General features: G+C 59.7%; 117 protein-coding genes and 4 tRNA genes (2 of these 121 running past the window's edge). 66 read left to right on the top strand and 55 right to left on the bottom strand.

From position 1 onward, the window contains the following. On the top strand, positions 1-12 hold the 3' end of the coding sequence (gene recA / locus ACQRAX_RS06150; protein ID WP_412037960.1) for a recombinase RecA. Its footprint begins 1,059 nt before the window's first position; the window shows 12 of its 1,071 coding nt (coding positions 1,060-1,071); the start codon falls outside the window, past its left edge; the stop codon is at positions 10-12. 8 nt (positions 13-20) lie between these two features. Next, entirely contained in the window at positions 21-488 is a 468-nt protein-coding gene (recX, locus tag ACQRAX_RS06145; protein WP_412037961.1) for a recombination regulator RecX, read from the top strand. A 13-nt stretch (positions 489-501) separates the two neighbouring features. On the opposite strand, the gene ACQRAX_RS06140 is transcribed toward recX, so the two are convergent. Continuing rightward, positions 502-1,620 carry an LOG family protein gene (locus ACQRAX_RS06140; protein WP_412037962.1) on the bottom strand — a complete coding sequence of 373 codons (1,119 nt, stop codon included), beginning with the start codon at positions 1,618-1,620 and terminating at the stop codon, positions 502-504. A gap of 402 nt (positions 1,621-2,022) precedes the next feature. Between ACQRAX_RS06140 and ACQRAX_RS06135 the strand changes: the two genes are divergently transcribed. Then, a complete protein-coding gene (locus tag ACQRAX_RS06135) occupies positions 2,023-2,223 on the top strand; it encodes a hypothetical protein (RefSeq protein WP_412037963.1) in 201 nt (66 codons plus the stop codon). A gap of 2 nt (positions 2,224-2,225) precedes the next feature. Here the strand turns inward: ACQRAX_RS06135 and ACQRAX_RS06130 are convergent, their stop codons facing one another. Next, positions 2,226-2,642, bottom strand: coding sequence for a quorum-sensing-regulated virulence factor family protein (locus ACQRAX_RS06130; RefSeq protein WP_412037964.1), 417 nt, complete (start codon positions 2,640-2,642; stop codon positions 2,226-2,228). A gap of 238 nt (positions 2,643-2,880) precedes the next feature. On the opposite strand from ACQRAX_RS06130, the gene ACQRAX_RS06125 reads away from it, so the two are divergent. The 3 genes from ACQRAX_RS06125 to ACQRAX_RS06115 all read left to right on the top strand — a co-directional run bounded on the left by ACQRAX_RS06125 (position 2,881) and on the right by ACQRAX_RS06115 (position 4,948). Further along, complete coding sequence (locus ACQRAX_RS06125) at positions 2,881-3,591, top strand: tRNA-uridine aminocarboxypropyltransferase (RefSeq protein WP_412037965.1); 711 nt, start codon at positions 2,881-2,883, stop codon at positions 3,589-3,591. A 264-nt stretch (positions 3,592-3,855) separates the two neighbouring features. Beyond that, entirely contained in the window at positions 3,856-4,506 is a 651-nt protein-coding gene (gene erdR, locus ACQRAX_RS06120; protein ID WP_412037966.1) for a response regulator transcription factor ErdR, read from the top strand. 76 nt (positions 4,507-4,582) lie between these two features. After that, positions 4,583-4,948, top strand: a complete 366-nt coding sequence (locus ACQRAX_RS06115; protein ID WP_412037967.1) for a diacylglycerol kinase — start codon at positions 4,583-4,585, stop codon at positions 4,946-4,948. On the opposite strand, the gene ACQRAX_RS06110 is transcribed toward ACQRAX_RS06115, so the two are convergent. Further along, positions 4,945-5,871: a LysR family transcriptional regulator gene (locus ACQRAX_RS06110; RefSeq protein WP_045187771.1), complete on the bottom strand. Its 927-nt coding sequence runs from the start codon at positions 5,869-5,871 to the stop codon at positions 4,945-4,947. The genes ACQRAX_RS06115 and ACQRAX_RS06110 overlap by 4 nt on opposite strands. Positions 5,872-5,990: 119 nt before the next feature. Here ACQRAX_RS06110 and fpr point away from each other — a divergent pair, with 119 nt between their 5' ends. Continuing rightward, the gene (gene fpr, locus ACQRAX_RS06105; protein ID WP_003222277.1) at positions 5,991-6,770 is read left to right on the top strand and encodes a ferredoxin-NADP reductase; all 780 of its coding nucleotides are present in this window, start codon (positions 5,991-5,993) and stop codon (positions 6,768-6,770) included. Between the two features lie 123 nt (positions 6,771-6,893). Here the strand turns inward: fpr and tsaA are convergent, their stop codons facing one another. From tsaA to rimO, 5 genes are all read right to left on the bottom strand, one after another. After that, positions 6,894-7,589: a tRNA (N6-threonylcarbamoyladenosine(37)-N6)-methyltransferase TrmO gene (gene tsaA, locus ACQRAX_RS06100; RefSeq protein ID WP_412037968.1), complete on the bottom strand. Its 696-nt coding sequence runs from the start codon at positions 7,587-7,589 to the stop codon at positions 6,894-6,896. A 7-nt stretch (positions 7,590-7,596) separates the two neighbouring features. Next, positions 7,597-8,058 (bottom strand): DUF1456 family protein, encoded by a 462-nt coding sequence (locus ACQRAX_RS06095; RefSeq protein WP_412037969.1) that lies wholly within the window; start codon positions 8,056-8,058, stop codon positions 7,597-7,599. A gap of 47 nt (positions 8,059-8,105) precedes the next feature. Next, positions 8,106-8,816, bottom strand: coding sequence for an rRNA pseudouridine synthase (locus ACQRAX_RS06090; RefSeq protein ID WP_412037970.1), 711 nt, complete (start codon positions 8,814-8,816; stop codon positions 8,106-8,108). 130 nt (positions 8,817-8,946) lie between these two features. Then, positions 8,947-9,417, bottom strand: a complete 471-nt coding sequence (locus ACQRAX_RS06085) for a GNAT family N-acetyltransferase (RefSeq protein ID WP_412037971.1) — start codon at positions 9,415-9,417, stop codon at positions 8,947-8,949. 95 nt (positions 9,418-9,512) lie between these two features. Next, positions 9,513-10,850 (bottom strand): 30S ribosomal protein S12 methylthiotransferase RimO, encoded by a 1,338-nt coding sequence (rimO, locus tag ACQRAX_RS06080; protein WP_412037972.1) that lies wholly within the window; start codon positions 10,848-10,850, stop codon positions 9,513-9,515. A gap of 200 nt (positions 10,851-11,050) precedes the next feature. Here rimO and ACQRAX_RS06075 point away from each other — a divergent pair, with 200 nt between their 5' ends. After that, entirely contained in the window at positions 11,051-12,949 is a 1,899-nt protein-coding gene (locus tag ACQRAX_RS06075; protein ID WP_412037973.1) for a potassium transporter Kup, read from the top strand. A gap of 40 nt (positions 12,950-12,989) precedes the next feature. Here the strand turns inward: ACQRAX_RS06075 and ACQRAX_RS06070 are convergent, their stop codons facing one another. The 4 genes from ACQRAX_RS06070 to ACQRAX_RS06055 form a co-directional block, all read right to left on the bottom strand. Continuing rightward, positions 12,990-14,285 carry a virulence factor family protein gene (locus ACQRAX_RS06070; protein ID WP_412037974.1) on the bottom strand — a complete coding sequence of 432 codons (1,296 nt, stop codon included), beginning with the start codon at positions 14,283-14,285 and terminating at the stop codon, positions 12,990-12,992. Further along, positions 14,285-16,927 (bottom strand): bifunctional lysylphosphatidylglycerol flippase/synthetase MprF, encoded by a 2,643-nt coding sequence (mprF, locus tag ACQRAX_RS06065; protein WP_412037975.1) that lies wholly within the window; start codon positions 16,925-16,927, stop codon positions 14,285-14,287. Before mprF ends, ACQRAX_RS06070 begins: the two co-directional genes overlap by 1 nt. Positions 16,928-17,136: 209 nt before the next feature. Then, positions 17,137-17,213, bottom strand: a tRNA-Met gene (locus ACQRAX_RS06060). 131 nt (positions 17,214-17,344) lie between these two features. Further along, a tRNA-Met gene (locus ACQRAX_RS06055) sits at positions 17,345-17,421 on the bottom strand. 220 nt (positions 17,422-17,641) lie between these two features. Here ACQRAX_RS06055 and dinB point away from each other — a divergent pair. Further along, complete coding sequence (dinB, locus tag ACQRAX_RS06050; RefSeq protein WP_412037976.1) at positions 17,642-18,706, top strand: DNA polymerase IV; 1,065 nt, start codon at positions 17,642-17,644, stop codon at positions 18,704-18,706. Between the two features lie 66 nt (positions 18,707-18,772). On the opposite strand, the gene ACQRAX_RS06045 is transcribed toward dinB, so the two are convergent. The 3 genes from ACQRAX_RS06045 to ACQRAX_RS06035 form a co-directional block, all read right to left on the bottom strand. After that, positions 18,773-19,726: a hypothetical protein gene (locus ACQRAX_RS06045; RefSeq protein WP_412037977.1), complete on the bottom strand. Its 954-nt coding sequence runs from the start codon at positions 19,724-19,726 to the stop codon at positions 18,773-18,775. An 18-nt stretch (positions 19,727-19,744) separates the two neighbouring features. Beyond that, entirely contained in the window at positions 19,745-21,460 is a 1,716-nt protein-coding gene (locus tag ACQRAX_RS06040) for a proline--tRNA ligase (protein ID WP_412037978.1), read from the bottom strand. Positions 21,461-21,630: 170 nt separating this feature from the next. Then, a complete protein-coding gene (locus ACQRAX_RS06035; RefSeq protein ID WP_412037979.1) occupies positions 21,631-22,941 on the bottom strand; it encodes an OprD family porin in 1,311 nt (436 codons plus the stop codon). Between the two features lie 806 nt (positions 22,942-23,747). Here ACQRAX_RS06035 and ACQRAX_RS06030 point away from each other — a divergent pair. Together ACQRAX_RS06030 and ACQRAX_RS06025 are read left to right on the top strand one after the other, a co-directional pair. Then, positions 23,748-24,173: an HIT family protein gene (locus ACQRAX_RS06030; protein WP_412037980.1), complete on the top strand. Its 426-nt coding sequence runs from the start codon at positions 23,748-23,750 to the stop codon at positions 24,171-24,173. A 3-nt stretch (positions 24,174-24,176) separates the two neighbouring features. Beyond that, positions 24,177-24,383, top strand: a complete 207-nt coding sequence (locus ACQRAX_RS06025) for a SlyX family protein (RefSeq protein WP_412037981.1) — start codon at positions 24,177-24,179, stop codon at positions 24,381-24,383. Between the two features lie 69 nt (positions 24,384-24,452). Here ACQRAX_RS06025 and ACQRAX_RS06020 read toward each other — a convergent pair whose 3' ends face one another. Continuing rightward, the gene (locus ACQRAX_RS06020; protein WP_412037982.1) at positions 24,453-25,040 is read right to left on the bottom strand and encodes a cold shock domain-containing protein membrane protein; all 588 of its coding nucleotides are present in this window, start codon (positions 25,038-25,040) and stop codon (positions 24,453-24,455) included. Positions 25,041-25,361: 321 nt separating this feature from the next. Here ACQRAX_RS06020 and ACQRAX_RS06015 point away from each other — a divergent pair, with 321 nt between their 5' ends. From ACQRAX_RS06015 to ACQRAX_RS05920, 20 genes are all read left to right on the top strand, one after another. Beyond that, a complete protein-coding gene (locus ACQRAX_RS06015) occupies positions 25,362-25,835 on the top strand; it encodes a Dps family protein (RefSeq protein WP_412037983.1) in 474 nt (157 codons plus the stop codon). A 247-nt stretch (positions 25,836-26,082) separates the two neighbouring features. After that, positions 26,083-26,403, top strand: coding sequence for a ribbon-helix-helix domain-containing protein (locus ACQRAX_RS06010; protein WP_412037984.1), 321 nt, complete (start codon positions 26,083-26,085; stop codon positions 26,401-26,403). A 93-nt stretch (positions 26,404-26,496) separates the two neighbouring features. Beyond that, positions 26,497-26,718, top strand: coding sequence for an FmdB family zinc ribbon protein (locus ACQRAX_RS06005; protein WP_412037985.1), 222 nt, complete (start codon positions 26,497-26,499; stop codon positions 26,716-26,718). 94 nt (positions 26,719-26,812) lie between these two features. Beyond that, positions 26,813-28,588: an aspartate--tRNA ligase gene (gene aspS / locus ACQRAX_RS06000; protein WP_045187834.1), complete on the top strand. Its 1,776-nt coding sequence runs from the start codon at positions 26,813-26,815 to the stop codon at positions 28,586-28,588. A gap of 121 nt (positions 28,589-28,709) precedes the next feature. Then, the gene (locus ACQRAX_RS05995; RefSeq protein WP_412037986.1) at positions 28,710-29,456 is read left to right on the top strand and encodes a YebC/PmpR family DNA-binding transcriptional regulator; all 747 of its coding nucleotides are present in this window, start codon (positions 28,710-28,712) and stop codon (positions 29,454-29,456) included. 116 nt (positions 29,457-29,572) lie between these two features. Further along, entirely contained in the window at positions 29,573-30,097 is a 525-nt protein-coding gene (gene ruvC, locus ACQRAX_RS05990) for a crossover junction endodeoxyribonuclease RuvC (protein ID WP_038613867.1), read from the top strand. A 108-nt stretch (positions 30,098-30,205) separates the two neighbouring features. Beyond that, complete coding sequence (ruvA, locus tag ACQRAX_RS05985; protein WP_412037987.1) at positions 30,206-30,814, top strand: Holliday junction branch migration protein RuvA; 609 nt, start codon at positions 30,206-30,208, stop codon at positions 30,812-30,814. Further along, on the top strand, positions 30,815-31,870 hold the full coding sequence (ruvB, locus tag ACQRAX_RS05980) for a Holliday junction branch migration DNA helicase RuvB (RefSeq protein WP_412037988.1): 1,056 nt from the start codon (positions 30,815-30,817) through the stop codon (positions 31,868-31,870). 125 nt (positions 31,871-31,995) lie between these two features. Then, positions 31,996-32,451, top strand: coding sequence for a tol-pal system-associated acyl-CoA thioesterase (ybgC, locus tag ACQRAX_RS05975; protein ID WP_412037989.1), 456 nt, complete (start codon positions 31,996-31,998; stop codon positions 32,449-32,451). A gap of 2 nt (positions 32,452-32,453) precedes the next feature. After that, positions 32,454-33,149, top strand: coding sequence for a protein TolQ (gene tolQ / locus ACQRAX_RS05970; RefSeq protein ID WP_043864241.1), 696 nt, complete (start codon positions 32,454-32,456; stop codon positions 33,147-33,149). Between the two features lie 14 nt (positions 33,150-33,163). Then, positions 33,164-33,616: a protein TolR gene (gene tolR, locus ACQRAX_RS05965; protein WP_028943072.1), complete on the top strand. Its 453-nt coding sequence runs from the start codon at positions 33,164-33,166 to the stop codon at positions 33,614-33,616. Beyond that, positions 33,616-34,692 (top strand): cell envelope integrity protein TolA, encoded by a 1,077-nt coding sequence (gene tolA / locus ACQRAX_RS05960; RefSeq protein ID WP_412037990.1) that lies wholly within the window; start codon positions 33,616-33,618, stop codon positions 34,690-34,692. Before tolR ends, tolA begins: the two co-directional genes overlap by 1 nt. A gap of 47 nt (positions 34,693-34,739) precedes the next feature. Beyond that, the gene (gene tolB, locus ACQRAX_RS05955; RefSeq protein WP_412038426.1) at positions 34,740-35,990 is read left to right on the top strand and encodes a Tol-Pal system beta propeller repeat protein TolB; all 1,251 of its coding nucleotides are present in this window, start codon (positions 34,740-34,742) and stop codon (positions 35,988-35,990) included. A 52-nt stretch (positions 35,991-36,042) separates the two neighbouring features. Then, positions 36,043-36,540, top strand: coding sequence for a peptidoglycan-associated lipoprotein Pal (gene pal, locus ACQRAX_RS05950; protein ID WP_285862582.1), 498 nt, complete (start codon positions 36,043-36,045; stop codon positions 36,538-36,540). Positions 36,541-36,546: 6 nt separating this feature from the next. Next, positions 36,547-37,362: a tol-pal system protein YbgF gene (gene ybgF / locus ACQRAX_RS05945; protein ID WP_412037991.1), complete on the top strand. Its 816-nt coding sequence runs from the start codon at positions 36,547-36,549 to the stop codon at positions 37,360-37,362. A gap of 159 nt (positions 37,363-37,521) precedes the next feature. Beyond that, complete coding sequence (queE, locus tag ACQRAX_RS05940; protein WP_412037992.1) at positions 37,522-38,169, top strand: 7-carboxy-7-deazaguanine synthase QueE; 648 nt, start codon at positions 37,522-37,524, stop codon at positions 38,167-38,169. A 14-nt stretch (positions 38,170-38,183) separates the two neighbouring features. Then, the gene (gene queC / locus ACQRAX_RS05935; protein WP_412037993.1) at positions 38,184-38,858 is read left to right on the top strand and encodes a 7-cyano-7-deazaguanine synthase QueC; all 675 of its coding nucleotides are present in this window, start codon (positions 38,184-38,186) and stop codon (positions 38,856-38,858) included. Between the two features lie 61 nt (positions 38,859-38,919). Then, a tRNA-Lys gene (locus ACQRAX_RS05930) sits at positions 38,920-38,995 on the top strand. Between the two features lie 167 nt (positions 38,996-39,162). After that, positions 39,163-39,621 (top strand): carboxypeptidase regulatory-like domain-containing protein, encoded by a 459-nt coding sequence (locus ACQRAX_RS05925; protein ID WP_412037994.1) that lies wholly within the window; start codon positions 39,163-39,165, stop codon positions 39,619-39,621. Positions 39,622-39,709: 88 nt separating this feature from the next. Continuing rightward, positions 39,710-40,390: a peptidoglycan DD-metalloendopeptidase family protein gene (locus ACQRAX_RS05920; RefSeq protein WP_412037995.1), complete on the top strand. Its 681-nt coding sequence runs from the start codon at positions 39,710-39,712 to the stop codon at positions 40,388-40,390. 176 nt (positions 40,391-40,566) lie between these two features. Here ACQRAX_RS05920 and ACQRAX_RS05915 read toward each other — a convergent pair whose 3' ends face one another. Genes ACQRAX_RS05915 through ACQRAX_RS05905 form a run of 3 tightly spaced genes read right to left on the bottom strand, consistent with a single transcriptional unit; the run spans position 40,567 to position 44,371 of the window. After that, positions 40,567-41,862 carry an NAD(P)/FAD-dependent oxidoreductase gene (locus ACQRAX_RS05915; protein WP_412037996.1) on the bottom strand — a complete coding sequence of 432 codons (1,296 nt, stop codon included), beginning with the start codon at positions 41,860-41,862 and terminating at the stop codon, positions 40,567-40,569. A gap of 14 nt (positions 41,863-41,876) precedes the next feature. Further along, positions 41,877-42,965, bottom strand: a complete 1,089-nt coding sequence (locus tag ACQRAX_RS05910) for a polyamine ABC transporter substrate-binding protein (protein WP_412037997.1) — start codon at positions 42,963-42,965, stop codon at positions 41,877-41,879. Positions 42,966-43,012: 47 nt separating this feature from the next. After that, complete coding sequence (locus ACQRAX_RS05905; RefSeq protein WP_412037998.1) at positions 43,013-44,371, bottom strand: glutamine synthetase family protein; 1,359 nt, start codon at positions 44,369-44,371, stop codon at positions 43,013-43,015. Positions 44,372-44,544: 173 nt separating this feature from the next. Between ACQRAX_RS05905 and ACQRAX_RS05900 the strand changes: the two genes are divergently transcribed. The 4 genes from ACQRAX_RS05900 (at position 44,545) to nadA (ending at position 49,275) form a co-directional block, all read left to right on the top strand. Next, positions 44,545-45,456 carry a helix-turn-helix domain-containing protein gene (locus ACQRAX_RS05900; RefSeq protein WP_412037999.1) on the top strand — a complete coding sequence of 304 codons (912 nt, stop codon included), beginning with the start codon at positions 44,545-44,547 and terminating at the stop codon, positions 45,454-45,456. A gap of 92 nt (positions 45,457-45,548) precedes the next feature. Continuing rightward, positions 45,549-46,418: an isocitrate lyase/PEP mutase family protein gene (locus ACQRAX_RS05895; RefSeq protein ID WP_412038000.1), complete on the top strand. Its 870-nt coding sequence runs from the start codon at positions 45,549-45,551 to the stop codon at positions 46,416-46,418. 56 nt (positions 46,419-46,474) lie between these two features. Continuing rightward, positions 46,475-47,974: a YdgA family protein gene (locus ACQRAX_RS05890; protein ID WP_412038001.1), complete on the top strand. Its 1,500-nt coding sequence runs from the start codon at positions 46,475-46,477 to the stop codon at positions 47,972-47,974. 242 nt (positions 47,975-48,216) lie between these two features. Next, a complete protein-coding gene (gene nadA, locus ACQRAX_RS05885) occupies positions 48,217-49,275 on the top strand; it encodes a quinolinate synthase NadA (protein ID WP_412038002.1) in 1,059 nt (352 codons plus the stop codon). A gap of 51 nt (positions 49,276-49,326) precedes the next feature. Here nadA and ACQRAX_RS05880 read toward each other — a convergent pair whose 3' ends face one another. Next, a complete protein-coding gene (locus ACQRAX_RS05880) occupies positions 49,327-50,760 on the bottom strand; it encodes a M48 family metalloprotease (protein ID WP_412038003.1) in 1,434 nt (477 codons plus the stop codon). A gap of 104 nt (positions 50,761-50,864) precedes the next feature. Here ACQRAX_RS05880 and ACQRAX_RS05875 point away from each other — a divergent pair, with 104 nt between their 5' ends. Beyond that, complete coding sequence (locus ACQRAX_RS05875) at positions 50,865-51,104, top strand: sulfurtransferase TusA family protein (RefSeq protein WP_412038004.1); 240 nt, start codon at positions 50,865-50,867, stop codon at positions 51,102-51,104. A gap of 23 nt (positions 51,105-51,127) precedes the next feature. After that, complete coding sequence (locus tag ACQRAX_RS05870) at positions 51,128-52,198, top strand: AI-2E family transporter (protein ID WP_412038005.1); 1,071 nt, start codon at positions 51,128-51,130, stop codon at positions 52,196-52,198. A gap of 46 nt (positions 52,199-52,244) precedes the next feature. Here ACQRAX_RS05870 and ACQRAX_RS05865 read toward each other — a convergent pair whose 3' ends face one another. After that, the gene (locus tag ACQRAX_RS05865; RefSeq protein ID WP_412038006.1) at positions 52,245-52,718 is read right to left on the bottom strand and encodes a peroxiredoxin; all 474 of its coding nucleotides are present in this window, start codon (positions 52,716-52,718) and stop codon (positions 52,245-52,247) included. Positions 52,719-52,729: 11 nt separating this feature from the next. Beyond that, a complete protein-coding gene (locus tag ACQRAX_RS05860; RefSeq protein ID WP_045187680.1) occupies positions 52,730-53,290 on the bottom strand; it encodes a glycine cleavage system protein R in 561 nt (186 codons plus the stop codon). Between the two features lie 260 nt (positions 53,291-53,550). Here ACQRAX_RS05860 and dapA point away from each other — a divergent pair, with 260 nt between their 5' ends. The 8 genes from dapA to ACQRAX_RS05820 all read left to right on the top strand — a co-directional run bounded on the left by dapA (position 53,551) and on the right by ACQRAX_RS05820 (position 60,927). Next, complete coding sequence (dapA, locus tag ACQRAX_RS05855; protein ID WP_412038007.1) at positions 53,551-54,429, top strand: 4-hydroxy-tetrahydrodipicolinate synthase; 879 nt, start codon at positions 53,551-53,553, stop codon at positions 54,427-54,429. Between the two features lie 17 nt (positions 54,430-54,446). Continuing rightward, the gene (gene bamC / locus ACQRAX_RS05850; protein WP_412038008.1) at positions 54,447-55,562 is read left to right on the top strand and encodes an outer membrane protein assembly factor BamC; all 1,116 of its coding nucleotides are present in this window, start codon (positions 54,447-54,449) and stop codon (positions 55,560-55,562) included. Next, positions 55,563-56,321, top strand: a complete 759-nt coding sequence (locus tag ACQRAX_RS05845; RefSeq protein ID WP_412038009.1) for an MBL fold metallo-hydrolase — start codon at positions 55,563-55,565, stop codon at positions 56,319-56,321. A gap of 29 nt (positions 56,322-56,350) precedes the next feature. Beyond that, the gene (gene purC, locus ACQRAX_RS05840) at positions 56,351-57,061 is read left to right on the top strand and encodes a phosphoribosylaminoimidazolesuccinocarboxamide synthase (RefSeq protein WP_038613804.1); all 711 of its coding nucleotides are present in this window, start codon (positions 56,351-56,353) and stop codon (positions 57,059-57,061) included. A 93-nt stretch (positions 57,062-57,154) separates the two neighbouring features. Continuing rightward, a tRNA-Ser gene (locus ACQRAX_RS05835) sits at positions 57,155-57,244 on the top strand. A gap of 234 nt (positions 57,245-57,478) precedes the next feature. Then, positions 57,479-57,931: a hypothetical protein gene (locus ACQRAX_RS05830; protein WP_412038010.1), complete on the top strand. Its 453-nt coding sequence runs from the start codon at positions 57,479-57,481 to the stop codon at positions 57,929-57,931. A 590-nt stretch (positions 57,932-58,521) separates the two neighbouring features. Next, the gene (locus tag ACQRAX_RS05825; RefSeq protein ID WP_412038011.1) at positions 58,522-59,961 is read left to right on the top strand and encodes an alanine/glycine:cation symporter family protein; all 1,440 of its coding nucleotides are present in this window, start codon (positions 58,522-58,524) and stop codon (positions 59,959-59,961) included. Positions 59,962-60,030: 69 nt separating this feature from the next. After that, entirely contained in the window at positions 60,031-60,927 is an 897-nt protein-coding gene (locus tag ACQRAX_RS05820) for a LysR substrate-binding domain-containing protein (protein WP_412038012.1), read from the top strand. Between the two features lies 1 nt (position 60,928). Here the strand turns inward: ACQRAX_RS05820 and ACQRAX_RS05815 are convergent, their stop codons facing one another. Further along, a complete protein-coding gene (locus ACQRAX_RS05815) occupies positions 60,929-62,332 on the bottom strand; it encodes an amino acid permease (RefSeq protein ID WP_412038013.1) in 1,404 nt (467 codons plus the stop codon). Between the two features lie 204 nt (positions 62,333-62,536). On the opposite strand from ACQRAX_RS05815, the gene ACQRAX_RS05810 reads away from it, so the two are divergent. Continuing rightward, positions 62,537-63,340 (top strand): phytanoyl-CoA dioxygenase family protein, encoded by an 804-nt coding sequence (locus ACQRAX_RS05810; RefSeq protein WP_412038014.1) that lies wholly within the window; start codon positions 62,537-62,539, stop codon positions 63,338-63,340. 65 nt (positions 63,341-63,405) lie between these two features. Here the strand turns inward: ACQRAX_RS05810 and ACQRAX_RS05805 are convergent, their stop codons facing one another. Then, complete coding sequence (locus tag ACQRAX_RS05805; RefSeq protein ID WP_412038015.1) at positions 63,406-63,633, bottom strand: DUF465 domain-containing protein; 228 nt, start codon at positions 63,631-63,633, stop codon at positions 63,406-63,408. 119 nt (positions 63,634-63,752) lie between these two features. Between ACQRAX_RS05805 and ACQRAX_RS05800 the strand changes: the two genes are divergently transcribed. The 5 genes from ACQRAX_RS05800 (at position 63,753) to ACQRAX_RS05780 (ending at position 66,940) form a co-directional block, all read left to right on the top strand. After that, positions 63,753-64,118, top strand: coding sequence for a 5-carboxymethyl-2-hydroxymuconate Delta-isomerase (locus tag ACQRAX_RS05800; protein WP_412038016.1), 366 nt, complete (start codon positions 63,753-63,755; stop codon positions 64,116-64,118). Positions 64,119-64,263: 145 nt separating this feature from the next. Beyond that, complete coding sequence (locus ACQRAX_RS05795; RefSeq protein ID WP_427867732.1) at positions 64,264-64,470, top strand: phosphoethanolamine transferase domain-containing protein; 207 nt, start codon at positions 64,264-64,266, stop codon at positions 64,468-64,470. Positions 64,471-64,566: 96 nt separating this feature from the next. Beyond that, the gene (gene rnd, locus ACQRAX_RS05790; protein ID WP_412038017.1) at positions 64,567-65,700 is read left to right on the top strand and encodes a ribonuclease D; all 1,134 of its coding nucleotides are present in this window, start codon (positions 64,567-64,569) and stop codon (positions 65,698-65,700) included. Beyond that, positions 65,697-65,990, top strand: coding sequence for a YcgL domain-containing protein (locus ACQRAX_RS05785; protein ID WP_045187650.1), 294 nt, complete (start codon positions 65,697-65,699; stop codon positions 65,988-65,990). The genes rnd and ACQRAX_RS05785 overlap by 4 nt, the downstream gene beginning before the upstream one ends. A 17-nt stretch (positions 65,991-66,007) precedes the next feature. After that, positions 66,008-66,940 (top strand): D-2-hydroxyacid dehydrogenase, encoded by a 933-nt coding sequence (locus tag ACQRAX_RS05780; RefSeq protein ID WP_412038018.1) that lies wholly within the window; start codon positions 66,008-66,010, stop codon positions 66,938-66,940. 105 nt (positions 66,941-67,045) lie between these two features. Here ACQRAX_RS05780 and ACQRAX_RS05775 read toward each other — a convergent pair whose 3' ends face one another. Continuing rightward, positions 67,046-67,639: a nitroreductase family protein gene (locus tag ACQRAX_RS05775; RefSeq protein ID WP_412038019.1), complete on the bottom strand. Its 594-nt coding sequence runs from the start codon at positions 67,637-67,639 to the stop codon at positions 67,046-67,048. Between the two features lie 147 nt (positions 67,640-67,786). Between ACQRAX_RS05775 and ACQRAX_RS05770 the strand changes: the two genes are divergently transcribed. Beyond that, on the top strand, positions 67,787-68,236 hold the full coding sequence (locus ACQRAX_RS05770) for a YcgN family cysteine cluster protein (protein WP_045187644.1): 450 nt from the start codon (positions 67,787-67,789) through the stop codon (positions 68,234-68,236). 55 nt (positions 68,237-68,291) lie between these two features. After that, positions 68,292-69,506: a hypothetical protein gene (locus tag ACQRAX_RS05765; protein WP_412038428.1), complete on the top strand. Its 1,215-nt coding sequence runs from the start codon at positions 68,292-68,294 to the stop codon at positions 69,504-69,506. Here ACQRAX_RS05765 and ACQRAX_RS05760 read toward each other — a convergent pair. From ACQRAX_RS05760 to ACQRAX_RS05750, 3 genes are all read right to left on the bottom strand, one after another. Next, a complete protein-coding gene (locus ACQRAX_RS05760; RefSeq protein ID WP_412038020.1) occupies positions 69,503-69,862 on the bottom strand; it encodes a YgaP family membrane protein in 360 nt (119 codons plus the stop codon). The two genes, ACQRAX_RS05765 and ACQRAX_RS05760, sit on opposite strands and share 4 nt — an antisense overlap. Before the next feature lie 66 nt (positions 69,863-69,928). Beyond that, positions 69,929-70,399 carry an RNA methyltransferase gene (locus ACQRAX_RS05755; RefSeq protein WP_412038021.1) on the bottom strand — a complete coding sequence of 157 codons (471 nt, stop codon included), beginning with the start codon at positions 70,397-70,399 and terminating at the stop codon, positions 69,929-69,931. 73 nt (positions 70,400-70,472) lie between these two features. Then, positions 70,473-70,844, bottom strand: a complete 372-nt coding sequence (locus ACQRAX_RS05750; RefSeq protein ID WP_412038022.1) for a YajD family HNH nuclease — start codon at positions 70,842-70,844, stop codon at positions 70,473-70,475. 126 nt (positions 70,845-70,970) lie between these two features. On the opposite strand from ACQRAX_RS05750, the gene ACQRAX_RS05745 reads away from it, so the two are divergent. Next, positions 70,971-71,249, top strand: coding sequence for a hypothetical protein (locus ACQRAX_RS05745; protein WP_412038023.1), 279 nt, complete (start codon positions 70,971-70,973; stop codon positions 71,247-71,249). Here the strand turns inward: ACQRAX_RS05745 and ACQRAX_RS05740 are convergent. Together ACQRAX_RS05740 and ACQRAX_RS05735 are read right to left on the bottom strand one after the other, a co-directional pair. After that, positions 71,246-71,716 (bottom strand): cyclic nucleotide-binding domain-containing protein, encoded by a 471-nt coding sequence (locus ACQRAX_RS05740; protein ID WP_412038024.1) that lies wholly within the window; start codon positions 71,714-71,716, stop codon positions 71,246-71,248. The genes ACQRAX_RS05745 and ACQRAX_RS05740 overlap by 4 nt on opposite strands. A 149-nt stretch (positions 71,717-71,865) precedes the next feature. After that, positions 71,866-73,917, bottom strand: coding sequence for a S9 family peptidase (locus ACQRAX_RS05735; protein WP_412038025.1), 2,052 nt, complete (start codon positions 73,915-73,917; stop codon positions 71,866-71,868). Positions 73,918-74,001: 84 nt separating this feature from the next. Here ACQRAX_RS05735 and ACQRAX_RS05730 point away from each other — a divergent pair, with 84 nt between their 5' ends. The 3 genes from ACQRAX_RS05730 to ACQRAX_RS05720 are packed head-to-tail and all read left to right on the top strand — an operon-like array spanning position 74,002 to position 75,822. After that, positions 74,002-74,493 (top strand): MFS transporter, encoded by a 492-nt coding sequence (locus ACQRAX_RS05730; RefSeq protein WP_412038026.1) that lies wholly within the window; start codon positions 74,002-74,004, stop codon positions 74,491-74,493. A 23-nt stretch (positions 74,494-74,516) separates the two neighbouring features. Continuing rightward, positions 74,517-75,290, top strand: coding sequence for a class II glutamine amidotransferase (locus tag ACQRAX_RS05725; protein WP_412038027.1), 774 nt, complete (start codon positions 74,517-74,519; stop codon positions 75,288-75,290). Positions 75,291-75,300: 10 nt separating this feature from the next. Next, a complete protein-coding gene (locus ACQRAX_RS05720) occupies positions 75,301-75,822 on the top strand; it encodes a DUF2937 family protein (protein ID WP_412038028.1) in 522 nt (173 codons plus the stop codon). Here the strand turns inward: ACQRAX_RS05720 and ACQRAX_RS05715 are convergent. Further along, a complete protein-coding gene (locus tag ACQRAX_RS05715) occupies positions 75,819-76,730 on the bottom strand; it encodes a LysR family transcriptional regulator (protein WP_412038029.1) in 912 nt (303 codons plus the stop codon). The genes ACQRAX_RS05720 and ACQRAX_RS05715 overlap by 4 nt on opposite strands. 142 nt (positions 76,731-76,872) lie before the next feature. Between ACQRAX_RS05715 and ACQRAX_RS05710 the strand changes: the two genes are divergently transcribed. From ACQRAX_RS05710 to ACQRAX_RS05695, 4 genes are read left to right on the top strand one after another with little or no spacing between them, the layout of a single operon-like run. After that, the gene (locus ACQRAX_RS05710) at positions 76,873-78,159 is read left to right on the top strand and encodes an MFS transporter (protein WP_412038030.1); all 1,287 of its coding nucleotides are present in this window, start codon (positions 76,873-76,875) and stop codon (positions 78,157-78,159) included. 25 nt (positions 78,160-78,184) lie between these two features. Next, positions 78,185-78,937 (top strand): 5-oxoprolinase subunit PxpA, encoded by a 753-nt coding sequence (locus tag ACQRAX_RS05705; protein WP_412038031.1) that lies wholly within the window; start codon positions 78,185-78,187, stop codon positions 78,935-78,937. Continuing rightward, positions 78,934-79,638, top strand: coding sequence for a 5-oxoprolinase subunit PxpB (gene pxpB, locus ACQRAX_RS05700; protein WP_412038032.1), 705 nt, complete (start codon positions 78,934-78,936; stop codon positions 79,636-79,638). Before ACQRAX_RS05705 ends, pxpB begins: the two co-directional genes overlap by 4 nt. Continuing rightward, positions 79,635-80,552 carry a biotin-dependent carboxyltransferase family protein gene (locus ACQRAX_RS05695; protein WP_412038033.1) on the top strand — a complete coding sequence of 306 codons (918 nt, stop codon included), beginning with the start codon at positions 79,635-79,637 and terminating at the stop codon, positions 80,550-80,552. Before pxpB ends, ACQRAX_RS05695 begins: the two co-directional genes overlap by 4 nt. A 51-nt stretch (positions 80,553-80,603) precedes the next feature. On the opposite strand, the gene ACQRAX_RS05690 is transcribed toward ACQRAX_RS05695, so the two are convergent. The 3 genes from ACQRAX_RS05690 to ACQRAX_RS05680 all read right to left on the bottom strand — a co-directional run bounded on the left by ACQRAX_RS05690 (position 80,604) and on the right by ACQRAX_RS05680 (position 83,857). After that, entirely contained in the window at positions 80,604-81,782 is a 1,179-nt protein-coding gene (locus ACQRAX_RS05690) for a vWA domain-containing protein (protein ID WP_412038034.1), read from the bottom strand. A 17-nt stretch (positions 81,783-81,799) separates the two neighbouring features. Next, on the bottom strand, positions 81,800-82,645 hold the full coding sequence (locus ACQRAX_RS05685; protein ID WP_028943141.1) for an AAA family ATPase: 846 nt from the start codon (positions 82,643-82,645) through the stop codon (positions 81,800-81,802). A gap of 138 nt (positions 82,646-82,783) precedes the next feature. Continuing rightward, positions 82,784-83,857 carry a DUF748 domain-containing protein gene (locus ACQRAX_RS05680; RefSeq protein ID WP_412038035.1) on the bottom strand — a complete coding sequence of 358 codons (1,074 nt, stop codon included), beginning with the start codon at positions 83,855-83,857 and terminating at the stop codon, positions 82,784-82,786. A 132-nt stretch (positions 83,858-83,989) separates the two neighbouring features. Here ACQRAX_RS05680 and cysK point away from each other — a divergent pair, with 132 nt between their 5' ends. From cysK to ACQRAX_RS05660, 4 genes are all read left to right on the top strand, one after another. Then, positions 83,990-84,964, top strand: coding sequence for a cysteine synthase A (cysK, locus tag ACQRAX_RS05675; RefSeq protein WP_412038036.1), 975 nt, complete (start codon positions 83,990-83,992; stop codon positions 84,962-84,964). Positions 84,965-85,126: 162 nt separating this feature from the next. Beyond that, complete coding sequence (locus ACQRAX_RS05670) at positions 85,127-86,062, top strand: aspartyl/asparaginyl beta-hydroxylase domain-containing protein (protein ID WP_412038037.1); 936 nt, start codon at positions 85,127-85,129, stop codon at positions 86,060-86,062. A gap of 128 nt (positions 86,063-86,190) precedes the next feature. Then, the gene (locus ACQRAX_RS05665) at positions 86,191-86,352 is read left to right on the top strand and encodes a hypothetical protein (protein WP_412038038.1); all 162 of its coding nucleotides are present in this window, start codon (positions 86,191-86,193) and stop codon (positions 86,350-86,352) included. 93 nt (positions 86,353-86,445) lie between these two features. Further along, on the top strand, positions 86,446-87,336 hold the full coding sequence (locus ACQRAX_RS05660) for a DMT family transporter (protein WP_412038039.1): 891 nt from the start codon (positions 86,446-86,448) through the stop codon (positions 87,334-87,336). Between the two features lie 39 nt (positions 87,337-87,375). Here the strand turns inward: ACQRAX_RS05660 and ACQRAX_RS05655 are convergent, their stop codons facing one another. The 20 genes from ACQRAX_RS05655 to ACQRAX_RS05560 all read right to left on the bottom strand — a co-directional run bounded on the left by ACQRAX_RS05655 (position 87,376) and on the right by ACQRAX_RS05560 (position 105,866). Continuing rightward, positions 87,376-88,605: a hypothetical protein gene (locus tag ACQRAX_RS05655; RefSeq protein ID WP_412038040.1), complete on the bottom strand. Its 1,230-nt coding sequence runs from the start codon at positions 88,603-88,605 to the stop codon at positions 87,376-87,378. A 432-nt stretch (positions 88,606-89,037) separates the two neighbouring features. Continuing rightward, positions 89,038-89,997, bottom strand: coding sequence for a PDR/VanB family oxidoreductase (locus tag ACQRAX_RS05650; RefSeq protein ID WP_412038041.1), 960 nt, complete (start codon positions 89,995-89,997; stop codon positions 89,038-89,040). 3 nt (positions 89,998-90,000) lie between these two features. Next, a complete protein-coding gene (locus ACQRAX_RS05645) occupies positions 90,001-90,438 on the bottom strand; it encodes a Rid family hydrolase (protein WP_412038042.1) in 438 nt (145 codons plus the stop codon). Then, the gene (locus ACQRAX_RS05640) at positions 90,435-91,469 is read right to left on the bottom strand and encodes a Rieske 2Fe-2S domain-containing protein (RefSeq protein WP_412038043.1); all 1,035 of its coding nucleotides are present in this window, start codon (positions 91,467-91,469) and stop codon (positions 90,435-90,437) included. Before ACQRAX_RS05640 ends, ACQRAX_RS05645 begins: the two co-directional genes overlap by 4 nt. 21 nt (positions 91,470-91,490) lie before the next feature. Beyond that, positions 91,491-91,718 carry a recombinase-like helix-turn-helix domain-containing protein gene (locus ACQRAX_RS05635; RefSeq protein ID WP_412038044.1) on the bottom strand — a complete coding sequence of 76 codons (228 nt, stop codon included), beginning with the start codon at positions 91,716-91,718 and terminating at the stop codon, positions 91,491-91,493. Between the two features lies 1 nt (position 91,719). Further along, complete coding sequence (locus tag ACQRAX_RS05630; protein WP_412038045.1) at positions 91,720-92,037, bottom strand: hypothetical protein; 318 nt, start codon at positions 92,035-92,037, stop codon at positions 91,720-91,722. A 10-nt stretch (positions 92,038-92,047) separates the two neighbouring features. Then, the gene (locus ACQRAX_RS05625; protein ID WP_412038046.1) at positions 92,048-93,190 is read right to left on the bottom strand and encodes an FAD-dependent monooxygenase; all 1,143 of its coding nucleotides are present in this window, start codon (positions 93,188-93,190) and stop codon (positions 92,048-92,050) included. A gap of 13 nt (positions 93,191-93,203) precedes the next feature. Beyond that, a complete protein-coding gene (locus ACQRAX_RS05620; RefSeq protein ID WP_412038047.1) occupies positions 93,204-94,169 on the bottom strand; it encodes a VOC family protein in 966 nt (321 codons plus the stop codon). Then, the gene (locus tag ACQRAX_RS05615) at positions 94,166-95,656 is read right to left on the bottom strand and encodes an aldehyde dehydrogenase (protein WP_412038048.1); all 1,491 of its coding nucleotides are present in this window, start codon (positions 95,654-95,656) and stop codon (positions 94,166-94,168) included. The genes ACQRAX_RS05620 and ACQRAX_RS05615 overlap by 4 nt, the downstream gene beginning before the upstream one ends. A gap of 10 nt (positions 95,657-95,666) precedes the next feature. Continuing rightward, complete coding sequence (locus ACQRAX_RS05610) at positions 95,667-96,470, bottom strand: aspartate dehydrogenase (protein ID WP_400172494.1); 804 nt, start codon at positions 96,468-96,470, stop codon at positions 95,667-95,669. A gap of 10 nt (positions 96,471-96,480) precedes the next feature. Then, positions 96,481-98,163 carry a thiamine pyrophosphate-binding protein gene (locus ACQRAX_RS05605; protein WP_412038049.1) on the bottom strand — a complete coding sequence of 561 codons (1,683 nt, stop codon included), beginning with the start codon at positions 98,161-98,163 and terminating at the stop codon, positions 96,481-96,483. Further along, entirely contained in the window at positions 98,156-98,956 is an 801-nt protein-coding gene (locus ACQRAX_RS05600) for an SDR family oxidoreductase (RefSeq protein WP_412038050.1), read from the bottom strand. Before ACQRAX_RS05600 ends, ACQRAX_RS05605 begins: the two co-directional genes overlap by 8 nt. 1 nt (position 98,957) lies before the next feature. Next, the gene (locus ACQRAX_RS05595) at positions 98,958-99,785 is read right to left on the bottom strand and encodes an IclR family transcriptional regulator (RefSeq protein WP_412038051.1); all 828 of its coding nucleotides are present in this window, start codon (positions 99,783-99,785) and stop codon (positions 98,958-98,960) included. After that, positions 99,782-100,651, bottom strand: a complete 870-nt coding sequence (locus ACQRAX_RS05590) for an alpha/beta fold hydrolase (RefSeq protein ID WP_412038052.1) — start codon at positions 100,649-100,651, stop codon at positions 99,782-99,784. Before ACQRAX_RS05590 ends, ACQRAX_RS05595 begins: the two co-directional genes overlap by 4 nt. A 4-nt stretch (positions 100,652-100,655) precedes the next feature. After that, on the bottom strand, positions 100,656-101,195 hold the full coding sequence (locus tag ACQRAX_RS05585; RefSeq protein WP_412038053.1) for a cupin domain-containing protein: 540 nt from the start codon (positions 101,193-101,195) through the stop codon (positions 100,656-100,658). Between the two features lie 14 nt (positions 101,196-101,209). Then, entirely contained in the window at positions 101,210-101,974 is a 765-nt protein-coding gene (locus ACQRAX_RS05580; protein WP_412038054.1) for an SDR family oxidoreductase, read from the bottom strand. Continuing rightward, entirely contained in the window at positions 101,974-102,750 is a 777-nt protein-coding gene (locus tag ACQRAX_RS05575; RefSeq protein WP_412038055.1) for an ABC transporter permease, read from the bottom strand. Before ACQRAX_RS05575 ends, ACQRAX_RS05580 begins: the two co-directional genes overlap by 1 nt. Then, positions 102,747-103,739 carry an ABC transporter substrate-binding protein gene (locus ACQRAX_RS05570; RefSeq protein ID WP_412038056.1) on the bottom strand — a complete coding sequence of 331 codons (993 nt, stop codon included), beginning with the start codon at positions 103,737-103,739 and terminating at the stop codon, positions 102,747-102,749. The genes ACQRAX_RS05575 and ACQRAX_RS05570 overlap by 4 nt, the downstream gene beginning before the upstream one ends. A 38-nt stretch (positions 103,740-103,777) precedes the next feature. After that, positions 103,778-104,614 carry an ABC transporter ATP-binding protein gene (locus ACQRAX_RS05565; protein WP_412038429.1) on the bottom strand — a complete coding sequence of 279 codons (837 nt, stop codon included), beginning with the start codon at positions 104,612-104,614 and terminating at the stop codon, positions 103,778-103,780. 349 nt (positions 104,615-104,963) lie between these two features. Beyond that, on the bottom strand, positions 104,964-105,866 hold the full coding sequence (locus ACQRAX_RS05560) for a DMT family transporter (protein WP_412038057.1): 903 nt from the start codon (positions 105,864-105,866) through the stop codon (positions 104,964-104,966). Between the two features lie 186 nt (positions 105,867-106,052). On the opposite strand from ACQRAX_RS05560, the gene aceK reads away from it, so the two are divergent. After that, positions 106,053-107,768 carry a bifunctional isocitrate dehydrogenase kinase/phosphatase gene (gene aceK / locus ACQRAX_RS05555; protein ID WP_412038058.1) on the top strand — a complete coding sequence of 572 codons (1,716 nt, stop codon included), beginning with the start codon at positions 106,053-106,055 and terminating at the stop codon, positions 107,766-107,768. A 21-nt stretch (positions 107,769-107,789) separates the two neighbouring features. On the opposite strand, the gene ACQRAX_RS05550 is transcribed toward aceK, so the two are convergent. After that, a protein-coding gene (locus ACQRAX_RS05550; protein ID WP_412038059.1) for a DUF6279 family lipoprotein crosses the window boundary here: on the bottom strand, positions 107,790-108,288 show its 3' portion. Its footprint extends 371 nt past the window's final position; the window shows 499 of its 870 coding nt (coding positions 372-870); its start codon lies off the right edge, out of view; it ends in the stop codon at positions 107,790-107,792.

Genomic DNA, 108,288 nt, shown 5'->3' with positions numbered 1-108,288 from the left:
GCCGGCTACTGATTGTCCCCATGTCCGTCGTACTCGACACCCCCGTCGCCGTAAGGCGGACAGCCATGGACCTGCTCGCGCGCCGCGAGCACGGTCGAGTCGAGCTGACGCGCAAGTTGCGTCAGCGCGGCGCTCCCTCCGAATTGATCGACCAGGAACTCGACCGTTTAACGGAAGAAGGCCTGCTCAGTGAAGCCCGCTACCTGGAAAGCTTCATCAGCTATCGCTCGCGTTCCGGCCACGGCCCTGCACGCATTCGCGAAGAACTGGGCCAACGCGGCCTGCAACGCGGCGACATCGACCAGGCCTTGCGCGAAAGCGGCGTGGATTGGGCGGCGCAGTTGCAGGATGTCTGGCAGCGCAAGTTTGCGAGCCAGTTACCTACCGATCCGCGCAGTCGTGCCCAGCAAACCCGTTTCCTGGTCTACCGTGGTTTTTCCATGGAGATGATCGGCCGCCTGTTGAGCGGCCGAGGGCTGGACGACTAGCCACGCATGGGTTTTATGTGACCTTCAGTGCTTCGCGGGCGCGTTGAGTGGTGTGCATGGGCTCAGGTTTGGCCCAGTTTTCTGCCAGGTTAATGAAGTCCACCAGTTCGCGCAGACGTCCCTGATCACGACCATTGAAGGCGAAGGTCAGGCGCGTCAGGTGACTGAACCTGGCCTCATCGTGGTGCTCCCCTGCGTAGGCGTGCTGGTGGTACAGACCACTCAGGCGCAGGTCAGCAAAACCCTCCTGTAGATCGAGTAATGCGCCTTCGTTGAGCGGGTGGTGCATGCGGATCACGAACTGGTTTTTCAGCCAGCGGCTGGAGTGGTAGTTGCTATAGAACTGATTGATTTCCTCCACGGCTTCCTCGGCACTTTGTACCAGGCGCAGCAGCTTCAGATCACTGGGCAGGATGTAGCGGTTTTCCTCCAGTTGGCGGGTAATGAAGTTCAGTGCGTCCTGCCAGAAGTTGCCGCCTGGGGAGTCCAGCAACACCACCGGTACCAGCGGGCTTTTGCCGGTCTGGATCAGGGTGAGCACTTCCAGGGCTTCGTCCAGGGTGCCAAAACCACCTGGGCACAGCACCAGTGCATCGGCTTCCTTGACGAAGAACAGCTTGCGAATAAAGAAAAAGTGAAACGGCAATAGTTTGTCGGTGCCGTCCACGGTGGGGTTGGCATGCTGCTCGAAGGGTAGGGTGATGTTGAAGCCCAGGCTGTGATCGACCCCAGCACCCTCGTGCGCGGCGGCCATGATGCCACCACCAGCACCGGTGATAACCATCAGGTTGGAGCGCGCCAAGGCCGCTCCCAATTCTCTGGCCAATGCATACATGGGGTGCTCAATCGGGGTGCGGGCGGAGCCGAACACCGTTACTTTGCGCCGGCCCTTGTACTGTTCCAGGGCGCGGAAGGCATGGTCCAGCTCGCGCAAGGCTTGCAAGGTGATCTTGGCATTCCAGCGGTTGCTGTCGTCGTGGGCCATGCGCAGGACGGTCAGCAGCATGTCGCGGTACAGCGGCAGGTTGGGGCTATCGGGCGCAACCAGCTGCAGTTGTTCGTCCAGCTTGCTCAGGTCGATTGCATTGTTCTTGAAGTGACTCGATAGCAGTTCGTTCGGTTGGTAAGGCATTCAACGTCTCCTTCTGCAGCAAAACCTCTGACCGGACCTGATCGGTACCGGCCGCGACACTGCGTGTGTCGCTGGCTGCCGTGGCTCGAGTGTGCGCCTCGAGCATTGCAGTAGACCTGCAAGGTCTTAGTGCAGTGGTGATGGGCTCTTTGTTGTTTTCGCTGGGCATTGCCAATGCACGGCGTCGACAGGCATCCCCCGGTGCGAGCCCTGAAACGGGCGGGCGCTTGCTATCAATCTAGACCGTGGCGGGCGTTTATGCCGAATCTTCGTTCTAGCCGCAGCCTGGTGGCAGCGACAAGGAGTGGGTTAACAGACCGCTGGTCAGTCGGGATCCAACCCAGGTGTAGGTCTGGTTAACTGGAAGCCTGAGCAATTGCCGCAGTGCAGGGAGGCTGTCACATGCAACGGCTTAATCTGGAGCTCGATGCACAGCTGTTCGAGCTGCTCGAGCGCTCGGCCCAGGCCAATAACCTGAGCCTTGAACAAGAGTGCCTGCGTCGCTTGGGGGGAGGGGCAAGGCACTCACGTTACGTCCAGGCCCTGGTGGCTGAACTGCGCGCCGATGAAAAACAGCGGCGCGACAGTGAGCAGGTGGCGTAACGTTACTTGGAGACCTTCAGACCGCAGCTGGCAGCATTGAAAGCCTGTTCAGCAACCGGGCGGTTGGTTTTGTACTCGGTGAAACGGTAGGTCAGCACCGCGCCTTTGACCAGCAACTGACGGTAGCCGCTGTTCTGACAGACCCTGTCACCCAATTGGCTGCGCACCCGGTTCGGGTCGGCCTTCATCTTTTCAGCGTGGCTGGGAAGCACGCTCAGGTGGTTAATCAGTTGCTTGCCTTCGACGGTGTAACCCTGGTCGAGGATGTCTTCATTGATCGCTCGCGGCGTGCCCACGCTGCTTTGTGCAGCAACCTTTTGCAGCATCTGGCTCAGTTCGTATTCCTGCTTGGAAGCCGCATTGGCCGCCAACGGCAAGGCGAGCAACAGGCTCAGGGACGGGGCAATGAAACGCAGCATGAATTTCTCCTGGTTCGGTAACTGGCGGTTGGACCGGCAACTGCGCACGGTGTTCCCTCACGCGCGTAGTCGTGGTGCCAGCGGGTAGCGACAGGCTGAGGATTATAGGGGAGTCGGTGCTGCGCCTGCACGGCAATTACCGTCTGCCGGTGCCCGGGCTCTGATAAACTGGCGCGGATTTCCTGTCTTGCCGAGTCCGTGCAGTGCCATCCCTTTCCTGCCTATATAGTCTGCTGCCATGAGCCACGCCGTTTCGCGCCTGCGCGCCGAGCGCCTGGCGCGCAGTGTCAAACCTTTCGTCGCCCGCGGATCACGGGCGCCACGCTGTCCGCAGTGCCGGGTGATCTTCAGCCATTGCCTGTGTGCCTGGCGTCCACAGGTGCCGTCCGATTCGGCCATGTGTCTGCTGATGCATGACACCGAGCCATTGAAACCGAGCAACACCGGTTGGCTGATCGCTGACCTGATCGCCGATACCTCGGCATTCGGCTGGCAGCGTACTTCGGTCGATGAGGCGCTGCTGGCGTTGCTCGATCAACCGCAGTGGCAGCCGTATATTGTCTTTCCCGGTGAGTTCGTAGCGCCGCAACGGGTGGTTAACGAGGTGGTCCGCGAGCCCGGCAAGCGGCCTTTGTTCATCTTGCTCGATGCGACCTGGACCGAGGCACGCAAGATGTTTCGCAAGAGCCCGTACTTGGAGCGCTTCCCGGTACTCAGCTTGCAGCCCGAACAGCTGTCGCGCTACCGCTTGCGCCGTTCCAAGCGTGACGATCACTTCTGCACCGCCGAAGTGGCGGCCATGTGCCTGGAGCTGGCCGGTGATCAACGCGCCGCTGAAGCGCTGGATGCTTATCTGGATGTGTTCAGCACCCACTACCTGAGTGCCAAGCACCAGTGGCCTATTGATGACCAGGATGCGGTGCACCAGCGTTTGCATACCTTCCTATAGTACAAGGGGCAGACGCCGCACATTCGGTCATAATAGCCAGGCTGGCGACCATCGCTTGCCTGCCGCGACCGGGCAATCAGCTTGACCACCCGGTTCTGGCTCGGCATCCTTGGCGCCGATTCGGGCATATACAAGCCTTGAAACTGTGTTTTTCCTGGCCTTGAAGTGCCTTTTGGGTGTGCGGTAGTCCGCCCACACCTTGAGTTGCCCGCCAGGCGCCTATTCTTCCTCCCTGCGCCTGCACAGAACAGGATCATTAGATCGATGGCCACGTACGAAATCCTGATTGCCGATGACCACCCGCTGTTTCGCAGTGCCCTGCATCAGGCTGTAACCCTGGGCCTGGGGCCCGATATCCGCCTGGTTGAAGTGGCGAGCATTGCTGAACTGGAAACCCGCCTTGCCGAGAAGTCCGACTGGGACCTGGTGCTGCTGGATCTCAACATGCCAGGGGCCTACGGTTTTTCCGGCCTGGTCCTGCTGCGCGGCCAGTACCCACAAATTCCGGTTGTCATGGTGTCGGCTCAGGAAGAAGCCGCCGTCGTGGTGAAATCGCGTGAGTTTGGTGCCAGTGGCTTCATTCCCAAATCCAGCTCGCTGGAAGTGATACAGGACGCGGTGAAAAAGGTCCTCGAAGGTGACGTCTGGTGGCCACCACAAGCCTTTGAGAAAGTCGACGTGTCGGCTGAAGCCAAAGCCGCCAGTGAAGGTCTGGCCAGCCTCACGCCCCAGCAGTTCCGGGTACTGACCATGGTCTGTGAGGGTCTGCTGAATAAACAGATCGCCTATGAGTTGAGTGTTTCCGAGGCGACCATCAAAGCCCACGTTACGGCAATTTTCCGCAAGCTCGGCGTGCGTACCCGGACCCAGGCCGCATTGCTCTTGCAACAACTGGAATCGGTTTCAGCGAGCTAAGGCCTACGCCTTCACGCTTTTTTGACCCGATTTACTCTAGGCTGCAGCGCTTTTTCAATGGATGAAGTGACCCTCTATGTCATCGCCTTTCAAGGGCCAGACCGGCCTTAAACGTATTTTCAACGCTGCTGGCTATTCGTTTGACGGTCTGCGCGCAGCCTTTACCGGCGAAGCGGCGTTCCGCCAGCTGGTGCTGCTCAATGTTGTGCTGATTCCGCTGGCGTTCTGGCTAGAGGTCAGCCGAGCTGAGCGGGCAATCCTGATCGCCGTCTGTCTATTGGGCCTGATCGTTGAATTGCTCAACTCGGCAGTCGAAGCGGCAATTGACCGGATTTCCCTGGATCGCCACCCGCTGTCGAAAAACGCCAAGGACATGGGCAGCGCCGCCCAGTTTGTCGCCTTGACCATGGTGGCGCTGGTCTGGGCAGTGATCCTGCTCTAGGCAATGGTGGGCAGCACGATCTCGTCGCTACGACTGACTCCGGCAGTAAAGCTACGGCACAACTCGAGAAACTCGCGCATGGCTGAAGTCTGGTACTTCTGTTTGTGCCAGATGAAGTAGAACTGGCGGGCCAGGTCCAGTTCCGGCGTTTCCACCGCCACCAGGCTGCCGCGACGAAAGGCGTCGCGCAACGCCAGGCGGGAGATACAACCAATACCCAAACCTGACTCGACGGCGCGCTTGATCGCTTCGGTATGCTCAAGCTCCAAACGAATGTTGAGGTGGGAGCGGTGGTGACGCATGGCCTGATCAAAGGTCAGGCGCGTGCCCGAACCCTGTTCACGCAGGATCCACGCCTCATGGGTCAGTTCTTCAAGGCTGGCTTGGCCACGCTTGGCCAGTGGGTGCTGCGGTGCACAAAACACCACCAACTCGTCTTCAACCCAGGGTTGGACCTCTAGATCCGGATGGTTGCAGTCGCCTTCGATTAGACCCAGATCAATTTCATAGTGGGCAACCTGTTGCACGATATGCGCAGTGTTCTGTACATGCAGCTTGACCTGACTTTCCGGGTGGATCTGCATGAAACTGCCGATCAGCAGGGTGGCCAGGTAGTTACCGATGGTCAGGGTAGCGCCGACTGCCAGGGAGCCAAAGCCGGACTTGCCGTTGAGCAGGTCTTCGATTTCTTTGGCCTGATCGAGCAGCGCCACAGCCTGGGGCAGCAGTTGATGGCCCAGAGCGTTGAGGCTCAGGCGTTTACCGGCGCGGTCGAACAGCTGACAGCTGGACTGGCGCTCAAGTTCGGTGATCGAAGTACTGGCGGCCGATTGCGATAGCGCCAGTATTCCCGCAGCGCGTGAGACGCTTTGGTACTGGGCTACGGCGACGAACACCTGGAGCTGACGGAGCGTAAATCGCATATCTATATAACCGATAAGACATATCTTGATAATTCATTTAACAGATATTGTCGCTCGCACTAAACTATCGCGCAATCGCGCTCTAGGTTAGCGCTGCGTTTTATTTCAGGAGCCCGTACATGAGCAACATGAACCACGAACGTGTCCTCAGTGTTCACCACTGGAATGACACCCTGTTCAGCTTCAAGTGCACCCGCGATCCGGGCTTGCGCTTTGAGAACGGTCAGTTCGTGATGATCGGCCTGCAACAGCCCAACGGCCGCCCGCTCATGCGCGCCTACTCGATCGCCAGCCCGAACTGGGAAGAGCATCTGGAGTTCTTCAGCATCAAGGTGCCAGACGGCCCGCTGACCTCGCAGCTGCAACACCTGAAGGAAGGCGATGAGATCATCATCAGCAAGAAGCCTACCGGTACGCTGGTACTGGACGACCTCAATCCGGGTAAGCACCTGTACTTGCTCAGCACCGGTACCGGCCTGGCGCCATTTATGAGCGTGATCCAGGATCCGGAAACCTACGAGCGCTTTGAGAAAGTGATCCTGGTGCACGGCGTGCGTTACGTCAACGAAGTCGCCTACCGTGAATTCATCACCGAGCACCTGCCGCAGAACGAATTCTTCGGCGAAGCGCTGCGTGACAAACTGATCTACTACCCGACTGTTACCCGTGAGCCGTTCGAGAACCAGGGGCGTCTGACTGACCTGATGCGCAGCGGCAAGCTATTCAGTGACATCGGTCTGCCACCGATCAACCCGCAGGACGACCGCGCGATGATCTGCGGTAGCCCGAGCATGCTCGACGAAACCAGCGAAGTGCTCGACAGCTTCGGCCTGAAGATATCGGCGCGTATGCGTGAGCCGGGTGATTACTTGATCGAGCGTGCATTCGTCGAGAAGTAAGTAACGTTGAAACAGAAAAAGCAGGCCTAGGCCTGCTTTTTTCGTTTTTGCAATTGGAGTGGGTAGTTGGCGGTGTCCGTTTCGCCAGCCAGGCTTGCTCCTACAGGGTAGTGCCGCCAGGGCTCAGTCCTCGGCGACTACTTCCAACACCCGGATCTGCTCCGGCTGCGGGTAGTGCCAACGCACCTGCACATCCCAGAACATCACCCCGTACACACGTGCCGCTGGCGGATTCTGATACGCCGGACGTGGGTCCTGTGCCAGGCATTGTTCTATAAGCTCAACCAGTGGCTCGCCCAGGCGCAGGGCATGTTCGCGAGCCTGGGCCAAGGCGCTGTCACTCCAGGCCACGGCAATCGGTGCTGGTGCGGCACTGGCCATCTGGTTGGTCGCGCCATTGACCGCATCGGCATAGGGCACATAGGGTTTGATGTCGAGCACCGGGGTGCCATCGAGCAGATCAATGCCCGAGAGCAACAGGCGCCCTGGCTCAACCTTCTCCAGGCGCACCACCGATTGGCCGATGCCATTGGGGCGATGGGTCGCACGGGTAGCGAACACGCCCATGGAAGTATTGCCACCTAGGCGTGGCGGACGCACCTTGAGCCGTGGCTTGTCTTCCAAGGCCTGGTGGAACAGGAACAGCAACCAGACATGGCTGACCTGTTCGAGCCCAGCCACCGCGTCGCCATTGTCGAACGGTGGCAACAGCTCCAGCACTCCACGTGCTGCGGGTGCCAACTGCGGCTGACGCGGGATGGCGAACTTCTCCTTGAAGCAGGAGCGGACGAAGCCAATCGGGGCGACGCTGTAATTCATCGACGACTCAGCCACGCACTCGCAGGGTCAGACCCTTGAGAAAGTTGCGCAACAACTGGTCGCCACACGGGCGATAGTTGTTGTGCCCGACCTTGCGGAACAGCGCGCTAAGCTCCGGCTTGGACACTGGGAAGTCGGCAGCCTTGAGGATCGCGTGCAGGTCATCTTCCTTGAGTTCGAAGGCTACCCGCAGCTTCTTCATGATGATGTTGTTGGTCACCGGCAGTTCAACCGGCTGAGCGGGGCGGCTGTCGTCCTTGCCACGCTTGAAGATCACCAGGCCATCGAGGAAGTGCGCAATGACTTCGTCAGGGCAGCGCACGAAACCTTCTTCGTCTTCCTTCTTCAGGTACGAGACGATATCGTCGGTGGCGACTTCGAAGCCGCTGAGCTTGATGATATCGGTCAGTTTGGCGTCGTTGACGTCCAGCAGGTAGCGCAGGCTGCGCAGTACATCGTTGTGAATCATGGTGACAATCCTGTTCGGGGCGCAACCCGAGTGGCTGCGCCTTGTTGCTAGAATTTTTCGCTGGTCGACAGATAGCGCCATTGGCCCAAGGGCAGCTTGCTCATCGACACGCCGCCCAGGCGAATCCTGCGCATGCTCAGCACAGTGACGCCAACGCTGCTGCACAGCAGGGCGATCAGGCCGGGCTGCGGGTTTTTCAGAACCATGCGCAGGCGTGTTTCGTTCTGCCAGCTGGCCTTGATTTTCGGCAGCTCCTTGCCCTTCCAGGTGAACCCGCGGTTCAGCCGCTCCAGGCCGTGGGCAATCATGTCGCCACTGACTTCAACGACATATTCCTGTTCGAGCTTGGCCAGGTCTGATTCGAGCTTGCGGGTTACCCGCCAGTCCTGGGTGAACACCTGCAGGCCACTGGCGCCTTGTTGCAACGGTGCGACGTTGTTCAGGCGGGCGAAGTGGCCTTTGAGCGGGCGACGGTCATGGCTGAGTTCCGCGCAAAAGCTGGCCACTGTAATGCTGTTGCAGGCGCTGTCGATGTCCTGGTCGGCAGGCTGATTGAGCAACAGGGTTGCCGGCTCCAGGGCTTCGGCGCGGGCACCGGCCTGCAGTTCGACCTTGTGTTCGGCTACCTTGAATTGTGGCTCGTCGACCACCGTGCCATCGACGGTGACCCAGCCGCCTTCGATATACAGCTCAGCCTCCCGCCGGGAGCAACCGACCAGTTCGATAAGGCGTTTGGAAAGGCGAATGGGTTCAGACATGACGACAGCCGTAGGTACAGGGAAAGACGTCCATTGTAACCGCGTGGGCAGGCCCAGGTCCGGCAACATTCGCCCATCGGGTCATTATTCTGCGATTTCGCTGAATATCAGATAGGTCCGACGCTTTCTGTCATCCGTTTTGCGCGGCTTTTGTCTGAATAAGCTTCAAGTGCAGTAGGGGGTAGGGTTGGCCCATGCCATCCGTTTCCGAGCGGCCGACCACTTCGAACCCTTGGCGCAGGTAGAAACCCAGTGCCTGGGGGTTCTGTTCGTTGACGTCGAGTTGCACGGCGTTGAGTTCGTTGATGGCGTAGTGCAACAGGCGCTTGCCCAGGCCCTGGCCACGTGCTGCGGGGTCGATGAAAAGCATTTCCACGCGCCCGCCCGCCACCCCGGCAAAACCGCTGATGCGGTGCTTGGCATCCTTGCAGCAGATCAGCATTACGGCGTCCAGGTACTGGCTGAGCAGTAGCTCGCGCAACAGGCAGATGTAGGTTTCGGGCAAGAAGTCGTGAGTCGCTCGCACCGAGGCTTCCCAGACTCGCACCAGCTCCGGGTAATCACTCAGGCTAGGGGTCTGCACGCGGCAGTGGTTGTACATTGCTGGGTTCTCCTGCTCTCGGCCGACAGAGAAAACGATAGTTGCAAAAAAAAGCCCCGCCACAGCTGGCAGGGCTATTTTTGCGCAGTGCCGGCTTAGATCGGCTCAGCCCACATGTCGTACTCGTCAGCGTCGGTAACGCGGCAGCGCACGGTGTCACCAGGCTTGAAACCGTGGTTGCCGTCGATGAACACATTGCCGTCGATATCTGGGGCGTCGAAGTAGCTACGGCCTACCGAACCCTCTTCTTCCACTTCGTCGATCAGCACGTCGATTTCACGACCGATGCGCAGTTGCAGCCGGGCAGTGCTGATTGCCTGCTGATGGGCCATGAAACGATCCCAACGTTCTTGCTTGATGTCATCCGGGACGACATCCAGGCCCAGGTCGTTGGCCGGGGCGCCTTCGACGGGCGAATACTGGAAGCAGCCGACGCGATCGAGCTGGGCTTCGGTCAGCCAGTCGAGCAGATACTGGAAGTCTTCTTCGGTTTCACCAGGGAAGCCGACAATGAAGGTGGAGCGGATGATCAGCTGTGGGCACTGCTCGCGCCATTTCTTGATGCGTGCCAGGGTGCGGTCTTCAAAGGCCGGGCGCTTCATCGACTTGAGCACTTTCGGGCTGGCGTGCTGGAACGGAATGTCCAGGTACGGCAGGACCTTGCCTGCGGCCATCAGCGGAATGATGTCGTCGACGTTCGGGTACGGGTAGACGTAGTGCAGGCGCACCCAGGCGCCCAGGCTGCTCAGTGCTTCGCACAGTTCGAGCATGCGCGTCTTGACCGGGCGACCGTTCCAGAAGTCGGTCTTGTACTTGACGTCGACGCCGTAGGCGCTGGTGTCCTGGGAGATCACCAGAATCTCCTTGACCCCGGCCTTGACCAGGCGCTCGGCCTCGCTCAATACCTCACCGACCGGACGGCTGACCAGCTTGCCGCGCATCGACGGGATGATGCAGAAGCTGCAGCTGTGGTTGCAGCCTTCGGAAATCTTCAAATAGGCGTAGTGACGTGGGGTCAGCTTGACGCCTTGTGGCGGCACCAGGTCGATCAGCGGGTTGTGATCCTTACGCGGTGGTACTACTTCGTGCACCGCGGTGACGACCTGCTCGTACTGCTGCGGGCCGGTTACGGCCAGCACGCTTGGATGCACGTCACGAATGCTGCCTTCCTCGACACCCATGCAACCGGTGACGATGACCTTGCCGTTTTCTTTGATCGCTTCGCCGATCACCTCAAGGGATTCGGCCTTGGCGCTGTCGATAAAGCCGCAGGTGTTGACCACCACCACATCGGCGTCCTGATAGGTGGGCACGACTTCATAGCCTTCCATGCGCAGCTGGGTCAGGATGCGTTCGGAGTCGACCAGGGCTTTGGGGCAACCCAGGGAGACGAAGCCGACCTTAGGCGTGGTGGGCGTAGGAGTGGTGGACATGACTAACCTCGGTATTGAAGAGCTTGCAGGCCGCAGCGGCCGGGCAACCTTTGGCGGGCGTCTGGGCGCCTCTGATCAAAAAGTGCGCAATTCTAGCGAGCGCAATGTCACTTGACCAGCAGAAAAGCGACGAACGCTAGTCTATGCTTCGCGGCAAGGGCCTGTGTTTGCCTCTTGAGTCTAGGTTGCGGGAGTAATGGATGGTTCAGGCAAGCGATCAGGCTGATTCCGGGCATTCGGCGGCGAAGCCGCTGAGCCTGCTGGTAGCAGCGGTAGGGGTGGTTTACGGCGATATTGGCACCAGCCCGCTGTACACCCTCAAAGAGGTGTTTTCCGGCGATTATGGTGTGCCGGTCAACCACGACGGGGTATTGGGCATTCTGGCGCTGATCTTCTGGTCACTGGTCTGGGTGGTGTCAATCAAGTACATGGTGTTCATCCTGCGTGCCGACAACCAGGGTGAAGGCGGCACCATGGCCCTGACCGCCCTGGCCAGGCGTGCGTCGGCGCCTTATCCCAAACTGCGTGCGGTCATGGTGGTCTGCGGCCTGATCGGTGCTGCGCTGTTTTATGGTGACAGCATGATCACCCCGGCGATCTCGGTATTGTCGGCGGTGGAGGGGATGGAGCTGGCCTTTGACGGCATCGATCATTGGGTGGTGCCGGTGTCATTGGTGGTGCTGGTGGGCTTGTTCCTGATCCAGAAGCACGGCACCGCGCGCATCGGTATTTTGTTCGGGCCGGTGATGGTGGCCTGGTTTGTGGTGCTGGGCGCCTTGGGCGTGCATGGCATTGTCCAAAGCCCGGAAGTACTCAAGGCGGTCAATCCGCTTTGGGCGGTGCGCTTCTTTATTGTTCATCCGGGCATGGGGGTGGCGATCCTCGGGGCTGTGGTGCTGGCATTGACCGGTGCCGAGGCGCTGTACGCCGACATGGGCCACTTCGGTCGCAAGCCGATTGCCCGGGCCTGGTTCATCCTGGTGCTACCGGCGTTGGTGCTCAACTACTTCGGCCAGGGTGCTTTGCTCCTGCAAAACCCCGAAGCTGCACGCAACCCCTTCTATCTATTGGCACCGGCCTGGGCGCTGATACCCTTGGTCGGGCTCGCCACCCTGGCGACAGTGATTGCCTCGCAGGCGGTCATCTCCGGGGCCTTCTCCCTGACCCGGCAAGCCATTCAGCTTGGCTATGTACCGCGGATGCAAATCCAGCACACTTCAAGTGACGAGCAAGGACAGATCTACATTGGGGCGGTGAACTGGGCGTTGATGGTCGGTGTGGTCTTGCTGGTGCTGGGCTTTGAGTCGTCCGGGGCACTGGCTTCGGCATACGGGGTAGCCGTGACCGGAACCATGCTGATGACTACGCTGCTGGTGTCCACGGTGATGCTGTTGCTATGGAAGTGGCCACCGATTTTGGCAGTGCCGGTGCTGCTGGGCTTTTTGTTTGTCGATGGTTTGTTCTTTGCTGCAAACGTCCCCAAAGTGGCCCAAGGCGGTGCCTTTCCGGTGCTGGCGGGGATGGCTTTGTTTGTCCTGATGACCACCTGGAAACGCGGCAAGCAGATCCTGGTTGAGCGCCTCGATGAAGGCAGCCTGCCGTTGCCACTGTTTATCGCCAGCATCCGTGTGCAGCCGCCGCATCGGGTCGAAGGCACGGCCGTGTTCCTTACTGCACGACCCGACGCCGTGCCCCATGCCTTGTTGCATAACATGTTGCACAACCAGGTATTGCATAACCAGGTGGTGTTGCTGACTGTGGTCAGTGAAGACATGCCGCGCGTGCCAGCGCAGCAGCGCTTCGAGATTGAGGCCTACGGGGAAGGGTTCTACCGGGTGCTTCTGCACTTTGGTTTCATGGATGAGCCGGATGTGCCAGCGGCGTTGAAGCTGTGTCATCTGGAGGGGGTAGATTTCAGCCCAATGCGCACCACTTTCTTTCTCAGCCGTGAGACCGTGATTCCTTCGCGGCTGGTAGGGATGGCGCATTGGCGGGCGATGTTGTTTGCCTTCTTGTTGAAGAACGCCAACGGAAACCTGCGCTTCTTCAAGCTGCCACTCAATCGAGTGATCGAGCTAGGCACCCAGGTAGAGATTTGAAGACCTGCAGGGGCGGCAGCGCCGCTCCTGCAGCGTTGGTTCAATTCTGTTCTGCAACGCTGGTCTTGCCCTGGCGATTCTCGATATCACCGATCAAGCGCTTGGCCAAGGCCGGGTAATTCTCGTCGAAATGGTGTCCGCCCGGCAGTTTCAGGCGTTCGCCAACGGCGGTGTGGTCCGTGCAGCCACTTTCATCGGCTTCTTCTTCGCCATAAATGCACACCACTTTCGCTGCCGGTAGCTTGGCCATTTCCGGCCCGGTAGGCGCCTCTTTACCCGCATTGCCCAGCCAGCCTTCAACCTCGATCTCAAAGCTGCCACTGCGGGCAAAGGCCAGCAGAATGACCGCGTCGATGCGTTTCTGGTCTTCGGCGGGCAAACGGTTATAGATAGCGGGCAAGACATCGGCACCGAACGAGTAGCCGGTCAGCACAAAGCGTTTGGTGCCCCATTTCTGCCGGTAGTGCTGCATTAATTCCGACAGGTCGATGGCGCTTTGTTCAGGTGTTTTGTGTTGCCAGTAGTAGCGCAAGGTGTCGATGCCGACGACCGGATAGCCAAGCTTGGCCATCTCACCGGCCACATCGCGGTCCAGGTCACGCCAGCCGCCGTCACCGGAGAGAAACAGGGTCACGGTGTCGGTGGTTTGCCCGGCCGGGACTTCCACCACCGGAATACTCAGGGCATTGCCTTGTTCACCTATCAGGGCTTGGCTCAACTGGGCCTTGAGCACCTGCGGTAGATGGATGTCGTAATCGCTGATGCTGGTTTCAGCATTGGGCTGATCGCGGACAAACGCCGCGCTGGCGTCATCGGGATTGTCGTTCCAGGCGACGTTCCAGTGACCGTGGGGCGCGGCCTTGGGCAGCGCTGCGGTGCAGCCGGGGCGCTCGACACTGAAGTCTACCGAGATGGCCAGGGCCTTATCGTCAGTCTGAGCGGCCAGCCACTCCCAGGCTTGCGCGGCACCCGGGCCGATGCCGGCCACTAAGGTTGCGGCGCCTTGCAGTTGTTGCAGGGCATGGTTCAAGGCGGTGTGTTGCAGGCTGCAATCAGTCGGTGGCAGGAGTACTTGAACCAGTTGTGCTTCGCCGTTCTGGCTCAGGCTCAGCAGTTGCTTATCGGTCAGCGCCTGATCTTGCGGCACGGCAATGGCCACGCGTGCTTTGGGGTGGGTACCAGGGGTGACGCGGGTCAGGCTGCTGCCATCGCCCAGGGTCAAGTGTTCCAGGCGCGCTTCAGGCGCAGGTCGGGTCCATAGCCACAAGCCCAGGGCGGCGCAAAGCAGGGCCAGGGTCAGCGTTGCCAGGAGGTACAGCCAGTAGCGTCGAATCATCAGCGTTTTACCAATCCGGTCAAGCCGCCTGCGATCAGGGCAGCGGTGTCAGCCAGTGCCACCAGCGGATCGAGTCCGGCAGGCACAGCCATGTAGCGGGGTTCCCAGTCCGGCTGGAACTTGTCTTTGAACCGGCGTAAGCCCTGAAAGTTGTAGAGCTGCTCGCCACGCTGGAACACCATCGAGCCCAGGCGTTGGGTCAATGGTGCGCCACGACGAGGCTGCAGGCCGGAGAGTGGCACCATGCCCAAACTGAAGCGGGTGTAGGCCTGGCTTTTATAATGTTGGATCAAACCGATCATCATGAATTCCATGGTCAGCTTCGGCGCTTGTGGGTGGGCACGCATCAGGTCGAGGCTGGCAAGTTCCCGGCTATGGGTTTCCAGCAGGTTGGCAAAGGCGACCGGTCGACCTTCGAAGCGAATCAGGGCGACACGAAAATGCTGCAGGTACTCGGGGCTGAAGCGGCCCAACGAGAAGCCTTTCTCGCGCACGTTCTTGCCACTGAGCCAGGCATCGGAGATGACCTTGAGTTCATTAAGGGGCGCCTGTCCCGGTTCATGCACTTCCAGGCTCAAGCCATCGCGACCGCCACGGTTCCAGGTGTAGCGCAGGTCTTTCATCTCTTTGCCTTTGGCGTCGAGATCGAAACGTTTGAGGTCGACCCGCGCCTCTTCGCCGAGCTTGATCGCCGTCAGGCCGATGTCCATATAGAACGGCAGGTTCTCGGCGCGCACTTGATAGAACACCGGCCGGGCGTGGTGCACGTCGCACAGGTCGCGGAACTGCCAGATCATCTCGGCGCGCTTGTGCGCCGGGCCAATCGGGTCGTACAGCGCGACCAGGCTGCGGCCGCGATGGGCATACATCAGGAAGGCGTCGCCGTCGGGGTGGAACAGCAGCGCCTTGTCACCTGTGAGTGCCAGTCCGCCGTCAGGTTGATCGGAGGCTTGCAGAATGCGATTGGCGCGTTGCAGCTCTTCAGTGTTGGGTAGGTGAATCACCGGTCGTGCGGTACGCAGTAACCAGGTCAGGGCAACTGCCACCAGCAATACCGCGCTCCCCAGGGCTGAGCGCAGGCCGCGCGGGGCGTCGGCGTCGAGGGTGAATTGCCACCACAGTTGATGGCTATAGGGCACGTCTTGATAGGCGAACAGCAGCAGCCAGATCGATGCCCCCAGCACACAGGCGCTGGCGGCCAGATACACCGGTGAGAAGGGCAGTTCCAGCAAGCGACTGGGGCGGTAAAAGGAGCGACGGAACAGTGCCAGTAGGCAAGCGGTAAACGTCAGGATGCTGGCTTCTTCCCAATCGAAGCCCTTGAGCAGCGAGAGCAGGGCGCCGACCAGCAGCAAGATGGTGGTCAGCATCCAGGCGGCGGACAAGCGCCGACGCAGGCCCTGCGCCAGTAACAGGCACAGCACGCCAATCAGGCTGGCGCCGAAATGCGATGCGTCGATCAACCGATGGGGGATTAGAAAGCCCAGGTGTTCGAGGCGCTCGTCAATCTCCGGGGTTGCTCCGGAAAACAGCAGCACGACACCGGAAAGAAACACCAGGATAGCCAGTACCGGGGCCGCCAACCCGGAGGCCGCCCTGATAGCCTGACGGGCAACAATGAAGCGCCGTGCCTCGCTGCCCAGCAATAAGGCACAGGCCAGCAGCAGCGGGAGTACCACGTAGATCAGGCGATAAAGCAGCAAGGCGGCGGCCAGGGGCGCGGCGCCCAGTTGATCGGCAAAAGCCGCCAGCAGAATCGCTTCGAACACGCCAACGCCGCCGGGTACATGGCTGAGCACGCCCGCAGCAAGGGCCAGCAGGTACACCAGCAGGAACGCGCCGAAGGGTGGTGCCTCAGGTAACAACAGGTACAACACGGTCGCCGCCGCGGCAACATCCAGGGCGGTGATCAGCAGTTGCAGGAAGGTCAGGCGGGCACCCGGCAGGCGCAAGGTGCGGCGACCGATCCGCACCAGCAGGTTGTCTGCCAGGGGTTGCTCCGCCAGCCGACGACGGTAGAGACCGTAGATCAATAGCACTGCCAGGCCCAAGACAGCCAGGGCGATGGCGGCCAGCACTGGTTGCGCAAGATGCAGCGCTGTCGCCGCCGCGGGCAAGTTGCTCAAGGTCGCCAACGCCGCTAGCGGGGGTAACGCACAGCCCAGCGAAAGGCTGGCGAACAGCGTCATGCGCGCAACTTCAGGAGCACCAATACCCTGGCGGGCATACAACCGGTAGCGTACCGAACCACCAGAAAGCAGCGACAGGCCTATGGCGTTACCGATGGCGAATGCGCTGAACCCTCCCATAGCCAAGGCTTGAGGCGGCAACTGAACGCGGGCATAGCGACTGGCTGACCATTCATAACCGAGCAGGACGATGAAGCCGGCGACGGTTGCCAGAAATGCTCCGGTCAGGGCTGCGGGCGGTACATTGAGCAACGAGTCATGCAGGGCATAGATGTCCAGTTCGCTTAACAGGTGGCGGCAGGCGATCAGGGCAATGGTGAACAACAGTAAGGTCACAGCCAGGGTTATGGGCTGACGATAGCGACTCAAGCGATCAAGCCAGCGCAAATGCTGCTTGGCGTTGGGCAGAGCGGAGGTAATGGGCGCTTGTGTTTCGGATATCTGGCTGCGCATCAAGCACCTCGTGGACGCTGCACGCCAGGAGGAAAGTATCCAGCCAAGGTCGCAATCCCTATGGAAAGTAGTGGCGCCTATGATCGGGCTGCTGCCTGCCTAGAGGATAGTTAAACAATATTCATATTGCCGCGCGGGCTGGAGGGAGGAGGGGCTTTATCGCAGATGCAAAAAAGGCCACTTTTTTCAAAGTGGCCTTTTCTGTTGTTTGGTTGCGGGAGCCGGATTTGAACCGACGACCTTCGGGTTATGAGCCCGACGAGCTACCAGACTGCTCCATCCCGCGTCTGTGGGGCGGATTCTACAGCGTTTGGCTAGGCTGTCAACGCTTAATTATTGATTTTCAATAAATTTATGCCTGAACACTTTTTTCAGGCAAAGAAAAAGGCCACTCCGAAGAGTGGCCTTTTCTTAATCTGGTTGCGGGAGCCGGATTTGAACCGACGACCTTCGGGTTATGAGCCCGACGAGCTACCAGGCTGCTCCATCCCGCGCCTGTGAGATGAATTCTACAGTTTTGCGGGAGGGTGTCAAGCGCTGATTTGAAGAAATCCTTTTTTGTTCAAACGCTTAGCGCTTTCATTTAGCCCTGCAAGGTAGTTGTGCTGGGGTTGGGGAGCAAAGGTGTGGATGTTTATCCAGTGCTTATGGTGTGAAGGCGCTGTGCAATGAGATACTGCCTACACGATTGTTCACCTGTGCCCACGGTTGCCGATGTCCCAGCGCAAGATCATCCACATTGATTGCGATTGCTTCTACGCCGCTATTGAAATGCGTGACGACCCACGTCTGGCTGGGCGGCCGCTGGCGGTGGGAGGCTCGGCTGAGCGGCGGGGTGTCATTGCCACCTGCAACTACGAGGCGCGGGCTTATGGTGTACGTTCAGCGATGTCGTCCCGGCATGCGCTTCACCTGTGCCCCGACTTGTTGATCGTCAAGCCGCGCATGGATGCTTATAAAGAAGCATCCCGGGAAATTCACACGATCTTTCGCGACTACACCGACCTGATCGAACCGTTGTCACTGGACGAAGCCTACCTGGATGTTTCTGATAGCTCGTGGTTTGCCGGCAGTGCCACGCGCATTGCCGCCGATATTCGCCGTCGCGTCGCCCAGCAACTGCATATCACCGTGTCGGCCGGGGTGGCACCGAACAAATTCCTGGCCAAGATCGCCAGTGATTGGCGTAAGCCCAATGGCTTGTTTGTAATCACCCCTGATGACATCGAAGCTTTTGTTGCCGCGTTGCCGGTCAGCAAGTTGCACGGTGTGGGAAAGGTAACCGCCGACAAGCTCGGGCGTCTGGGGATCAGTAACTGCCTGGAGCTGCGAGACTGGAGTCGCCTGGCGTTGGTCCGTGAATTCGGCAGCTTTGGTGAGCGCCTGTGGGGGCTGGCGCGAGGGATCGATGATCGAGTGGTGCACAATGACAGTCGCCGTCAGTCGGTCAGCGTAGAAAACACCTACGACACTGACTTGCCCGATCTGGCCAGTTGCCTGGAAAAACTACCGGAGCTGATGGAAACCCTGGCGGGGCGTATGGCGCGTATCGATGACAGCTACCGACCGGGCAAGCCTTTCGTCAAAGTGAAGTTTCACGACTTTACCCAAACGACCCTGGAGCAGGCCGGTGCCGGCCGCGACTTGGGCAGTTACCAGTTATTGCTCAGCCAGGCGTTTGCCCGGGGCAGCAAACCGGTACGGCTGTTGGGGATTGGTGTGCGCTTGCAGGATTTGCGGGGTGGCCATGAACAGCTGGAGCTGTTTGGCCGCGATTGATACCTGGCACTGCGCCGATCCCATCGCCAGCAAGGCTGGCTCCTACAAAGGATCGGCGTTGGGTCATCAATGCACGCCAGGATCCGCGACCAGGCGACCGGCATCCTTGGTCAGCGACTGCAGAAACTCCTGCTGCAGCTCAGGATCATTGCGAGTGAGCTCGATCAGGCTCTGCTCCAGCTCGCTGGCTTCTTCTTCCAGGCCCAGTTCCGACAGACGCTTGACCCGGTGCACCCACTGACTGACTTCATCGTCTTCCAGATCATCGAAGATCAGGTCGTGGGCTTCCACCAACTTGTTGCGCAAGTTACTGCTAATCAACAGGCTGGCATCACCACGGACATTGTTGTCTTCATCGGCGACTTGCAGGTGCAAGGTACCGATATGCGTCAGGTTCTGCTCGGAGAATGGACTGTCGAGCAAATTCAGCAGCAATACCCCGTTGCGATCGGTGGTCAGGGTGTGGCTGACCTTGCCAGCTTTGACCTCAACCGGACGATCACCCCACGGCAGGCTGGTGTATTCCTGACGTTTGTCCTTCTGTACTTCGGTGATCCCGGCAAGGTTCTGCTGGGAACGACCATTGGACTGGGCGTTCATAAAGGGATTGAGGCCGTCGATGCCGTAGCTGAACCAGTCACGGGTGACGCTATCGGGCAGGTTGCCTAATGCGAAGATGTTGACCACGTTGGCGCCGACACCGGCGACCACGGCCACCGCGCCCAGCGGGATCTCGTAGACTTCCCGCCAGGGTTGGTAGGGCGTGTAGCGATCATAACGACGGGTGACTTCGAACTCAGTGACTTCGAAGTTCTTCTGTTCGTTAATGCGCACACGTCGCTGCGGCAGCTCGAGTACCTTGGGGTCCCCGACATCGATCTGCAGGCTGTGTTCGAGCAGCTTGCGCTCGATGCGTTCCTCATGCTCGCTGCGCTGGGACATCTGGTTGGCGCAACCGCTGAGCAACAGGGCGCCGCTTAGTGCGGCGCCCCCCAGGGTAAAGGTACTTCGCTTGAACATGATTACTCTTGCGTTGGCTTAGCGGCGGATGCGGGCTTGCAGGAAGGACACCACCTCGGCCAACGGCAGCGGTTGTGCGTCACGCTCCTTGCGGTGCTTGTATTCCAGGTTGCCTTCGGCCAGGCCGCGATCGCTGATCACGATCCGGTGCGGAATGCCGATCAGTTCCATGTCGGCGAACTTGATCCCTGGGCTGGTTTTCTTGTCACGGTCGTCCAGCAGCACTTCGAAACCTGCGGCAGTCAGCTCGGCATAGAGCTTGTCGGTGGCTTCGCGTACTTGTTCGGTTTCGTAGCGCAGCGGTACCAGGGCGATCTGGAACGGCGCCAGGGTATCGCTCCAGATAATGCCGTTCTCGTCGTAGTTCTGCTCGATGGCAGCCGCCACCACGCGAGATACGCCGATACCGTAGCAACCCATGCTCAAGATCACTGGTTTGCCGTTTTCGCCCAGGACCTGGCACTTGAGCGCTTCGCTGTACTTGGTGCCCAGCTGGAAGATGTGTCCGACTTCGATGCCGCGCTTGATCACCAGAGTGCCCTGGCCATCCGGGCTTGGGTCACCTTCCACGACATTACGCAGGTCGGCCACTTGCGGAACGGGCAGGTCACGTTCCCAGTTGACGCCGAAGTAGTGCTTGTCGTCGATGTTGGCACCAATGCCGAAGTCGCTCATCAGCGCGACCGAGCGGTCGATGATGCACGGCAGTGGCAGGTTCAGTGGGCCGAGCGAGCCAGCGCCAGCGCCAATGGCGTTGCGCAGCTCTTCGTCGGTGGCCATGACCAGCGGGCTGGCAACCTGTTCCAGGTTGGCGGCCTTGATTTCGTTGAGTTCGTGGTCGCCACGGACGATCAGGGCAATCAGTTTGCCTTCTTCGGCAGCGTGCACGATCAGAGTCTTGACGGTCTTTTCGACCGGCATGTTGTAGTTTTCCACCAGTTGCGCAATGGTCTTGGCATCCGGGGTGTCGACCAGGCGCAATTCTTCGCTAGGCGCAGCGCGCACGGTTTCCCGTGGAATGGCCTCGGCCTTCTCGATGTTGGCGGCGTAGTCGGAGCTGTCGCTGAAGATCACGTCGTCTTCACCGGACTCGGCCAGCACATGGAACTCGTGGGAGTAGCTGCCGCCGATTGAGCCGGTGTCGGCTTGCACAGGGCGGAAGTCCAGGCCCAGGCGGGTAAAGATGTTGCTGTAGGCCAGGTGCATGCGGTCGTAGGTTTCCTGCAGGGAAGCCTGGTCGGCATGGAAGGAGTACGAATCCTTCATGATGAACTCGCGGCCACGCATCAGGCCGAAGCGCGGACGGATTTCGTCACGGAACTTGGTCTGGATCTGGTACATGTTCAGTGGCAACTGTTTATAGCTGTTGAGCTCGTTGCGGGCCAGGTCGGTGATCACTTCTTCGTGGGTTGGGCCCACGCAGAAGTCACGACCGTGGCGGTCTTTCAGGCGCAGCAGCTCTGGGCCGTACTGTTCCCAACGACCGGATTCCTGCCACAGCTCGGCAGGCTGGATGCTCGGCATCAGCACTTCCAGGGCGCCGGCGGCGTTCATTTCCTCGCGGACCACGGTCTCAACCTTGCGCATTACCCGAAGGCCCATCGGCAGCCAGGTATAAAGGCCGGATGCGAGCTTGCGGATCATGCCGGCGCGCAGCATGAGCTGGTGGCTGATGACGACCGCGTCGGAAGGGGTTTCTTTCTGGGTAGCGAGCAAATATTGACTGGTGCGCATGGTAGGCCGTTGTCGGTTGCTTAAGACTTTAAAGGACCCCGCATTGTACGGGGGCGATTCGGTGGCGTACAGGATGCCGGAGCACGAAGGCGTTGTCAGCCCGAATCGAGACAAGAAAAAGCCCGGCAGTGCCGGGCTCTTTCGTACTGGGGATACTGAAAGCCCGGGGCTTACAGGATGCTCAGCGGGTACTCGACGATCAGACGCAGTTCGTCCAGCGATGACGAACCGTAGTAAACGCCGTCGGCGGAACGGTAGGTGGCTTGGCGAATACGGAAGCTCAGGTCCTTGGCAGCGCCTTCTTGCAGGACGTACTTGGCTTCGATGTCACGTTCCCACTCTTTACCATTGCTGGTGCCTTCGACGTTGGCGCCTTCACCGGTAACGTAACGGGTCATGAAGCTAAGGCCTGGAACGCCGTAGCTGGCCATGTTCAGGTCGTAGCGAGCCTGCCAGGATTTTTCGTCTTCGGCGTTGAAGTCAGAGCGGGCCACGGAGTTGGCCAGGAAGATGGTACCGCCACCGTCGACGCCATAACCGTAGTCACCGTCGCCGGTTACACGCTGGTGAGCCAGGGTGAAGGTGTGAGCGCCAATGTTGTAGGCAGCCGACAGGCTGTATGCCTGGTTGTCCAGTTTGTCGCCGTCATAGGCGGTATACAGGGCAGCGCCGTCGCTCTTAGTGTCATAAAAGTTAACGTCGAACACCAGACCTTGGTCATCATTGATTGGCAGCGCCCAGTTGACGTTGGCGTAGTACTTGCGCCAGTAATCTTCAACTTTGGAGTAATAGAGGCTGGTGCTCAGGTTGTCGGTGAAGGAGTAGCTACCACCGAGAACGTCGGCACTGGTCAGGCCTGGTTTCTTTTGGCGGTTCTCGTCAAGGCCGCCGATACTGTCGTGATATGACTGCGACTGGGCATTGAGCGAGGTGAAGTGACCGGCATTCAGTTCCAGGCCTTTGATTTCCTGGCTGGTGAGCAGGAAGCCTTCAATGGTTTCTGGCAGCAGACGGCTATCGTCAGTGGCCAGGACAGGCATGGCAGTGAACTGGGTGCCGTACTTCAGTACGGTATCGGAGATGCGCATTTTGACTGCACCGCCGCCTTCGGAGAAGGAGTCCTCGGAGCGACCGTCGGAGCCGGTAGGGAACTGGCCGGTACCGGCACGGCCCTTGCCGCTGTCCAGTTTCAGGCCCAGCATGCCAATAGCATCAACACCGAAACCGACTGCACCTTGAGTGAAACCGGATTCATAAGTACCGAGGAAGCCCAGGCCGGTTTCTTCAGAGCGTCGTGGACTACCATCTGTCGGAGCCGTGCTGTTGCGTGGGTCGCGGCTGAAATACAGCATGCGAGTTTTGACGTTCAGCGAGCTGTCTTCAACAAAGCCCTTGGATTCACTTTGGGACGAGGCTACTGCCATCTGCGAGGCGCCGGCTGCAACAGCCAGGGCGATCATGCTCCACTTCATCACGCGCATCGTGACTTGCTCCTTTGGTTTTTAGGAAGAGTACTGCCGTCGCCTTTGATTTTTTTTTACGGCGCGGCTCTTTCTTTTTGTGTCGGCGGAAATGTATATCACGCAGACTGTAGTTGGCGATATGGGGGGAAAGAACCTTTCGGTAACTTTACGGTCATGTCGCTAACGGTTAAGTCCCTGTCGCAAATCACGTCCCGGTTTTGCGGGGCGTACAACTCCAGCGCTGGTCCGGACGGCTTAAGGTTAGGTAAAAACAATCTAGCCTCTTGGCCCCCCAGTACTCCCTGGTTTACCCATGCAACTGTGTTATTTGTCGCGCTCCACCGCATCACTGCAGGTGTCGTGCCGACTGTGGCGGATGTGAATGCAACAAGCGTGCTCAAAAGTGGGCACAGTTCACAAAATTTTCACGACTGACTGAAAAAAAACCGCCCGGTGCCGTAAATCCGGGGGGCTAAGATCCGTTGGTTCGTTTGGGAAGCTTGTTTTGGAATAAAGCCCAAAGCTGTCCTTTAGGTCAGATCGTTACCGTAAAACCTGCGTGCTGAGTAGTTTACGGATACTTTGGGTGCTCCTCGTTCACGTCAAGCCTCATTTTGGTGCGAAAAGTAGCGTTTCGTTACTCGCGATACTGTTACCTGCCTTTTTTCGCCAGTGCAGCGCATAAAAATGGCCAAGCGCCGTGCGTTTGTCGGTTTTACTGACAGCCTGAGCATGCTCAGGCAAGCAATCGGAGGTATCCTGCAGCATTCAGTCCGCGGCGCTATGCGTGGACAAGGTATTAAATGGCTGTAGGAGATTCCCCTGTGTTTAGTTTGGATTCGCGTCTTCAAGAAGACACTTATGTGCTTGGGGACTTTCCTCTCTGCCAGCTGTTGCTGAGCAAGGACGCCAACTACCCCTGGTTTATTCTGGTGCCGCGTCGCGCCGATATCAGTGAATTATTTCATTTAGATGACAAGGATCAGGCGCAACTCTGGAAAGAAACCAGGTTTCTCGCCGAAACCCTGAAAGACACTTTCGATGCAGACAAAATGAATGTTGCGACTCTGGGTAATGTGGTTAGCCAGTTGCATATGCATGTGATTGTCCGGCGTCGTACTGATCCGGCCTGGCCGGCGCCGGTCTGGGGGAATAAGCCGGCCGTGGCGTATACGACCGAGCAGGTTGCGCAGATTCGCGAGCGCTTGGCGACGGTATTGGATGATGATTTCACAATCGCTGAGGTTTGAGAGATGACACTTGAAGCGCGGATAACCGAGCTGGAAAGTCGTGTTGCCTTCCAGGACGACACCATTCAGGCACTCAATGATGTACTGGTTGAGCAGCAGCGGGTGGTTGAGCGCCTGCAATTACAGATGGCCGCGTTGCTCAAGCGTTACGAGGAAATGGTTGGTCAGTATTCGAGCAGCGAAGAAGAGGCGCCGCCGCCGCACTATTAATAGGTGCTTGATTCAGGCGCAAAAAAAACCGCGGTCGCCAGGCGCCGCGGTTTTTTGTTTGTCGCAGGATCAGCGCCGTGGAGCGGCGATCACATCTTCCGCTTGCAGGCCCTTGTCGCGGTTCATCACCGAGAACTCCACGCGTTGGCCCTCGACCAGTACGCGGTGACCTTCGCCGCGAATGGCGCGAAAGTGCACAAAGATATCATCGCCCGAATCGCGGGAAATGAAGCCGAAGCCCTTGGAGGTATTGAACCACTTGACCGTGCCGGTATCACGGTTGCTCATGTCGTAAGGCGTGTGCTGGCTGCGCGCGCCGGTGGTTTTGAGGAAGCCGGCGACCAGGTGCAGTGCGACGGCCAACAGGATGCTCAGCAGTGCTGGCAGGTTGCCCAGCTCCGGGCGTGCCAGCAGGGTCAGGGTTTGCAGTACCACGGCCAGTACCAGCAGAGCGCTGGCAAGGCGCTGCAAATGCAGGCGGGTGCCTTTGTAGTGCTGAGGCACGACGGGGGCAAGGAGCAAATTGAGCAGGCCGAAGAGTGCCAGGTAAACGGCTTCCGGTTGCTGCAGCAGGGGGGCAGCGTCGGCTCTTAGGCTGGGGATGAACGACAGCAGCAAAGCTGCAGCGCCCGTCAACAGGTGGACGATCTTGAACATGTTGGTTGGCTCACATTAATAAGGCATATCACAGGAAGAGCTGACATCACGGCGCGCATTGGCTTGAGAAGCGCAAAAACGTGAGAAGAAGGTCAGCCTATGCGCCCCCGTCTAACAATCTTCAGGGGCGGCACGGCGCCTATTTAACAGCAAAGCCACGGGCTTCTCAAATCAACGGCAAACCGTGTGTCGCCTGGCTCCCGGCCGGAGCTTGGGTGCCTGCTGCACTGTGTCGCAGGGGCGAGGCTGCAGCCGACGACAAGTCTTGATACAGTGGGGTGTACCTAGTTGATCATCAAGCATCATCGAAAGGGGAATCGTATGGCTATTGATATCGGTATTAGCGAAGAAGATCGCAAGTCCATTGTCGATGGATTGTCGCGGCTCTTGTCAGATACCTATGTACTGTATCTGAAAACCCATAACTTCCACTGGAACGTAACCGGTCCAGCATTTCGTACATTGCACTTGATGTTTGAAGAGCAATATAACGAACTGGCGCTGGCGGTGGACTCTATCGCTGAACGCATTCGGGCATTGGGCTTTCCTGCACCGGGGGCTTATTCGGTCTATGCACGGTTGTCGTCGATCAAGGAAGAGGAGGGCGTGCCACCTGCCAATGAAATGATCAAGCAACTGGTGGAAGGGCAGGAGGCCGTGACCCGTACGGCGCGCAGCATTTTCCCGTTGCTCGACAAAGTCAGCGACGAGCCGACTGCAGATCTGCTCACCCAGCGCATGCAGGTGCATGAAAAAACCGCATGGATGCTGCGTTCGCTGCTGGAAGAGCGGTAATTCAGCGACGGCTTAATCAATCGTACCTAAATGCCTGGATTTATCGGAAGTCCGGGCATTTATCGTTAAGAGGGAAAACATTCTATTTGTTACCCCATCCCCTGCAACTTGCCGAGCAATCCTACAGCGAGAGTCATTCGGTCTGCTGGAAGCAATCAGCGCTGTAGCGTTCTAGTAGGGCCTGTCTCTGAGTGAAAGATAGTGCTCAGGGTTATTTCCCTGTTAGTTCAGATTGCGTGGTGCTTATATGTCTTCATGGAAGAATCGAGGAGGGCGTGTATCCGGCAAGGTGGGTGTCGATCCGTTCGAGGCGAATTTCAATATGGGCCTGGCCCAGCCATTGTCCCGCTCAGTGCGGTTGAATGGGTTTGCTACCTGTCTGCGTCTGGAAGAGATCTACTGGCGAATTCTTGAGCGCATCGCCGAGGCCAATCAGTGCTCGGTCAATGCTGTGTTGTCCTACGTGGACCGCGAGGTGCACCTGCGCCATGGTGGGGTAAAAAATTTCAGTGGCCTGATCCGTGTGGTCTGTGTGGTCTATCTGCTCGGCACCCAGGTATCACGCTAGTCGGTTGCCGGGCTGCACAGCCCTCCTTAACCATATATAATCCCGCTCTTTACTGCCTGAACCAGCCCGCGCTGTGGTTAACGAGACACGCCTATGCCCCTGTACGACTATCAATGTGCTTCCTGTAATCACCAGATGGAAGTCCTCCAGAAAATCAGCGCCACGCCGCTGACCGATTGCCCGGCGTGTCAAAAGCCTGAGCTCAAGAAGCTGATTTCTGCTCCGGGTTTCCGCCTGGGCGGTACAGGCTGGTACGAAACCGACTTCAAGACTGGCGCAAAAAAGAACCTTGCAGGCGGCGACAAGGCCGACTGAGTTGAATTGCACCGGCAGGGTCTTGCACTATTAGCCCTTTGGGGCGCCAAGGCCTCCACTGAACACACGAATGACGAGAAGCGAAACCACCATCATGATGCGCAGCCATTATTGCGGCCAACTGAACGAGAGCCTGGAAGGTCAGGAAATTACCCTTTGCGGATGGGTCCATCGTCGCCGCGACCACGGCGGGGTGATCTTCCTCGATATCCGTGATCGCGAAGGCATGGCCCAGGTCGTCTTCGACCCGGATCGCGCAGACAGTTTCGCCGCCGCAGACCGCGTGCGTAGCGAATACGTGGTGCAGATTACCGGTAAGGTGCGTCCTCGTCCGGCTGGCGCTGTGAACGCCAACATGGCCTCTGGTGCCATCGAAGTGCTGGGTTATGAGCTGACTGTGCTCAACGAAGCGGAAACCCCACCGTTCCCGCTCAATGAATACTCCGATGTTGGCGAGGAAACCCGCCTGCGCTATCGCTTCATCGACCTGCGTCGTCCAGAAATGGCCGAGAAGTTGCGTCTGCGTTCGCGCATCACCACCAGCATCCGTCGCTTCCTGGATGAAAACGGCTTCCTCGACGTCGAAACGCCGATCCTCACCCGCGCCACGCCCGAAGGCGCGCGTGACTACCTGGTGCCGAGCCGTACCCACGCTGGCAGCTTCTTCGCCCTGCCGCAATCGCCGCAGCTGTTCAAGCAATTGCTGATGGTTGCCGGTTTCGACCGCTACTACCAGATTGCCAAGTGCTTCCGTGACGAAGACCTGCGTGCTGACCGTCAGCCAGAATTCACCCAGATCGACATTGAGACCAGCTTCCTCGATGAATCCGAGATCATGGGCTTGACCGAAAGTATGATCCGCAAGCTGTTCAAGGAAGTCCTGGACCTGGAGTTCGGTGAATTCCCGCACATGACCTTCGAAGAAGCCATGCGCCGCTACGGTTCCGACAAGCCAGACCTGCGTAACCCGCTGGAACTGGTTGACGTCGCCGACCAGCTCAAGGACGTCGAGTTCAAGGTCTTCAGTGGCCCGGCCAATGATCCGAAGTGCCGCGTTGCCGCCCTGCGTGTACCTGGCGCTGCCAGCATGCCGCGTAGCCGCATCGACGAATACACCAAGTTCGTCGGCATCTACGGTGCCAAAGGCCTGGCGTACATCAAGGTCAACGAGCGCGCCAAAGGTGTCGAAGGCCTGCAGTCGCCAATCGTCAAGAACATTCCTGAGGCCAACCTCAACGTGATCCTCGATCGCGTCGGTGCGGTCGACGGTGACATCGTGTTCTTCGGCGCCGACAAGGCCAAGATCGTCAGCGAGGCGCTGGGCGCCCTGCGGATCAAGGTCGGCAACGACTTCAATCTGCACACCTGCGAGTGGGCACCGATGTGGGTCGTCGATTTCCCGATGTTCGAAGAAAACGACGACGGCAGCTTCACCGCGCTGCACCACCCGTTCACCGCACCCAAGTGCAGCCCTGAAGAGCTCGAGGCCAACCCGGCCACCGCGCTGTCGCGTGCCTACGACATGGTCCTCAACGGCACCGAACTGGGTGGCGGTTCGATCCGTATTCATCGCAAGGAAATGCAACAGGCGGTCTTCCGTCTGCTGGGTATCGAAGCTGCAGAGCAGGAAGAGAAGTTCGGCTTCCTGCTGGACGCACTGAAGTTTGGCGCACCACCGCACGGTGGCCTGGCCTTTGGTCTGGACCGTCTGGTCATGCTGATGACTGGCGCTCAGTCGATTCGTGAAGTCATTGCCTTCCCGAAAACCCAGAGCGCCGCGTGCGTCATGACTCAGGCTCCAGGCCTGGTGGACGCCAAGGCCCTGCGCGAACTGCACATCCGTCTGCGCGAACAGCCCAAGGCTGAATAAGCGGACCCCGGGCGCATCCAAATGGATGCGCCTTTGCGTTAAGCGGTACTGATTTTTTCGTTCCTGCCCGGTTTGTACCGGGGAGGGGCATGGCATTGTTTCAAAGGATTCGGAGTGCGTTATGGCTGGTCATTCCAAATGGGCAAACATCAAGCACCGCAAAGAGCGTCAAGACGCCAAGCGAGGCAAGATCTTCACCAAGTGGATTCGTGAACTGACCGTCGCCGCCAAGCAGGGCGGTGGCGATCCGACCTCCAACCCACGTTTGCGCCTGGCCCTGGATAAGGCTTTGGGGGCCAACATGAGCCGCGACATCATCGATCGGGCCATTGCCCGTGGTGCTGGCGCGACCGAGGCCGATAACGTTGAAGAGCTCAGCTACGAGGGTTACGGGCCGGGTGGCGTGGCGATCATGGTCGAGGCCATGACCGACAATCGCAACCGTACCGCAGCGGCGGTGCGCCACGCCTTCAGCAAATGCGGGGGGAACCTGGGTACTGACGGTTCGGTCGCCTACTTGTTCGAACGCAAGGGGCAGATCAGTTTTGCTGCGGGCGTCGACGAGGATGCGCTGATGGAAGCAGCGATGGAAGCCGATGCTGATGACGTAGTCAGCAATGAAGACGGCTCCTTCGACGTATTTACCTCCTTTGCCAGCTTCTATGCCGTGCGCAATGCCCTGGAAGAAGCCGGCTTCAAGGCGGCGGATGCGGAAATCGTCATGCAGCCGACCACCAGTGCTGAACTGGATCTGGACGGTGCGCAAAAGGTGCTCAAGCTGATTGATATGCTTGAAGACCTCGATGACGTGCAGAACGTTTACTCCAATGCCGAGATTCCTGACGACGTCATGGAAAGTCTCGGCTAACGACAGCCTTGGCTGATTGGAAGCCGGATCCCCCTGCAGGCACATCGTGACGGCAGGGGGGTCCGGCTTCTGTCTTTGCAACGACGCCTACGGGTGTCATTGATGATGCAGGCGTTATGACTTTGATTCTTGGCATCGACCCTGGTTCGCGTATCACCGGTTACGGCGTGGTGCGTCAGGGGCCGCGGGGCTGTGAGTATGTGGCTTCAGGGTGTATCCGAACCGGTAGTGGCGAGTTGCCCGAACGCTTGCAGATTGTGTTTCGGGGGGTGCGCGAGATCATCAGCCAGTATGGCCCGGTGACCATGGGCATTGAACGGGTGTTCATGGCCCGTAACGCCGACTCGGCACTCAAGTTGGGCCAGGCGCGTGGCGCGGCGATCGTCGCCGCTATTGAAGAAGGGCTGGAAATCGCCGAATACAGCGCCACCCAGGTCAAGCAAGCGGTTGCCGGAACGGGCGGGGCGAACAAGGAGCAGGTACAGATGATGGTCATGCACCTGCTCAAGTTGACCCAGAAGCCGCAGATCGACGCTTCCGATGCCCTGGCCATCGCCTTGTGCCATGCTCACACCCGTTCCAGCCTGTTGCCACATGGCCTGGGCACGGCGCGCAGTCGCAGCGGGCGCTTGCGGCTCTGATACCATCACGCGCTGAAACAAATTTTGACCGGGCAATGCCATCGGCCATTGCATTTGCTGTTAGGGTTTACCGGTTGTTTGCCGGTGCCCATGAGAAAGGATTGCAACGTGATTGGACGTTTGCGCGGCACACTGGCTGAGAAGCAGCCGCCGCACCTGATTATCGATGTCAACGGCCTGGGCTACGAGCTCGAAGTGCCGATGACCACCCTGTACCGTCTTCCCAAAGTGGGCGAGGCGGTAACCTTGCACACCCATCAGGTGGTGCGCGAGGATGCCCACTTGCTCTATGGCTTCTTTGAGAAGCGCGAGCGAGAGCTGTTCCGTGAACTGATTCGGCTCAATGGCGTTGGCCCCAAGCTGGCCCTGGCGTTGATGTCGGGCCTGGAGGTCGACGAACTGGTACGCTGCGTTCAAGCTCAGGATACCTCGGCACTGGTCAAGGTGCCGGGGGTTGGCAAAAAGACTGCCGAGCGCCTGCTGGTCGAGCTCAAGGACCGCTTCAAAGCGTGGGAAACTTCACCAGCGATGTTTGCCCTGGTGCCCAATGGCCCGGCGCCGATTGCCAGCGTCTCCAGTGCTGAGGCTGATGCCGTCAGTGCCCTGATTTCCCTGGGCTACAAACCCCAGGAAGCCAGCAAGGCAGTGGCCGCCGTCGATGCCAAGGGCTTGAGCAGCGAAGAGCTGATCCGCCGCAGCCTGAAGGGAATGATCTAAGTGATAGAAGCCGATCGACTGATAGCCGCCAGCGGACGTGACCGTGAGGAAGTCCAGGACCGGGCAATCCGTCCGCTAAGCCTGGCTGAATACATTGGTCAGCCGGTGGTGCGCGAGCAGATGGCGCTGTTCATCCAGGCCGCGCGTGGGCGCAGTGAGTCGCTGGATCACACCCTGATCTTCGGCCCGCCGGGGTTGGGCAAGACCACCCTGGCCAATATCATCGCCCAGGAAATGGGTGTGTCGATCAAAAGCACCTCCGGGCCAATTCTTGAGCGTCCCGGCGATCTGGCGGCATTGCTGACCAATCTTGAACCGCACGACGTGCTGTTCATCGATGAAATCCACCGCCTATCACCAATCGTCGAAGAAGTGCTGTACCCGGCCATGGAAGATTTCCAGCTCGACATCATGATTGGCGAAGGGCCGGCGGCGCGTTCGATCAAGCTCGACCTGCCGCCATTCACCCTGGTCGGGGCGACTACTCGCGCCGGGATGCTGACCAACCCGTTGCGCGACCGTTTCGGTATCGTTCAGCGCCTGGAGTTCTACAACACCGAGGACTTGGCAACTATCGTCAGTCGCTCCGGTGGCATTCTGGGTTTGCCGATCGAAGACGAGGGTGCCTTCGAGATCGCACGTCGTGCCCGTGGCACACCACGGATCGCCAACCGCTTGTTGCGCCGGGTACGAGATTTTGCCGAAGTGCGTGGCAAAGGCCATATCACCAAACCGATTGCCGATATGGCGTTGAACCTGCTTGATGTGGATGAGCGTGGCTTCGATCACCAGGACCGCCGCTTGCTGCTGACCATGATCGAGAAGTTCGACGGCGGGCCGGTGGGCGTCGACAGCCTGGCGGCGGCCATCAGTGAGGAGCGCCACACCATTGAGGACGTGCTCGAACCCTACCTGATTCAGCAGGGTTACATCATGCGCACGCCACGGGGCAGGGTGGTGACCCGTCATGCTTATCTGCATTTCGGCCTGAACATTCCCAATCGCCTCGGCGAGTCGGTCAATGGCGAAGGTTTTTCCGCCCAGCCCGATGAATGACAGATTTATCTGGTGTTTTCGTGGTCCTATCGCCTGTCATCGAAGGACCACGCTGGCAATACGACATAATCGATGAAAAACAGTTGCCGGGGCGGATTGGCAAGCTGAGGAGTAAGCACTAGAGTATGCGCGCGCAAAATGGGCTTGAGTCGTTCGCACACCGTTGTCGGGTCTACTACGAAGACACTGATGCGGGCGGCGTGGTGTATTACGTCAACTACCTGAAATTCATGGAGCGTGCCCGCACCGAGCGGTTACGCGCACTGGGTTTTGCCCAGTCGGCATTGGCGCAGGACAACCTGCTGTTTGTGGTCCATTCCAGCGAGGCGCGCTATCACGCGCCTGCGCGGCTGGACGACGAATTGCGGGTTACCGCGCAAGTGCTTGAGTTGAACCGGGCCAGCCTGCGCTTTGTACAACAGGTCTGGCGCGAAAAAGATGCAACGCTGCTCTGCGAAGGGCAGTTTCTGGTGGCCTGTGTGCGCGCCGATACTTTCAAACCCCGGGCCATTCCCCCAGCGCTGCGTGCAGCCTTTGTCGAGGCTGGCGATCCGGGTATTCATTCAAATGCAGGAGATTAAGCGTGGAAGCTAACGTCGTCGACCATACCTCCATGTGGAGCCTGGTCAGCAATGCCAGCATCGTGGTACAGCTGGTTATGCTGATTCTGGTTGCCGCATCGGTAACGTCATGGATCATGATTTTTCAGCGCAGCACCATGCTGCGCGCCGGTCGTCGAGCCTTGGAAAGCTTCGAAGAACGCTTCTGGTCGGGAATCGACCTGTCCAAGCTGTACCGTCAGGCCGGTAGCAACCCTGATCCAGACTCGGGTGTCGAACAGGTCTTCCGTGCCGGCTTCAAAGAGTTTTCGCGCCTGCGTCAGCAGCCTGGTGTTGATCCTGACGCGGTCATGGAAGGCGTTGGCCGTGCCATGCGCGTGGCTATCTCGCGCGAAGAAGAAAAGCTCGAGCAGAGCCTGCCGTTCCTGGCCACCGTCGGTTCTACCAGCCCGTATATCGGTCTGTTCGGTACCGTCTGGGGCATCATGAACTCCTTCCGGGGTCTGGCCAGCGCCCAACAGGCAACCCTGGCGACCGTAGCACCGGGTATCGCCGAAGCGCTGATCGCTACCGCGATCGGCCTGTTCGCCGCCATTCCAGCGGTTATTGCCTACAACCGTTTCGCTGCCCGCAGTGAAGTCTTGATCGGCCGTTACTACACGTTCGCCGACGAGTTCCAGGCCATCCTGCACCGTAAAGTGCACACCAGCGAAGAGTGATCAGGTAAAAGCCCATGGCCCGAGTTCGCCACAAACGCAAGCCGGTCGCCGAGATGAACGTGGTGCCTTACATCGACGTGATGTTGGTACTGCTGGTCATTTTCATGGTGACCGCACCGATGCTCAACCAGGGCGTGAAGGTCGACCTGCCCAAGGTTTCCAGTGAAGCCTTGCCGCAGGACAACAACGTCCAGGTCCTGACTATTTCGATCAAGGCTGACAAGACCTATTTCTGGAACCTTGGCAGTGAAGTCGACACCGAGAAGCAGATGGACAAGGCCATGACCTTGCCGCAAATGACCGACGCGGTGACCAAGATCATCGCCGCCGGACGTGACCAGGGCAAACAGACCCAGGTCTTCATCCGTGGCGACAAATCCGTCGACTACGGCGCGGTCATGGGTGCCATGGGCGGGTTGCAGAAGGCAGGTGTCGGTAACGTTGGCCTGATTACCGAGGCGCCCTGATGCAACAGCGAGAGCCATCCGCCTCGGAAAGCTATTTCTGGCCCAGTGTCTGGGCCATTGCGCTGCACGTTCTGGTGTTCGGCATGCTGTTCGTCAGTTTTGCCATGACCCCGGAGTTGCCGCCGGCCAAGCCTATTGTCCAGGCAACCCTGTACCAGCTGAAATCGAAGAGTCAGGCTACCACCCAGACCAATCAGAAGATTGCGGGTGAAGCGAAGAAAACCGCTTCGCGCCAGACCGAAGAAGAACAGATGGAACAAAAGAAGGTCGAGCAGCAGGCAGTGAAGGCTGCGGAACAAAAGAAAGAGGAAGCGGCTCAAAAGGCTGAAGAGGCGCGCGCCGAAGCTGAGGCGAAGAAGTCTGAGGAAGCCAAAAAGGCTGACGAAGCGAAGAAAACCGCCGAAGCCAAGAAAGCCGAAGAAGCCAAGAAGGCTGCCGAGAAGCAACAGGCTGACATCGCCAAGAAGAAGACCGAAGAGGAAGCCAAGAAAAAGGCTGCCGAAGACGCCAAGAAGCAGGCGGCTGAAGAGGCCAAGAAAAAAGCAGCCGAGGACGCTAAGAAGAAGGCGGCCGAGGATGCCAAGAAGAAAACAGTAGCCGAAGAAGCGAAGAAAAAGGCCGCTGAGGACGCCAAGAAGAAAGCCGCAGCAGATGCGGCCAAGAAGAAGGCACAGGATGCAGCCCGCAAGGCGGCAGAAGACAAGAAAGCCCAGGCCCTGGCCGAGCTGCTGTCTGACACCACCGAGCGCCAGCAGGCATTGGCTGACGAGCAGGGCGACCAGGTAGCCGGCGATTTCGACGACCTGATCCGGGCACGTGCGGCCGAAGGCTGGGCGCGTCCACCTTCTGCGCGCAAGAACATGACGGTGGTTCTGCAGATCGGCATGCTGCCTGATGGCACCATTACCTCGGTAAGCGTAGCCCGCTCCAGTGGCGATGGACCGTTCGACAGCTCGGCAGTTGCCGCGGTCAAGAACATTGGTCGTTTAACCGAAATGCAGGGCTTGAAACCGAGCGAATTCAATCCCTATCGTTCATTCAAGATGACATTCACACCTGAGGATCTAGCCTTGTGATTAAACTTCTTCGAGGACTGCTGGTCGTTCTCTGCTGCGCAGCAGGGATGGCCGTGGCAGAAGAAAAAAACATTCTGGTCACCAGCGGAAGTGATCGTGCCACGCCAATCGCGGTCGTGCCGTTCGGCCTGCAGGGCGGCAGTGTGCTGCCCGAAGACATGGCTGACATTATCGGTAATGACCTGCGCAACTCCGGTTATTACTCACCGATTCCACGCCAGAACATGATCAGCCAGCCAAGCCAGGCCAGCGAAGTGATCTTCCGTGACTGGAAAGCCCTGGGTGCCCAGTACGTCATGGTGGGTAACATTGTTCCGGCGGGCGGTCGCCTGCAGGTGCAGTACGCCCTGTTCAACGTCGCCACCGAACAGCAAGTGCTGACCGGCAGCGTTTCGGGTAGCACCGACCAGTTGCGCGACATGTCGCACTACATCGCTGACCAGTCGTTCGAGAAACTCACCGGCATCAAGGGTGCGTTCTCTACCCGCATGCTGTACGTGACGGCTGAGCGCTTCTCCACCAACAACACCCGCTACACCCTGCAGCGTTCGGATTATGACGGTGCCCGTGCAGTGACCCTGCTACAGTCGCGTGAGCCGATCCTGTCGCCACGCTTTGCCCCTGATGGCAAGCGTATTGCCTATGTGTCGTTCGAGCAGAAGCGTCCGCGCATCTTCGTTCAGCATATCGACACCGGTCGTCGCGAGCAGATCACCAACTTCGAAGGCCTCAACGGTGCACCGGCCTGGTCGCCGGACGGTTCGCGCCTGGCATTCGTGCTGTCCAAGGACGGCAACCCGGACATCTATGTGATGAACATGGGTTCGCGCCAGCTGTCGCGCGTTACGGCAGGTCCTGGGATCAACACCGAGCCGTTCTGGGGTAAAGATGGGTCGACCATCTATTTCACTTCCGACCGTGGTGGCAAGCCTCAGATCTATAAAACCAATGTTTCCGGTGGTGGCGCTGAGCGTGTAACTTTTGTAGGTAACTACAACGCCAACCCTAAACTTTCGGCGGATGAAAAGACCCTGGTGATGATCCATCGTCAACAAGGTTTCACCAACTTCAAGGTGGCTGCACAAGATTTGCAACGCGGTAGTGTAAAGATTCTCTCTGAAACAAGTCTTGATGAGTCTCCCACTGTTGCGCCCAACGGCACCATGCTAATCTACGCCACCCGCCAGCAGGGCCGGGGAGTCTTGATGCTCGTCTCTCTCAACGGACGCGTGAGGCTCCCGCTTCCTACCGCTCAAGGCGAAGTCAGAGAACCGTCCTGGTCCCCTTACCTGAACTGACGCGGCGCTTTACGTTGTACTTAACACATTGGGGTTCATTAGGAGTTTCACGATGGAAATGCTGAAGTTTGGTAAGTTTGCTGCGCTGGCTCTGGCTCTGGCCGTAGCCGTAGGTTGCTCTTCGAAAGGTGGCGATGACGCTGGTCAAGGCGCTGTTGACCCTAACGCTGGCTACGGTGCCAACACTGGTGCTGTTGACGGCAGCCTGAGCGAAGAAGCTGCTCTGCGCGCAATCACCACCTTCTACTTCGAATACGACAGCTCGGACCTGAAGCCAGAAGCCATGCGCGCTCTGGACGTTCATGCCAAGGACCTGAAAGGCAACGGCGCTCGCGTCGTGCTGGAAGGTAACACCGACGAGCGTGGTACTCGCGAATACAACATGGCTCTGGGCGAGCGTCGTGCGAAAGCCGTTCAACGTTACCTGGTACTGCAAGGCGTTTCTCCTGCCCAGCTGGAACTGGTTTCCTACGGCGAAGAGCGTCCAGTTGCTACCGGCAACGACGAGCAGTCGTGGGCTCAGAACCGTCGCGTCGAACTGCGTAAGTAATTCGATATGCGAATGTGCCGTCGTGCTGTAACCGTCCTGGCGCTCAGCCTGCCACTCGTGGCTTGGGCTGAGGTTCCTGTTGTTGATGACAACGCTGGCTATAGCGGCGCAAGCAGCTACCCGCCAGCGGGTTATGGTACGAACGGCGCCTACGCCGGGGGAGGGGTTACCGCCCCTGCCTCGGCGCAGGGTCAGCTGTTCATGCAACTGCAGCAGATGCAAGATCAGCTGTCGCGTCAACAAGGCATCATCGAAGAGCTGCAAAACGATGTTGCGCGCATGAAGCAGGAAAGCCTGGAGCGATACCAGGACCTGGATCGGCGTATTGGAACCGGCGCTCCTGCCGTGGCTCCAGAGAATTCTTCCGCGGGTGGCGAAGCTGCCGCCGGCGCCGCTGCAGGTGCTGCCGCCGCGCAACAACCTGCCGCCAGTAGTGAACCTGGCGATCCGGCCAAAGAGAAGCTCTATTACGACGCTGCCTTTGACCTGATCAAAGCCAAGGATTTCGACAAGGCCAGTCAGGCATTCAACGCCTTCCTGCGCAAATACCCCAACAGCCAGTACGCCGGCAACGCCCAGTACTGGTTGGGTGAAGTGAACCTGGCCAAGGGCGACCTGCAAGCCGCAGGGCAAGCCTTCGCCAAGGTCAGCCAGCTGTATCCCAAGCACAACAAAGTGCCGGATTCGCTGTACAAGCTGGCCGACGTAGAGCGCCGTCTGGGGCATACCGACCGGGTCAAAGGCATTTTGCAGCAAGTGATTACCCAGTACCCGGGTACCTCGGCTGCACAGCTGGCCCAGCGCGACCTGCAAAAGCTCTAAGTCAGCCGTTTCAAAAGAAACCCGCGCCAGTCGCGGGTTTTTTCGTTAGAATCTCTGCCCTTTTATTGAAATACGCTGCTGTGAACTACGCGATGTCGGGTTTTCAGCAGTGCCTGACGGAGGCGGACAGCCTGTTTAGCTGTTACGCCCGTGGCGACTATGCAAGACACATTACGTATTACCGAAGTTTTTTACTCTTTGCAGGGTGAAACGCGTACCGCTGGCCTGCCCACGGTATTTGTTCGTCTCACCGGCTGCCCGTTGCGCTGCCAGTATTGCGACAGCGAATACGCTTTCAGCGGCGGCAGCATTCGCACTCTCGATTCGATCCTTGAGCAGGTTGCAGGCTTCAAGCCTCGCTATGTCTGCGTTACCGGTGGTGAGCCGCTGGCCCAGCCCAATGCCATTGCGCTGCTCAAGCTGCTCTGTGACGCGGGTTATGACGTCTCGCTGGAGACCAGTGGCGCCTTGGACATTTCCAAGGTGGACACCCGTGTAAGTCGGGTCGTTGACCTGAAAACCCCGGGTTCGGCGGAAGTGCACCGCAATCGTTACGAGAACATCGAACTGCTCACACCCCATGATCAGGTCAAGTTTGTCATCTGTTCCCGTGAAGACTACGACTGGGCGGTGTCCAAGCTCATTCAGTACGGCCTGGAACAACGTGCGGGCGACGTGCTGTTTTCGCCAAGCCACCATCAGGTGAGCGCCACAGACCTGGCTGATTGGATCGTGGCTGATAATTTGCCGGTTCGTTTTCAGATGCAGTTGCACAAGCTGCTGTGGAACGACGAGCCGGGACGCTGACAGGAGTGAATGCAATGACTGAGAAACGTGCGGTAATCCTGCTTTCCGGTGGTCTCGATTCGGCCACCGTCGTCGCCATGGCCAAGGCTGAAGGCTACAGCTGCTACACCATGAGCTTTGACTATGGCCAGCGTCACCGCGCTGAGCTCAACGCTGCGGCGCGGGTAGCCCGTGAGCTGGGCGTGGTCGAGCACAAGGTCATTGGCCTGAATCTGGACGGTATTGGTGGTTCGGCCCTGACTGACAGCAGCATTGATGTGCCCGAGGCGCCGAGCGAAGGCATCCCGGTGACCTACGTGCCAGCACGCAATACCGTGTTCCTGTCCTTGGCACTTGGCTGGGCTGAGGTGCTGGAGGCGCGGGATATCTTCATCGGCGTCAACGCCGTGGACTATTCAGGGTATCCGGACTGCCGCCCAGAGTTCGTCGAGGCATTCGAACGCATGGCTAACCTGGCGACCAAGGCTGGTGTCGAAGGCCAGGGCTTCCGCATCCAGGCGCCACTGCAGAACCTGAGCAAGGCGCAGATCGTCCAGGCCGGTATTGCCCGTGGAGTGGACTACAGCCTGACAGTGTCCTGCTATCAGGCCGACGACCAAGGTCGCGCGTGCGGTAAATGCGACAGTTGCCGCCTGCGTGCCGACGGCTTTAAAGCGGCGGGCGTAGAAGACCCAACACGTTATTTTTAAATTATTTTGCGATGGGGTGTTGATTTCCTGTTAGAAATCAGTATTATACGCGCCATCCAACGGGTCGTTAGCTCAGTTGGTAGAGCAGTTGGCTTTTAACCAATTGGTCGTAGGTTCGAATCCTACACGACCCACCATACGCTGTAAGAAAAAGCCCGCGTCCTGCAAAGGTCGCGGGCTTTTTCGTTTCTGTGCTTTGCTAAGCAGGCATTGTATGGCTCGTGCTGGTCACGCCGAATCGTTCTAAAAGCCAAAAGCGCAGGCGGTAAAATGGTCAGGACGATGCAGCGTGGGAGTCATGGCGATGAAATCCTTCAGCACACTCGCATTAGCCGCCGCGGTGGTCTTGCTACTGGTGGTTGGCGCCGCCCAGCACGTACACGCCTCGGCGTATCAGGAGCCAATCGATAGCTCCGCAGTGCACCTGGAGCCACAACAGCAGAATGGAATCAGTTATGTGACGGGTGGCATTGGCCAAGATGAATCACGGGCCATTCAGCAAGTCCAGGGCTATAACCTGCAACTTACCTTCTCCTCTGGTGTGGAAAACAAGTACGTACCGGACGTGGATCTGGTCATTCAGGGCGTACAAGGGCAGACCTTGCTGCAGTTGAGCCAGGTGGGGCCGATGGTTTACGTCAAACTGCCACCGGGCAAGTACAACTTGATTGCGTCGCGCAATGGCGAGCAACAGCTCGGCGCCGTCAATGTGGTGCCCGGCCAGACTGAGAAAGTGAACCTGCACTGGAAGCAAGAGAACTAAGCACCGAGCACGGACTGTACCGCGTAAGGCTGCAGACTGATTTATAGTAGCGGCCTCGTTAACGGCGTCTCCGGGAAAAGGAAGTGGTGTGTTTTTCAGGTTTATTTTGCTCGCCGTTATGCTGGCGATATCCGCATGTAGTTCGCATTCCCCAAGTTCTGGTGTCGCTGCTAACAAAGTCGTGGCCGGTACCTACAAGGTCAAGCGTGGTGACACCTTGTATTCGATTGCCTCACGCCACGGTTGGAACTTCAAGGACCTGGCGCGTTACAACGGGATCGGTGCGCCCTATGCGGTGAATGTCGGTCAGACCATTCGCTTTGGCGGCTCGAAAACCACAACGCGTAGCACTTCGACCGCCAGCAAGAGCAAGCCGGTTGCAACCACCAAGGTGACCTTGCGCGGATGGGGCTGGCCGGTGAAAGGCGCGGTGATTCGCCGCTTCTCGGCCGCCGACAAATTGAACAAGGGCATCACCATCTCCGCGACCCAAGGCCAACCGGTGTACGCCAGCCTTGGTGGCAAGGTGGCCTTTGCGGTGAATATCCGCGGTTATGGCAACCTGATCATTCTCCAGCACGGTTCGTCCCATGCCAGTGTCTACGGCCACAACAGCAAGTTGCTGGTCAAGGAAGGGCAGACAGTCAGTAAGGGACAGAAGATCGCCGAGGCGGGTTCTCTGGATGCAGACAGGGTGCAGCTGTATTTCGAGATTCGCCAGAACGGCAAGCCAATTGATCCGTTGGCTGTGTTGCCGTCAGGCGGCTGAGTTTCGTGGTTTTACCAGGCGTATTGCAGGCGCAGGGTCCAATCCTTCGCATAGCAGAACGCCTGAAGTCGATGCATTACTGATATTTGATAACGATGCCTTTGAGCTGGCGCCCGTCGATGGTCTGGATATACCCTCCGAAGCAAATCATATGTTGAAACAAGGACTTGCGCAGATCAACCCAGTACTTCGCGCAGCCGATACCACATCATGCCCAGCGCCAGCAGCGGTGAACGCAACGCCTTGCCGCCCGGGAAGGTCATGTGCGGCACGGCACTGAACACATCCATGCCCTGGCTGTGGCCGACATCAATCGCTTCAGCGAGCAATCGCGCGGTCCAGTGGGTGACGTTCAGACCATGGCCGGAATAACCTTGGGCGTAGTACACGTTCGGGTGCTGGGACAAGCGACCCACTTGAGGGAAGCGGTTGGCAGTGATGCCGATCTTGCCACCCCATTGGAACTCGATGCGGGTGTTGGCCAACTGCGGGAACACCTTGAGCATCTTCGGGCGCATGTAAGCAGCGATGTCCAACGGGTCACGCCCGGAGTAATGACAGGCACCGCCGAACAGCAGGCGCCGGTCAGCCGTGAGCCGGTAATAGTCGAGGCCGACTTTCTGGTCGCATAGCGCCAGATTCTGAGGGATCAATTCATTGGCCAGCGCTGGTGGCAGTGGTTCGGTGGCGATGATGTAACTACCCGCTGGCAGGACCTTGCCGCTCAGGCGCGGCTCGAGCTCTTCCAAGTGGGCGTTGCAGCCCAGCACCAGGCTACCGGCGCGCACGCTGCCATGTGCACAGCGCACGTGCACAGTGGCGCCGTGGTTAATCTCCAGCACAGGGCTGTGTTCGAAGATTCTCACACCCAGCGAGGCGGCCACGCGTGCTTCACCCAATACCAGGTTCAGTGGGTGCAGGTGACCCGAGCCGCGATCGATCAATCCGCCGGCGTAAGCCGAAGACGCAACCACTTGGTGCATCTGCTCAGGGCCGACCAATTGTGTTTCATGGCGGTAGTCCAGCGCTGCCAGGCTGTCCCGTTCGGCGCGAAAGGCAGCGAACTGAGCTGGGGTGTTGGCCAGCTCACAAAAGCCCCAGCGCAGATCGCAATCAATGCCGTGCTCCTGGATGCGGTTGGCCACCACCTCGACCGATTCGATGCCGGCACGTTGCAGGTACTTCACACCGTCCTGGCCAACGTAGCGGGCAAAGCCTTCAACCTCGTGGCCAATGCCGCGAATCAGCTGACCGCCGTTACGCCCGCTGGCGCCCCAGCCAATACGTCGTCCCTCCAGCAATATTACTGAGAGCCCGCGCTGGGCCAGTTCGATCGCCGTGTTGACGCCGGTAAAACCGCCGCCGATTACACAGACATCAGCACTCAGTTCACCTGCCAAGGCTGGGTGTTCGGGCATCGGGCCTACCGATGCCTTGTAGTAGGAGTTGGCATGTTGCGCAGCAGGATTCATAGAGCCTCTCTGGTTCATTTGTTCGACTTCACTTTGCTCCAGGAGCGGGTCATCACACGCATGATTTGCGGGGTCGGGGTGTTGGAGACATAGAGTTTGTCCAGCACCGCTTGCGGCGGATAGACCTCGGGGTTCTTGACCAGGTCGGCGTCCATGTATTGCTGGGAAGGCGGAATGGCGTTGGCATAACCGACGGTGGCGCTGACCTTGGCGATTACTTGCGGGTCGAGCAGGTAGTTCACAAAGGCATAGGCCTCTTTGGGGTTGCTGGCATCGGCGGGGATGGCCAGCAGGTCGAACCATAGGTTGGCACCTTCCTTGGGAATGGCGTAGGCGATGTTGACGCCGTTTTTGGCTTCCTTGGCGCGGTTGGCCGCCTGAAACACGTCGCCGGAGTAGCCGAAAGCTACGCAGATATCACCGTTGGCCAGGTCCGAGACGTACTTGGAGGAGTGGAAGTAGGTGATGTACGGGCGCAGGGTCAGCAGTTTGGCCTCGGCCTTTTTGTAATCCTCGACGCTGTTGCTGCGTGGGTCCATGCCCATGTAGTTGAGCACGGCCGGGAACAGTTCATCGGCCGAGTCCATGAACGACACGCCGCACTTGCTGAGCTTCTTCAGGTTTTCCGGTTCAAACATCACCGCCCATGAGTCGATGTGATCGACGCCGAGCACTTCTTTGATCTTGTCAACGTTGTAGCCGATACCGTTGGTGCCCCACAGGTAGGGCACCGAGTGCTGGTTGCCGGCGTCATTCTCTTCCAGCGCTTTGAGCAGTACCGGGTCGAGGTTTTTCCAATTCGGCAATTGGCTGCGGTCGAGTTTCAGAAACGCGCCAGCTTCCACCTGGCGCGCCAGAAAGTGGTTGGAAGGCACGACCACGTCGTAACCGGTGCGACCGGCCAGCAACTTGCCTTCCAGGGTTTCGTTGGAGTCGAACACGTCATAGATGACCTTGATACCCGTACTGCCCTGGAAATCTGCCAGAGTGGTATCACCGATATAGTCGGTCCAGTTGTACACGCTGACACTGGGCTGGGCCTGAGCCGCGGCGCTGACCAGCAGCGCCAGGGTTGCACTTGCAACTGTTTTCAATGAACGCATATCGACCTCTTCGAATTGTTTTATCGATGCTTGTTACGTATCCGGGCTCAGACGCTGAGCAGCAAGAATTCCCGCTCCCACGAGCTGATTACCCGTTTGAAGTTTTCATGTTCAGCGCGCTTGACCGCGACATAACCACGGACAAACTTGCTGCCCAGGTGCTGCTCGACGCTCGGGCAGTCTTCCATATTGGCCAAGGCATCTTCGATGGTGATCGGCAGGCGCAGGTTGCGGCGCTCATAGGCGCGGCCCTGAACCGGGGCGCTGGGGTTGATCTTCTCGACCATGCCCAGGTAACCGCACAACAGGCTCGCAGCAATCGCCAGGTACGGGTTGGCATCGGCTCCGGGCAGTCGGTTCTCCACACGCATGGCGTCGGGGCTGGAGGTGGGGACGCGCAGGCCCACGGTACGGTTTTCCTCACCCCACTCGACGTTCACGGGGGCCGAAGTATCGGGGAGGAAGCGGCGGAACGAGTTGACGTTCGGTGCGAACATCGGCAATACCTTGGGGATGTACTTCTGCAGACCGCCGATGTGTTGCAAGAACAGCTCACTCATCTGCCCATCTTCAGTGACGAAGATCGGCTTGCCGGTGGCGATGTCGACCACGCTCTGGTGCAGGTGCATGGCACTGCCGGGCTCGTCGCCGACCGGCTTGGCCATGAAGGTGGCAGTGACGTTGTGCTTGAGCGCCGCCTCACGCATGGTGCGTTTGAACACGGTGATCTGGTCGGCCAGGTCCAGGGCGTCGCCGTGACGGAAGTTGATTTCCATCTGTGCCGGGCCGTCTTCGTGAATCAGCGTGTCCAGATCCAGACCCTGGGCTTCGCACCAGTCGTAGACGTCTTCGAACAGCGGATCGAATTCGTTGGCGGCATCGATCGAGAACGACTGCCGACCGCTTTCGGCGCGGCCCGAACGGCCGAGTGGCGCTTGCAATGGCAAGTCCGGGTCTTCGCAACGCTGGGTCAGGTAGAACTCCATTTCTGGCGCCACGATCGGCTGCCAGCCCTTGTCGGCATACAGCTTGAGTACTTTTTTCAGGACGTTGCGCGGCGACAGCTCAATCGGGTTGCCCTGCTTGTCGAAGGTATCGTGGATGACGATCGCGGTGGGTTCCAGGGCCCAAGGCACCACATACACAGCGGCCGAGTCTGGGCGGCAGATCATGTCGATGTCGGCAGGATCGAGCAGGTCGTAGTAGATGTCGTCGTCAACAAAATCCCCGGTTACCGTTTGCAACAACACACTTTCCGGCAGGCGCATGCCTCGCTCATGCAGGAACTTGTTGGTGGGTGCAATTTTGCCGCGGGCGATACCGGTCAGGTCACTGACCACGCACTCGACTTCGGTAATCTTGTGTTCTTTCAGCCACGCAGACAGCTGATCGAAAGGGGCATTCATAAAGACCTCATTATTGGTTTTATTCCGCGCCAGGACCAGCGTTCAAGGCTGGTATGCCGTCTGGACGACTTCCCCTGCAGCGCGTTGAGGTCTATCTTGGGTGACGCTTGCGTATCCATCTATCCACTTTTCGCAGAACAAAATGCACCAAAAGAGTGCGTAACGAGCAGCTCATGACAGCGCCAAATCCGTTCCAGGTCCAGGCTTTCAGTACCGCAACCGTAATCGAGCAAGAGCGCGCGTCACCGAATTGGACCGCGCATTACCAGCAGATGTCGCCAGGGCTTTTTGCCGGGCGGATCCGTTGCCTGGAACTTGAGGGCGTGGAGATCTACGAAGAATCCATGAACACCCGGGTAGAGCAGAGTTTCAGAGCGCCGCCCGGCGCCCTGACGTTCTGCTTCGACCGCACCGACAATAGCCTCTACTTGCTCAACGGAGAAAGCCGCAATATCTGGATTACTCCGGAGAATTACCAGGAAGTGGCGGTGGTGTTCGGCCCGCAGTTCGTCCAGCGTCATGGTGTTGATATAGCGCGTCTGGAAGGGCTGTTCATGGCTCCGCTCAACTCAACCCAGAACGCCCTGTTCGGCCGCTGGTTGAGCAGCACGCTGACGCGCCTGGGGCAGGAAGTCGATCTGCCGAACCGCGAAGCGTTGGCTGAGCAATTGCTGCAGGACTGCCTGTTCGTTCTCGACAGCGCGTGTGTCTGCCTGGACCGCAGTGCATTGTGGCGTCGTACCGAAGAGCGCACGATCATGCGGCGGATCAGTCAGTGGGCCGCTGACTGCCCAGAAGAAACCCTCAACCTGTTGGAGCTGGCGCAGGTCGCTGAGGTGCCATTACGCCAACTGCAACAAGCCTTCAAAACCTATACCGGCATGACGCCGGCCCATTGGTTGCGCCTGCGCCGCCTGAACAGCGCCCGCCGTGAGCTGTTGGCGTGCCGAGCAGGGGACAGCACCGTCGCTGAGGTCGCCATGCATTGGTCGTTCTGGCACCTTGGGCGGTTCTCCAACAGCTACCAGCATCTGTTCAAAGAGTTGCCCAGCGAAACCTTGAAACGCGCACAGCGGCGCACCTGAACTGCTAAAAGCCGTCGAACTGGCCCTGTCGGCCAGGGGGCCTGCAGTGGTATGTTCTGTCCAATAAATGAAGTCGATAGATTGGAAAGACCATGCCAAGAGCCTCCCACCAAGACCTGCGTCGCGCGTTTCGTCAACTCCTTGCTTCTCCTGCCTGCTACCACACGGCTTCCGTGTTTGACCCGATGTCGGCGCGTATCGCCGCCGATCTGGGGTTCGAGGTGGGTATTCTGGGTGGTTCGGTCGCTTCCCTGCAGGTGTTGGCAGCACCTGATTTTGCCTTGATCACCCTCAGTGAGTTTGCCGAACAGGCCACCCGTATCGGCCGCGTGGCGCAATTGCCGGTGATTGCCGACGCCGACCACGGCTATGGCAACGCCTTGAACGTGATGCGCACGGTCACCGAACTGGAGCGCGCCGGTATCGCCGCGCTGACCATTGAGGACACCTTGCTGCCGGCTCAGTTTGGACGCAAATCCACCGACCTGATCAGTATTGCCGAGGGCGTCGGCAAGATCCGCGCGGCCCTGGAGGCGCGGGTCGATCCGGAGCTTTCGATCATTGCCCGGACCAACGCGGCGTTGATTCCGGTCGAGGAGGTGATTGCCCGCACCGTGGCCTATCAGAATGCAGGCGCCGATGCCTTGTGTATGGTCGGCATCCGCGACTTCGAACACCTGGAACAGATCGCCGCACACCTGAGCGTGCCGTTGATGCTGGTGACCTACGGCAACCCGCAACTGCACGACGATACGCGCCTGGCGCAGTTGGGTGTGCGCATTGCCGTGGACGGTCATGGCGCTTATTTCGCCGCGATCAAGGCCACCTACGACTGCCTGCGCGAACAACGACGGATCACCAGCAGCGCGTCGGACCTGAGCGCCACCGAACTTACCCATACCTACACGGTGCCCGGCGACTACATCGTCTGGGCCCGTGAATTCATGGACGTCAACGAATAGGCCATCGGGCCTTGTAGTCGCAACAACCCTCAACAAATGGACAAGCGGAACAATTCATGAAGAAGACAGTGGGTGTACTTTCAGGCCTGGTAGTTGCCGTGGCCGCTATCGGTACGGCGGGTGCCTGGTACACCGGCAAGCAATTGCCAGAAGTGCTCGAGCAGGCCATGGCGCAAGCCAATGTCCAGCTCAAGCAATCGTCGGGATTGAGCGGTAAGGTGACGCTGGAGTTGGCGTCGCTGGAATCGCACCTGTTCTCCAGTACCGCACATTATCGGGTCAAGGTCACGGAGCTGCAGGGCGCTGACGCGTCGCAGAGTTTCGAGCTGGGCTTTGTCGATCAGATCGAGCACGGCCCGTTGCCCTGGAGTCGGGTCAAGGCATTGAAACTCATGCCAGTGATGGCGGCCAGTAACTATGCCTTGGAGAAGGACGCGTTCACGGCCGAGTGGTTTGCCGCCAGTGGTGAGGTGCCACCGGTGTTCGGCCAGAGCAGCCTGGGTTACGACGGCTCGACAGACGGCACGCTGATCATGCCACCCATGCAAGTGACCGAGGTGGGTGGGGCGACGACCAAATTCTCCGGTTTAGCGATTCAGGCCAGCGGCACGCGCGATGGCGAGCAAATCAAGTTCAGTGGCGCTGCGCCGAGCTTTAGCCTGGACCTGGTCGATAAGGAAATCGGGCCGCTGAAGATAGAGCTGAAGAACCTCAGCCTCGACGGTAACTTGACCAAGACGCCTTACGGCTTCTATGTCGGCTCCACTAACATGATTCTTGACCAATTCAGTGCGGCCAAGGGTGAGGAGCAGAAAGTGCTTTTGCTCAAGCAACTTGAGCAGAGCAGTGAGTCCCAGGCCGACGGTGATCAGTTTGGCGGCAAGATCGTCTACAAAGTTGGCGACATCAATTTTGATGGCAGGTCAGTAGGTTCCAGCGCAATGGTCTGGAACATGAAAAACATTGATATGCCCGCCATGCAGGCCTTGCTGATCTGGTACCAGAGCCGTTTGCCGGAATTTCAGGCGGCTGCTGAGCAAGGTCAGGTGTTACCGTCCTTGCCGATGACCGAGACTGAAAAAGCGCAGGTCAACGCCAACGTCCAGCAATTGTTGGCCGCGAAGCCGCAGATAGCCCTGGAAGACTTTTCGTTCAAGACGGCCAACGGAGAAAGCCATTTCAAGCTGAGCGTCGATTTGGGCAAACCGTCTTCTCTGGAGTTGCCGTCGGCAGAGCTGTACAAGCAGATGATCACTCAGGTGCAAAGCACGTTGCAGTTGTCCAAACCAATGATTGGCGACTTGGCTGCGCTGCAGGCACGTCTCGAGGGCCAGAGCGACGCGCAAGTGCTTGCCCAGCAAGCGTCGCAGGCCGGTGAAATGGTCGGGATGATGGCCGTGCAGAGCCAGATGGCTACGGTGCAGGGTAATGACATCCTGACCAACGTGAGCTATGCCGATGGCATGGTCGACTTCAATGGCCAGAAAATGACCGTCGAACAGTTTGCCAGCCTGATCATGGCCAATCTGGGTGCCATGAGCCCACGCGAGGGCTGATCGCAGGCTTCGGGGTGACAGGCCTGGCCCGTCGCCCCGCGGTTTGTTTCACTAAAAAAACCTTTTGAATTCATCCGATTATCTGTAGCCTTCGGCATCCCATAAAAACCCGAGGCCGCAGAGGGTCTTTGGTTCTGCCTGCAAAGCCGTTCAGCGCCTTGCCTGCGGAGCCTGTAGCCGATTTGCCAGGGCTCGGTGATACACTCGACTTACGCGCACAAGCGCCTGCAGGTCCAGCGATCATGACCCAGATTCCCGAACGCCTTTTGGTTCAAGCCCACCTCGATGCCAAGCAGCCCAAACCGCTGACGCCCGAGCAAGAGGCCGACTACCGCGCCGCCATCGCCGCCGAACTCAAGGCACAGAACGCGGTGCTGGTTGCCCATTACTACTGTGACCCGGTAATCCAGGCGCTGGCCGAGGAAACCGGCGGCTGCGTGTCCGACTCGCTGGAAATGGCCCGCTTCGGCAACAAGCACGAAGCCAGCACGGTGATCGTCGCTGGCGTGCGCTTCATGGGCGAGACAGCAAAAATTCTCAACCCGGAAAAACGTGTGCTGATGCCGACCCTGGAGGCGACCTGCTCGCTTGACCTGGGCTGCCCGGTAGACGAGTTTTCGGCGTTTTGCGACAAGCACCCAGAGCGCACTGTGGTGGTTTACGCCAACACTTCGGCGGCGGTCAAAGCCCGCGCCGACTGGGTGGTGACCTCCAGCTGCGCACTGGAAATCGTCGAGAGCCTGATGGACAACGGCGAAACCATCATCTGGGGGCCAGACCAGCACCTGGGGCGCTATATCCAGAAACAAACCGGCGCCGACATGCTGCTGTGGGAGGGTGCCTGCATCGTCCATGAAGAGTTCAAGTCGCGTCAGCTGGCCGATATGAAGGCGCTGTACCCTGAGGCGGCGATCCTGGTGCACCCGGAGTCGCCGGAAGCGGTGATTGATCTGGCAGATGCGGTTGGCTCCACCAGTCAGCTGATTGCCGCAGCGCAAACTTTGCCAAACAAGACCTTTATCGTCGCTACCGATCGCGGCATCTTCTACAAGATGCAGCAGCTGTGCCCGGACAAGGTGTTTATTGAGGCCCCTACGGCGGGTAACGGCGCGGCGTGCCGTAGTTGCGCCCATTGCCCGTGGATGGCCATGAACACGCTGGAGCGCACCTTGCAGTGCCTGCGTGAAGGCAGCAATGAGATCTTTGTGGAGCCTGCGTTGATTCCTCAGGCGATCAAGCCGCTCAAGCGCATGCTCGACTTTACTCAGGCGGCGCGGATGAAGCTGTCCGGAAACGCCTGATTGAAATAGGGGGAGCGGATAAATCCGCTCCCCCCAAAGCGCCGATCAATTTCAGCGCATCATCTCTTTAATCATTCGTTGCTGCTCCAGCATCTCACGCTGACGTGCATCGATTTTCGACGCCAACACAAAGTTGGTGCCGGCACGTTGCTTGGCATAGTCGAGTTGCTGTATCGCCTGGTCGTAGTCACCGACCAGGGCAAAGTACTCGGCGCGCGCTTGGTGCAGGCCAATCGTATTGCCGGACAGCCCGCGAACTTCAGCCACGTCGTACCACACGTCCGGATCCTCCGGGCGGTTCTTCAGTAGTGCATCCAGGGCTTTTTCCGCTTCCGCCGGCCGGTTTTGCTTGAGCAGCAGATCAATCCGCGCCTGCTGCAGCGGATAATTTGCCGGATACAGTGCACGCATCCGCTCAACCCGCTGCTGGGCATCGGCCAAGCGATTGTTGGTGATGTCCAGGTCGATTTGCGCCAGGTTGTAGGTGATGTCGTTGGGTGCCTTGCTCAGCAACGGCTGGAGACTTTCCCGCGCTTCGTTGAGGCGGCCCCCCTTGATTTGTGCCAGGGCCAAACCATAACGGGCCGAGTCCAGGCTCGGGTCCTCGTCCAGTTGGGCGCGGAAACGCTTGGCGGCAAGCCCTGGAGTGCCTTCATAGATCAGTGCCACGCGGGCGCGGATCAGTTGATAGCGCTTGCTGTCTTCGGTACCGCCCTTTGGCGCTTGTTCTGCACGGTTACGGGTGTCGGCGATACGCGACTCGGTCACTGGGTGAGTCAGGAGAAATTCCGGCGGCTTGGCGTCGTAACGGTACTGACGCATCAGGCGCTCGAACATGCTGGGCATGTTGCGTGGATCGTAGCCGGCCTTTTCCAGGTTGAGGATGCCGATACGATCGGCTTCCTGTTCGTTCTGCCGGGAGAAGCGCCGTTGTTCCTGGATGGCCGCCGCCTGAGTACCGGCGATGGCGGCAATGCCGGCATCGCCGGCGCCGGCGGCAGCGGCAACGATGCCGGCGAGCAGGGCCGCCATCATCGGCAGTTGCATGCGCTGTTGGGCTTCAACCCCCCGAGCAAAATGGCGTTGCGACAAGTGCGCCAATTCGTGGGCCAGGACCGAGGCGTATTCGCCTTCGGTCTGGGCATTGAGGAACAGGCCGCCATTGACCCCGACGATCCCGCCAGGGGCGGCAAAGGCGTTGAGCTCGCGGCTGTCGATGAGGATGAATTCCAGGCGTCGGTCCTGCAGTTGGCTGGTTTCGGCCAGGCGGTAGACACTGGTTTCAACATAATCCTTGAGCTGGGGATCGTTCAGTTGATTGACATTGCCCCGCAGCAGGCTGAGCCAGGCACGGCCCAGCTGATGCTCTTGTTGGGGGGAGACAATGGCAGAACTGGCGTCGCCAAGTGACGGCAGGTCGTCGGCATGGCTTGGCAGCGCCATCAAACAGGCCAGCGTCAGCAGGGTAGGGCGCAGTAAATTCATGCACGAAGCTCTGGTCGACAAAGAGCCTTACTGTAGCTGGCTCACACGTTGGCGACCAGTGGCGGTATTCTACGAGACTTGACCGAACCTGCCGGGAGCCCCCGATGAGCGATACCCTGACGTTTGACGCCGAACTCGACGCCTGCGGCCTGAACTGCCCGCTGCCCTTGCTCAAGGCGAAGATGGAGCTCAATCGCCTGGCCAGTGGTGCCGTGCTCAAAGTGCTGGCCACCGATGGTGGATCGCAGCGCGACTTTCGCACTTTTGCCAAATTGGCCGGTCATACGCTGTTGCTCGAAACAGCTGAGGGCGGTGTCTACACCTATTGGCTGCGCAAAGCCTGAGTTTTTCACCTTAAGGATCATCAATGTTCAAGGTGCTTCGCGACTGGATGCAACGCTACTTCTCCGACGAAGAGGCAGTGGTGCTGATGGTGCTGTTGTTTCTCGCCTTCACCGCCGTGCTGACCCTTGGCGGCATGCTGGCGCCTGTGCTGGCCGGTATGGTCCTGGCGTTCCTCATGCAGGGCCTGGTCAACGCCCTGGAGCGCTTGCGAGTGCCAACTCGCTATGCCGTCGGCCTGGTCTTTACGCTGTTCATGGGGGCGCTGGCGGTGTTTCTGCTGGTACTGGTGCCGTTGCTATGGCATCAGCTGATTACCTTGCTTAACGAGCTGCCCGGGATGCTTGGCAAGTGGCAGTCACTGTTGTTGCTGTTGCCCGAACGCTATCCGCACTTGGTGTCTGATGAGCAAGTGCTGCGGGCGATCGAGGCCATGCGGGGTGAGATTGGCAAGTTCGGTCAGTGGGCGTTGACCTTTTCGCTCTCCAGTTTGCCGCTGCTGATGAACATCATGATCTATCTGGTACTGGTGCCAATTCTGGTGTTCTTTTTCCTCAAGGACCGTGAACTGATTGCCCGTTGGGTCAGCGGCTATCTGCCGCGTGAGCGGGCGCTGATGACCCGGGTCGCCGAGGAAATGAACCGGCAGATCGCCAACTACATTCGCGGCAAAGGCATCGAGATCCTGATCTGTGGGGTGGCAACCTATATCGCCTTTATCACCCTGGGGCTCAACTATGCGGCGCTTTTGGCGCTGCTGGTCGGCTTGTCGGTGGTGGTGCCGTATGTTGGCGCTGTGGTGGTCACCGTGCCGGTCACCTTGATCGCGCTGTTCCAGTGGGGCTGGGGTGATCAGTTCATCTATCTGATGGCGGTCTACGCGATCATCCAGGCCCTGGATGGCAACGTGCTGGTGCCGCTGCTGTTTTCTGAGGCGGTGAGCCTGCACCCAGTGGCGATCATCTGTGCAGTGCTGTTGTTTGGCGGGTTATGGGGTTTCTGGGGGATTTTCTTCGCGATCCCCTTGGCGACCTTGTTCAAGGCCGTGCTGGATGCCTGGCCGCGTCAGGAATCTTCGGTGGCGCCGCTACTTTAGAGTGACGCGGGTGTAGGAGCCGGCAATGCCGGCTCCTACAAATGCTTTACGCCTTGTTCAGCGCTTGCGCTTGCGCCAGCACCGCATCCACATGCCCCGGCACCTTTACCCCGCGCCACTGCTTGCGCAGCACGCCGTTCTTGTCGATCAGGAAGGTGCTGCGATCAACGCCCAGGTATTCCTTGCCGTACAGCTTCTTCAGTTTGATCACGTCGAACAGCTGGCACAGGACTTCATCCTTATCGCTGATCAGTTCGAACGGAAATGCCTGCTTGGCTTTGAAGTTCTCGTGGGATTTGATCCCGTCACGAGATACACCAAACACCACGGTGTTGGCGGCCTGGAACGCTGCATATTGATCACGAAAGCCTTGGCCTTCGGTGGTGCAGCCCGGGGTGCTGTCCTTGGGGTAGAAGTAGAGCACCACTTGCTTGCCGGCAAGGTCCGCCAGGCTGATGTTCTGGCCACTGGTGGCCTGGGCCTGGAAATCGGCGACGGGTTGGTCGAGTTCAACGGCCATGGAATGTTTCCTTACAGTGGGTTCTGTGGGCGCCAAGGTTCGATCAGCGCATCCAGGTTCAGGGCGTCGGAGAAATCCAGGAACTGGTCACGCAGCCAGCTGATCTGGGTGCCGGCCGGCAGAGTCACGGTAAACGTGGCGTTGAGCATGGTGCCGCCGGTCTGTGGCGCCTGGTAGGTGTCGCAGGTCAGGTTTTCCAGTTCGACATGGTGGTCGATGAAAAACTGGCACAGCTCATTGATGATGTCCGGGCGATAGGCGGCGCTGACATAGGCTACGTACGGCAGGGCCAATGGGCGCACTTCAAGCTCGGCGCTACGCACCACATTCACGGTGAAGGTGTGCTTCTTGGCCAGGCCCGGTAGGGCGCCTTCGAAGCGCGCCAAGGCGTCCCAGCTACCGGCAACCTGGAGGACCAGTGCACTGCACTCGCCGTGGCGGGTCAGGCGCGAGGTGACGACCGAGCAGCGATTGTCATTACTGGCTCGGCACAGGATGTTGGTCAGTTCCATGGGATTGGCACCTAAAGCACTGATGACAAGGAATTGTTCGCGAACGGTGGGGGTGGACATGCAGCATTCCTAAAGCGATGAGCGGTCGGTACCCGACAGGTCAGAATGGCGGGAAGGCGTGGTCCCGGGGCTCAGGATCGAGGCTTTGGGCACTGCCTGCGCAGGTTGTCGGCAGCCCGGCGGGCCGCTGTGTACCGATCAAAGAGAGAAGGGTAGCGAAAATGGCCGCCGAGGGGAATGCTCCAGCCGCCTGCTTCGCTTGTGCAAGGCCGATGGCGCCAGTACCATTACCGCTCTCTTTTTCCGGCAGGAGCAGTTTCATGATTGCGGGCAGTATGGTGGCATTGGTCACACCCATGGATGCACAAGGGCGTCTTGATTGGGGCAGCCTCAGCAAACTCGTGGACTTCCACCTGGAAAACGGCACCCATGCCATCGTGGCCGTCGGTACCACCGGCGAGTCGGCGACCCTGGATGTCAATGAGCACATTGAAGTCATCAAGGCTGTAGTAAAGCAGGTCAATGGCCGTATCCCGGTGATCGCCGGTACTGGCGCCAACTCCACCAGCGAAGCGGTGCACCTGACCCAAAACGCCAAGGATGCCGGTGCCGATGCCTGCCTGCTGGTCGTCCCGTACTACAACAAGCCGACCCAGGAAGGCCTGTACCAGCACTTCAAGCACATTGCCGAAGCCGTCGACATCCCGCAGATCCTCTACAACGTACCCGGCCGCACCTCCTGCGACATGCAGGCCGAGACCGTGATTCGCCTGTCGAGCGTGCCGAACATCATCGGCATCAAGGAAGCCACTGGCGACCTGAAGCGCGCCAAGGCCATCCTCGACGGCGTGAGCAACGACTTCATCGTGCTCTCTGGCGACGATCCGACCGCCGTCGAGCTGATCCTGCTCGGCGGCAAAGGCAACATTTCCGTGACCGCCAACGTCGCACCACGGGAAATGGCCGACCTCTGTGAGGCCGCGCTCGCAGGCAACGCCGAAAAAGCCCGCGCCATCAACGAAAAATTAATGCCTCTGCACAAGGACCTGTTCATCGAAGCCAACCCGATTCCGGTGAAGTGGGCTTTGGTCGAAATGGGCCTGATGCACAAAGGCATCCGCTTGCCGCTGACCTGGCTGAGCGAATCCTGTCACGATACGGTACGCCAGGCGATGCGCCAGTGCGGCCTGAAGTTTTAATTGAGGACGTACACCGCATGAAGCGATTGGCTGGTCTTTCCGCCCTTGCCTTGATCATTTCCAGCACCAGTGGTTGTGGCTGGCTCTGGGGCGAAGAGGGTTACTTCCGTGACCGTGGCAGCGATTATTTGGAGGCCACTCAGAAGGCGCCGATGCAACTGCCACCTGACGTCAGCAGTGCCAAACGCCTGGATCCGCTGCTGCCGATCCCGCGCAACGTCGCTGACGATAACGTCAAGGGTGAGTTCGAGGTGCCACGGCCATTGCCGTTGAACGCGGCAGCCGACATCAGTGATTTCAGCCTGCAGAAGAGCGGCAGTTCCCGTTGGGTCCTGGCCCAGCGTGCGCCTGCCGAAGTCTGGCCGGTCGCTCGGCAGTTCTTTGAAGACAACGGCTTTCGCATCGCCGAAGAGCGCCCGCAGACCGGTGAGTTCAACACCACCTGGCAGCGCTTTGACGAGTTGTCTGGCGCCATGGCCGGTCGTCTGGCCAGCGCGTCGAGCAGCCGCGACAACGAAGTGCGCACGCGCATTCGTATTGAGCCGGGCGTGCAGCGCAACACCAGTGAAGTCTACATCGTCAGTGTCGAGCGTCCGGCCGGCAGTACGGCCGAGCCTGGTTTCCCGGCCCGTTCGGAAAACACCGGTGTCGATGCCATGCTGGTCGACGAAATGCTTGCCAGCATGACCCGCAGTGCCGAGAAAGGCGGTTCGGTGTCGTTGCTCGCCGCACGTGATTTCGATGCCCCAAGCCGTGTCAGCCTCAGCGAAGACGGTAGCGGCAACCCGGTACTGAACATGGGCGCCGACCTTGATCGCGCTTGGTCCAGTGTTGGCCGTGCCCTGGAGCAGGGCGAATGGCGCGTTGAAGACATCAACCGCAGCCTGGGCCTGTACTACATCAACCTGGCTGAAAAAGCCGAGGCCAAAGACCAGGAGCCAGGCTTCTTCAGCAAGCTGTTTGGCAGTGCGCCGAGCAAGGAAGAGCGTGAAGCCCGTGCCGAGCGTTACCAGGTACGCCTGAGCAAGGTCGGTGACAGCGTTCAGGTTACCGTCGAGAAGAACATCAACACCGTGGCCCCGGCTGACGTCGCTCGCCGCGTGCTGAGCGTAATCCAGGACAACCTGGGTTAAGTGCGCTTCGCCGTACTTGGAAGTGGAAGCCAGGGAAATGGCACGCTGATCGCCAGTGACAACACCCTTGTCCTGGTCGATTGCGGCTTTTCCTTGCGTGAAACCGAGCGGCGCCTGGCGCTGCTCGGCGTTTCCGCCCAGCAGTTGAGTGCTGTGCTGGTCACCCACGAACATGCCGACCACGTGCATGGAGTGGGGTTGCTGGCGCGGCGCTACAATGTACCGGTCTACCTCAGTCGCGGCACGTTGCGCGGTATGCGTAAGCCGGTCGAGGCAGCGGGTTTTCTGGCGGCAAATGAGCACCTGCAAATCGGAGGATTAAGCATCCGCGCCGTAGGTGTAACCCACGACGCGCTTGAGCCATTGCAGTACGTGTTTGACGACGGAAGCCGGCGTTTCGGCGTGCTGACCGACCTTGGCTCCTACGACGCAGCCCTGCTGGAAAGCTATCAAGGCCTGGATGCCTTGCTGATCGAGGCCAACCATTGCCGCGACCTGCTCGGACGCGGGCCTTACCCGATGTTTCTCAAGCAACGGGTCGGTGGCGACTACGGACATTTGAACAACCATCAGGCCGCGCGCCTGGTGTCGGAGCTGGACTGGCAGAACCTGCAACATCTGGTGCTGGCCCATCTCAGTAGCAAGAACAACCAGCCACAGCTGGCCCGGCAATGTTTCGTCGACACCCTCGGGTGCGACCCGGACTGGCTGCAAGTGGCCAACCAGGATTGCGGGCTCGACTGGCGCGAAATCGCCTAGCCCATCTTATTTAGCAAGCGGAGCCCATCATGGAAAAACGTGAAGAACTCTACCGCGGCAAAGCCAAGTCGGTTTACAAAACCGACGACGCTGACCGCTTGATCCTGCTGTTTCGCAACGACACCTCGGCGTTCGACGGCAAGCGTATCGAACAGCTCGACCGCAAAGGCATGGTGAACAACAAGTTCAACGCCTTCATCATGCAAAAGCTTGAAGAAGCCGGCATTCCTACTCAGTTCGACAAGCTGCTGGGCGACAACGAGTGCCTGGTCAAGAAGCTCGACATGATCCCGGTCGAATGCGTCGTGCGTAACTACGCTGCCGGCAGCCTGGTCAAGCGCCTGGGCGTGGAAGAGGGCATCAAGCTTGAGCCGTCGACCTTCGAACTGTTCCTCAAGAACGACGAGAAGGGCGACCCGTTCATCAACGAATCTCACGTGGTTGCCTTTGGCTGGGGCACCGCTGAGCAGTTGGTGAAAATGAAAGCCTTGTCGCTCAAGGTCAACGAAGTGCTGAACAAGCTGTTCGATGACGCCGGCCTGCTGCTGGTCGACTTCAAGCTGGAGTTCGGCGTATTCCACGGTGAGATCGTCCTCGGTGACGAGTTCAGCCCGGACGGCTGCCGCCTGTGGGACAAAGAAACCCGCAAGAAGATGGACAAGGACCGCTTCCGCCAGGGTCTGGGCGACGTCATCGAAGCCTACGAAGAAGTTGCCAAACGCCTGGGCGTGCCGCTGTAAGCGGCAAATTCACGCAAGCGCCTGATACCACGCGAATTTTTTTCGCAAACAGGCTTTGCCTTTGGGCAAACTGCTGGTATCATGCGCGCCACTGGAGAGATGCCGGAGTGGCCGAACGGGACGGATTCGAAATCCGTTGTACTGGCAACAGTACCTAGGGTTCAAATCCCTATCTCTCCGCCATACATCGAAAAGCCCCTGGAACCTATGGTTTCAGGGGCTTTTTGCTTTCTGACTGTTTTTAGTTGTGACCGATGAAAGCCTGGCAGATTCTTTTTCGAAAGGCCTTTTAGTGACTTTCAATCCAATGCGGTAAGTTTCAGACTTTTCCTATGTTTTACCTGAGTGCGCGTTGTTATTGTTCAAAACCCACATGAATTGTGGGGAATGGCATTTAGACAAGTGCCTCTCTGAACAATGAAGAAGGAATGGTTTGTGAACAAGGTTTTTAAATTACTCGCCCTGTCGACGCTCATTGCCACAGCTGCTGGTTGCACCAGTTACAACATCAGTCAGCCTTCCTCGCCTATCGATAGCCAAGTTAAGGCTGAGCTGAAGGCTGATGTTGCCGTAGGCGAGGCGATCTCCGGTCAGTCTTCGGTCAATATCTTGTTCGGGGTGTTCAAGTTCGGGGGTGACACCGAGTTTGCCGATGGCGTGAGCTATGGTGGTGAAAGCGGTGGTGCGCTGGGTATGCTGGACCCGGTCAGTTCGGTCAAATCGGCAGCTGCCTTCAAGGCTGTCAAGGCATCGGGCGCTGATCTTATCGTTGCGCCACGCTATGAAGTGACTGAAGAAAACTACTTTGTCTTCAAAAAAGTATCTGTCACCGTCAAAGGTAGCAAAGGCAACATTCGCAGCATTCGTTAATCAAGCGTTCTACGTTTTTCGGTGATAGGGAGCGTAGGGCTAGCGCGATAAGCGAGTAGATCACAAAGCAGCTCCGCTATTTAGTGGACTGCTTTTTTGTGTTGGATAGAATTTCACTGCCCACTTTAGTTGATGCCATTCATCGTTCAATGCGTTGTTGTATTTCTACAATGAGTTAGACGCGCACGCGGGGCAGCCATATTAAATAGTCAGCCTAGTTTTGCAGCAACGGTGCCAGCGGCGCGTGGCCTGGCGTACAGACCGCCATTCGATTTTGCTGATCACTTATTGATTGCATGTAGCGGGCAGGCTGATCTCACTCAGGAAGGTGACTGTGGGATCTGTTAGTATGTCGGCCGTTTACAAAGGGCCGGCCCGTTGCGTTCACGCATGCAGGTTGAATTGAGCCCAGACTCTCGACGTCATTCATCGCCTGTAGGGCGATGCCGAAGCGCTATGCTGAATCGATGGGCGTCTCCCATCGGTTCAGGCCATTCATATTGAAAAAGGCACTGATCGTCCTCTGACGCGGTAGCTTTACAGACTGAGTAGGGCCCTTACCGGCCCTGCGCTTTATTTGGGAACATACGATGACAGCCGTGATCAACGCACTGAATACCTTCTTCTGGGGGTATGTCCTGATCTATGGCCTGCTGGCCGCAGGTATCTACTTCACTGTCCGCTTGGGCTTCATACAATTTCGTCATTTGCCGGAGTTCTTCCGCTCGGTGCTGCGTGCGCCCGCCAACGATGCAAGTGGTATTACGCCGTTCCAGGCGTTGTGCACCAGCCTGGCTTCGCGGGTAGGTACCGGTAACCTTGCGGGCGTGGCTGTAGCAATTACCCTGGGCGGGCCGGGGGCAGTGTTCTGGATGTGGGTGGTGGCGTCGCTGGGCATGGCAACGGCTTATGCCGAAAGCACCCTGGCGCAGTTGTACAAAGTACGTAATGACAAAGGTGAGTATCGCGGCGGGCCAGCGTTCTACATCGCCAAAGGCTTGAATGCGCCGTGGGCCGCAGCAATTTTCTCGGTGTGCCTGATCATTGCCTTTGGCCTGGTGTTTGGTGCGGTGCAAGCCAACTCCATTGCCGATGCCACCCAAGGCGCCTTTGGCGTACCCAAACTGACCACTGGCGTAGTGGTGGCGGTGCTTGCCGGTCTGGTGATTTTTGGCGGTATCAAGAAAATCGCTCGCTTTGCTGAGTTGGTCGTGCCGTTCATGGCGGGTGCCTACCTGTTAGTGGCGATTTATGTAATCGTGACCAACCTGGGTGAAGTACCGGCTGTGCTGATGTTGATCGTCAAGAGTGCCTTCGGCCTGGAATCGGCGGTCGGCGGCGTGGCTGGGGCCATGCTCAACGGCGTCAAGCGTGGTTTGTTCTCCAACGAGGCCGGTATGGGCTCGGCACCGAACATTGCGGCTGTGGCCACTCCCAATCCGCACCACCCGTCCTCGCAGGGCTTTGTTCAGGCGCTGGGGGTGTTTATCGATACCCTGCTGATCTGTACCGCCACAGCAATCATGATCCTGCTGTCGGGTGTGATTCCTGGCCCTGAAATGACCGGCACGCCACTGACTCAAGCGGCCATGAATGTGCACATCGGTTCGGCCGGGCAGTACTTCATTGCCGTGGCGATCTTCTTCTTTGCCTTCACCTCGATCATCGGCAACTACACCTATGCCGAAAACGCCATGGTCTATCTCAAGCTGAACACTCGTCTGGGGCTGACGGTGCTGCGTATCGCGGCACTGTTGATGGTGGTCTGGGGCGCATACGAAAGTGTTGCCACGGTGTTCGATGCTGCTGATGCCGCGATGGGGCTGATGGCGACCATCAACCTGATTGCGATCTGCTTGCTGTCGGGTGTGGTGATCAAGCTGACCCGCGACTACTTCGCGCAGCGTGCGGTGGGCACGCCGGAGTTCAATGCCAAGGATTATCCGGAGCTGTCGGGTAAGATCGACGCTGAAATCTGGGGGGCTGCCGATGACACTGCTCAGCCACTTGAAGCGTTGAAAGACCGGTAATAGCCAGGCTCATCGCGAGGCAACAGGTCATAATGGTCCGACGTTCCAACCATCAGTCAGGGCCTCGCGATGATCGGATTCACCTTCCGCCAGCTGGAGTATTTCGTCGCTGCCGCCGAGCAGGGCAGTGTCAGTGCCGCAGCGCGGGCCAAGCATATCTCCCAGCCTTCAGTCTCCCTGGCCCTGTCGCAGTTGGAGTCGATCCTGGGTGAAAAGCTCTTCCATCGCCAGGTCAGCCGCGGCTTGGAGCTGACCCCGAGCGGACGCAAGCTGCTGGAGCGGGCGCGCGGTATTCTTGACATGGCAACAGCCATTACCGGGCCCGGTGAGCAACAAGCCGGGTTGCGCGGGGCTTTGAGCCTGATCTGTTTTCAGGATCTGGGGCCGTACTACGCGCCAAGGCTGTTGAGCGGGTTTCGTCAGCGTTATCCCGAGGTCAGCATCACCTTGTTCGAGACCGATCTTGCCGAGGTCAATCGCAGGTTGGCTGATGGCAAGGCGGAGCTTGCGCTGACGTACGATGTGGGGCTCGACTCGCCAATCGTGAAGCGTGTGCTGGCGCAACTGACGCCCTACGCACTGTTGCCGGCCGATCATCCTTTGGCATTACAGGACAATGTGTCGCTGGTCGATCTGGCCGCCGAATGCTTGATCCTGGAAGACATTTCCAGAACCCGGGAGTACTTTCTGTCGCTATTCTGGGCACACGACCTGCAACCTGCGGCACTGCAATTGACGCAAACGTTCGAGATGCAGCGCGGGCTGGTGGCCCATGGTTATGGCGTGGCGTTGTCTTGCACGCGGCCTGTGAGTGATTGCAGTTATGACGGCAAGCCCTTGGCCTGCCGCCCCTTGCTTGAGACGGTGAGCCCGCAGCCGGTGGTGTTGGCCCAGTCCAGTGCCATGCGCCCCTCAGCGGCAGCGCAGGCGTTTCTGGACTGGGCAGCCCAGCAGTTTCCCGCTTAGCTCAGCTGTTGACCGACCCGGTTGCCACCACCAGTGGCTTGGATTGGCGCGCCACCAACAGCCAATAGCCCAGCGACAGCAACGCCAGCCAGCCGATGCCGACATACAGGGCCATGCGGGTGTCCGGGAACCAGGCCAGGACCCCAAAGATGAACAACATGAACGCAGCCGCGCAGGCTGGACCTACTGGCCAGAGGGGGACCGGGAAGTGCAGTTTGGCGACCTCTTCGCTGCTCATGCCGCGGCGCATCACCATCTGTGACAGCAGGATCATCAGCCACACCCAAACGATCGAAAAGGTCACCACCGCGGCCAAGATCAGGAACAGGTTCTCTGGCGCCAAGTAGTTGAGTATTACCCCGAACAAAAGCGCTGCACCCATGACCATCACGGTCATCCACGGTACGCCAAAGCGAGACAGGCGTGAGAAGCCTTTCGGCGCCTGACCGTTCTGGGCCATGCCGTACATCATGCGCCCGGCGGCGAAAATATCGCTGTTGATCGCTGACACCGCAGCGGAAATCACCACGATATTGAGCAGGCTGGCGGCCGAGCCGATGCCCAGGCCGCTGAAGATCTGCACGAAGGGGCTGCCTTCGCTGCCGATGCGGGTCCAGGGGTAGATCGACATGAGGATGAACAGGGTAAACACGTAGAACAGCAGAATACGCAACGGCACCGAATTGATGGCTTTGGGAATGACCCGTTGCGGATCCCGGGCTTCACCGGCGGTGATGCCGATCATTTCGACCCCGCCGAAGGCGAACATCACCACGGTGAAAGAGGCGATCATGCCGCTGACGCCGTTGGGGAAGAAGCCGCCGTGGCTCCACAGGTTGCTGATATTTGCCACCTGTTCGGTGGAGCCGCCCAACTGGATGCCGAACATTAGCACCGCGGCACCGGCCAGAATCATCGACACAATCGCTGTGACCTTGAGCAGTGACAGCCAGAACTCCAGCTCGCCGAACACTTTGACGCTGCACAGGTTCAAGGCACCGATGAAGAACACGATACCCAGCACCCAGATCCAGCGCGGCGTCTCCGGAAACCAGAAACTCATGTAGACACCGAAGGCGGTGACGTCCGCCAGGCACACCACCAGCATGGAGAACGCATAGCTCCAACCGGTCAGAAAGCCCGGGAAGCGCCCAAGGTACTGGCTGGCGTACTGGCCAAAAGAGCCGGACACAGGGTTGCGCACGGCCATTTCGCCCAGGGCGCGCATCATCATGTAGATGGCCGCGCCGCCAATCAGGTAGGCCAACAGTACAGAAGGTCCGGCCAGTTTGATGGCCGAGGCCGAGCCATAGAACAACCCGGTTCCAATGGCTGAGCCGAGTGCCATGAAGCGGATATGGCGGGTGCTCAGACCTCGCCGCAAGGCGGTGTTGTTGTCATTCATCCCAGGTAACTCCTCATTGTTCTTATTGTTCAGTGGCAAGGTGCCGAAGGAGACAGGCAGGGCTATTAACCGGCCAATTGACGGGCGTGACAATAAGCCGGGCCATACAGAATGCTGATAGTGGCGAATAGGCAAAGTGTCGTTTACCGGCAGCGGGCGGGCGTCCAATACTTTCGGGCATTACAACAAGAGAGGACTGCCCCGATGAAAGCCGATATCGAACAATTCCAACGTGACGGCGCTATTGTCTTACGTGGCGTATTTGGTGACTGGATCGAGCGCTTGCGTGAAGGTTTCGAACAGAACCTGGCGGCCCCCAGCGCTTTTGCCATTGAGAACGTTGGCAGTGGCGAGGGCGGACGTTTCTTCGAGGACTACTGTAACTGGCAGCGTATTCCCACGTTCACGGACTTTGTGCTCAATTCACCGGCGGCGGGTATTGCCGGGAACCTGATGCAGTCCCAGCACGTGCAGGTGTTCCATGACCATATTCTGGTCAAGGAACCCGGAACCTCCAAGCCGACGCCGTGGCACCAGGACCTGCCGTACTACTGCGTGGACGGCCAGCAAACGGCCAGCTATTGGATTCCCCTTGACCCGGTGACCTGTCACAACACGCTGAGCGTGGTGTTGGGCTCCCATCGCTGGCCCAAACCTGTGCGCCCCAAAAGCTGGGCCAACAACAAGGACTTCTATGGCGCAACCGATTCCGAATCCGGCGAAAGCGTGTTCATGGACATGCCGGATGTGGACAACGGTGAGTACCGCATTCTCTCGCCCGAACTCGAGCCGGGCGATGCGGTGGTTTTCGATTTTCGCACCGTGCATGGCGCTGCTGGCAACATCGGGAACAATCGCCGGCGGGCCTTCTCGACACGCTTCATGGGTGATGATGTGCGCTACGTGCAGCGACCGGGGCGCACTTCGCCGCCGTTTCCCGGTATTGAGCTGAAGGCTGGCGATCGCATGCGCGAAGACTGGTTCCCTGTGGTTTGGTCACGAACTTGATATCAGTAATGGGACCAACAAAAACCCCGCAGCAAACTGCGGGGTTTTTTTATTCTGGGGAAGCCTCAGGGCTTCACATGGGCGACGATTTCGTCCTTGATTTTAAGGCGCTCCTTTCGCAGCCGGGTAACCGTGTCATCCGCACTGGCGCTGGTCTCGGCATCAACCACTTGGTTGTCTTTGCGTAGGTAATCCTCGTACAGCTGGCTGAGTCGCGCGTCTGCTCTCTTCTTTTCGATGAATGCTTCCTTGGTCAGATTCAAGTCTGCGAGTAGATCGTGCTTGACCGGCATTTCTTCACCTCTCTGGGGGTTGGGGTGGAAGGTCACGAACTTTGAGAATAGTCGTCTTTGCCGGTTTTCGGGGCTGAGGTAGTCTGTTGTATCAATTGCCCGTTAAGGACCCATGCGCCATGCCTCATCTTCATGTGGAGTACACCGACAACTTGCGTGAGCTGGATGTCGACCGCCTGTTGCTGCGCCTGAACCATGCGTTGGTGGCCAGCGGTCAGTTCGCCGATGAACTGGATATCAAAAGCCGTGCCGTAGCACTGGCCTCATACCGTGTGGGCATTGCGCCGAACGAGCGGGCCTTTGCCCATGCCAAGCTGGCGATCCTCAGCGGTCGCTCGCCAGAAGTTAAACAACAACTGTCGACAAGTCTGCTGGAGGTGCTGAAAGAGGCAGTTCCGGGCACACCGGGGTTGAGTCTCCAGCTGTGTGTCGAGGTGCTCGATATCGAGCGTGATTCTTATTCCAAATTTTACTTGCCGGGATAACAAACTTAGGCATAAGTAATGTGAAAAAATGTAGTGAATGAATAGACGCCGATCGGCTAAAGGTTGGCGTCTTTTTCACAAAAAATTGATGCGCTTCTACTTAGTGTTCGCCTGGTCAAAAGACAATGTCGTAACGGCACTCTGACTGATTGCACTGTTTCTGGTCAGCGCTGGTGCTACGCATTTTATGAGTTACCAAGGCCTGGCCTCGCTGCTTTGCAATCATCATGAGATTCGTCTGATGCTGGTGCCGAGCAATGTAATTGGCGCCTCCTTCCGTTACGTCGGCGAACAGATTGGCGCGGCGGCTACGCCCTTTGCCAGCTGTCGCCCGGTACGGGCTCAATATTGAAACAACGCTCAGGCCAGGCAGAGATAGCGGTCGAGCGGTTTCCCGGCAATGGCCTGCGGCGTATATACTGCGCGCCATTGTTTGTGGGAGAGCCTTGTGGCCATCGAAATACACTGGATTTGCGACGACAGCAGCCTGGCCGAACATTGCCAGCAGTGGCGCCAGCTGCCCTTCGTGGCCGTCGACACCGAGTTCATGCGGGTGGATACGTTTTATCCGATTGCCGGGTTAATCCAGGTCGGTGTCGGAGCCTGTGCCTATTTGATCGATCCCCTGCGCATCGACAACTGGCAGCCGTTGGCCGAATTGCTTGAAGACACCCAAGTAATCAAAGTCCTGCATGCCTGCAGCGAAGACCTTGAAGTGCTCTCGCGCCTGACCGGCAGCCTGCCCGCACCGCTGTTCGACACCCAGCTGGCTGCCGGCTACCTGAACCTGGGTTTCTCCATGGGCTATTCGCGTCTGGTCCAGGAAGTGCTCGCTATCGAGCTGCCCAAGGGCGAAACCCGTTCTGACTGGCTGCAGCGCCCGCTGTCGGAAACCCAGGTCAGTTACGCCGCCGAAGATGCCGTGCACCTGGCAGAGCTCTACGAGCGCCTGCGTCCGCAACTGTCTGATGAGAAAAATGCCTGGGTGCTGGAAGATGGTGCCGAACTGGTAGCCCAGTTGCGCCGCGAAATCGACCCTCGTGAGTTGTACCGCGACGCCAAACTGGCTTGGAAGCTGTCACGGGCACAGTTGGCGGTACTGCGTGAGCTGTGCGCCTGGCGCGAGCGTGAAGCGCGTGCGCGTGACCTGCCGCGTAACCGCATCCTGCGCGAGAATGCCCTGTGGCCGATCGCCAAGACCCAGCCGCAGACGCTCGCGGCGCTGGCGAAGATCGAAGACATGCATCCGCGCACCCTCCGTCAGGACGGTGAGTTCCTGCTTGAGCTGATCAAGCAGGCCGCCAGCCTGCCAGCGGCGCAATGGCCGCCGGCGGTGCCCGAGCCATTGCCAATCGAGGCGTCGGCGCTGCTCAAGCAATTGCGTGCCATCGGCCAGGCCGAGGCCGAACGCCTGAACATCGCCCCGGAGCTGATGTTGCGCAAGAAAATCCTCGAATTGCTGCTCAAGAGCGGCTACCCGTCCGGACCTTATCAACTCCCCGATGCGTTGCGCGGTTGGCGCCGTGAACGGATGGGGCAGGCGCTGCTCGATTGCCTGGCTAGCGCTGGAGAACTGAAATGAAACGCATCTGCTCGATCTACAAGAGCCCACGCAAGAACGAAATGTACCTGTACGTACTCAAGGCCGACGGCCTGGAGCGCGTTCCTGAGGCGCTGCTGCCGTTCTTCGGCAAGCCGGTACACGCCTTTGACCTGGTCCTCACCCCGGAGCGTCAGCTGGCTCGCGAAGACATTGCCAAGGTCCTGGAAAACCTCGAGCAGCAGGGTTATCACCTGCAGATGCCGCCGGTCGAGGATGAGTACATCGAGCATCTGCCCGAAGAGCTGTTGCGTCGTAACGACCCGGTATGAGTCAAGGTTGTAAGAACATGCGTGTTTTGATCGCGGAACAGGATCATGCCCTCTACGCTCGCCTGCTGCGCGAGGCGGCACCGGAGCTTGAAGTCCTGACGAGCGGCGACTCGGCGGTATTGGCCGAGCAAGCTGCTCAATGTCCAGTATGGCTAGGTCAGCCGGACCTGCTGGCAACCCTGCTGCGCCAGGGGCACCAGCCCCAATGGTTACAGTCAACCTGGGCGGGAATCACCCCACTGCTGGCGGACGGCCTGCAGCGTGACTATCGCCTGACCCGTGCAGTAGGCATCTTCGGCCAGGTAATGGCCGAATACGTCCTGACCTACCTGCTGGGTCACGAACGGGAAGTGATGGCGCGCCTGGTCAGCCAGGTCGAACGCAAGTGGGATGACCGCCCTGGGCGTAGCCTGGAAGGGCGTCGGGTATTGATCGTCGGTACCGGTGATATTGGTCAGCGGGTTGCTGAGTTTCTCCTGCCGTTTGGCGTCAAGCTCTACGGCATCGCCAGTCAGGCCCGTGAACAGGCTCCTTTTATCGAAGTGGCGGCCATGAGCGACCTGGGACGTCTGGTTGGCGAAGTCGATTACGTGGTCAACCTGCTTCCGGATACCCCGGCCACTCACGACCTGTACGATGCCGCGATGTTTGCCCGGTTCAATCCCGAGGCACTGTTCATCAACGCCGGGCGAGGCGTGGCGGTGGTCGATGGCGACCTGGTTGAGGCCTTGAAACTTGGTCATCTTGCCGGTGCGGTGATTGATGTCTGCCGCCAGGAGCCGCTGCCGGCGCGTCATCCGTTTTGGACCGCCTGGGGTTTGCTGTTGACCGGGCACAGCTCGGCACCGACGTCGCCTGCGGCGATGGTGCGCTTGTTTGGCGAGAATTTGCGGGCGTATCAGGCGGGTGACGCGTTGCGCGGGGAAGTGGATTTCCAGCGCGGGTATTGACGGTAGCTGCAAGCTATAAGCTACAAGGTGCAAGTGGCGGCGGATTTCGGATCTGTGCACGCCATTTCTTGCAGCTTGCAGCTTGAGCGCTGAAAGCGTGAGCGCCTACAGGGTGAAATCACCTTCAGCCGCCAGTTCGCTCAGCGAACGGCGCGGGCTAGGTTCTTCACGGGCCTGCAACGCTTCAGCCAGGCTGGCCTTGTCACCCAGTTTGCCGATCGCTACCACGGCATGCAGGGCGTAGCCTTCAGGAATTTTCAGCTCTTTGCGGGTCAGTTCCTGATCGAAACCGGCCATGCCATGGGTGTGCCAACCGCTGATGCTCGCTTGCAGGGCCAGGTGGCCCCAGGCGGAACCGGTGTCGAAGGTGTGCCACAGGGCAGGCTTCTCTTCGCTGCTGCCAGGCGCGGCAAAGGTGGTCTTGGAGATGACGATCACCAGCGCCGCCGCATGTTGCGCCCAACTGCGGTTGAATTCGTTGAGCAGGCCCAGGTAGCGCTCCCAGTTCGGCGTGTCGCGGCGGGCGTAAAGAAACCGCCATGGCTGCGAGTTGTAGGCCGAAGGGGCCCAGCGTGCGGCTTCAAGGAAGCTCAGCAAGGTGGCTTCGCTGATTGGTTCGTTGGTGAAGGCACGTGGCGACCAGCGCTTGATGAACTGTTCGTCAATGGCATGTTCGGCAACGCGAGGATTAGCACTCATGGCGAGTTCCTGAAAGGGTGATGAGGGACCGTCGGTAAAACTACTGTGTCGTACTGCCACTGACAAGCGGTCTGGTATTGGCGCAAGACTCGCCCTAGACTGGCGCCGCCGCCCTGCGGCGCCTCTTTTGAACAGGACACCCGTTACATGATTGCCAGCGCCGACGCTTTCTGGAAGCGTAAGACCCTCGAACAGCTCGACCACCAGGAATGGGAGTCGCTGTGTGACGGCTGTGGCCTGTGCTGCCTGCAAAAGCTCGAAGACGAAGATGACAACAGCGTCTATTACACGCGTATCGCTTGCAAACTGCTGGACCTGAACACCTGTCAGTGCAGCGACTACCCGAACCGGCTCAAGTGGGTGCCTGATTGCATCCAGCTGACGCCGGGCAAGGCCGACCAGTTCAAATGGTTGCCGACCACCTGCGGTTATCGCCTGGTCAGCGAGGGCAAGGATCTGCCCAGCTGGCACCATTTGGTCTGTGGCGACCGCGAGCAGGTGCATAAACAGCGTATTTCCCAGTCCGGGCGCATGTTGAGCGAGAACAGCGTGGACGAAGACGACTGGGAAGATTATCTGATTTTCCGCGCTGGCTGAGCCGTACAGGCTTGCCGGGTATCGCGTTAAAGGAACAAGGAGTTTCTGCATGCGTGTGCGTTGTCATTGGCTGTTGGTCCTGGGCCTGTTAGCCAGTTCACCGGCTTGGGCGAAGAAGGTCAATCTGGATTATCACGTCCACCTCCTGCCGCAAAGCGAGCAAGCCGAGGTACGCCTGACCCTGGCCGAAGGGAGCGCGGTGCGCAGCCTGGATTTTGACTTAGGCAGCGTAGGTGTCTACAGCGACTTCAAAGCCGACGGCCAATGGCAGGTGCAAAGCGATGGCCTGCGTGGACGTTGGCAACCGGCGGCCGGCAAGAGCCAGTTGACTTACCGCGTGCGTCTGGCGCAGCGCCTGAGCAATGGCAGCTATGCAACGCATATGACCCCGGACTGGGCATTGTTTCGCGGTGACGACCTGGTGCCCCCGGCGCGTCTGGATCAGCAGGACGGCATTGAGCTGGTGGCGCGCCTGAGTTTCGAACTGCCCAACGGCTGGAAAAGCGTCGAGACGCCCTGGCCGCGTATTGGCAAGCAGCGCTTTCGCATCGACAACGTCTCGCGGCTGTTCGATCGCCCCACCGGCTGGATGATTGCCGGCACCATTGGCACCCGGCGTGCGCGCCTTGGCGAGACTGAAGTCAGCGTCGCCGCGCCGCTGGGCCAGGGCATGCGGCGCATGGATAACCTGACCTTGCTGACCTTCGTCTGGCCGCAACTGCAGGCGGTGTTCCCACGCAACCCGGCAAAGCTGCTGCTGGTCGGTGCACGGGAGCAGCTATGGCGCGGTACCCGCGCCGGGCACAACTCGATTTACCTGCATAGCAGCCGGCCGCTGGTCAGTGAAAACGGCTTGAGCCCGTTGCTGCGTGAACTGGTACAGGTCTTTGCCCAGGTCAATGACCGAGAGGCCAGCGACTGGATCTCTGAAAGCATCAACGAATACTACGCCATTGAGCTGCTGCGCCGTGCCGGCGGCATCACTGAAGAGCGCTATCAGGCCTTGCAAGCCGGGTTGGAGCAGCGCGGCGCCAAGGTCACCAGCCTGCGTGGTGAACAGGTTGACAGTGCAGTGACTGCGCGTGGTGTGCTGCTATTGCAGGCCTTGGATAAGGAACTTCGCCTGCACTCTCATAATCAGCGCTCACTCGATGACGTCACCCGCGCGCTGATGCGCCTGAACGGTGTCAGCACCGCCGAGTTCATTCAGCTCAGCGAAAGTGTGCTAGGCCGTGAGTCCGAGGTGCTGGCGAGCAAGTTGCTGCGTTAAGGCGTCGGGTTGTCCAGCGAGTCGTTGCCGGTAACCGTGGCGCTGCGGGTAGCGGCGTCGGCACTGGCCTTGAGCGCTTGCAGTTCTGCGCCGTTGCGCTCAAGGGTTGAGCGCAACTGGTCGATGTCACTGCGGCCACGCTCCAGGAGGCTTTTCAGCGAACTGTGGCCAGTGATACCACGCGCCAGGGCGACACCGCCAATGGCCACTTGAATCAGGCCGAACAGCCCGCCGCGACGCATACCCTTGCCGACCATGATTACCCCGCCGGCCACGGACGTGGCGCGTTCCCAACCCCGCACGTTGTGTTCGGGCTTGTCTTGCAGAGCAGGAATTAACGTCTTGTTTGCGGACATGGTCATTCTCCAGTGAGGGCGATGATATCCAGCAGACCGCCGTAGTTGCGGGACTGTTCCTTCGGATTACTTGAATTTCGGCCCGGAGCGGGTGTTCAAACCCTTGGCCAGACGGTCGTAGAGCACCACGTTGACGGTGGCGGCGAGGTTCATGCAGCCGTTGGTCGGAATATAGATGGTCTCTTCGCACCAGGCCCGCACGCTTGGGTCCAGAGAGCCGTCTTCTGGGCCGAAGATGTAGATGGCGCGGTCCGGGTGGGTGTATTCGGGCAACGCTCGGGCACCGTCGATCAGCTCAACCGCTACCGGCGTGCAGCCCAGGGGGATGATCTTTTGCAGGTCGTCGATACCTATCAGCGGAATGTCGTAGTGCACCCGTTTGGTATCAGTGACGAAATCGCGGGCGCGCTCATAGCGCTTACCGCTGTAGAACACCGAGTTGACGCCGTAGCAACCCGCTGCGCGCATCACTGAACCGACGTTCTCTGCTGACTTGGGGTTGAACAGACCAATGCAGCTGTACCGTTTGTTCGCCACGTGCCGGGGCCCTTCGCATATAAAGAAGGCGATTATACGGGCTTGCCGGCAGCTGTGGGGCGGGGGATTGCGCTCAGTCTTTTTTCAGCATACCGGCCAGCCCGGCGAACGGGTTATGCGTGGCCTTGGCGATGGTCGGGCTGCTGGTGGAGCCTTCGCTGAAGTACTGCTGGTCGGTGTAGCGGGAGTGCTCGTTATCGTGGCAGTACAGGCACAGCAACTCCCAGTTGGAACCGTCCTGGGGGTTATTGTCGTGGTTGTGGTCACGGTGGTGCACGGTCAGCTCACTCAGGCGCTTGCCGGCGAATTCGCGGGCGCAACGGCCGCAGACGTGCGGGTACATACGCAGGGCTTTGTCGCGGTAGCCCATCTCCTTGTCGCGCTTGGCGTCGGCAAGGATACGGTCAAGCCGTGCGGTGGCGGCGGCGGAAGATGGCGAACTCATGGGATTACCTTTTCTCGGGCTTGGTACGGTTATGCCTTGAAGTTTAGCCTGATGACGGGCCATTCGGACAGGCAAACCGCTACGCTTGGGAGTAGCCTGTGAGAAGGTGTTTCAAGGAGTCTGCTGATGCGCTGCCTGACTGTTGCCTTGCTGATCTTCGCCAGTGTGCAAACCACCCAGGCTGCCGACCTGCAGCCGCGGCCAATTGCCCCGGTGCCGGGTGCACCGGGTACGGCGACGCCAACGCCTTACCCGCAAATCACCCCCAGCACGCCACCGCGCGCCGGTGATGCACGCCCGGGTTCGCCGCTGCTGCCGTCCATGCCGGTGCCCGCACCACCCAGGGACCAACCCTTGCCGGGGCTGACACCCGAGGAGGGCAAGGGCAGGGCGATAACGGACTAGACCTGAGCCAGGCGCTGGCCGTCCTGCATGCGCAAGCGGCGTGACAGCGCCACGGCCAAGGCGCGGATGATCTTGGCGGCGATTTTCGGCGCGTCGTTGATCATCTTTTCCAGTGAGTCCTTGCCCAGGCTCAGCAACTGGCAGTCGCTGGCGGCCACGCAGCTGGCCGAGCGCCGTTCGCCGTCGAGCACGGCCATTTCCCCGAAAGCACGGCCTTTGCGCAGGGTGGCGATTTCCACCTGGCGCTGTTCGCAGTCGGCTTTGCGCACCGAGACCACACCGTGGTGGATGATGCACATGAAGGTGCCAGCATCGCCTTCAGCGAAGATTGCTTCGCCAGTGCTCAAGGTGGCAATGCTGAAGTAACCGGCAGCGTGCTGGAAGTCGCCAGGTTGCAGTTGGTCGAATAGCCCGCAGTCCATGAGCATGTCGCGGATTTCGTTGTTCAGATGAGTCGGTTCGGGCATGTGCGGTCGTTTCTTGTTGATTTGTGGTGTCTGGTTTTGGGGCCATGTTGCGGCCCATCGCCGGTAACGCCGGCTCCTACGCAGGTTGCCTACCCCGTAGGAGCCGGCGTTGCCGGCGAATCGATGGATCAGACAACAAATTTTTCGATTTACGCCAGCCCCAGCACTTTAAAGACAAAAGCATATTCCAGCGCCACATCGCGCAGCCCTTGATAGCGCCCGCTCATGCCGCCGTGGCCGGCGTCCATTTCGGTTTTGAGCAGTAACAGGTTGTCGTCAGTCTTGGTCACCCGCAGCTTGGCCACCCATTTGGCCGCTTCCCAATACTGCACGCGGCTGTCGTTGTAACCGGCGACCACCAGCAAGGCTGGGTAGGCCTGGGCCTTGACGTTCTCGTAGGGCGCGTAGGCCTTGATCCGCTCATACACCTCAGGCTCTTGCGGATTGCCCCATTCGTCATATTCGGTGATGGTCAGCGGCAGCTCCGGATCGAGCATGGTGTTGAGTACATCGACGAACGGCACCTCGGCAATCGCCGCCTTGAACAGCTCTGGGCGCTGGTTGAGTACTGCACCGATCAGCAGGCCGCCAGCGCTGCCACCACTGATCGCCAACTGCTCGGCACTGGTCACGCCCTGAGCGATCAGGTGCTCGGCGCAGGCAGTGAAGTCGCTGAAGGTGTTGTGTTTGTGCTCCTGCTTGCCTGCGCGATACCAGGCTTCACCCAGCTCACCGCCACCACGTACATGAGCAATGGCGAAGGCCACGCCACGATCGAGCAGGCTCAGGCGGGCATGCGAGAACCACGGGTCGAGGCTTTCGCCATAGGCGCCGTAGCCATAAAGGTACAGTGGCACCGGTTTGCCCAGGTCGCTGCGGCGTTGCACCAGGCTGATCGGTACTTGTGTGCCGTCACTGGCAGTGGCCCACAGGCGCTGGCTGACGTAGACGTCGGGGTCGAAGGGGCCGAGCACCGGGGTTTCCTTGAGCACCTGTTGGCTGCCATCGGCCAGTTCCAGTTGGCGCACCTGGGCCGGGCGATTCAAGGCCTGGTAGCGCAGGCGAATGCGCGTGCTGGCAAACTCCAGGCTGTCCTGCACGTACAGGCTGTAGGCTGCATCGGGTAACTCGACGCGATAAGGCGTAAGCCCGTGAGGGTGGACTTCGATGATCGGCAGACCGCCTTCACGCAGGCTCAGGCTCAAGGCACTGGCATTCAGGCTCAAGCCTTCGAGCATGATGTCGTCGCGATGGGGCACCAGCAGTTGCCACTGGGCGCGGGTCGGTACGTGTTCAGCAGCGGCCTGGTACAGGGCGAAGTTGATGCCGTCCTGGTTGCTGCGGATGAACCAGCGCCAGTGGCCGTCGAGCTGGCCGTGGTCAGGGAAGTATTCGTGGCCTTCGACGCGGGGTGCCAGGCAGGTGAAATCGCCGTCGGGCTGTTCGGCGTCGAGCACCCAGGCTTCGCTGGTGGTCTTGCTGTTGAGCAGCAGGATCAGTTGGCGTTCGGAGCTGGCCCGGTAGCAGTGCAGGAAGAAGCGCCCATCGGGTTCTTCGAAAACCTCCTGGCAGCCTTCGCGACCAAGGCGATGGCGCAGCAATTTGTGCGGTCGGTGGGTGTCGTCCAGTTCAGCGAAGAACAGGGTTTGGCTGTCATTGGCCCAGGTCATGCTGCCGTCGGAATCTTCGAACGGCAGTTGTTCGATCGCGCCGCTGGTCAGTTCTTTGACGTACAGGGTGTAGATTTCATCGCCGCTGGTATCGAGGCTGTACGCCAGGCGCTGATGGTCGGGGCTGACGTTGAAAGCACCGAGCGAGAGAAAGCCGCCGTTGGCCAACTGGTTGGGATCGAGCAGCAACTCTTCCTGGCTTTCGTCGACAGTGTTCGAGTCATCCGCCGGACGCGGGCAACGGTAATGTCGCGGGTACTCTTCGCCAGCGGTGGTGCGGCTGTAGTACAGGTACGGGCCCCAGGGCGAAGGCAGCGACAGATCGGTTTCCAGGATCCGCCCTTTGATCTCTTCGAACAGTTGCTCGCGCAGCTCGGCCTGGTCAGCCAGTTGCGCTTGCTGATAGGCGTTCTCGGCATTCAGGTAATCAATCACTTCGGGCGTGTCGCGTTCCTGAAGCCAGGCATAAGGATCGGCGCCTCCAGCCTTGTGGGCAATCGGGGCGCGGGGAGCGTTGGCGTCTGCGGACATTCGGGGATCTCTTGGCTGGGGGGCGCCTGCGCGCTGAAATGTGTTTATCATAAGCGTCTATTTGCTTAGCTTGCCACGGACACCATGACCGAGAACGACTATCTGCTTGCCTGGGGCCTCTACGCCCTGGCCGCCCTGGGGTGCCTGGCGGTGGGCTTTCGCCTGACCCGCTGGATGTGGCGCTGGCTGCGCGAACCGCTGCGGGTGGTGATGGCAGTATTGCTGTTGACCCCGACCATCATTGATCCGGTCAAAGACAAATTCGCCCCGGCGATTGCCATTGTCGCCCTCGACCTGTTGTTCAAAGTGGGTAACAACGCCTTGCGCGCCGCCGCCGACCTGGCCATGTACGGCATGATCGCCTTCGCCCTGTACGGGCTGTTCGTGCTCTTGCGCTGGCCCGTGCAAAAGCGTGCCAGAGCCCGCCGTGAGCAGGCTGAGGCAGCCGCCAAGCGGGACGCTGAAGAGGCCCGGGCGGATGCGCCAGGGTTTACCGCCGACAGCCGCGACCGCTATCGCAACCCGCCCGAAGCGCCACTGGGTGGCAACCGTCCGCGGGTCGAACCGCGCTTGTAGTCTTTGCCCGGGAGCAGCCACGCATGTGTGAACTATTGGGCATGAGCGCCAATGTGCCGACCGACATCGTTTTCAGCTTTACCGGGCTGATGCAACGTGGCGGACGCACCGGGCCGCACCGCGATGGCTGGGGCATCGGCTTTTACGAAGGGCGTGGCCTGCGTCTGTTTCAGGACCCGGCAGCCAGCTGTGATTCGGAAGTGGCCAACCTGGTCCAGCGCTACCCGATCAAGAGCGAAGTGGTCATCGGCCACATTCGCCAGGCCAATGTCGGTCAAGTCTGCCTGTCCAACACGCACCCGTTTGTGCGTGAACTGTGGGGCCGTAACTGGTGCTTTGCGCACAACGGTCAGTTGGGGGAGTTCAAGGGCCAGGCCACGTTCTATCGGCCCATTGGTGATACCGACAGCGAAGCGGCCTTCTGCGACGTGCTCAACCGCATACGCGAGGCGTTTCCGGAACCGGTCGAGGTCGAGATGCTCCTGCCGGTGCTGGTCGACGCGTGCGCTGAATACCGTGGCAAGGGCGTTTTCAACTGCTTGCTCAGTGATGGTGACTGGCTGTTCTGCTTCTGTTCGAGCAAGCTTGTACACATCACCCGACGCGCACCGTTCGGGCCGGCGCGGCTCAAGGATGTCGATATGATCGTCGACTTCCAGGCCGAAACCACTCCTAACGACGTGGTCACGGTGATCGCCACCGAAGCGCTGACCGAAAACGAAACCTGGCAGCGCTACGAGCCCGGCCAGTGGGCGCTGTGGCGTCGTGGTGAATGCATCGCCCAAGGACAACGCTAAGGGATAGTCCATGTTCAGAAGTTACCTGCGGTTGCTGCTGTTTACCTTTGGTTTGTTGGTAGGGGTGCAGGTCCCAGGCCTGATCAATGACTACAGCCAGCGCGTCGAAGCACATCTGCTGGAGTCCCGTGAGGGGCTCAAAGGCTTCGAAGCCACTGCCCAGCGTTTCTTCAAGGGGGATCTGCAGGCTTTGGTCCGCCACTACCGCAGCAGCGACGATCCGGTGTTTAACAGTGATGCCAACAGCATCGAGAGCCTGTTGATCCGCAATCGTCTGTTCGAGCACGAGTGGCAGATGCTTCAGGGCCCTTGGCTGCAGCGGACCTGGCATGTGCTGGTGAGCGCCGACAGTCAGCTGCGCGAAGAAACCCTCAAAGGCTACAGCTACCAGGTCCTTCTGGCCCCCGAGGCCCTGGCCTGGGGGCTGAGTTGTGCCTTGTTGTTGGCGCTGCTGGTGGAAAGCCTGTTGCTGCTGATCGGCTGGGTGGTGCTCGGCGGGCGGCGCAAAGCGGTGATCGAGAGCTGGCGCTAAACCAGCTTGATCCGCTGTGGCCCAGCGTTGCTGGCATAGCGTTCGAGCACATTGCGACACAGCGCTACCACTTCATCGACCAACTCGACCCCGGTCTGCCAAGCCACCACCAGTTCCAGGCTCGGCGGTTGTTGTATCAGTGGCAGCTGGGTCAGTTCACCCCTGGCCAGTTCCTCGCTGACCAGAGCTGGCGGCAGGGCACCAATACCGAAGCCATCACGCAGCAAGCGGGTGATCGCTGCCACCGAGTTGACGCAGTTAAGGCGCGGTGCGCTGACCCCTTCAGCCTGGAGCAGGCTGAGCACTTCCTGATGCGGTCGGGAGTTCTTTGAAAAGGTCACGATACGCTCGCGGGCAAGCTCGGCAAGTGAGGCATAGTCACGGTTGTAGATCGACTGGGTGGCGACGATCCAGCCCATCGGGTAGCGCGCCAGGTCCAGGCTGCGAATCGATTCCTGGCGAAGCAGGTCGGTTTGCAAGATAACGTCAAGAAACCCTTTTTGCAGCTGTTCGCGCAAATTAAGCGCAGTATCGGCGACAATCTCGATTTCAACTTGTGGGTAGCGTTCCATCAGTTCCGAGACCAGCGGGCTCATCCAGGTATGGATGACCGTGTCCATTACCCCCAGGCGCACCCGACCGACTTTCGCCCGGTCACTGTCCAGCGACTGCTTGAGGGCCTTGGCGGTGTCGAGCATCTGTTCGGCAAACTCAAGCACCTTGCTGCCTTCGGGGGTCAGGCTGACGCCGCGTGAGTCGCGCAGCAGCAGTTTTACCCCCAGGTCAGCCTCCAGCGCAGCGATACGGCTGGAGATCGAGGCCTGGGTGGTGAAGAGCTTTTCGGCGGTCAGGCGAAAGCTCTTGAGCCGGGCGACCCAGACGAAAGTTTCGAGGAACTTGAGGTTCATGGCACGCTCACTGATCAATTTTTTCTTATCCCAGACCGCTGGTTTTTCTCGTTGGACGACGATACGTCGGCGTCGAAAAATGACAGTCCGGTTGCGACGAAGATCGCCGCCTTTAAAACAATACCAACAAGCTGAGGCAACCATGAACCCATCGGGCGTGCAGCAACAGGTCAAATCCAGTTCAGTGGCGGGACCTTTCGACTGGTACCGCAACATCAACAAACAGGAACGACGGACTTTCTGGAGCTGCAAGATCGGCTACGGCCTGGATGGCATGGACACCCAGATGCTCAGCTTCGTCATTCCCACCCTGATTGCCCTGTGGGGTATCACCACCGCCGAAGCCGGCCTGATTCACACCAGCACCCTGATTGCATCGGCCCTGGGTGGCTGGATCGCCGGTATCCTCTCCGACCGTATCGGCCGCGTGCGTACCCTGCAACTGACGGTGTTGTGGTTTGCCTTTTTCACCTTCCTTTGCGGCTTTGCCCAGAACTACGAGCAACTGTTGATCGCCCGCACCCTGATGGGGTTTGGCTTCGGTGGTGAATGGACTGCCGGTGCCGTACTCATCGGTGAGGTGATCCGCGCCAAGGATCGCGGCAAGGCGGTGGGCATGGTGCAGTCTGGCTGGGCCATTGGCTGGGGCCTGACGGCGATTCTCTACGCTGTGCTGTTCACCTTGCTGCCGCCTGAAGACGCCTGGCGCGCCTTGTTCCTGCTGGGAATCGTGCCGGCGGTGTTCGTGATTTTCGTTCGTCGCCTGGTCAAGGACCCGGAAGTTTACCGCCTGGCCAAGGCTGCAGAAAAAACCGAGGCGCCGTCGCACTTCTATGAAATCTTCGCGCCCGGCATGCTCTTCACTACGATCCGCGCATCGCTGCTGACCACCGGTGCCCTGGGCGGTTACTACGCCATCACCTCCTGGCTGCCGACCTTTCTGAAAAACGAACGCGGGCTGAGTGTGCTCGGCACCGGCGGCTACCTGGCAATGGTGATTTTCGGTTCTTACATCGGCTATGTAATCAGCGCGTACCTCACCGACCTGTTGGGGCGCAAAAAGAACTTCATTCTGTTCGCCGTGGGCTCGTTCATCATTGTTCTGCTGTATACCCAGATGCAGGTCAGTGATGGCGTGATGCTTTGGCTGGGCTTCCCCCTGGGCTTTTTCGCTTCGGGTATTTTCAGCGGCATGGGTGCGTTCCTCACTGAATTGTTCCCCACCCGCATTCGTGGCTCGGGGCAGGGCTTCTGCTACAACATCGGCCGTGCCCTGGCGGCGTTCTTTCCGCTGCTGATCGGTATGCTCAGCCAGAAGATTCCGCTCGGCCTGGGTATCGGCGCATTTGCCGCGGTGTCCTACGGGGTGGTAATTCTGGCAGCCCTGAGCCTCCCGGAAACCCGCGGTAAAGAACTTGAAGCCCGCTAAGACCGAGCCTGAAGGAGTGACAGCCGTGAGCCGCCTGCTACTGAATTGCGATATGGGTGAGAGTTTTGGCAGCTGGACCATGGGCCTGGATGCCCAGGTCATGCCTTTTGTTGATTGCGCCAACATCGCCTGTGGTTTCCATGCTGGCGATCCCGGCATCATGCGCCAGACCGTTGCCTTGGCCATCGCCAACAACGTGCGCATCGGTGCCCATCCGGCTTACCAGGACCTGGCGGGTTTCGGCCGGCGCTCAATGGCCTGTAGCGCCGAGGAAATCCGTGACCTGCTGCATTACCAGATAGGTGCTCTGGATGGTATCTGCCGCAGCCAAGGGGCACGGGTTGCCTACGTCAAACCCCATGGCGCGCTGTACAACGACATGATGGCTGACCCGCTCAAGTTGCGTGCGGTACTGGAAGCGGTGGCCAGCTATGACCGTGGGCTGCCGCTGATGCTCATGGCCACCGCCGACAACCGCGTTGCCCAGGCCCTCGGGGACGAGTACGGCATCAGCTTGTGGTTCGAAGCCTTCGCCGACCGTGCCTACGACGCTGCCGGTCACCTGGTATCGCGACGCCTGCCAGGTGCAGTGCATCACGACCCGGCGCGGATCGTCGACCAGGCCCTGCGCCTGGCCCGTGGTGAGCCGCTGATTGCGGTGGATGGCAGTGAACTGCGCCTGCAAGCCCAGACCCTGTGCGTGCATGGCGACAATGACAGTTCGGTGGCCGCCGTGCAGCAGATTCGTCAGGCCCTTGATGCGCTGGTGCTGTCATGAACTACCGGATTGAAACGGTGGCCATCGATTGCCTGATGGTGCGCCTGTTTGACGCCATCGATGAAGCCCACATGCCCTGGATGCTGGCCGCCAGTCAGCGGTTGCGTGCGGTGTTCAACGAGCATCTGCTGGATCTGGTGCCGTCCTACACCACGGTGATGGTGCATTTCGACTTGCTGCAGTTGTCGCCAGACCAGGCCCGAACCCTGATTCGCGAGGCCCTGGAAAATTTGCAGCCGGATAACGGCAGAGGCGGGCGTCAGCACGAAATTCCAGTGTGGTATGACCTCAGTGTCGGGCCAGAATTGAGTCTGTTGGCTGAGCGTTGTCGCACCTCGGTGGCCGATATCATTCGCCGCCACAGTGAGCGTGAGTATCAGGTGTTCGCCCTGGGGTTCGCCCCCGGCTTTGCCTTCATGGGCCTGGTCGAAGAAGCGCTGGCCACACCGCGTCTGGCCACACCGCGCAAACGCGTGGCTGCTGGCAGTGTTGGCATCGCCGAGCGCCAGACTGCAGCGTATCCGGCAGTATCACCAGGGGGCTGGAATCTGATCGGCCGCACCCCTAGCAAGCTCTTTGATCGCCAGCGCGACGGCTATAGCTTGTTGCAGCCGGGTGATCGGGTCCGTTTCGTGGCTGTGGATCACGCCACTTTCATCAGTCTGGGCGGCGACGATACTCCGCTGGAGGCCTTGGCATGAGTCGCTTGTCAATTGAGGCCAGTACACCGCTGTGCCTGTTGCAAGACGCTGGGCGTTTTGGGGTACGCCATTTGGGTGTGACCCAGGGCGGGGCGCTGGACTGGGTGTCGATGCGCTGGGCTAATTGGCTGCTGGGCAACGCCGACGATGCTGCAGTGGTGGAGATTACCCTGGGCGGTTTTAGCCTGGTGGCTGAACAGGACTGCTGTCTGGCCCTGGCCGGTGCTGATCTGGATGCGCGTATCGACGGTGAGCCGCTCAAGCCGTGGTCCAGCTTCACCCTGAACAGGGGCCAGCGGCTGCGTCTGAACCAGCCGTTGCAAGGTGCCCGTGCTTATCTGGCTGCGCCTGGCGGTTTCGATGCGCCGCAGGTATTGGGCAGTTGCGCCAGTGTCGCGCGTGAAGCGCTGGGTGGGCTTGATGGCTTGGGTTCGCCTTTGGCCAAAGGCCAGCAATTGAGTTACAGCCGCCAGTGGTCTGGCGGGCGCGAAGTACCGTCTTCGTTGCGTCCGGACTTCAGCAACCACAGTCTGGACCTGGTGCTGGGTGCGCAGATCGGCGATTTCAGTGGTACTAGCTTGTTCGAAGCGTTCAACCGTGAATGGACCCTGGACAGCCGTGCCGACCGTATGGGGATGCGTTTGCTCGGGCCGGCCTTGCAGTACCAGGGGGCGCCGATGATTTCTGAAGGCATTCCGCTGGGGGCGGTACAGGTGCCGCCGGACGGGCAACCGATCGTGCTGCTCAATGATCGCCAGACCATTGGTGGCTATCCGCGTCTGGGAGCTTTGACGCCGCTGGCCTTGGCGCGTCTGGCGCAGATGTTGCCCGGGAGTGTGGTCAGGTTCAGGCCGGTGGTGCAGGAATTGGCGTGGAGCGAGCAGCGGGATTTTCTGCAGCGATTTGTTGGCTGACAGGGCCCATCGCCGGCAAGGCTGGCGATGGGCCGCTCAGCGGCCTCAAGCTTACTTGGACAAAAAGCGCATCCCTTCTTCCAACCCACGTAAGGTCAGTGGAAACATCCGGTCCTCGACCAATTCGCGAACGATGTTGGTCGAAGCGGTATAGCCCCAGGTGTCCTTGGGGTACGGGTTGATCCAGATAAGTTTTTTGTACTTCTCCATGAAGCGCTGCATCCACACGTAGCCGGCTTCTTCGTTCCAGTGCTCGACGCTACCGCCCGGCTGGGTGATTTCGTAGGGCGCCATGGCCGCATCGCCAACGAACACCACTTTGTAATCAGCGCCGTATTTGTGCAGCAGGTCCATGGTCGAGGTGCGCTCGGAGGTTCGGCGCATGTTGTTCTTCCATACCGACTCATACACGAAGTTGTGGAAGTAGTAATACTCCAGGTGCTTGAACTCGGTCTTGCACGCCGAGAACAGCTCTTCGCAGATCCGTACGTGAGCGTCCATCGAGCCGCCGATGTCGAACAGCAACAGCAACTTGACGCTGTTGCGTCGCTCCGGACGCATCTGGATGTTGAGCAGGCCAGCGTCACGGGCGGTGTGGTCAATGGTGCCATCGATGTCCAGCTCTTCGGCCGCGCCCTGGCGCGCGAATTTGCGCAAGCGGCGCAGGGCCAGCTTGATGTTGCGCGTGCCCAGTTCGACCTGGTCGTCGAGGTTTTTGTATTCGCGCTGGTCCCAGACCTTGACCGCCTTGCCCTGACGCTTGCCGGCATCACCGATGCGAATGCCTTCCGGGTTGAAACCGCCTGAGCCGAACGGGCTGGTGCCACCAGTGCCGATCCACTTGTTGCCGCCGGCATGGCGTTCCTTCTGTTCTTCCAGGCGCTTCTTGAACGCTTCGATCAGCTTGTCCAGACCGCCCAGGGATTGAATCTGGGCGCGCTCCTCATCGGTCAACGAGCGTTCGAATTCCTTGCGCAGCCAGTCTTCCGGAATCAAGGCTTCCAGGTGCTGATTGAGGTTCTCCAGGCCGTTGAAGTAGGCGGAGAAGGCGCGGTCGAACTTGTCGAAGTGCCGTTCGTCCTTGACCAGGATTGCCCGCGACAGGTAGTAGAACTCGTCCATGTCGGCGAAGGTGACCCGCTGCTTGAGGGCATTGAGCAAATCCAGCAACTCACGCACCGACACCGGCACCTTGGCGGCACGCATTTCATTGAACAGGTTGAGCAACATGGCAATTGCCCTCTGAGTCAGCGGTTACCGCGACGGCTCATGAAGGCCAGGCGCTCGAGCAATTGCACATCTTGTTCGTTCTTCACCAGCGCACCGGCCAAAGGCGGGATGGCTTTGGTCGGATCGCGCTCACGCAGCACCGCTTCGCCAATATTGTCGGCCATCAGCAGCTTGAGCCAGTCGACCAGCTCGGAGGTAGACGGCTTTTTCTTCAGGCCTGGCACCTTGCGCACGTCGAAGAACACGTCCAGCGCTTCGCTGACCAGGTCCTTCTTGATGTTGGGGTAGTGCACGTCGACGATCTTCTGCAGGGTGTCGCGATCCGGGAAGGCGATGTAGTGGAAGAAGCAGCGGCGCAGGAAGGCGTCTGGCAGTTCTTTTTCGTTGTTCGAGGTAATGATGATGATCGGGCGCTGCTTGGCCTTGATCGTCTCGTCGGTCTCGTAAACGTAGAACTCCATCTTGTCCAGTTCCTGCAACAGGTCGTTGGGGAACTCGATGTCGGCCTTGTCGATTTCGTCGATCAGCAGAATTACCCGCTCTTCAGACTCAAACGCCTCCCAAAGCTTGCCTTTCTTCAGGTAATTACGCACGTCGTGGACTTTGTCCACGCCCAACTGCGAATCCCGCAGGCGGCTGACCGCATCGTATTCATACAGACCTTGGTGGGCCTTGGTGGTCGATTTGATGTGCCAGGTGATCAGCTTGGCGCCAAAGGATTCGGCGAGCTGTTCGGCGAGCATGGTCTTGCCGGTACCCGGTTCGCCTTTGACCAGCAACGGCCGTTCCAGGGTGATCGCCGCGTTGACCGCCAGTTTCAGGTCGTCTGTGGCGACGTATGCGCGGGTGCCTTCGAACTTCATGAACCGATCCTCTAACGTAGCGCCGGGGTACAGGGCTCCCCGACGGAAAAATTGTTATGCCTGACTATAACGCGGGGCCCGGGCGACTGGGAACGCAGGCGACTCATTCAGTCTCTGAATCGGCCATTACAGCGTTGTTCAGTCAGACTTGGGCGGCGGTTGCTCATAGCGGGCATTGAACGCCTGGATAAAACCGTTGCGCAGAATTTGCAGGAACGCTTCAAACGCACTGATATCACTTTTATGCACGCTGCCACTGAGCTCCACGCGGGTGGCGAACTGATTCTTGCGCTGGTTTTTCAGCACCGTCTCGCCACCGCCGACCAGCGCTTCCCAGATCGAACGGAAAAAGCCCTTGTCCTCTTCCTGCACGTCCTGCTGCCAGTTGAACACATCGACATCGCGCAGCAACGGTTTGATATAGCCTGTGAGTCGGCCTTTTTGCGCCTCGGCTTCGATCACCAGGTCGCCGTGGCCAGCATTGAAGTCGAATTTGCCGTAGGCGCTGGCAAAATCATTGAGCCGACGAAGCTCGATGCCGGTGGCACGCAGGCGAAACTGAAAGTCATCGAAATCGCTGAAGGGGTCGAAGGTGGCACTGCTTTGCACTTGGGCATCACCCAACAGCAGCGCCTTGCCCTCAAAGCGCGCATCGCGGCGGCCTTTGAGGTCCTCGACATTGGTCAGGTTACGGATGCTGGCCTGGAGTTGGCTGGCTTTGAGATTGACCGGCGGTTTCGAATTGAAGTTACGAAAGGTCAGGGTGCCGTTATCAATGCGTACTTCGTTTAGGGTAATGGGCAGCAGTTTATCCAGCTGCTGGCGCCAGTCAGTGCCCTGACCGGTTTGCGAGCTCTGCTTGCTGGCGCCATCGACGAAGTTCAGTTCGGGGCGTACGAACACTACTTCGGCCACCACTGCATGGTCATACCACAGCGCATGCCAACTGACGGAGAGGTCGATCACGGGTGCCTGCAGAAAAGGCACCGGCACCTTGCCGGTGGTCTTGACGATGTTCAGGCCGTTGATTGTGTAAGCACCGCGCCACAAGGCCAGGTCGACGTCGGTAACCTGGCCGCGGTAGTCACCCATGTCGGCAAGCTTGTCATTGAGGTAGTTGCGCACCATTACCGGCAAGGCCAAGTGCAGTGCCAGCAGCAACAGGACAATGCTCAACAATCCCCATAAAGGCCAGCGGTAGCGACGTTTCATCGGCAGTGGTTCCCGGTACGTTGGTGATCGGTTGACCCCGGTTGGCACCAGGGGTTTCGCCGGATGTGGACGCACTGGCGCTGCAGGCTTACCCTTGAAGTTTTCCACCCGGTGCATAAAAGGACCCCCGCTATGAGCCGTATCTATGCTGACAACGCGCATTCCATCGGCAACACGCCGCTGGTGCAGATCAACCGCATTGCCCCGCGTGGGGTCACCATCCTGGCCAAGACCGAAGGGCGCAACCCAGGCTATTCGGTCAAGTGCCGGATCGGCGCGAATATGATCTGGGACGCCGAAAGCAGCGGTAAGCTCAAGACCGGCATGACCATTGTCGAGCCGACGTCGGGCAACACCGGTATTGGCTTGGCCTTCGTTGCTGCGGCCCGTGGCTATAAATTGCTGCTGACCATGCCGGCCTCGATGAGCATCGAACGGCGCAAGGTACTCAAGGCCTTGGGCGCCGAACTGGTGCTGACCGACCCTGCCAAGGGCATGAAAGGCGCGATCGAAAAGGCCAATGAAATTGTCGCCAGTGACCCGTCGCGCCACTACTTGCCCGGCCAGTTCGAGAATCCGGCCAACCCGGCAATCCATGAGAAAACCACCGGTCCGGAAATCTGGAACGATACCGATGGTGCGGTCGATGTACTGGTCGCCGGTGTCGGTACCGGCGGCACCATTACCGGCATCTCACGCTATATCAAGCTGACGCAGGGCAAGGCGATTCTTTCGGTAGCAGTCGAGCCAATCACCTCACCGGTGATCACACAGGCCCGCGCCGGTGAAGAGCTCAAACCCAGCCCACACAAGATCCAGGGTATTGGCGCCGGTTTTGTACCGAAGAACCTTGATCTGGCCATGGTCGATCAGGTCGAACTGGTCAGCGATGACGAATCCAAAAGCATGGCCCTGCGCTTGATGCAAGAAGAGGGCATTCTCTGCGGGATCTCCTCGGGGGCGGCCATGGCGGCGGCCGTGCGCCTGGCGGAAAAACCCGAAATGCAGGGTAAGACCATCGTCGTCATCCTCCCGGACTCCGGTGAGCGTTACCTGTCGAGCATGCTCTTTGCGGACCTGTTCACCGAGCAGGAGAACCAGCAGTAAAGCGTTTCGAGGCTGACCCGGGGCAATTTTTTGCGCCGGGGTTTATTGCACAATCCTTAACACTGAATACTGTTAGCGGATATTTTTGCACCGGCCGTATCCGTTTATGATGGCCACGTAAACAGGCATAGATTGCCGAATCTTGATTTCAAGGAGTGTTGCATGAGCTTTTCCTTTGTCGCCAAGGCAAGTGTATTGCTGCTGTTTTTCGGCAGTACCCTGTACGTGCACCTGCGCGGCAAGGCGCGGTTGCCAATGTTGCGTCAGTTCGTCAACCACTCGGCGCTGTTCGCCCCCTATAACGCGTTGATGTACCTGTTCTCCGGGGTGCCGTCCAAACCTTACCTGGATCGCCAGCGTTTTCCTGAGCTCGATGTGCTCAAAGACAACTGGCAAGTGATCCGCGAAGAGGCCATGCACCTGTTCGACGAGGGCTACATTCGCGCCGCCGAGAAAGACAACGATGCCGGCTTTGGTTCGTTCTTCAAGAAGGGCTGGAAGCGCTTCTACCTGAAGTGGTACGACAAAGCCTTGCCGTCGGCCGAAGCACTCTGCCCCAAGACTGTCGAGCTGGTTAACAGCATCCCCAACGTCAAAGGCGCGATGTTCGCCCTGCTGCCCGGTGGCAGCCACCTCAACCCGCACCGTGATCCCTTCGGCGGTTCCCTGCGTTATCACCTGGGTCTGTCGACGCCGAACTCTGACAACTGCCGGATTTATGTCGATGGTCAGGCATATGCCTGGCGCGACGGTGACGACGTGATGTTCGATGAAACCTATGTGCACTGGGTGAAGAACGAAACCGAGACCACCCGGGTGATTCTGTTCTGCGACGTCGAGCGTCCACTCAACAGCCCGTTGATGACCCGTTTCAACCGTAAGATCAGTGCTTTCCTTGGCCGCGCTACGGCGCCGCAGAACACCGATGATGAACGGGTTGGCGGGATCAACCAGGCCTATGCCTGGAGCAAGCGCTTCAGCAATGTCATCAGTAGCCAGGTCAAGCAGTTCAAGCGTGCCAATCCCAAGGCTTACCGGGTGTTGCGTCCGGTGCTGGCGGTGGTGGTGGCTTATTTGTTGTATCGCTGGTTGTTTTGATCACATCGTTGTAGCGGATTCACCGGGGTGGCGGACCGGTGCCCGGGTGAATCCCACTGAACTGACTTGCCAGCCAGAAACAGGCTGGTCTATAGTCAGCCACAGTTCACCTCACCGAAGACCTGCTCATGCCAGCTTCCCCACTCAGCACCGTATTCGCTACCGCGTCCGACGTGGCAGTAGCTGTGCGTGGGAATCAGCAGCCGGCCATGATCAGTCACTACCCACCACCTGTCAGTAGCGTGGTCGTGTGCGTTGGCGCACCGCCAGGCGTGGTAGTGCTGGGCTAATCAGTCCATCACAGCCGCACCCTACTGAATACGGTTGGCTGCCCAGCACGGGCAGCACCGTTCGGCTTATCTGCCCGAATACAGGTGGCATTCATGTTCGCTCTATCAAAACAATCCGTGGCCTCGGCGGCCACCACCAGCCTGTTCGTCCTGCTCTGGAGTAGCGGGGCGATTGTCTCCAAGCTAGGTCTGGCCCATGCCAGCCCCTTTGCCTTTCTGCTGATGCGCTCTGCGCTGGCGCTGTGCGGGCTGTTGCTGCTCGCGCCGCTGCTCAACCTGCGCTGGCCACGTGGGCGCGCGGCAGTGCTACAGGCATTGGCCACGGGTGCTGTGCTACTCGGTGCCTATCAGATCTTCTATCTGCTGGCGCTGAACACCCATGTGACACCCGGCGTCATGGCGACGGTCATGGGTGTACAACCGATCCTCACTGTGGTGCTGATGGAGCGCCAGCGTTCCTGGAGCCGTTTGTTCGGCCTTGGCTTGGGCTTGACCGGATTGATCATGGTGGTTTTCCAGAGCATCAACCTGGGCGGCGTTTCGCTGCTGGGGATGCTCTTTGCACTGATGGCGCTGGCCAGCATGACCTTCGGTTCGATCATGCAAAAACGCATCACCAGCAATCCCATGGGCACTCTGCCGTTGCAGTACATTGCCGCGCTGCTGATGTGCGCGGTATTCGCGCCGTTCCAGCCGTTGCAGGTGGAAATGACCACGAGCTTTGTCGGCGCATTGTTGTGGATGGCCCTGGTGGTGTCGCTGCTGGCGACGCTGCTGCTGTACCGCCTGATCGCCCGCGGCAATCTGGTCAATGTCACCAGCTTGTTCTACCTGGTGCCGGCGGTGACAGCGGTCATGGATTATCTGATCTTCGGTAACCGTCTGGCGGCGTTGAGCCTGTCGGGCATGGGCTTGATCGTGATTGGTTTGCTCTTCGTGTTCCGCAAGCCAACCGCTGCATCGGGGCAACTGCAGGCTGACTGATTGCACGCCGCCCGGCACACGCACCGGGCGGCGTTGCTTTTAGAAGTAGTAGCCGATGTTAATGTTGGTGCGGTAATACCAGTCGTTACTGCCAATGGAGCTGGTGCTGGTCCAACCGGTGCCATTCTCCGCGCCGCCGAAGGGGTTGGCGTTCTTCGCCCAGGTAAAGTCGACCCAGGCCATGATCGGCATGGCCAGGAACTGTGCGCCGACGGTATACATCTGCGAGTCGTCCCAGCCGTTTTTGTCTTTCATCATCCGGCTGTAGTCGTTGTACAGCTTGATCTTCTTCAACTGCCCAAGGTTGGGGGTGAAGATGTCGTAGCCGATGTTGAGCGAGGCGATAGTGGCTTTGGAAGCGATCAGGTAGGCCGGGGTCAGGCCGTTGCCGCCCATCAGCACGGAGTCGTCGCTGACACCGTCGGGATTTTTCGGGTCGTATTCATAGCGGATAGCCTGGCTGGTTACGGTCCAGGGCCCGGCGTTGAGGATGGCATGTACACCGCCCGCCCAGTAGTCGCCATCATCGTCAGTAGTGGCGTTGTAGAGCTGGGCAGCTGCCAGCGAGGCGCCAATTTCGGTTTTCCAGCCATCGCCGCTAACGGTGTGTGCCACCCGCGCGTTGACCTGGTTGCGCTTTTCGTTGTCTTGGCGCGAATGGATGAAGGGCACCGCATTGTCGTCGAGGTCGGCATAGCGACCGACTTCAGGTGAATAGCGAATGCCGCTGGGCAGCATGCGCGGGAAGTAGCCCAGTTGCACGTCCCAGTCCTGGTCCTTGTAGCTGTACTTCAGCCCCGTGCCGGCGCTGACGCCATAGCCCATGAAAAACGGGATGTGATAGCTCCAGCCGAATTGTGGGTAGGGCTCAAGGCCAAAGGGTTTGAACGGCGCGCCGACTTGCAGGTTGGCGTTGGGGGTGAAACGGTAGCCGACATAGCCGCGGTCGATGGAGCGTTTGCCGTCATCCTGGAACCAATAGCCGACATCGCTGAACAGCTGATTGTGAGTAGCCTGGACGTCGATGCGGAAGGTATCGAAGAGGAAACGACCGTTGTTCTCGGTGGTGTCCCAATGTTCATCGCGGTAGTTCATCCGCAGGGCGCCACCGATATCCAATGAGCTTTGGCCGTCATCACTGCGCCAGGCGATATGCGGGAAGGGTTTCTTCACCGCTGGTGGCTGATCGGGCGCTGCCGGGCCAGGTTCGGAGGCGAAACTTGCACAACTGCTGATTATCAGGCCCAGGCTTACCACGTACTTGTTCATATCGATGCCCTGCAAGGTTGAGCACTTCCCGTTGGCAATACCTGTCCGTCACCTTGAGCAAGGTGCTTGGGGAACTTCGGCATACGCTGGGGTGGCTGGCGGTTTGGTTAATTATTGTTTTATGGGTAATACGCTGTTCAGTAGTTGAACTCTTAAGGTAAAGAGCAGGAACTGTGCCAGGCTGTTTAAGTGTCCAGGTTGTTGGCTAAAGTCTATATACAACAATTATTTATATATGAAACATCGCATTTTGTGCCGTGGGCGAAACGGCGTGGAAGGTAAGTAACAATGCCGAGTGATGACGGTGCGGTTAAATTGCACAGCGCACTTTTATTGCGCATCGCCTGTTTTATTGATGAATAATTAGCTGGCTAACCGCAGGCAAAAAAAACCGGCACACGAGGTGCCGGCCAATAGCGCGTAATCGGGTTACTACAGGTCAAGCACCATGCGCCGGCTCTTGCAGCCAGACACACAGACCATCATCGATGTGTTCGCCGCCCGCTCCGCCTTGGTCAATACACCATCGCGGTGATCGATTTCACCCTCAATCACCCGTGTCTCGCATGAGCCACAGACCCCTTCGCGACAGCTGTACTCGATGTCGCACCCCGCTTCGAGCAGTACATCGAGCAGGTTCAACCCCGGTTCGATGTTGAGCGTCTTGCCGGACTTTTTCAGTTCGACGCTGTAGCTGTCCTGGGCATCGTCGGACGGCGGCAGGTCGGCAGCCGTGAAGCGCTCGATATGCGCATGAGGGTAGCCGAGGCTCTCGCAGGTGCTTTCAAACGCATCGAGCATCGGTGTCGGGCCACAGCAGTAGAAGTGCGTGTCGCCAGGTTGCCCGGCCAGGTAGTGCGCCAGGTCCGGCACCGCACCTTTCTCGTCATTGAAGTGGTAGACCACCTTGGCATTGAGGCCGCTGAGTTGCTCAAGCAAGGCGGCCTCTTTGCGAGAGCGGGCGCAGTAGACTAGCTCGGCAGATTTACCCAGGGCCAGCAGTTGGCGAAACATGCAGTAGATCGGAGTGATGCCGATGCCGCCGGCCACCAGCACGTTGTGACTGGCGTGCGGGTCGAGAGCAAAGTTGTTGCGCGGTTGCGAGATGTTCAATGGCGTGCCGACTCGCAATTGCTCATGGACAAATGCCGAGCCGCCACGGCTGTTGCGGTCACGCAGGATGCCGACTACATAGCGGCCCTGATCACTCGGCGAGTTGAGCAATGAATAGCTGCGCACCAGGCCATTGGGCAGGTGCAGGTCGATATGCGATCCGGCTTCGAAGGGTGCGAACACGGTGTCGCCCCACGGGCGCAGTTCGACACTGATAATGCCTTCGGCTTCATGGCGCAGGGTGTGCACCAGCGCCGTAATGGTAGAGGAGTTGGACATCATTCACCTCGTTGGCGCAGTGCGCATGTCAATATCGAGCCGGGCGCTGGCTTCGATTTCCACCACCAGTTCCGGGAACACCAGGGCGCTCACTTCAACCAGGGTGGAGGTGGGGTAGCAGGCAAAGCCGGCAAAGAAGTCGCGGCGCGCGCGAGCGACTGCGTCCTTGTCGGCAATCCGCGTTAGGTACACGGTCAGCCGATAGATATTGCCGGTGTGACCGCCAGCTGTTTCCACCAGCGCCCGAATCTTCTTCAGCACCACCAGGGTCTGGTGGTAGGCATCGAGCGGGGTGCCGGCTTCGGCGGCCTGACGGGTGGCGGGATGCCCGGTCATCCCGGACATCACCAGTTCATTGCCGAGCAGCAGGGCGTTGGACCAGCTGGCATTGGCCTGCTCGCCCACGTCCTGCGCTTGAATGCGCTCTACGGCCTGGCTCATGACAACTGCTTCGCTTCGATCAGCGTCAGTTGTTCCTTGGCCTTGCCCTTGAGGTAACGGCGCAGGCGCACGACACCCAGGTCATGCTGGTAGAGGTTTTCGCGCTGGTTGGCGTCAGCTTCCATGAATTCCAGCAGCACCCGGTCTTGTTCCAGGACCGCCCAGTGGCGTGCTTCCAGACGGTTCTTGTAGAGGAAACGCCAGGTATCGCGCTGCCAGCCGGTCAGCGGCCGGGCCCGCCAGTGAAATACTGCCGACAGGCTACGGCTGCTTGGGGTGTAGCTGCCGATGATGGTGAAGTTGCCACCTGGGCCGCCGGTTTTTGGGTACGGAATTTCCAGGCGCAACCAATGGCAGCCGTTGTCGAGAAATTCGGTCCAGTCGAAGTTGACTCCACGCTGGCCTTCTTTTTCGAAGAAGAAGCCTTGCTCGGTGTCGCGGGTGACGAACTTGGCGGTGGCTTCACCTTCGCTCATCGAGTGCGACATCTTGTGCAGATAAGTGCCGTGCATCGGGTCCATGACGTTGTCGAGCACGTAGCGGTAGTCGCCTTTCCATTCGGTGTAGCAGAGGAAGCTGCTCCACTCGGGCGAAGTCAGTTGCTCGGGCAGCACCAGCTCCGGTGGTGTCTCCAGGTGGGCATCGGTGGCATTGAACAGGAAGATCGCACCGGCGGCTTCACGGGTGTGGAACATGCGCGTCGGGCGGCTGCCTTCGAGTTTGCAGCCAGGGCTGCCGGGGACTTTGGTCACGGTACCATCGCAACGCACTTCAATGCCGTGATAGGGGCACTGCAGGCGGTCACCCAGCACTGGGCCCTGGGACAGCGGTGCGCCGCGATGCGGGCAGTGGTCTTCCAGAGCATGCACGCTGCCATCATTGTCGCGCCACAGAGCGATCTTGTAGCCCAGGCGCCGGACCGATACCGGCTTGTCGCCAAGCAACTGCGACGGCAGGACCGGAAACCAGAGGTCTTTGAGGCCGTTGGCCAGATGGTTCTCAACAGGGTCGACGGTGAATTGCATATTCATCTTGTTATTACCTCCGGCGGGTTATGCGCCCAGCCGCGCCATCAGGGTTTTGTAGGAGTCTTCGGTCCATTCGCCGCGGGTCAGTGGGCAGGGCGGACCGGCCAGGTTCAAGTGCGTGAGCAGCTCGGGCAGTTGCGTCACACCATTGCCGTAGGCGCGTTCGATGGAGTCGCCGAGCAACTCTTCGAACTGAGTGTTGGGCCGGGTGCGAGCTTGATGCGGCTCAAGGTAGGGTGCGGTATTGCTCATGTCATTGACCTCCATTGCGGACCCGTTCGCGGATCATTTCGCGGACCGGGACAAAGTCGTACGTTGGATAGCATTCGGTGCGAAACACGCCCCAGGCGGCGCGTTCCAGTTCCACATTGAGCGTGCTCAGCAAGCGCGGTGGCAGGCGCAGGGTGACGATCTGGCCCAGGCCCATGGCTACGGTCCAGGACACCACCTCGACGCCTTCCGGTGGAAAACGCTCCCACCAGCCCATGGCTTTCATATGTGCCTGGATCTGTTCCAGGTTCTTCGACTGATCGTGCTTGAGCACGACCGTCAGCAGCATCGATTCGCTCATGGTCTTCGGCTCAGGCAGCGTTGACAGTCGGTACGGTCCAGGCGTCGTAGCCGTAGACCCAATCGGCATTGCCGCCGGCTTTGAGCCACTGGTTGCCACGCGAGCCGATCTGGATCTGGCTGGTGCGTGCCAGGCGTGACTGTTGGTAGCCCTGCAAGGCATTGGCGATTTGAGCGGTGTCAGTCATACCCTGAAGATGACGCGCCAGCACCACGGCATCTTCGATGGCCTGACCTGCGCCTTGAGCCATGAACGGCATCATCGGGTGGCAGGCGTCACCGAGCAGGGTGATTGCGCCTTCAGACCAGTACGGCAGTGGGTCACGCTCATACAGTGCGGTTTTCAGTACCTCGTCGCAGGCGTCAAGCAGGGCGCGGGCATCGGGGTGGAAGTCCTGGTAATGACTGCGCAGCTCTGCAGCGTCGCCAGCCGTGGTCCAGGATTCCAAGTGCCAGCTGTCTTGGGCGGTGGTGGCGAAGATGAAGATGTCGCGGCCTTGATTGAGCGGAAAGGTGACGATCTGGCTTTCGGCGTTCGGCCCCCACCATTTGGTAAAGGCTTGAATGTTCGGTACATGAGCCACACGTTCGGCCGGGACCACCGCGCGGTAGGCGACCACGCCGGTAAAGCGTGGCTGCTCGTCGCCGAACAGCGCGTTGCGCACCACCGAATGAATACCGTCGGCACCGATCAGCAGGTCAGCGCGTCGCTGGCTGCCATCCTTGAAGCGCAGCTCGACGCCATTGGCATCCTGCAACACCTGCTCGGCGCGTTTGCCGAATTGCACGTTTTGCAGCGGAAACACATCGGCCAAGGCTGCCAGCAAATCGGCGCGGTGGATGGTCAATTGCGGCGCGCCGTACTGGCTTTCGGCGGCGTCGGCCATTTCCAGGCGCGAGGTTTCCTCGCCGCTGTCCCACATCCGGCTGATCCGGTGGGTTGGCCGTGCGGCGGGTACGCGCACGGCGGGGCCAACACCCAAACCATCAAGGGCGCGGACAGCATTGGGGGTCAGGTTGATATCGGCACCCACACGCAAAAAGGCTTTGGACTGTTCGAAAACGCTAACCTGGTGACCGGCCTGGCGCAGGGCGATGGCGGCGGTCAGGCCGCCGATACCGGCACCGGCGATGGCAATGTTCAATGAAGTCATGGACCGCTCCTGCTCAGGGCTTGGGTTTGTCGGTGAGAAACTTGCCTTGCGGTGCTTCGACATGTTGCTGGCGCCGGGTGTTGCCATCGATGCCACCGGCAATCGCCCATTCGGCGAACACCGTGGGCCCCGGTTCGAACTCGCGCGGTTGCCACTCGCCGGTCAGCTGGTCTTCGTCGGCGTAGTACTCGACCAACGCACCGGCCGGGTTCTTGAAGTACCAGAAAAATGCTGACGAAACCGGGTGGCGCCCCGGGCCGATCTCGGTGGTCCAGCCGCTGCGGGAGATGTGCATGCCACCACCGAACACTTCGTGCAGGTCGCGCACGGTGAATGCCACATGGTTGAGGCCAGCCCGTGGTGCTGGTAGTTGCAGCATGAACAGGTCGTGGTGGCCGCCTTCTTCGGCGGTGCGCAGGAAGGCGCCGCGGTTGGGGTAGCGGTCCGAGGCCTGGAAGCCAAAGCGCTCATGGTAGAACGCTTCACAGGCGTTGACGTCTTTGACGAAGAACACCACGTGGCCGACCTCGATGGGCGTGGCGCGCTCGTAGACCGGCGCCGGTTTGTTGATCCGGCCCTTGGTCTGCCACGTGTTGTGGCCGCTGCATTCGATATCCAGGGCGCGCTTACGGGTGACTTGCAGGCGAATTGCCAGGCCGTTGGGGTCGGTGCAGCCGATGCGTCCATTGTGTTCGACAAAGCCAGGATCATTGGCGATGCGTTGGCTGTACAGCGCCAGGTCAGCTTCGTTCTCCACGCCCCAGACCACTTCGCGCACAGTCGAGCTTGGCTCGATGGCCGGCGGCAGGTCGGCCTTGTTGATGTCAGCCAGGACCACGCGGCAACCGTTGAGGGTTTCGAAGATCACTTGGTCCGGCTGTTCACTGACCTTGCTCAGGCCCCAGTCGCTGAAAAACTGTACGCAGGTGTCGAGGTCTTCGACGCCATAGGTGACTTCATCAATGCCGAGCACACTCATGAGCTTGCCTCCACACCGGCCCAGGCCAGTGGCTGTTCGTTCATGCCCCAGTAGAGGCTTTTCTGTTCCATGTACTGCAGGATCCCCAGACGGCCTTTTTCACGTCCAAGGCCGCTGTCGCGCCAGCCGCCGAACGGGGTAGCGATGGAGAACTGCTTGTAGGTGTTGATCCACACTGTGCCTGCCTGGATCTTGCGCCCCAGCGCCCAGGCGCGTTTGTAGTCGCGGCTCCAGATCCCGGCGGCAAGGGCGTACAGGCTGTCATTGGCCTGTTCGATCAACTGTGCTTCGCTGTCGAAGGGCATGGCCACCAGCACCGGGCCGAAGATTTCTTCCTGGCAGGTTTGCTGGCTGTTATCCAGGCCTTCAAGAATGGTGGGCGGGTAGAAGTAGCCCTGGTCGAAAATGCCTCCACGCGGACGCTCTCCTCCGAGCAGCAGACGACCGCCTTCGGCCAAGCCCAGCGCCACATAGCGCTCGACTGACTCGCGGTGGCCGGCGCTGATCAACGGGCCCATCTGGGTACTTTCATCGGCCGGGTCGCCCAGACGCAAGCGCGCAGCGCCGGCGACCAGGCGCTGCATGAACGGCTCATACAGGGCGCGGGCAACGAACAGTCGCGAACCGGCAATACAGGCTTCGCCCGAAGAGCTGAAGATGCCATAGAGCACCCCGGCCACGGCGTGGTCGAGGTCGGCGTCGTCGAGGACGATGGTCGGTGATTTACCGCCCAGTTCCAGCGACACCGGCATCATCTTGTCGGCAGCGATATGGGCGATGTGCTTGCCGGTTTTGGTCCCGCCGGTGAACGACACACGCTTGATCAACGGATGTTGGGTCAAGGCGTCACCCAGTAGCGAACCTTTACCCGGCAAGACGCTGATCAGGCCTTTGGGCAACCCTGCGTCTTCGCAGATCTGCGCCAACTGCAGGGCCAGGAGCGGGGTGATTTCAGCTGGCTTGATCACCACCGCATTACCGGCGGCCAGCGCCGGGGCAACCTTTTGTGCTTCGCTGGCAATCGGCGAGTTCCACGGCGTAATGGCGGCGACCACGCCCATCGCGTCATAGACACTCATGCTGACGAAATCGCCGCGGGAGGGGGTGATGGTTTCTTCCAGGGTTTCGCAGGCCGCGGCAAAGAACTGGAAGGTGCCGGCGGCACTGGCCACCAGGGCACGGGTTTCATTGATCGGCTTGCCGTTGTCCTGGCGTTGCAGTTGCGCCAACTCTTCGCTGCGCTGACGGATCAGTTCGGCGATGCGATAGAGCACGACGGCTCGCTCGTGCGGCTTGCGCTGGGCCCAGCCGCTGTTGAGGAAGGCCTGATGCGCGCCTTGCACGGCCTCGTTGACATCATCGAGGCTGGCGGCGTTGAGCCACGCCACCGGCTCGTCGGTGGCCGGGTAGCGCGTGGCATAGCGCTCACCGCCACCTTGGCGCCAGGTTCCGGCGATGCAAATAGGTAATGTCTGTTCCAGAGTCATCGACGTTCCCCTAAATGGAAATGGCGTGCGCGTGGTTGCCCAGGGCGCGGACCACGCTGTACACGGTCAGCGCCGAGGTTTTCGGGTTGGCTTGCAGCGGCTTGCCGCGCAGGCTCATCTCAAAACCACCAAAGGCGCCACGGGCTTCGAAGTGGTGGACGTTTTCTTCGCTTTGCGGGTCGGCGATCAGCGTTACCCGCGTACGGTCCAGGCCCAGCCCGGCCAGCGACAGGGTGGCGGCGACGTTGGCGTTCTTCGGATACAGCCGCGCCGCTTCGCGGGCGCTGCCGTGGAAAATCACCGTGGCTTCGCTGATTGCTTCCAGGTCGCAGACCTGCTCGGCGGGGGTGTTCTTCCAGGCCCGAGCCGGTTTGCGTCCGGTGTAATCGACCGAATCCAGGCCACCGACCTTGGCCGCCGACAGCGCATCGATGCCACCGATGGCGCCGGGCAGTAGCTCGATGCGGGTATTGCCACGCGCTGCCGCAGCTTCCAGGCGCTCGACCAGGCCCGGCTCGGACAGCGCGCCGACTGAGACGATCAGGCAGGCGATGCCGCGCTCCAGCGCCGGCAGCACGTGTTCTTCAATGGCCAGGTGACCGGCGCACTCGACCAACAGGTCCGGGCGCGCCTCGGCGGGCAGGGCGGTAAGCACCTGCGGCGGGCGCTTGAAGCTGGCCAGGCGCTGTTGCACCAAGGCTTCGGAGCCGGCCGAGGCGATCACCTGCTCGACGCGCAGCTGCGGGTCGTTCTCCAGCAGTTCCAGCACCGCGACGCCGATGGCGCCGCAGCCGATCATGGTGATATTGAGCATGCTCAAGTCCTCAGGCCGTGGCTTTCTGGGCTTTGGTTTCGCTGTTGGGGGGACCGGCGAACTGGGTGGCGAAGCCGCCGACACTGAGCATGTCGACTTCCAGCAGGAACGGGCCGCCTTGGCTCAGGGCGTTGTCGAGCACCGCGCCGAAGTCTTTCAGGTCGCTGACCAGGCCATGGCGCAGGCCAATCGACTCGGCGAGCTTGGTGTAGTCCGGGGTGTGCAGCTCGACGTAGGCGTGACGGGCGCCATAGATGGCGTCCTGAATGTTGCGAATCACCCCGTAGCGTTGGTCGTTCATCAGCAGGATCACCACGTTGGCCTTCTCTTGCACCAGGGTCGCCAGCTCACCGAGGTTGAGGATGAAGCCGCCGTCCCCGGCCAGGGCGAAGACTTTGCGCTGTGGGTCGGTTTCTGCGGCCGCCACGGCCGCCCCGATACCCATGGCCAGACCTTGACCAATACCGCCACCGAGGGCGTGCACGCCTGCCAGCGGGTGATACAGGTTGAGCAGGCGATTACCCCAGATGCTGTTGGACAAGGTCACGTCGCGGACCCAGGAGAAGTTGCGCCCGGTCAGCCCCTGCAGCTGTTCGACCATGGCCGAATACGGGCCCAGGTCTGCCACCAATTGTGCCCGCGACTGTGCACGCACGGCCTTGAGTTCGTCGATGAAGCTTGGGTCGATGTTCAGCCGTCCCTCAAGACGGTCGGCCAGGCCATCAAGGGCCAGAGCTGAATCACCGCAAATGAACAGTTCGCTGGAATAGCTGCGGCCTTCGATCGCCGGGTTGGCGTCGATGCGCAGGGTGGTGCGTGGCAGCTTCAGGGCGTACTTGAAGGTCTCGTTGCTGCGCAGGCGCGAACCGGCCACAACCAGCGCATCGCAGGTTTGCAGGAAGCCTTCGACCAGCTTGTTCTGCGAGAAGGCACCCAGGCAACGTTCATCGTCTTCGTTGACCACACCGCGACCCTGGGTCGAGGTGATCACGCCGACGCCCATGTCCAGCAGGCGCTTGATCTGCGCGCCAGCATGTCGCGCGCCACCCCCGAGCCACAGTAGCGGGCGGGTGGCACTGGCCAGGCGTTCGGCAACCAGGTCGAGGGCTTCCGGTGCCGGCACCGCCACCGGGATTGGCAGGGGTGAGAGATCGGTGGGCATGGGAATGAAGGTCGACTGGATGTCGATCGGAATCTCGACACTGACCGGGCCAGTGGGCGCGGTCAGTGCGGTTTGCACCGCCAGCTTCAGGGTGCTCAGCGCGGTTTCGACACTGCGTACACGGAAGGCTGCCTTGGACACTGCCTTGAGCATGGTCAGTTGATCACGGGCCTCGTGGATGTAGGCGAAGTCCTGATCCAGGTACGGGGTTTCGATCTGGCCGGTGATGTGCAGCAGCGGCGTGCCGGCGGTCAGCGCTTCTACCAGCGCCCCGGCGGCATTGCCGGCAGCGGTGCCGGTGGAGGTCAGGCACACACCCAGGCCACCAGTGGTGCGGGCGTAGGCGTCGGCCATGTTGGTTGCCCCGGCTTCGCCACGGGCCATGACGAAACGGATGTTGCCGCGCACGGCGAAGGCATCGAGGATCGGCATGTTGTGGATCGAGATCACGCCGAAGGCGGCCTTGACTTCGCATTGTTCGAGAAAGGCGGTGATGGCGGCGCCAACGGTGACAGTATTTTCATTACGCATGGCGGGACAGGCCTCCAGAAACATCGATATGGCTGCCAGTGGTGTAAGCCGACAGGGGCGAAGCCAGGAACAGGATGGCTTGGGCTGCCTCTTTAGGCAGGCCCAGGCGACCCAGGGGAATATGCTTGCGTTGCGCTAGCTGCGCGGTCCATTGCGACCAGTCGAGGTCGCGCTCTTGGCGAGCTTCGAAGCGGCGGCGCCACTGGCCGGACTCGACCAGGCCAATGAGAATGCCGTTGACTCGAATGCCTTTTTCAGCGAACTCGATTGCCATTGAGCACACCAGATTCTTCAGGCCAGCGCGAGCGGCCGAGGTCGCGACCATGTGCGGTTCGGGCTGGCTGGCCAGCAGCGAGTTGACGCAGACGATAGCGGCGCCGGCCTGGCTGTGCAGTTGCGCCAGGAAGGCGCGTACCGGGTAGATCACCGAGAAGAACTTCAGCTGCAGCTCTTCACTCCAGGCTTCATCGCTGGTGTCAGCGAAGGTTGAAAGCCGGCCTTGGCCGGCGTTGTTGATCAGCACCTGGGCCGGGCCGAGTGCAGCCAGACTGGCAGCGGCAAATGCCTTGACCGAGTTGGCGTCGAGCACATCACAGACGCATGCCAGTAAGCGTGCCTCGGGGAAGCGTTCACGCAGACGTGCTTCGGCGCTGTCCAGGCGTTGCTGGTTGCGGCCGCAAAAAGCCACTGCCGCACCGGCTTCAAGCAGTTGTTCGACGCAAGCCAGGCCGATTCCAGAGGAGCCGCCAGTGACGATGGCCGTACGCCCTTGCAGTTGATAAAGGCTGCTCATCTCAATCCCTCATCAGGGCAGTGACGCGGCCGGAGCCGACGTTTGGCGTGTAGTTGAGCAGGCGTGACAGCTCATCGGCGTTGCCGCGTACGTGGCCGAGCAAACCGTCGAAATTGATATGGCCAACTTGCGCCGTCGGAATGGTTACGCCCATGGCGGCGACCACCTTGCCGCTGTGATCGCGCACCGGGGCGGCAATGGTCGAGATCGACGGCTCGAAGAAACCTTCGCCGCTAACATAGCCGCGCTGACGGTCGCTCTGCACCAGGTCGAACAGCTCCAGCACGGTTTTCGGCGTGCACGGCGAGTGCTGCTCCAGGTGTTCTTCCGGGTACAGTTCGCGCAGTTCGGCCAGGCTCAGGTCTTCCAGCAGAATGCGCCCGAGCACCGTGGCGTGGGCCGGCAGGCGGGTGCCGACATTGACCGCGCTGGAGAACACCGATGGTGGCGAGACTTTGGCCACATAGACAATCGAGCGTCCGTCGCGCACCACCAGGTTGCTCGGGTAGTTGAGGTGGTCGCACAGCCGAGCCAGCAACGGCTGACCCAATTCGGTCAACTCCAGCGAGGCCAGGTATTCAAAGCCCAGGCGCAGTACCGACATGCCCAGACGGTATTCGTTGCCGCTACGGGTGACGAAGCCCATGGTTTCCAAGGTGGTCAACAGGCGAAAGATGGTCGAGCGAGGCAGCTCCAGGCGCCGCGCCAGTTCCGGGGCGGTCAGGGTGCGGTTTTGCCGGCTGAATTCACAGAGCAGCAACAGGCCGCGCTCAAGGCCGGGGACGATGTATTTGTCCTGGTTGTCCTTCAACAGATCCGAATCATTCATAGCGCAGTACCTGTCAGTGAGACGTCGAGGGCTCGGGCAAGCAGGCTTGCCACCGCCTCGGGTTGTTCGATCGGGCTGGCATGACCAGCCTCGGCAATTAGCTGCAACGGCGCGCCCAGGGTGCCGGCCAGGGCCTGGCAGTCGGCTGGCGTGGTGATGCTGTCGGCGGCGCCGCAGTGCACTTCGCAAGGCACGGCCAGATCGGCGTAGCGCAGCAGGTCGTCGCCACAGAGCAGCTCGATGGCCTGGCGATAGCCTTGGGGAATCAGGCGCGCCATGTTCCATTGCACCCAGGCGCGGGCTTCGGCGCTGGCCGCTGGCGAGAGCATGTGCGCACTGCGCTGGCTGGCCATGGCGGCGATGCCCAGTTGCTCCAGCGCGTGCAGGCGTTTGCTGCGTACTTCGCCAGCCTGTTCGGCACGGGCCGGGTCGCCATAGCCGCGAGCAGGGCTGATCAACACCAGGCGCCGGATGCGCTGCGGTTGCTGGTAAGCCAGGGCCGCAGCGCTGAGGGCGCCGAGGGAATGGCCGGCCAGCACACAGCTATCAATGTGCAGGGCATCGAGCAGTTGCCGCAGGCGCCGGGCATAGTCCGCGGCCTTGGGGGCAGCGGCGGCGAGCGGGCTGGAGTCGCCGTAGCCCGGCGCGTCCCAGGCAATTACCCGGGTGCGCTGGCTCAGTTGCACGGCCACCTGCAGCCAGGACGCGGCGCCGGAGCCAATGCCATGCAGCAGCACAATGGCAGGCCCGTGCCCGGCTTCGCGGATCGCCTGGGCCCCGTCGGCCAGTTGCACCAGGCGCTGGGGGAAGCGCTGCTGCAACTGTGCCTCAAGGGCGGCGAGCGAGTTGTCGGTGGCGTGCATCATGGCTTTACCCGCGCTTGATCGAAGCCAGCGGATGCGCTGGCGGATAGGTCGGGGTGACCGGCTTTTTCGCGCCGAGCATCACGCACATCAGCGCGTCTTCATCACCGATGTTGATCTCCTCGCGGTAGACGCCCGGCGGCACCGAAATCAGATCACGGTCGGTGAGCACGGTTTCGAAGCGCTCGCCGTCTTTTTCGATGATCACCTTGAGCTTGCCGCGCAGCACGAAGAACACTTCTTCGACGTCGGTGTGAATGTGCGGCGGACCTTCATGGCCGGCCGGAATGACCATGGTCGAGAAGGTGAAGTGCTCTGAGGGGATGGTGTTCATGTCACTGTTGACCCCGGTGCCACCGGTGCCGACATAGCGCATTTGCGCACGACGGAATTTGGGGTCGTAGTCAGCCTGGAATTTCAGCGCATCCCAGTCGTACTTGCGGGTTTCATAGCGGGCGATACGGGTTTGCATCCAGCCGGCCAGGTCCGAGCCTGTCGGTTGTTCCCAGGTCTTTGGCGCGTCGTGTTGTACGGAAAGGTCAGTCATGGGTTTCTCCTTGCTCAAGGCATGACGAACCCGCCGTTGACCGGCAGGGTTTGTCCAGTGATGAAGCGCGACAGATCGGACAGGGCGAACAGCACGGCGCCGCTGACGTCTTCGGGCAGTTGCGGGCGTTGAATCGCCCGTTGTTCGGTGTACAGGCGGTGGCGGGCTTGTGGCACGTAGGCGGTGGCTTCAACCAGCACCAGGCCTGGGGCAATGGCGTTGACGGTGATGTTGTCGCTGCCCAGTTCGCGGGCCAGGCTGCGAGTCATGGCGATGATCGCGCCTTTGCTGGCGACGTAGGCCAGCAGGTTTGGCGCGCCCCACAGCGGCGTGTCGGAGGCCAGGTTGATCACTGCACCCTTGCCGCAGGCGCGCAGCGCCGGCAGGCAGGCGCGGGTCATCAGCCAGGTGCCGCGTACGTTGACTTGCATGACCTGGTCCCAGGTCTCGATGGCCAGTTGTTCGCAGCTCTTGCCACCGGAGTTGGTGATCGAGGCGTTGTTGACCAGGCCGTCGAGACCGCCGAGCACCGCGCAGGATTGGGCGACACAGGCTTTGATCGAATCGGGGTTGCTCAGGTCGAGGGTCACGCCAGTGACCTGCAGGCCCTGTTCGCGCAGTTCACAGGCAGCCTGTTGCACACGTTCGGCAAGAATGTCGGCGATCACCACCTGGGCTCCGGCCTGGCCAATGGCCTGGGCAAAGGCATAGCCCAGGCCGCGGGCGCCACCGGTGACCAGTACGCGACGACCTTCAAGCATGGTTTTGAATGGGCTCATCATTGGGTACTCAGCATGGCTTTGGGCAGGTAGTGCAGTACGCGTTTCTCCGCCCAGACCACGGCGCCGTAGGCCAGCACGCCGATCAGGGTGAGCATGACAATGGCGACGAACACCCCAGCGGTGTTGCCTTGGCCTTCAGCGTCCACCAGCAAGAAGCCCAGGCCCTGGTTGCCGCCGACCAGTTCGCCGACCGTGACGCCGATCACCGCCAGGGTAGAAGCGATACGCAGGCCGGAGAACAGCGCGGCCATGGCCGATGGGAACTCCACCAGGCGGAAGATCTGCCAGCGGCTGGCGTTCATGGTGCGCACCAGGTTGATCATGTCCGGGTCCACGGTGCGGATCGCCGAGAGCACGTTGATCATCACCGGGAAGAACACGATGAGGATGGCAATCAGAATCTTGGGGTAGATGGTGTAGCCCAGCCACATCACGAACAGCGGTGCGAACGCCACTTTGGGGGCGATCTGCAGGGCCAGGATGTAGGGTGAGAGCATGGCTTCAGCCGACGGCGACAGGCCCAGCGAAACCCCGATGGCGACCCCCAGCAAGGCGCCGAGGCCGAAACCGACAATGATCTCGAACGCGGTGATCAAGGTATGCTGGAGCAGGCTGCTCGATTGCCACATCACCAGGCTTTCTTGCGCCACACGGCTCAGTTGCGGCATGACGAACTCAGGCATGCCAAGCAGGCCCGGGCCCCATTGCCAGAGCAGCAGGAACACTATCAGCAGGGCGACGCTGCCGATTACGGAAGAGTTGAGGTTTTTCATCGGGCAGCGCTCGTGGTTTCGATGAACTGGTTGGTGTAAAGCTCGTCGAGCTTGGGTTCCTTGGCGACGATGCCTTCGCTGACGTAGAACCTGCGCACCGCGTCCAGGCGTGCCGGATCGATCTGCCCGAGCACGGCCTGGTTGGCATAGACATGCTCGACGTACAGGCGCAGGGTCTTCTCCAGCGCCGCTTCTTTACCGGCGTAGGCCGGCACCGCCTTGGCGAAGGTCGCGGCCGCGGCTTTCGGGTCCTGGATGATGTCGCGCATACCCTGCAAGGTGGCCTGGACCACGCCGCCGACAATCTGCGGCTGGTGCTTGATGGCGTCATCGGAAGCCAGGATCGCCTGGGCCATACTTTCGAAGATTTGCTCCTGGGGGATCAGGCTGATCTTCAGCCCGGCGTCTTCGGCATTGACTACCCAGTCCGGAACACCGGCCATGGCTTGCGCCTTGTTGGCCGAGAACAGCTGCCACACACCCGAGGGGCCAGCGGCCTGGATATCGACATCGTTCTTGCCCAGGCCGGCTTTGCGCAGCGAAGCGAGCAGGGCGTAGTAGGTGGTGTCGGAATAGGACATCACGGTCAGGGTCTTGCCTTTGAGGTCCTTGACCGACTGGATGTGCTCATCGGCGTTGGTGGCAATCATGGTCACTCCACCGGCGCCCAGCACGGCGACGGCACGCACCGGAATGCCGTTGGCGCGGACTACGATTGGGGTATCGCCAATGGCGCCACCGACCAGGGCGTTGCCGGCACCGATCTGTTTGGCGACATCAACGCCACCCTTGGCGGCGATGAAGGTCAGGTCCAGGTTGTTGGCGCTGTAGTAACCCTTCTCTTTGGCGATGATCCATGGGGCGAAGGCCGGCGAGTTGGGCGGCGCGGGTAGCAGGTAGGTGACCTTGGTAGGCTCGGCCTGGGCGGTCAGCGACAGGCCAAGACTCAGACCAATAACGGCTAGGCGTTGCAGCAGGGACGTGATCATGCGTACTCCTGAATCGGTTGAGAGCGGTGAGGCGTTGATCAATGCAGTTCGGTGTCTTCGCCAACTTTCAGCAGTGCCATCAGGCGACCGGCCAGTGGGCCGATCTCCGGCAACTTGCGCCGTTCCAGCGGGTTGTCGCGAAACGGCAGGTCGACGCTGATTTCTTCGATGATGGTGCCGGGGCGGGCGCTCATCACCAGCAGACGGTCAGACATGGCGATGGCCTCGACTAGGTCATGGGTGATGAACAGTGCGGTCTTCTTTTCTTCGAACAGCATCCGGGCCAGGTCTTGTTGCAGAATCATCTTGGTCTGCGCATCAAGGGCCGAGAAAGGCTCGTCGAGAAACAGCACTTGCGGGTCGATGGCCAGGGTCCGGGCCAGGGCGGCGCGCTGGCGCATGCCACCCGACAGCTGGAACGGGTAGTGGTCGGCAAAGCCTTGCAGGTGGCAACGCTTGAGCAGATCCTCGGCGATTGGCTGGCGCTGAGCGGCGGCCATGCCCTGGATTTCCAGGCCCAGCTCGACGTTGCGACGGATACTGCGCCAAGGCATCAGCAGGTCCTTCTGCAACATGAAGGCAACTTTTTGCACCGGGCCGGTTACTGGCTGACCGCCGACGAAGACTTCACCTTCGCTGGGGCGATACAGGCCTGAGCCCATATTGAGGATGGTGCTTTTGCCGCAGCCGGAAGGGCCGATGATCGAGACCACTTCGCCGCGACGAATCTTGAAATTCACCTCGCGAATGGCGAAAGGTGCTTCGGACTTCCCCTTGGCCGGGAAGCACTTGCCGACATTACGAAACTCGATTTCGGTCGGCGCCGGGTCTTCCTTGGCGTTCGGTGTATTCCACTGAGGGGTGATTGCGTACATCTCTTTCACAGCCATTGGGGAAGCTCTCTGGTCTGTTTTATAGGTGATACGCCGTTTAGTGCATGAACAATGCCAATTGTTTAATCAGTAGTTTTTATTTAAAAAACGCTTATTTATTAATTGGTTAGGTGTTTAAGGTGAAAAACATATTGTTTTATATATGAAACAAGGTTTTCTATATGGCACGAAATTGCACAACAACTGCGCGTGGCAATTGCAGAGGCAAAGAAAAGGGGCTTTTTTCGGTAACGGAAGGGAAAGACTGGTTTCATGGGTGAAACCAGATAAGCATCGCTGGCGACGCCAGCTCCCACAAGGTTGGACGTGCGGGAGCCTTATCGAACTCGTCTCAGGCGCGAGCCGGCTTGCCGACCGTCGCGGGCTTGAGCACCAGCCACAACGCCACGGCAATCAACAGTCCACCATACAAGTGTGCCATCGACAACGGCTCATCCAGCAGCCAGGCCCCCCACAGCACCCCAAATGCCGGGATCATAAAGGTCACGGTACTGGCCTTGACCGGGCCGATTTCGCTGAGCAGGCGGAAATAGAGGATGTAGGCAAACGCCGTACACACCAGGCCCAAGCCCAGCAACGACAGCCATACCTCCCAGCCACCCCAGCTTGCCGGTGGCTGGCTTATCACGCTGTAACCGAACAGCGGTAACAGCAATAACGTCGCTCCCATCATGCTGCCCAGTGCCGACAGCCGGCTGTCGAGACCGCCCTGATGGTCAAGCCAGCGCCGCGCGAGGAAGCCGGCAAAACCGTAGCAGGTGGTCGCCGCCAGGCAGGAGAGGGCGCCTTGCAGCAATTGTTGGTCGAACGCCACCGGGCCTGCGCCGCTGAGAATGCCGACACCTAACAAACCGAGAAAGATGCCACTGAGCTTGGCCAGGGTCATCGGCTCGCGAAAGAACAGCGCACCAATCAATACACCCATCAGCGGCGTGGTGGCATTGAAGATTGCCGAGTAACCGGCCGGCAACACCTGGGCCGCTACCGAATAGAGCGTTGCTGGAATCCCCGAGTTGATCATGCCCAGTACCAGGCAGGCTTTGAGTTTGCCGTTGAAGTCCCAGCGCACGCGCAGCAGGGCGAGTATTACCAGCAAGCCAAGGCAGGCAATCGACACCCGAAAGAAGGCGGTCGGCACCGTACCAATTACCGGCGCGATGATGCGCATGAACAGAAAGCTAGCCCCCCAGACAGCGGCAAGTATTAATAGGCGGGTGACAGCGATGGGGCTCATGGGGCTCTCCGGGTCCTTTGGGGCGGGGCGCGAGTTTACGCCAGAACTCAAGGTCGGCTCTCTCCCTTTCTTGCGCTGATATTGCCGAGACGGTGAGTTTGGCCGAAACACCCATGTCGCCAGGCTTTCCCTGCCTTCGGCGACTGGCTAAGCTCAGGCTTCGACATTCCCGCAGAGGTCTGATGTATGCCCCAGCACTGGCCGGCCGCCGCAATCGCCCGGATGATCCTCGATGGCTTCGACGATTACCGTGAGCATTTTCGCCAGATCACCATCGGCGCCCGCGAGCGATTTGAACACGCGCAGTGGCAACAGACCCAGAGCGCTTCAGCGGCGCGGATCAACCTCTATGAGGACAAGGTCAGTGAGGTCAGCGCTTGGCTGCACACCGCGTTTGCCGACGAGGTGTTGTTGGATGTGGCGCAGTGGCCGCTGGTCAAGAGCGCCTATATCGGCCTGATCGACCCACGGCTGGACGATGAGCTGTCGGAAACCTGGTACAACTCGATCTTCTGCAGCCTGTTCAGTCATGACCTGATCAGTGATGGCTGCATGTTCATCCATACCACCCGGCCTTCGCTGCGCAGTCACGAACGTGCAGCGCAAACCCGTACCTACCGGCCGCAGGGCAGCCTGGCCAGCGTGCTGGCGCAGATTTTCGCCGACTACTGCTTTGATGTCCCTTATGGTGACCTGCACGGCGACCTGACCCGTCTCGAAGCACAGTTGCGTGAGCATTTGCCAGACTGGGTGTGCAAGGACCCGGCGCTGGCGGTGGAGTTGTTTTCACCGGTGTTGTACCGCAACAAAGGCGCCTATCTGGTCGGGCGCCTGTATACCCAGGATGAGCAATGGCCGTTGGTGATACCGTTGCTGCACCGTGAAGGCCACGGTATCGAGATCGATGCACTGATCACCGACGAGGCCGAGGTGTCGATCATTTTCTCGTTCACCCGTTCCTACTTTATGGTTGATGTGCCGGTGCCTGCCGACTTTGTCAGCTTCCTCAAGCGCATCCTGCCGGGCAAGCACATTGCCGAGTTGTACACCTCGATCGGTTTCTACAAGCACGGTAAGTCGGAGTTCTACCGGGCGCTGATCAACCACCTGGCCAACACCGACGACCGCTTCATCATGGCCCCAGGGGTACGGGGCATGGTCATGAGTGTGTTTACCCTGCCGGGCTTCAACACGGTGTTCAAGATCATCAAGGACCGCTTCTCGCCGTCCAAAAGCGTTGATCGGGCCACCGTGATTGATAAATACCGGCTGGTGAAAAGCGTCGATCGGGTCGGGCGCATGGCCGATACCCAGGAGTTTTCCGACTTCCGCTTCCCGTTGGGCAAGTTTGAACCTGAGTGTCTGGCCGAACTGCTGGAAGTAGCGCCTTCGACGGTGCAGGTCGAAGGCGATACGGTGCTGGTGCGCCACTGCTGGACCGAGCGGCGCATGACTCCGCTCAACCTTTATCTGGAAAATGCCAACGATGCCCAGGTGCGTGAAGCCCTGGACGACTACGGTCTGGCGATCAAACAGCTGGCGGCGGCGAACATCTTTCCCGGTGACATGTTGTTGAAGAACTTCGGCGTCACCCGCCATGGCCGGGTGGTGTTCTATGACTATGATGAAATCTGCTTTCTCACCGAGGTCAATTTCCGCTACATCCCGCCGCCGCGTTATCCGGAGGACGAAATGTCCGGTGAACCGTGGTACTCGATCGGCCCGCACGATGTGTTCCCTGAGGAGTTTCCACCGTTTCTGTTCGCTGACGGTGGCCAGCGCCGGCTGTTCAGCCAGTTGCATGGCGAGTTATACGACGCCGACTACTGGAAGCGCCTGCAGGAGGCGATTCGTGGTGGCAAGGTGATTGACGTGTTTCCGTATCGGCGCAAGGCGCGCTGATGCGTAGCCGCTGTCGCCAGGCTACGCCTGCATGCATTTCAACGCACTGAAATCCTTGCGCAGCTGGTCCAGTTTCTGTTCCAAGTGATGGCGTTGTTGCTGGCTACTCTGCGCCATGATGTCGACCAGCAACTTGCGCGCTGCCGCTTCGGCGCGTTGGTAGTTCAGGCGATACTCCGGGGTCCACAGGCTGTCGCGGTTTTTGAGCAAGCGCGTCAATTGTTGCTCGAAGCTTTCACTGTGGCGCTGTTCCATGGCCGCACTGAAGTGTGCCTGCCAGTTGGCCCGGTTGGCGATCCACTGGCGATTCTGTTCGCCCAGGCTTTGTGACCAGGTCATGATCCGTAACCGTTGCTGAGCACTCAGTTCCCCCAACCAAGGCGCCAGGCGTTTTTCCATGCGCTCGGCACGCCGCTCGATCTGCCGCGCCAAGGGGGTATCGACATACTTGGCCTGACGCTCGTTGATGTCTTCAGCGAAGGCCTGGCGCATTTCACGCACTTGCTCGTCATCCATCGCC

Source organism: Pseudomonas sp. UM16, from assembly GCF_050312595.1.
Lineage (GTDB): Bacteria > Pseudomonadota > Gammaproteobacteria > Pseudomonadales > Pseudomonadaceae > Aquipseudomonas.
This window is presented reverse-complemented; position numbering and strand designations above follow the sequence as displayed.

What these genes read in the sequence shown, in the direction of transcription:
- recX (WP_412037961.1), top strand. Translation starts at nt 21, where the DNA reads ATGTCCGTCGTACTCGACACCCCCGTCGCCGTAAGGCGGACAGCCATG.
- ACQRAX_RS06140 (WP_412037962.1), bottom strand. Translation starts at nt 1,620, where the DNA reads ATGCCTTACCAACCGAACGAACTGCTATCGAGTCACTTCAAGAACAAT.
- ACQRAX_RS06135 (WP_412037963.1), top strand. Translation starts at nt 2,023, where the DNA reads ATGCAACGGCTTAATCTGGAGCTCGATGCACAGCTGTTCGAGCTGCTC.
- ACQRAX_RS06130 (WP_412037964.1), bottom strand. Translation starts at nt 2,642, where the DNA reads ATGCTGCGTTTCATTGCCCCGTCCCTGAGCCTGTTGCTCGCCTTGCCG.
- ACQRAX_RS06125 (WP_412037965.1), top strand. Translation starts at nt 2,881, where the DNA reads ATGAGCCACGCCGTTTCGCGCCTGCGCGCCGAGCGCCTGGCGCGCAGT.
- erdR (WP_412037966.1), top strand. Translation starts at nt 3,856, where the DNA reads ATGGCCACGTACGAAATCCTGATTGCCGATGACCACCCGCTGTTTCGC.
- ACQRAX_RS06115 (WP_412037967.1), top strand. Translation starts at nt 4,583, where the DNA reads ATGTCATCGCCTTTCAAGGGCCAGACCGGCCTTAAACGTATTTTCAAC.
- ACQRAX_RS06110 (WP_045187771.1), bottom strand. Translation starts at nt 5,871, where the DNA reads ATGCGATTTACGCTCCGTCAGCTCCAGGTGTTCGTCGCCGTAGCCCAG.
- fpr (WP_003222277.1), top strand. Translation starts at nt 5,991, where the DNA reads ATGAGCAACATGAACCACGAACGTGTCCTCAGTGTTCACCACTGGAAT.
- tsaA (WP_412037968.1), bottom strand. Translation starts at nt 7,589, where the DNA reads ATGAATTACAGCGTCGCCCCGATTGGCTTCGTCCGCTCCTGCTTCAAG.
- ACQRAX_RS06095 (WP_412037969.1), bottom strand. Translation starts at nt 8,058, where the DNA reads ATGATTCACAACGATGTACTGCGCAGCCTGCGCTACCTGCTGGACGTC.
- ACQRAX_RS06090 (WP_412037970.1), bottom strand. Translation starts at nt 8,816, where the DNA reads ATGTCTGAACCCATTCGCCTTTCCAAACGCCTTATCGAACTGGTCGGT.
- ACQRAX_RS06085 (WP_412037971.1), bottom strand. Translation starts at nt 9,417, where the DNA reads ATGTACAACCACTGCCGCGTGCAGACCCCTAGCCTGAGTGATTACCCG.
- rimO (WP_412037972.1), bottom strand. Translation starts at nt 10,850, where the DNA reads ATGTCCACCACTCCTACGCCCACCACGCCTAAGGTCGGCTTCGTCTCC.
- ACQRAX_RS06075 (WP_412037973.1), top strand. Translation starts at nt 11,051, where the DNA reads ATGGTTCAGGCAAGCGATCAGGCTGATTCCGGGCATTCGGCGGCGAAG.
- ACQRAX_RS06070 (WP_412037974.1), bottom strand. Translation starts at nt 14,285, where the DNA reads ATGATTCGACGCTACTGGCTGTACCTCCTGGCAACGCTGACCCTGGCC.
- mprF (WP_412037975.1), bottom strand. Translation starts at nt 16,927, where the DNA reads ATGCGCAGCCAGATATCCGAAACACAAGCGCCCATTACCTCCGCTCTG.
- dinB (WP_412037976.1), top strand. Translation starts at nt 17,642, where the DNA reads ATGTCCCAGCGCAAGATCATCCACATTGATTGCGATTGCTTCTACGCC.
- ACQRAX_RS06045 (WP_412037977.1), bottom strand. Translation starts at nt 19,726, where the DNA reads ATGTTCAAGCGAAGTACCTTTACCCTGGGGGGCGCCGCACTAAGCGGC.
- ACQRAX_RS06040 (WP_412037978.1), bottom strand. Translation starts at nt 21,460, where the DNA reads ATGCGCACCAGTCAATATTTGCTCGCTACCCAGAAAGAAACCCCTTCC.
- ACQRAX_RS06035 (WP_412037979.1), bottom strand. Translation starts at nt 22,941, where the DNA reads ATGCGCGTGATGAAGTGGAGCATGATCGCCCTGGCTGTTGCAGCCGGC.
- ACQRAX_RS06025 (WP_412037981.1), top strand. Translation starts at nt 24,177, where the DNA reads ATGACACTTGAAGCGCGGATAACCGAGCTGGAAAGTCGTGTTGCCTTC.
- ACQRAX_RS06020 (WP_412037982.1), bottom strand. Translation starts at nt 25,040, where the DNA reads ATGTTCAAGATCGTCCACCTGTTGACGGGCGCTGCAGCTTTGCTGCTG.
- ACQRAX_RS06015 (WP_412037983.1), top strand. Translation starts at nt 25,362, where the DNA reads ATGGCTATTGATATCGGTATTAGCGAAGAAGATCGCAAGTCCATTGTC.
- ACQRAX_RS06010 (WP_412037984.1), top strand. Translation starts at nt 26,083, where the DNA reads ATGTCTTCATGGAAGAATCGAGGAGGGCGTGTATCCGGCAAGGTGGGT.
- ACQRAX_RS06005 (WP_412037985.1), top strand. Translation starts at nt 26,497, where the DNA reads ATGCCCCTGTACGACTATCAATGTGCTTCCTGTAATCACCAGATGGAA.
- aspS (WP_045187834.1), top strand. Translation starts at nt 26,813, where the DNA reads ATGATGCGCAGCCATTATTGCGGCCAACTGAACGAGAGCCTGGAAGGT.
- ACQRAX_RS05995 (WP_412037986.1), top strand. Translation starts at nt 28,710, where the DNA reads ATGGCTGGTCATTCCAAATGGGCAAACATCAAGCACCGCAAAGAGCGT.
- ruvC (WP_038613867.1), top strand. Translation starts at nt 29,573, where the DNA reads ATGACTTTGATTCTTGGCATCGACCCTGGTTCGCGTATCACCGGTTAC.
- ybgC (WP_412037989.1), top strand. Translation starts at nt 31,996, where the DNA reads ATGCGCGCGCAAAATGGGCTTGAGTCGTTCGCACACCGTTGTCGGGTC.
- tolR (WP_028943072.1), top strand. Translation starts at nt 33,164, where the DNA reads ATGGCCCGAGTTCGCCACAAACGCAAGCCGGTCGCCGAGATGAACGTG.
- tolA (WP_412037990.1), top strand. Translation starts at nt 33,616, where the DNA reads ATGCAACAGCGAGAGCCATCCGCCTCGGAAAGCTATTTCTGGCCCAGT.
- tolB (WP_412038426.1), top strand. Translation starts at nt 34,740, where the DNA reads ATGGCCGTGGCAGAAGAAAAAAACATTCTGGTCACCAGCGGAAGTGAT.
- pal (WP_285862582.1), top strand. Translation starts at nt 36,043, where the DNA reads ATGGAAATGCTGAAGTTTGGTAAGTTTGCTGCGCTGGCTCTGGCTCTG.
- ybgF (WP_412037991.1), top strand. Translation starts at nt 36,547, where the DNA reads ATGCGAATGTGCCGTCGTGCTGTAACCGTCCTGGCGCTCAGCCTGCCA.
- queE (WP_412037992.1), top strand. Translation starts at nt 37,522, where the DNA reads ATGCAAGACACATTACGTATTACCGAAGTTTTTTACTCTTTGCAGGGT.
- queC (WP_412037993.1), top strand. Translation starts at nt 38,184, where the DNA reads ATGACTGAGAAACGTGCGGTAATCCTGCTTTCCGGTGGTCTCGATTCG.
- ACQRAX_RS05925 (WP_412037994.1), top strand. Translation starts at nt 39,163, where the DNA reads ATGAAATCCTTCAGCACACTCGCATTAGCCGCCGCGGTGGTCTTGCTA.
- ACQRAX_RS05915 (WP_412037996.1), bottom strand. Translation starts at nt 41,862, where the DNA reads ATGAATCCTGCTGCGCAACATGCCAACTCCTACTACAAGGCATCGGTA.
- ACQRAX_RS05910 (WP_412037997.1), bottom strand. Translation starts at nt 42,965, where the DNA reads ATGCGTTCATTGAAAACAGTTGCAAGTGCAACCCTGGCGCTGCTGGTC.
- ACQRAX_RS05905 (WP_412037998.1), bottom strand. Translation starts at nt 44,371, where the DNA reads ATGAATGCCCCTTTCGATCAGCTGTCTGCGTGGCTGAAAGAACACAAG.
- ACQRAX_RS05900 (WP_412037999.1), top strand. Translation starts at nt 44,545, where the DNA reads ATGACAGCGCCAAATCCGTTCCAGGTCCAGGCTTTCAGTACCGCAACC.
- ACQRAX_RS05895 (WP_412038000.1), top strand. Translation starts at nt 45,549, where the DNA reads ATGCCAAGAGCCTCCCACCAAGACCTGCGTCGCGCGTTTCGTCAACTC.
- ACQRAX_RS05890 (WP_412038001.1), top strand. Translation starts at nt 46,475, where the DNA reads ATGAAGAAGACAGTGGGTGTACTTTCAGGCCTGGTAGTTGCCGTGGCC.
- nadA (WP_412038002.1), top strand. Translation starts at nt 48,217, where the DNA reads ATGACCCAGATTCCCGAACGCCTTTTGGTTCAAGCCCACCTCGATGCC.
- ACQRAX_RS05880 (WP_412038003.1), bottom strand. Translation starts at nt 50,760, where the DNA reads ATGAATTTACTGCGCCCTACCCTGCTGACGCTGGCCTGTTTGATGGCG.
- ACQRAX_RS05875 (WP_412038004.1), top strand. Translation starts at nt 50,865, where the DNA reads ATGAGCGATACCCTGACGTTTGACGCCGAACTCGACGCCTGCGGCCTG.
- ACQRAX_RS05870 (WP_412038005.1), top strand. Translation starts at nt 51,128, where the DNA reads ATGTTCAAGGTGCTTCGCGACTGGATGCAACGCTACTTCTCCGACGAA.
- ACQRAX_RS05865 (WP_412038006.1), bottom strand. Translation starts at nt 52,718, where the DNA reads ATGGCCGTTGAACTCGACCAACCCGTCGCCGATTTCCAGGCCCAGGCC.
- ACQRAX_RS05860 (WP_045187680.1), bottom strand. Translation starts at nt 53,290, where the DNA reads ATGTCCACCCCCACCGTTCGCGAACAATTCCTTGTCATCAGTGCTTTA.
- dapA (WP_412038007.1), top strand. Translation starts at nt 53,551, where the DNA reads ATGATTGCGGGCAGTATGGTGGCATTGGTCACACCCATGGATGCACAA.
- bamC (WP_412038008.1), top strand. Translation starts at nt 54,447, where the DNA reads ATGAAGCGATTGGCTGGTCTTTCCGCCCTTGCCTTGATCATTTCCAGC.
- purC (WP_038613804.1), top strand. Translation starts at nt 56,351, where the DNA reads ATGGAAAAACGTGAAGAACTCTACCGCGGCAAAGCCAAGTCGGTTTAC.
- ACQRAX_RS05830 (WP_412038010.1), top strand. Translation starts at nt 57,479, where the DNA reads ATGAAGAAGGAATGGTTTGTGAACAAGGTTTTTAAATTACTCGCCCTG.
- ACQRAX_RS05825 (WP_412038011.1), top strand. Translation starts at nt 58,522, where the DNA reads ATGACAGCCGTGATCAACGCACTGAATACCTTCTTCTGGGGGTATGTC.
- ACQRAX_RS05820 (WP_412038012.1), top strand. Translation starts at nt 60,031, where the DNA reads ATGATCGGATTCACCTTCCGCCAGCTGGAGTATTTCGTCGCTGCCGCC.
- ACQRAX_RS05815 (WP_412038013.1), bottom strand. Translation starts at nt 62,332, where the DNA reads ATGAATGACAACAACACCGCCTTGCGGCGAGGTCTGAGCACCCGCCAT.
- ACQRAX_RS05810 (WP_412038014.1), top strand. Translation starts at nt 62,537, where the DNA reads ATGAAAGCCGATATCGAACAATTCCAACGTGACGGCGCTATTGTCTTA.
- ACQRAX_RS05805 (WP_412038015.1), bottom strand. Translation starts at nt 63,633, where the DNA reads ATGCCGGTCAAGCACGATCTACTCGCAGACTTGAATCTGACCAAGGAA.
- ACQRAX_RS05800 (WP_412038016.1), top strand. Translation starts at nt 63,753, where the DNA reads ATGCCTCATCTTCATGTGGAGTACACCGACAACTTGCGTGAGCTGGAT.
- ACQRAX_RS05785 (WP_045187650.1), top strand. Translation starts at nt 65,697, where the DNA reads ATGAAACGCATCTGCTCGATCTACAAGAGCCCACGCAAGAACGAAATG.
- ACQRAX_RS05780 (WP_412038018.1), top strand. Translation starts at nt 66,008, where the DNA reads ATGCGTGTTTTGATCGCGGAACAGGATCATGCCCTCTACGCTCGCCTG.
- ACQRAX_RS05775 (WP_412038019.1), bottom strand. Translation starts at nt 67,639, where the DNA reads ATGAGTGCTAATCCTCGCGTTGCCGAACATGCCATTGACGAACAGTTC.
- ACQRAX_RS05770 (WP_045187644.1), top strand. Translation starts at nt 67,787, where the DNA reads ATGATTGCCAGCGCCGACGCTTTCTGGAAGCGTAAGACCCTCGAACAG.
- ACQRAX_RS05760 (WP_412038020.1), bottom strand. Translation starts at nt 69,862, where the DNA reads ATGTCCGCAAACAAGACGTTAATTCCTGCTCTGCAAGACAAGCCCGAA.
- ACQRAX_RS05750 (WP_412038022.1), bottom strand. Translation starts at nt 70,844, where the DNA reads ATGAGTTCGCCATCTTCCGCCGCCGCCACCGCACGGCTTGACCGTATC.
- ACQRAX_RS05745 (WP_412038023.1), top strand. Translation starts at nt 70,971, where the DNA reads ATGCGCTGCCTGACTGTTGCCTTGCTGATCTTCGCCAGTGTGCAAACC.
- ACQRAX_RS05740 (WP_412038024.1), bottom strand. Translation starts at nt 71,716, where the DNA reads ATGCCCGAACCGACTCATCTGAACAACGAAATCCGCGACATGCTCATG.
- ACQRAX_RS05735 (WP_412038025.1), bottom strand. Translation starts at nt 73,917, where the DNA reads ATGTCCGCAGACGCCAACGCTCCCCGCGCCCCGATTGCCCACAAGGCT.
- ACQRAX_RS05730 (WP_412038026.1), top strand. Translation starts at nt 74,002, where the DNA reads ATGACCGAGAACGACTATCTGCTTGCCTGGGGCCTCTACGCCCTGGCC.
- ACQRAX_RS05725 (WP_412038027.1), top strand. Translation starts at nt 74,517, where the DNA reads ATGTGTGAACTATTGGGCATGAGCGCCAATGTGCCGACCGACATCGTT.
- ACQRAX_RS05720 (WP_412038028.1), top strand. Translation starts at nt 75,301, where the DNA reads ATGTTCAGAAGTTACCTGCGGTTGCTGCTGTTTACCTTTGGTTTGTTG.
- ACQRAX_RS05715 (WP_412038029.1), bottom strand. Translation starts at nt 76,730, where the DNA reads ATGAACCTCAAGTTCCTCGAAACTTTCGTCTGGGTCGCCCGGCTCAAG.
- ACQRAX_RS05710 (WP_412038030.1), top strand. Translation starts at nt 76,873, where the DNA reads ATGAACCCATCGGGCGTGCAGCAACAGGTCAAATCCAGTTCAGTGGCG.
- pxpB (WP_412038032.1), top strand. Translation starts at nt 78,934, where the DNA reads ATGAACTACCGGATTGAAACGGTGGCCATCGATTGCCTGATGGTGCGC.
- ACQRAX_RS05695 (WP_412038033.1), top strand. Translation starts at nt 79,635, where the DNA reads ATGAGTCGCTTGTCAATTGAGGCCAGTACACCGCTGTGCCTGTTGCAA.
- ACQRAX_RS05690 (WP_412038034.1), bottom strand. Translation starts at nt 81,782, where the DNA reads ATGTTGCTCAACCTGTTCAATGAAATGCGTGCCGCCAAGGTGCCGGTG.
- ACQRAX_RS05685 (WP_028943141.1), bottom strand. Translation starts at nt 82,645, where the DNA reads ATGAAGTTCGAAGGCACCCGCGCATACGTCGCCACAGACGACCTGAAA.
- ACQRAX_RS05680 (WP_412038035.1), bottom strand. Translation starts at nt 83,857, where the DNA reads ATGAAACGTCGCTACCGCTGGCCTTTATGGGGATTGTTGAGCATTGTC.
- cysK (WP_412038036.1), top strand. Translation starts at nt 83,990, where the DNA reads ATGAGCCGTATCTATGCTGACAACGCGCATTCCATCGGCAACACGCCG.
- ACQRAX_RS05670 (WP_412038037.1), top strand. Translation starts at nt 85,127, where the DNA reads ATGAGCTTTTCCTTTGTCGCCAAGGCAAGTGTATTGCTGCTGTTTTTC.
- ACQRAX_RS05665 (WP_412038038.1), top strand. Translation starts at nt 86,191, where the DNA reads ATGCCAGCTTCCCCACTCAGCACCGTATTCGCTACCGCGTCCGACGTG.
- ACQRAX_RS05660 (WP_412038039.1), top strand. Translation starts at nt 86,446, where the DNA reads ATGTTCGCTCTATCAAAACAATCCGTGGCCTCGGCGGCCACCACCAGC.
- ACQRAX_RS05655 (WP_412038040.1), bottom strand. Translation starts at nt 88,605, where the DNA reads ATGAACAAGTACGTGGTAAGCCTGGGCCTGATAATCAGCAGTTGTGCA.
- ACQRAX_RS05650 (WP_412038041.1), bottom strand. Translation starts at nt 89,997, where the DNA reads ATGTCCAACTCCTCTACCATTACGGCGCTGGTGCACACCCTGCGCCAT.
- ACQRAX_RS05645 (WP_412038042.1), bottom strand. Translation starts at nt 90,438, where the DNA reads ATGAGCCAGGCCGTAGAGCGCATTCAAGCGCAGGACGTGGGCGAGCAG.
- ACQRAX_RS05640 (WP_412038043.1), bottom strand. Translation starts at nt 91,469, where the DNA reads ATGAATATGCAATTCACCGTCGACCCTGTTGAGAACCATCTGGCCAAC.
- ACQRAX_RS05635 (WP_412038044.1), bottom strand. Translation starts at nt 91,718, where the DNA reads ATGAGCAATACCGCACCCTACCTTGAGCCGCATCAAGCTCGCACCCGG.
- ACQRAX_RS05630 (WP_412038045.1), bottom strand. Translation starts at nt 92,037, where the DNA reads ATGAGCGAATCGATGCTGCTGACGGTCGTGCTCAAGCACGATCAGTCG.
- ACQRAX_RS05625 (WP_412038046.1), bottom strand. Translation starts at nt 93,190, where the DNA reads ATGACTTCATTGAACATTGCCATCGCCGGTGCCGGTATCGGCGGCCTG.
- ACQRAX_RS05620 (WP_412038047.1), bottom strand. Translation starts at nt 94,169, where the DNA reads ATGAGTGTGCTCGGCATTGATGAAGTCACCTATGGCGTCGAAGACCTC.
- ACQRAX_RS05615 (WP_412038048.1), bottom strand. Translation starts at nt 95,656, where the DNA reads ATGACTCTGGAACAGACATTACCTATTTGCATCGCCGGAACCTGGCGC.
- ACQRAX_RS05610 (WP_400172494.1), bottom strand. Translation starts at nt 96,470, where the DNA reads ATGCTCAATATCACCATGATCGGCTGCGGCGCCATCGGCGTCGCGGTG.
- ACQRAX_RS05605 (WP_412038049.1), bottom strand. Translation starts at nt 98,163, where the DNA reads ATGCGTAATGAAAATACTGTCACCGTTGGCGCCGCCATCACCGCCTTT.
- ACQRAX_RS05600 (WP_412038050.1), bottom strand. Translation starts at nt 98,956, where the DNA reads ATGAGCAGCCTTTATCAACTGCAAGGGCGTACGGCCATCGTCACTGGC.
- ACQRAX_RS05595 (WP_412038051.1), bottom strand. Translation starts at nt 99,785, where the DNA reads ATGAATGATTCGGATCTGTTGAAGGACAACCAGGACAAATACATCGTC.
- ACQRAX_RS05590 (WP_412038052.1), bottom strand. Translation starts at nt 100,651, where the DNA reads ATGATGCACGCCACCGACAACTCGCTCGCCGCCCTTGAGGCACAGTTG.
- ACQRAX_RS05585 (WP_412038053.1), bottom strand. Translation starts at nt 101,195, where the DNA reads ATGACTGACCTTTCCGTACAACACGACGCGCCAAAGACCTGGGAACAA.
- ACQRAX_RS05580 (WP_412038054.1), bottom strand. Translation starts at nt 101,974, where the DNA reads ATGAGCCCATTCAAAACCATGCTTGAAGGTCGTCGCGTACTGGTCACC.
- ACQRAX_RS05575 (WP_412038055.1), bottom strand. Translation starts at nt 102,750, where the DNA reads ATGAAAAACCTCAACTCTTCCGTAATCGGCAGCGTCGCCCTGCTGATA.
- ACQRAX_RS05570 (WP_412038056.1), bottom strand. Translation starts at nt 103,739, where the DNA reads ATGATCACGTCCCTGCTGCAACGCCTAGCCGTTATTGGTCTGAGTCTT.
- ACQRAX_RS05565 (WP_412038429.1), bottom strand. Translation starts at nt 104,614, where the DNA reads ATGTACGCAATCACCCCTCAGTGGAATACACCGAACGCCAAGGAAGAC.
- ACQRAX_RS05560 (WP_412038057.1), bottom strand. Translation starts at nt 105,866, where the DNA reads ATGAGCCCCATCGCTGTCACCCGCCTATTAATACTTGCCGCTGTCTGG.
- aceK (WP_412038058.1), top strand. Translation starts at nt 106,053, where the DNA reads ATGCCCCAGCACTGGCCGGCCGCCGCAATCGCCCGGATGATCCTCGAT.